This is a genomic window from Lysobacter sp. Soil_C_15 (assembly GCF_057657315.1).
Genome location: NZ_JBDGIR010000014.1, coordinates 1 through 80,943 on the forward strand (window position 1 = coordinate 1; position 80,943 = coordinate 80,943).

At 70.2% G+C, this 80,943-nt stretch carries 60 protein-coding genes and 1 pseudogene; 37 read left to right on the plus strand and 24 right to left on the minus strand.

Annotated elements, in window-relative coordinates:
* The first annotated feature begins 572 nt into the window (after positions 1-572).
* The 13 genes from AC3A57_RS21795 to ubiB all read left to right on the plus strand — a co-directional run bounded on the left by AC3A57_RS21795 (position 573) and on the right by ubiB (position 19,107).
* Positions 573-818 (plus strand): hypothetical protein, encoded by a 246-nt coding sequence (locus AC3A57_RS21795; RefSeq protein ID WP_487580812.1) that lies wholly within the window; start codon positions 573-575, stop codon positions 816-818.
* A gap of 294 nt (positions 819-1,112) precedes the next feature.
* Positions 1,113-1,742, plus strand: a complete 630-nt coding sequence (bacA, locus tag AC3A57_RS21800; protein ID WP_487580813.1) for a biofilm formation regulator BacA — start codon at positions 1,113-1,115, stop codon at positions 1,740-1,742.
* 1 nt (position 1,743) lies between these two features.
* Positions 1,744-2,457 carry a PspA/IM30 family protein gene (locus tag AC3A57_RS21805; RefSeq protein WP_487580814.1) on the plus strand — a complete coding sequence of 238 codons (714 nt, stop codon included), beginning with the start codon at positions 1,744-1,746 and terminating at the stop codon, positions 2,455-2,457.
* Positions 2,458-2,515: 58 nt separating this feature from the next.
* Positions 2,516-3,199, plus strand: coding sequence for a hypothetical protein (locus AC3A57_RS21810; RefSeq protein ID WP_487580815.1), 684 nt, complete (start codon positions 2,516-2,518; stop codon positions 3,197-3,199).
* A 187-nt stretch (positions 3,200-3,386) separates the two neighbouring features.
* Positions 3,387-5,429, plus strand: a complete 2,043-nt coding sequence (locus AC3A57_RS21815) for a hypothetical protein (protein ID WP_487580816.1) — start codon at positions 3,387-3,389, stop codon at positions 5,427-5,429.
* A 92-nt stretch (positions 5,430-5,521) separates the two neighbouring features.
* A complete protein-coding gene (locus AC3A57_RS21820) occupies positions 5,522-10,870 on the plus strand; it encodes a DNA repair ATPase (protein WP_487580817.1) in 5,349 nt (1,782 codons plus the stop codon).
* Positions 10,871-10,879: 9 nt separating this feature from the next.
* Positions 10,880-11,611 (plus strand): phospholipase D-like domain-containing protein, encoded by a 732-nt coding sequence (locus AC3A57_RS21825; RefSeq protein WP_487580818.1) that lies wholly within the window; start codon positions 10,880-10,882, stop codon positions 11,609-11,611.
* Between the two features lie 45 nt (positions 11,612-11,656).
* On the plus strand, positions 11,657-12,550 hold the full coding sequence (locus AC3A57_RS21830; RefSeq protein ID WP_487580819.1) for an OST-HTH/LOTUS domain-containing protein: 894 nt from the start codon (positions 11,657-11,659) through the stop codon (positions 12,548-12,550).
* Positions 12,551-12,790: 240 nt separating this feature from the next.
* Positions 12,791-13,693: an alpha/beta fold hydrolase gene (locus AC3A57_RS21835; protein ID WP_487580820.1), complete on the plus strand. Its 903-nt coding sequence runs from the start codon at positions 12,791-12,793 to the stop codon at positions 13,691-13,693.
* Between the two features lie 4 nt (positions 13,694-13,697).
* On the plus strand, positions 13,698-15,368 hold the full coding sequence (gene oleC, locus AC3A57_RS21840; RefSeq protein ID WP_487580821.1) for an olefin beta-lactone synthetase: 1,671 nt from the start codon (positions 13,698-13,700) through the stop codon (positions 15,366-15,368).
* A gap of 370 nt (positions 15,369-15,738) precedes the next feature.
* Positions 15,739-16,746 carry a 2-alkyl-3-oxoalkanoate reductase gene (gene oleD, locus AC3A57_RS21845; protein WP_487580822.1) on the plus strand — a complete coding sequence of 336 codons (1,008 nt, stop codon included), beginning with the start codon at positions 15,739-15,741 and terminating at the stop codon, positions 16,744-16,746.
* Between the two features lie 34 nt (positions 16,747-16,780).
* Entirely contained in the window at positions 16,781-17,440 is a 660-nt protein-coding gene (locus tag AC3A57_RS21850; RefSeq protein WP_487580823.1) for a ubiquinone biosynthesis accessory factor UbiJ, read from the plus strand.
* On the plus strand, positions 17,437-19,107 hold the full coding sequence (gene ubiB, locus AC3A57_RS21855) for a ubiquinone biosynthesis regulatory protein kinase UbiB (protein WP_487580824.1): 1,671 nt from the start codon (positions 17,437-17,439) through the stop codon (positions 19,105-19,107). The genes AC3A57_RS21850 and ubiB overlap by 4 nt, the downstream gene beginning before the upstream one ends.
* 223 nt (positions 19,108-19,330) lie before the next feature.
* Here the strand turns inward: ubiB and AC3A57_RS21860 are convergent, their stop codons facing one another.
* Positions 19,331-22,177: a M16 family metallopeptidase gene (locus AC3A57_RS21860; RefSeq protein ID WP_487580825.1), complete on the minus strand. Its 2,847-nt coding sequence runs from the start codon at positions 22,175-22,177 to the stop codon at positions 19,331-19,333.
* A 91-nt stretch (positions 22,178-22,268) separates the two neighbouring features.
* Between AC3A57_RS21860 and AC3A57_RS21865 the strand changes: the two genes are divergently transcribed.
* On the plus strand, positions 22,269-23,018 hold the full coding sequence (locus AC3A57_RS21865) for a pseudouridine synthase (RefSeq protein WP_487580826.1): 750 nt from the start codon (positions 22,269-22,271) through the stop codon (positions 23,016-23,018).
* 16 nt (positions 23,019-23,034) lie between these two features.
* On the opposite strand, the gene AC3A57_RS21870 is transcribed toward AC3A57_RS21865, so the two are convergent.
* Together AC3A57_RS21870 and AC3A57_RS21875 are read right to left on the minus strand one after the other, a co-directional pair.
* A complete protein-coding gene (locus tag AC3A57_RS21870) occupies positions 23,035-23,649 on the minus strand; it encodes a DUF2059 domain-containing protein (protein ID WP_487580827.1) in 615 nt (204 codons plus the stop codon).
* Positions 23,650-23,855: 206 nt separating this feature from the next.
* On the minus strand, positions 23,856-24,461 hold the full coding sequence (locus tag AC3A57_RS21875) for a hypothetical protein (RefSeq protein WP_487580828.1): 606 nt from the start codon (positions 24,459-24,461) through the stop codon (positions 23,856-23,858).
* Between the two features lie 156 nt (positions 24,462-24,617).
* Here AC3A57_RS21875 and arfB point away from each other — a divergent pair, with 156 nt between their 5' ends.
* Together arfB and AC3A57_RS21885 are read left to right on the plus strand one after the other, a co-directional pair.
* The gene (arfB, locus tag AC3A57_RS21880; RefSeq protein WP_221670973.1) at positions 24,618-25,031 is read left to right on the plus strand and encodes an alternative ribosome rescue aminoacyl-tRNA hydrolase ArfB; all 414 of its coding nucleotides are present in this window, start codon (positions 24,618-24,620) and stop codon (positions 25,029-25,031) included.
* Positions 25,032-25,048: 17 nt separating this feature from the next.
* Positions 25,049-25,666, plus strand: coding sequence for a lysophospholipid acyltransferase family protein (locus tag AC3A57_RS21885; RefSeq protein WP_487580829.1), 618 nt, complete (start codon positions 25,049-25,051; stop codon positions 25,664-25,666).
* 24 nt (positions 25,667-25,690) lie between these two features.
* Here AC3A57_RS21885 and AC3A57_RS21890 read toward each other — a convergent pair whose 3' ends face one another.
* Positions 25,691-26,377, minus strand: coding sequence for a GntR family transcriptional regulator (locus AC3A57_RS21890; protein WP_487580830.1), 687 nt, complete (start codon positions 26,375-26,377; stop codon positions 25,691-25,693).
* 592 nt (positions 26,378-26,969) lie between these two features.
* Between AC3A57_RS21890 and AC3A57_RS21895 the strand changes: the two genes are divergently transcribed.
* Positions 26,970-29,576, plus strand: a complete 2,607-nt coding sequence (locus tag AC3A57_RS21895; protein WP_487580831.1) for a collagenase — start codon at positions 26,970-26,972, stop codon at positions 29,574-29,576.
* Positions 29,577-29,629: 53 nt separating this feature from the next.
* Here the strand turns inward: AC3A57_RS21895 and AC3A57_RS21900 are convergent, their stop codons facing one another.
* Positions 29,630-30,598, minus strand: a complete 969-nt coding sequence (locus AC3A57_RS21900; RefSeq protein WP_221670977.1) for a LysR family transcriptional regulator — start codon at positions 30,596-30,598, stop codon at positions 29,630-29,632.
* A 133-nt stretch (positions 30,599-30,731) separates the two neighbouring features.
* On the opposite strand from AC3A57_RS21900, the gene aceB reads away from it, so the two are divergent.
* The 4 genes from aceB (at position 30,732) to AC3A57_RS21920 (ending at position 38,720) form a co-directional block, all read left to right on the plus strand.
* Entirely contained in the window at positions 30,732-32,366 is a 1,635-nt protein-coding gene (gene aceB / locus AC3A57_RS21905; RefSeq protein ID WP_487580832.1) for a malate synthase A, read from the plus strand.
* A gap of 162 nt (positions 32,367-32,528) precedes the next feature.
* Positions 32,529-33,830 (plus strand): isocitrate lyase, encoded by a 1,302-nt coding sequence (aceA, locus tag AC3A57_RS21910; RefSeq protein WP_487580833.1) that lies wholly within the window; start codon positions 32,529-32,531, stop codon positions 33,828-33,830.
* A 1,292-nt stretch (positions 33,831-35,122) separates the two neighbouring features.
* The gene (locus AC3A57_RS21915) at positions 35,123-36,145 is read left to right on the plus strand and encodes a GGDEF domain-containing protein (protein WP_255595563.1); all 1,023 of its coding nucleotides are present in this window, start codon (positions 35,123-35,125) and stop codon (positions 36,143-36,145) included.
* 25 nt (positions 36,146-36,170) lie between these two features.
* On the plus strand, positions 36,171-38,720 hold the full coding sequence (locus tag AC3A57_RS21920) for a putative peptide modification system cyclase (protein ID WP_487580834.1): 2,550 nt from the start codon (positions 36,171-36,173) through the stop codon (positions 38,718-38,720).
* Positions 38,721-38,874: 154 nt separating this feature from the next.
* On the opposite strand, the gene AC3A57_RS21925 is transcribed toward AC3A57_RS21920, so the two are convergent.
* A complete protein-coding gene (locus AC3A57_RS21925) occupies positions 38,875-39,237 on the minus strand; it encodes an NHLP-related RiPP peptide (protein WP_487580835.1) in 363 nt (120 codons plus the stop codon).
* 249 nt (positions 39,238-39,486) lie between these two features.
* Here AC3A57_RS21925 and AC3A57_RS21930 point away from each other — a divergent pair, with 249 nt between their 5' ends.
* Both AC3A57_RS21930 and AC3A57_RS21935 read left to right on the plus strand, forming a co-directional pair.
* Positions 39,487-40,665, plus strand: a complete 1,179-nt coding sequence (locus tag AC3A57_RS21930) for a putative peptide maturation dehydrogenase (RefSeq protein ID WP_487580836.1) — start codon at positions 39,487-39,489, stop codon at positions 40,663-40,665.
* Between the two features lie 103 nt (positions 40,666-40,768).
* On the plus strand, positions 40,769-41,851 hold the full coding sequence (locus tag AC3A57_RS21935) for an NAD(P)H-dependent flavin oxidoreductase (protein ID WP_487580837.1): 1,083 nt from the start codon (positions 40,769-40,771) through the stop codon (positions 41,849-41,851).
* A gap of 120 nt (positions 41,852-41,971) precedes the next feature.
* On the opposite strand, the gene AC3A57_RS21940 is transcribed toward AC3A57_RS21935, so the two are convergent.
* A complete protein-coding gene (locus AC3A57_RS21940) occupies positions 41,972-44,878 on the minus strand; it encodes a LysM peptidoglycan-binding domain-containing protein (protein WP_487580838.1) in 2,907 nt (968 codons plus the stop codon).
* A 756-nt stretch (positions 44,879-45,634) separates the two neighbouring features.
* On the opposite strand from AC3A57_RS21940, the gene AC3A57_RS21945 reads away from it, so the two are divergent.
* Positions 45,635-47,869 carry a hypothetical protein gene (locus tag AC3A57_RS21945; protein ID WP_487580839.1) on the plus strand — a complete coding sequence of 745 codons (2,235 nt, stop codon included), beginning with the start codon at positions 45,635-45,637 and terminating at the stop codon, positions 47,867-47,869.
* Between the two features lie 22 nt (positions 47,870-47,891).
* On the opposite strand, the gene AC3A57_RS21950 is transcribed toward AC3A57_RS21945, so the two are convergent.
* On the minus strand, positions 47,892-48,275 hold the full coding sequence (locus AC3A57_RS21950; protein WP_487580840.1) for a hypothetical protein: 384 nt from the start codon (positions 48,273-48,275) through the stop codon (positions 47,892-47,894).
* Between the two features lie 162 nt (positions 48,276-48,437).
* Entirely contained in the window at positions 48,438-49,826 is a 1,389-nt protein-coding gene (locus AC3A57_RS21955; RefSeq protein WP_487580841.1) for an aminotransferase-like domain-containing protein, read from the minus strand.
* Positions 49,827-49,949: 123 nt separating this feature from the next.
* Between AC3A57_RS21955 and AC3A57_RS21960 the strand changes: the two genes are divergently transcribed.
* Positions 49,950-50,813, plus strand: coding sequence for a DMT family transporter (locus AC3A57_RS21960; RefSeq protein ID WP_487580842.1), 864 nt, complete (start codon positions 49,950-49,952; stop codon positions 50,811-50,813).
* 142 nt (positions 50,814-50,955) lie between these two features.
* On the opposite strand, the gene AC3A57_RS21965 is transcribed toward AC3A57_RS21960, so the two are convergent.
* The 4 genes from AC3A57_RS21965 to ubiK all read right to left on the minus strand — a co-directional run bounded on the left by AC3A57_RS21965 (position 50,956) and on the right by ubiK (position 54,384).
* Positions 50,956-51,606, minus strand: a complete 651-nt coding sequence (locus AC3A57_RS21965; protein WP_487580843.1) for an AAA family ATPase — start codon at positions 51,604-51,606, stop codon at positions 50,956-50,958.
* A gap of 162 nt (positions 51,607-51,768) precedes the next feature.
* Positions 51,769-53,298 carry a YifB family Mg chelatase-like AAA ATPase gene (locus AC3A57_RS21970; RefSeq protein WP_487580844.1) on the minus strand — a complete coding sequence of 510 codons (1,530 nt, stop codon included), beginning with the start codon at positions 53,296-53,298 and terminating at the stop codon, positions 51,769-51,771.
* 265 nt (positions 53,299-53,563) lie between these two features.
* The gene (locus AC3A57_RS21975) at positions 53,564-53,944 is read right to left on the minus strand and encodes a hypothetical protein (protein ID WP_487580845.1); all 381 of its coding nucleotides are present in this window, start codon (positions 53,942-53,944) and stop codon (positions 53,564-53,566) included.
* A gap of 173 nt (positions 53,945-54,117) precedes the next feature.
* Complete coding sequence (gene ubiK, locus AC3A57_RS21980) at positions 54,118-54,384, minus strand: ubiquinone biosynthesis accessory factor UbiK (protein ID WP_064746192.1); 267 nt, start codon at positions 54,382-54,384, stop codon at positions 54,118-54,120.
* A gap of 353 nt (positions 54,385-54,737) precedes the next feature.
* On the opposite strand from ubiK, the gene AC3A57_RS21985 reads away from it, so the two are divergent.
* Positions 54,738-55,076, plus strand: coding sequence for a P-II family nitrogen regulator (locus tag AC3A57_RS21985; protein WP_221670994.1), 339 nt, complete (start codon positions 54,738-54,740; stop codon positions 55,074-55,076).
* Between the two features lie 314 nt (positions 55,077-55,390).
* Here AC3A57_RS21985 and AC3A57_RS21990 read toward each other — a convergent pair whose 3' ends face one another.
* Positions 55,391-56,314, minus strand: a complete 924-nt coding sequence (locus AC3A57_RS21990) for a LysR substrate-binding domain-containing protein (RefSeq protein WP_487580846.1) — start codon at positions 56,312-56,314, stop codon at positions 55,391-55,393.
* Between the two features lie 175 nt (positions 56,315-56,489).
* Here AC3A57_RS21990 and AC3A57_RS21995 point away from each other — a divergent pair, with 175 nt between their 5' ends.
* Positions 56,490-57,473 (plus strand): YeiH family protein, encoded by a 984-nt coding sequence (locus AC3A57_RS21995; RefSeq protein WP_487580862.1) that lies wholly within the window; start codon positions 56,490-56,492, stop codon positions 57,471-57,473.
* A gap of 359 nt (positions 57,474-57,832) precedes the next feature.
* Here the strand turns inward: AC3A57_RS21995 and speE are convergent, their stop codons facing one another.
* Positions 57,833-58,684 carry a polyamine aminopropyltransferase gene (gene speE / locus AC3A57_RS22000; RefSeq protein WP_487580847.1) on the minus strand — a complete coding sequence of 284 codons (852 nt, stop codon included), beginning with the start codon at positions 58,682-58,684 and terminating at the stop codon, positions 57,833-57,835.
* A gap of 325 nt (positions 58,685-59,009) precedes the next feature.
* On the opposite strand from speE, the gene speA reads away from it, so the two are divergent.
* The 3 genes from speA to AC3A57_RS22015 all read left to right on the plus strand — a co-directional run bounded on the left by speA (position 59,010) and on the right by AC3A57_RS22015 (position 62,213).
* Entirely contained in the window at positions 59,010-60,899 is a 1,890-nt protein-coding gene (gene speA / locus AC3A57_RS22005) for an arginine decarboxylase (protein ID WP_487580848.1), read from the plus strand.
* 9 nt (positions 60,900-60,908) lie between these two features.
* Positions 60,909-61,163 (plus strand): YciI family protein, encoded by a 255-nt coding sequence (locus tag AC3A57_RS22010; RefSeq protein WP_487580849.1) that lies wholly within the window; start codon positions 60,909-60,911, stop codon positions 61,161-61,163.
* Between the two features lie 198 nt (positions 61,164-61,361).
* Positions 61,362-62,213 carry an NAD(P)-dependent oxidoreductase gene (locus AC3A57_RS22015; protein ID WP_487580850.1) on the plus strand — a complete coding sequence of 284 codons (852 nt, stop codon included), beginning with the start codon at positions 61,362-61,364 and terminating at the stop codon, positions 62,211-62,213.
* A 40-nt stretch (positions 62,214-62,253) separates the two neighbouring features.
* Here the strand turns inward: AC3A57_RS22015 and AC3A57_RS22020 are convergent, their stop codons facing one another.
* The 4 genes from AC3A57_RS22020 to radC all read right to left on the minus strand — a co-directional run bounded on the left by AC3A57_RS22020 (position 62,254) and on the right by radC (position 66,562).
* Positions 62,254-62,667 carry a hypothetical protein gene (locus AC3A57_RS22020; protein WP_221671000.1) on the minus strand — a complete coding sequence of 138 codons (414 nt, stop codon included), beginning with the start codon at positions 62,665-62,667 and terminating at the stop codon, positions 62,254-62,256.
* Positions 62,668-62,992: 325 nt separating this feature from the next.
* Entirely contained in the window at positions 62,993-63,949 is a 957-nt protein-coding gene (locus tag AC3A57_RS22025) for an SPOR domain-containing protein (protein ID WP_487580851.1), read from the minus strand.
* Positions 63,950-65,638, minus strand: coding sequence for an arginine--tRNA ligase (argS, locus tag AC3A57_RS22030; RefSeq protein WP_487580852.1), 1,689 nt, complete (start codon positions 65,636-65,638; stop codon positions 63,950-63,952).
* 249 nt (positions 65,639-65,887) lie between these two features.
* Positions 65,888-66,562, minus strand: coding sequence for a RadC family protein (radC, locus tag AC3A57_RS22035; protein ID WP_221671003.1), 675 nt, complete (start codon positions 66,560-66,562; stop codon positions 65,888-65,890).
* Between the two features lie 176 nt (positions 66,563-66,738).
* On the opposite strand from radC, the pseudogene coaBC reads away from it, so the two are divergent.
* The 3 genes and pseudogenes from coaBC (at position 66,739) to AC3A57_RS22050 (ending at position 71,031) form a co-directional block, all read left to right on the plus strand.
* Positions 66,739-67,970, plus strand: a pseudogene (coaBC, locus tag AC3A57_RS22040) (bifunctional phosphopantothenoylcysteine decarboxylase/phosphopantothenate--cysteine ligase CoaBC).
* A 121-nt stretch (positions 67,971-68,091) separates the two neighbouring features.
* Complete coding sequence (dut, locus tag AC3A57_RS22045) at positions 68,092-68,550, plus strand: dUTP diphosphatase (protein ID WP_487580853.1); 459 nt, start codon at positions 68,092-68,094, stop codon at positions 68,548-68,550.
* A 180-nt stretch (positions 68,551-68,730) separates the two neighbouring features.
* Positions 68,731-71,031 (plus strand): phosphomannomutase/phosphoglucomutase, encoded by a 2,301-nt coding sequence (locus AC3A57_RS22050; RefSeq protein ID WP_487580863.1) that lies wholly within the window; start codon positions 68,731-68,733, stop codon positions 71,029-71,031.
* A 103-nt stretch (positions 71,032-71,134) separates the two neighbouring features.
* On the opposite strand, the gene AC3A57_RS22055 is transcribed toward AC3A57_RS22050, so the two are convergent.
* The 3 genes from AC3A57_RS22055 to AC3A57_RS22065 all read right to left on the minus strand — a co-directional run bounded on the left by AC3A57_RS22055 (position 71,135) and on the right by AC3A57_RS22065 (position 73,149).
* Positions 71,135-71,785: a hypothetical protein gene (locus tag AC3A57_RS22055; protein WP_487580854.1), complete on the minus strand. Its 651-nt coding sequence runs from the start codon at positions 71,783-71,785 to the stop codon at positions 71,135-71,137.
* A 126-nt stretch (positions 71,786-71,911) separates the two neighbouring features.
* The gene (gene pyrE / locus AC3A57_RS22060; RefSeq protein WP_487580855.1) at positions 71,912-72,574 is read right to left on the minus strand and encodes an orotate phosphoribosyltransferase; all 663 of its coding nucleotides are present in this window, start codon (positions 72,572-72,574) and stop codon (positions 71,912-71,914) included.
* The gene (locus tag AC3A57_RS22065) at positions 72,571-73,149 is read right to left on the minus strand and encodes a GNAT family N-acetyltransferase (protein WP_221671007.1); all 579 of its coding nucleotides are present in this window, start codon (positions 73,147-73,149) and stop codon (positions 72,571-72,573) included. The genes pyrE and AC3A57_RS22065 overlap by 4 nt, the downstream gene beginning before the upstream one ends.
* 59 nt (positions 73,150-73,208) lie before the next feature.
* Between AC3A57_RS22065 and AC3A57_RS22070 the strand changes: the two genes are divergently transcribed.
* The 3 genes from AC3A57_RS22070 (at position 73,209) to AC3A57_RS22080 (ending at position 75,850) form a co-directional block, all read left to right on the plus strand.
* Positions 73,209-73,982, plus strand: coding sequence for an exodeoxyribonuclease III (locus AC3A57_RS22070; RefSeq protein WP_487580856.1), 774 nt, complete (start codon positions 73,209-73,211; stop codon positions 73,980-73,982).
* Positions 73,972-75,381, plus strand: coding sequence for an AmpG family muropeptide MFS transporter (locus tag AC3A57_RS22075; protein ID WP_487580857.1), 1,410 nt, complete (start codon positions 73,972-73,974; stop codon positions 75,379-75,381). The genes AC3A57_RS22070 and AC3A57_RS22075 overlap by 11 nt, the downstream gene beginning before the upstream one ends.
* A gap of 139 nt (positions 75,382-75,520) precedes the next feature.
* On the plus strand, positions 75,521-75,850 hold the full coding sequence (locus AC3A57_RS22080; protein WP_487580858.1) for a hypothetical protein: 330 nt from the start codon (positions 75,521-75,523) through the stop codon (positions 75,848-75,850).
* Between the two features lie 55 nt (positions 75,851-75,905).
* Here the strand turns inward: AC3A57_RS22080 and AC3A57_RS22085 are convergent, their stop codons facing one another.
* Both AC3A57_RS22085 and AC3A57_RS22090 read right to left on the minus strand, forming a co-directional pair.
* On the minus strand, positions 75,906-77,081 hold the full coding sequence (locus AC3A57_RS22085; RefSeq protein ID WP_487580859.1) for an anhydro-N-acetylmuramic acid kinase: 1,176 nt from the start codon (positions 77,079-77,081) through the stop codon (positions 75,906-75,908).
* A 314-nt stretch (positions 77,082-77,395) separates the two neighbouring features.
* Entirely contained in the window at positions 77,396-78,856 is a 1,461-nt protein-coding gene (locus tag AC3A57_RS22090) for a peptidoglycan DD-metalloendopeptidase family protein (protein ID WP_487580860.1), read from the minus strand.
* A gap of 204 nt (positions 78,857-79,060) precedes the next feature.
* Here AC3A57_RS22090 and tyrS point away from each other — a divergent pair, with 204 nt between their 5' ends.
* A complete protein-coding gene (gene tyrS, locus AC3A57_RS22095; protein WP_487580861.1) occupies positions 79,061-80,290 on the plus strand; it encodes a tyrosine--tRNA ligase in 1,230 nt (409 codons plus the stop codon).
* Positions 80,291-80,943 lie beyond the last annotated feature (653 nt).

Genomic DNA, 80,943 nt, shown 5'->3' on the forward strand with positions numbered 1-80,943 from the left:
GGGATGCCAGAGCTGGCCGACAAGGTGATTCGGGACGTGTTCAAGCCGTTTGATGCACTTGTACGTTGACAGTGCAGGGTTCGGATTCGGGACTCGGGACTCGGAATTCGGAATTCGGAATTCGGATTCGGGATTCGGGATTCGGGATTCGGATTCGGATTCGGGTTCGGGTGGCGCATTGCTCCTCGGGGTAGGAGCGGCGCGAGCCGCGACCGCGGGCTGCGCAGAGAAGGCAGCGCCGATGCCGTCGATCAAGGCCGGGCTCTGTCGCGCCGCTTCTGTAGGAGCGGCGTAAGCCGCGACCCGCGCAGCGATAGACGCAAGCGTGCTCACCGAAGCCCGGATGCCCCGCCAACGCCACGCGGCGCGACCAGCTGCGGACGGACGTGGGGTATTTCGGCTGTCGCGGCTTATGGCCGAGGGAAATCCCTGTGGGACGTCGCGCCTGTATGGGCGCACGCTGCTGCGCGCCATCGGACCGTCGCGCTCGCTTGCTATAGTCGATGCCGTCACGCGCCGAATTCGAACCCGGTCGCGTCCAGGATTTCAGCCACCGCAACGGAGTTGCCCGCATGACCCAGCCCAAGAGCCATCTCGCGATCGCGCTCGCCTCGATCCCCGCCTTCCTCGACAACGGCCGGCTCGACGCCGCCGAATTGCAGAACCTGCTCGACCTCGCCCTGCGCGACCAGGCCGTCGACGACGACGAGAAGCGCGTGCTCGGCAACATCTTCAAGCAGGCCGAACTCGGCGAACTCGATGCCGAGGTCAGGCTGCGCATCGACCTGGCCCGTCGCCAGCACGGCATCCCGGCCTGAGCGATCGTCGTCCGGCGCCTTCGCCGCCGGGCGGGACGGCAGACTGCGTCCAGCGTCGGTCGGGCAGGGACGCGGGGGCAAGCCGTCCTGGCCCGATGGGCAGGGCGGCAGACGCTTCCGGCTTGATCCCTCCGTCCCTTTTCGCCGCCCCGCGCCCAAGCCGTCCGCCCGGACGAAGCCAAGCCATTGATTCGGAAGCTATCGCAGGCGCCCGGCCTGGACCGTCTGCCGTTTGTCGTCGTATCACATGTCATACCTTGCGCGACTCACATGTGATGTCGTACTGTGATCGCCATGGAACAACGCCGCTCCTCCGCCTACTACCAGCGCCGGCATCGCGAACGCCTGCGCGAGAAGGGCTTGGTCAAGAAAGAGCTGTGGGTGCTGCCGGAGTTCGCCGACGAGCTGCTGGCGGTGGAAAAGCGGATGCGGCAACCGCGCGGCGCGATGCCGCGGGCACGGGGGGATAACACGATGAGCGATGGCAAGGTCTGGACCGCGCGCGGCCTGTACGAAGCCCTGATCCAGACCGAAGAATTCGTCTACGGCGACTCGCAGATCGAACTGATCGACGGCGCCGAAGCCAGCCTGCACCTGGTCATGGCCGAATACGGCGACCTGCCTTTGTTCGTGGCCGTGGTCGGCGAACAGGTGGTGGTCGAGGCCTTGCTGTGGCCGGTGGCGCACGTGCGCGATCCGGCCGCCTTCAACGAAGAAGTGTTGCGCACCCACAAGGTGTTCTTCCCGCTGTCGACCATCGGCATCGAGACCCTGGCCGACGGCGAAGCGGTGTACATGATGTTCGGTTCGTTGAGCGCGACCTCGTCGCTGTCCAACGTGCTGTACGAGATCGAGACTCTGGCCGACAACGTGATCAAGGCCACCGAGGCCTACGAACCGCAGCTGCTGCTGGAGGCGGCCTGACATGCCCAAGTCCGACGGCAGCGAAGGGATCTGGAACAAGTTGCTGACCTCGTTGCGCGGCGGCGCGCACGAGCTCGGCGAAGCGCTGGCCGACAGCCAGGCGCTGCGCATCCTCGACCAGGAAATCCGCGACTGCGATCTGGAACTGCGCCAGTCGCGCGAGTCGCTGGCGCAGCTGATGGCGCGGCACAAGCTGGCCGAGCGCGAGCTGAGCGAGTCGGCCGACAAAGTCGGCGAGTACGAAGGCTATGCGCTCAAGGCGCTGCAGGCCGGCGACCAGCCGCTGGCGCTGGAAGTGGCCGACAAGGTGGTGCAGCTGGAAGCGCACCGGCGCGAGCAGGACGGCCAGGTCGCCCAGCTCGCCGCCGCGGCGGCCGAACTGCGCAAGGCCATCGCCATGGCCGAAAGCAATATCCGCCGGCTCAAACAGCAGCTGGACACGGTCAAGGCCACCGAAAGCATGCAGCGCGCGCAGGCCGCGGTCGCGCAGCGCTACGCCGGCCCGCAGAGCCGGCTGCAGACCGCGGTCGATTCGCTGGCGCGGATCAAGCGCAAGCAGGCCGAACGCGGCGCGCGCATGGAGGCCGCGGCCGAGCTGGCGCGCCAGGACGGCGGCGACGCGCTGGAACGCAAGCTGCGCGAAGCCGGGATCCTGCGCGACGAGGCCGGCGCGGAGGCGGTGCTGCAACGCTTGCGACAGAAGCTGCCGGGCTGACCGGCGACATGCCGCGCCGCGCGCGGCGGGCGGGTAAGCCTGGGGAAGGGGAGGGACGATGGGCGAGTTTCTGACCACGATATTTTCGTTGCCGACGGCGTTCTACACCGTGCTGCTCGGCGTGGTGATCGGCTACTGGCTGCTGTCGGCGTTGGGCCTGGTCGGCGGCGAGATGATCGACGGCTGGATCGGCGGCGACGGCCACGGTCACGGCGGCCACGGCCTGGGCGACCATACCCTCGCCGACGGCGCCCATCACCACCAGCAAGGCCTGTTCGACCCGCTGATGCGCCTGGGCCTGGGCGGCATCCCGGTCACCGTGGTGCTGAGCGTGCTGATCGGCGTGTCCTGGGCCCTGACCTACCTGGCCGACGTGTATCTGCTGCGGCATCTGCCCGGCGTGGCGGCGCAGATCGTCGGCGGCGTAGCCGCGATCCTGGTCGCCTTCGCCCTGGCGATTCCGGTCTCGGCGCTGGCGCTGCGTCCGCTGCGCCGGTTGCTGCGCAAGATGCAGCCCGGCCCGGCGCGGCCGATCCTGGGCCAGGTCGCGGTGGTGCGCAGCCCGGTCAACGCCGTCACCGGCACCGCCAGCATGGAAGACGGCGGCGCCGGCCTGATCCTGCAGATCCGCGACGACGACCCGGCGCGCTTCCGGCGCGGCGACCGGGTGGTGCTGATCGAATACCTCGAAGGCCAGAACGCGTACCGCGTGGTCAGCGAGGACGAATTCCGCGGCGCCTGAGGCCGCGAAGCGGTCCGTCAGAGCGCGTCCGTGCGATGTCGGAGCCGTAGCGGACGTCGCGACAGCGCCCGAATCCAGTCGTTCGAATCCAGTTTTCTGAATCCAGTCGTTCGAATCCGGTTCTTGAAACCAGTGATTCGAAGCTGGTTGTTCCAATCCGGGTTGGTCGAGTCATAGGGAGATGCAAATGGGTACTGCAATCATGGTGCTGACGCTGATCGGCGTGTCGCTGCTGATCCTGTTCGTCATGCTGTTGATGTTCAAAGCCTTCTACATCAAGGTGCCGCAGGGCACGGCCTTGATCGTCAACGACATGTCGTCCACGCCGAAGGTGCATTTCACCGGCGCTCTGGTCTATCCGGTGATCTACAAGAAGGAGTTCATGCAGATCTCCCTGATCACCCTGGAAGTCGACCGCCGGGCCAAGGACGGGCTGATCTGCCGCGACAACATGCGCGCCGACATCACCGTCGCGTTCTACCTGCGGGTCAACGAGACCCAGCAGGACGTGCTCAAGGTGGCCAAGGCCATCGGCGTCGACCGGGCTTCCGACCGCGCCGCGGTCAACGAGCTGTTCAACGCCAAGTTCTCCGAAGCGCTGAAGACGGTCGGCAAGCAGATCGAATTCGTCAAGCTGTTCGAGAACCGGCAGGAGTTCCGCGACCGGATCATCGAGGTGATCGGCAACGACCTCAACGGCTACGTGCTCGAAGACGTCGCGATCGACTACCTCGAGCAGACCCCGAAGGCGTCGCTGGATCCGAACAACATCCTCGACGCCGAAGGCATCCGCAAGATCACCGAGCTGACCGCGGCGCAGAACGTGATCACCAACGAGCTCGAGCGCAACGAGCAGCTGGCGATCACCAAGAAGAACGTCGAGACCCGCGAGGCCATGCTGGCCCTGGAGCGCCAGCAGGCCGACGCCGAGGCGCGGCAGAAGCGCGAGATCGAGACCATCCAGGCGCGCGAGCAGGCCGAGACCGCCAAGGTGCGCGAGGAAGAGCGGCTGAAGGCCGAGCAGGCCCGGATCGCCGCGCAGGAGCAGATCGACATCCGCGAGCAGAACCGCCTGCGCGAGGTCGAAGTCGCGCAGCAGAACCGCCAGCGCGCGGTGGTGATCGAGGTCGAGAAGGTCACCCGGGCCAAGGACCTGGAGATCGTCGCCCGCGAGCGCGAGGTCGAGCTGAACCGGATCGACAAGGAAAAGGCGCTGGAAGAGCAGCGCAAGGACATCGCCAACGTGATCCGCGAGCGGATCGCGGTCGAGAAGACCGTGGCCCAGGAAGAGGAGCGGATCAAGGAAGTGCGCCAGGTCTCCGAGGCCGACCGGGCCAAGCAGGTCACCGTGCTCGCCGCCCAGGCCGCGGCCGAGCAGGAGCTGGTGCGCCAGGTCAAGCAGGCCGAGGCCGACGAGGTCGCGTCCAAGCACAAGGCCGCCCAGATGACCGTGCTGGCCCAGGCCGAACTGGAAGCGGCCGGCAAGAGCGCCGAAGCCAAGAAGAAGCTGGCCGAGGGCGTCGAGGCCGAGCGCGCGGCGCCGGGTCTGGCCGATGCGCGGGTGCGCGAAGTCGCCGCCGCGGCGGCCGAGAAGGAAGGCCTGGCGCAGGCGCGGGTGATCGCCGAGACCATGGCCGCCGAGGCCCGCGGCGAGCAGGACAAGGGCCTGGCCCAGGCGCGGGTGATCGAGGTGCAGGCCGAGGCCAAGCAGAAGCAGGGCCTGTCCGACGCCAAGGTGCTGGAAGAGAACCTGTTCGCGCAGGCGCGCGGCGAGGAACAGCTGGGCGCGGCCAAGGCCAAGGCGACCAAGGACCTGGGCTTGTCGGAGGCCGAGGTGCTGCTGCAGAAGTTCAAGGCCGAGGCCGAGGGCCTGGGGCAGAAGTTCGGCGCGCTGGATGCGCTCAGCGACCAGGCGCGCGCGCACGAAGAGTTCCGCATGCAGCTGGAAAAGAGCTTCGAGCAGGCCATCGCCGGGATCGAGGCCAACAAGGAAATCGCCAAGGAGCAGTCCGAGGTGCTGGCCGCCGCGCTCGGCAAGGCCAACATCGACATCGTCGGCGGCGAGGGCGCGTTCTTCGATTCCTTCGCCAAGGCCTTGTCGGTCGGCAAGGCGATCGAAGGCGTGGCCGGCAAGAGCCCGATCGTGCAGGACGTGCTGCAGCGTCTGTTGGCCAAGGCCGACGGCAAGGGCGACGGCAAGCTCGCCGGCGAAGCCGCGCTGGACTCCTGAGCGCCAGCCGGACCAGGGAACGCGCCGCCGCCCGGCGGCGCATCGGTGTGACGCCGGCCGCGCGCGGCCGGCCGGATCGTTAGGACGAACAGATGGCGGACACTCAAGCGGCCGCGGCAGCGGCCAAGGGCGAAGGCAACTCGGCGGTCGACCAGGCGGTCGCCCAGGGCGGCGCGTACGAGGTGCTGAGCAAGCGTCTGGCCGAACAGGGCCAGCGCCTGCGCGGCGTCGCCCAGGACTTGAACCGGCGCCGCCTGGACGAGTTCGGCAGCAGCCAGATGGAGGCGATCGGCCGCTTCCGCATCCGCACCGAGCACAACTGCGTCGCCCGCGACATCGTCCAGGTCGGCGACTGCCTGCTGTTCGGCTACAACGTGTTCATGGGGTTGAAGAAGGAGACCACGGTCGCCGACGTGTTCTGCCTGTACAAGCTGGTGCAGAGCGCGGAGGGTTACGACGTCACCCCGGTCGAGCTCAAGGGCAGCTTCCTCGGCAACGACAGCTTCGCCAACGACTTCCGCGAGCTCTACGCCTACTACAAGCACACCCGGCTGATCCAGCTGATCGTGCGCGACGGCAAGCTGCTGGCCGCGTTCCAGATCGGCGAGCGGATCACCGACCTGCGCGTGTTCCGCTGGTCGGTCTCGCCCGACGGCGAGGTGCGCTACATCGACAACCGCGGCGAGCGCGACATCGCCCTGCCGGCGCCGTACGACTTCGAGTGGATCCGCGCGACCCGCGAGCAGGCGGTCAACGGCCGCCACCCGCACCTGAACATCCTCGACAGCGTGTTCGTCGAGACCGTCAACGGCGACCTGACGATCAAGGTCGAGAACAACACCGAAGACGGCCAGGGCATTTACCGCGAGCCGGTCGCCGACAAGACCCAGTCGCTGGACGACGCCCAGGTCGACTACGCCCGGGTCGGCAGCCTGATCCTGCTCAAGATCCTGCCCTATCGCGAGGAGCAGTGGCGCTACCTGGTGTTCAACACCCTCAGCCGCAAGGTGGTGCGGCTGGACGAGATCGGCCTGGCCTGCATCCAGCTGCCGGAAGACCACGGCATCATCTTCCCGGGCGGCTACTACCTGCAGAACGGCGAACACAAGCGCTTCGAGCAGCCGATGCAGGGCATGCGCTACAAGCGCAACATCCGCTCGCCCAACGGCGAAGACGTGCTGTACCTGTTCTACGAGCCCGAGCAGGGCCGCACCGCGATGTTCACCTACAACCTGATCGAGCGGCGCCTGCAGACGCCGATCTTCGGTCATGGCTATGCGCGCCTGGAAGACGGGCGGATGGTGATCTTCGCCACCGAGAGCGACGAGCCGACCCGGGTCCACCCGATGCAGGTCTGGCAGACGCCGTACGCCAGCGACGAGTACGCGGCGCGGCAGCCGGCCGGCAACAGCTTCATGGGCAAGATCGGCAACGCCGAGCTGGTGCGCGGGGTGTCCGAGCTGGTCAGCCTGAGCCGAGAGATCGAGGCAGGCGAGGTGTCGGCGCAGCGCTACGGCCTGCTGGCGCAGAACACCCGCCGCCTGTTCGACGCCTATCACTGGCTGGCCGAGCCGGACTGCGGCGAGCTGGCGCCGCTGCTGCGCGAGATCGCCGCCACCGCCGAATCGGTGCTGGACGAGTACGAGAAAGTCGAGAGCATCCGCGCCCAGTCCGAGCGCGCGATGAGCGAGGCGCAGGCCCGGCAGAAGGCCTTGCTGGACAGCCTGCAGCCGGAGAACTGGGAGCAGGTTCAAGCCTTCGTCGACGCGCTCAACGGCCTGACCGCGCAGCGCGGCCACTTGCTGACCATCCGCGAGTACCGCTACATCGACGTGGCGGCGATCGACGCGATGGAGCAGGCCCTGGTCGCCGCGCACGAGCGCATCGGCGCGGCCACCGGCGCCTTCCTGGCCGGCGACAAGGCCCTGGCGCCGATGAGCGAGCGGCTCAAGACGCTCGACGCGCAGACGCAGGCCGCGACCACAGCGGCGCAGTTGGCCGAGCCGGCGGCGCAGATGCAGGCGATGTCGGCCGACCTGGACATGCTGTCGGGCCTGATGGCGACGCTCAAGGTCGAGGACGCCACCCAGCGCACCCGCGTGGTCGAGGCGATCTCGGAGATCTACGCCCGCCTCAACCAGGCCAAGGCGCGCGCCGACCAGCGCCGCAAGCAGCTCGGCTCGGCCGAATCGGTGGCTCAGTTCGGCGCGCAGTTCGGCCTGTTCGGGCAGAGCGTGGCCAGCGCCCTGGCCCTGGCCCAGGATCCGGAGAAGGCCGACGAGCAACTGTCGCGCTTGCTGGTCCAGTTGGAGGAACTGGAAAGCCAGTTCGGCGAGCACGAGAACTTCCTCGGCGACATCCTGGCCAAGCGCGAGGAGTTGCTGGAGACCTTCGAAGCGCACAAGCAGACCCTGCTCGACGACCGCCAGCGCAAGGCGCAGGCGGTGATGGACGCGGCCGCGCGCATCCTCGAAGGCCTGGGCCGGCGCACCGCGCGCTTCGCCGACGCCGACGAGCTCAACGCCTTCTTCGCCGGCGACGCGCTGATCCTCAAGCTGCGCGAGCTGGCCGAGCGCCTGCGCGCGCTCAAGGACAGCGTCAAGGCCGACGACGTCGAGGCCCGGCTCAAGGGCGCGCGCGACCAGGCGGTGCGCGCGCTGCGCGACCGCAGCGAGTTGTTCGAAGCCGGCGGCGACGTGATCAAGCTCGGCCCGCGCCACCGCTTCAGCGTCAACACCCAGGAACTGGACCTGACCCTGATGCCGCGCGGCGAGACGCTGCACCTGCACCTGACCGGCACCGATTTCTTCGAGCCGATCGCCGATGCCGAGCTGGACGCGGCGCGCGCCTACTGGGGCGTATCGCTGGATTCCGAATCGCCGCAGCTGTATCGCGGCGAGTACCTGGCCGGGCTGGCGATCGAGGCCGCCCAGGCCCAACGCGAGGGGCTCAGCCTGGACCTGCTGCGCCAGCAGCTGTCCCAGCCCGAGGCGCTGGCCAAGACCCTGCGCGACTTCGCCGCGCCGCGTTACCGCGAGGGCTACGAGAAGGGCATCCACGACCACGACGCGGCGTTGATTCTGCAGGCGCTGCTGCCGCTGCGCGACAGCGCCGGCCGGCTGGCCTGTGCGCCGGCGGCGCGCGCCTGGGCGATGCTGTTCTGGTCGCAGGCGGGCCGGGCGGAGGCGCCGCAGCAGTGGCCGCAGCGCGCCCGCACCGCCGCCGACGTCGAGCGTCTGTTCGGCGCCGGCGAAGCGCTGCAGGCGCTGCGCGAGGAGATCGCCTCGGCGCTGCAGGCCTATGCCGAAGCCCAGACCCTGGCCCTGGACCCGGCGCTGCACGCCAGCGCGGCCGAGTACCTGAGCCTGGAGCTGGCCGCCGAGCGGCCGCAGTTCGCGCTCAGCAAATACGCCCAGCAGCTGGCCGGCGCGCTGCGCGAGAAACTGGCCGCGGCGCGGATGTGGGACGGCTTCGCCGCCGCCCTGCAGGGCCTGGAGCAGCGCCTGGGCGCGCGCTGGGCGCTGGCGATGCATTGGCTGGAGGCCTTGGCGCGCACGCCGGAACTGGCGCCGCTGGCGCCGTACGCGGCCGAGGCGGCGGCGCTGCTGTTGCTCGACGAGCGTTTTCCCAAGCAGTTCACCGAACTCGACCTGGGCGCGACCGTGCAAGGTCTGCTCGGCGAGCATCCGCGCATCCGCGAGGGCCGCATGGCGCTGGCGATCGACGATTGGTCGGCGCGCCTGCGCGAGCACCGCCAGCGTTTCCTGCCCGGCTTCCAGCGCTATCACGCCCTGCGCCAGCAGGTGGTCGCGCGCGAACGCGCGGCGCTGCGCCTGGAAGAGTTCAAGCCGCGGCCGCTGAGCTCGTTCGTGCGCAACAAGCTGATCAACGACGTCTACCTGGGGGTGATCGGCGACAACCTGGCCAAGCAGATGGGCACGGTCGGCGAGAGCAAGCGCAGCGACCTGATGGGCCTGCTGATGATGATCTCGCCGCCGGGCTACGGCAAAACCACGTTGATGGAGTACGTGGCGCACCGGTTGGGACTGATCTTCATGAAGGTCAACGGCCCCGCGCTCGGCCACGAGGTGCGCTCGCTCGACCCGGCCCAGGCGCCGGACGCGACCTCGCGCCAGGAGCTGGAGAAGCTCAACCTGGCGCTGGAGATGGGCAACAACGTGATGCTGTACGTCGACGACATCCAGCACACCCATCCCGAGTTCCTGCAGAAGTTCATCTCGCTGTGCGACGGCACCCGCCGCATCGAAGGCGTCTGGAAGGGGCGCACCCGCACCTACGATATGCGCGGCAAGAAGTTCTGCGTGGTCATGGCCGGCAACCCGTACACCGAGTCCGGCGAGATGTTCAAGATTCCGGACATGCTGGCCAACCGCGCCGACATCTACAACCTCGGCGACGTGCTCGGCGGGATGGAGCAGGCCTTCCTGCTCAGCTACATCGAGAACAGCCTGACCAGCAACCCGGTGCTGGCGCCGCTGGCCACGCGCGAGATGGCCGACCTGTACCGCTTCGTCGCCAAGGCCGAGGGCGGCGCGTTCTCGGCCAACGAACTGAGCCATGCCTACAGCGGCGCGGAGATCAACGAGATCGTCGCCACCCTGGAGCGGCTGATCGCGGTGCGCGACGTGGTCTACAAGGTCAATCAGCAGTACATCGCCAGCGCCGCGCAGGCCGACAAGTACCGCACCGAGCCGCCGTTCAAGCTGCAGGGCAGCTACCGCAACATGAACAAACTGGCCGAAAAGATTTCGCCGGTGATGAACCCGGCCGAGCTGCAGCAGTTGATCGGCGATCATTATCTCGGCGAAGCGCAGCTGTTGACCTCGGGCGCGGAAGAGAACCTGCTCAAGCTCGGCGAGCTGCGCGGCGTGCTCGGCCAGGCCGAGGCCGAGCGTTGGACCCAGATCAAGCGCGACTTCCTGCGCAACAAGGCGATGGGCGCGGCCGACGACGATGTCGGCGGACGGGTGGTGGCGCAGCTGGCCGATCTGGTCGACAGCGTGCGCGGGCTGGATGCGGCGGCGCAGACCGCGGCCGCGCCGGCCGCAGGGCCCGAGCCGGCGCCCTGGCCGCAACTGCTGGCCGCGCTGGAACGGCTGGCCGTGGCGCAGGGCGAAGCGCGCGTGGCGCCGACGCCTGCGCCGGCCCAGGCGGCGCCGGCCGCCCAGCCCCTGGCCGAGCTGCTGCACGGTCTCGGCCCCTCGCTGCAACAGGCGCTGGACCCGCTGGTCGAGCGGCTGCAGGACAGCGGCGAGCGCCAGAGCCGGATCAACGAGGCCCTGGTCGAACTGTTCAAGCAGCTCGGCGAGCGCGAGATCCAGGACGCGCCGACCCGCGCGGCGATGACCGAACAGCAGCGCGAGCTGCAGCGCGCGCTCAACGAATTCGCCGACCGGCTCAACGGCCGCGTGCCGCGCTGAGGACGGACGATGGATTTCGCCCGACTCGACCAGACTCTGCGCGACAGCATCGCCGATGCCCAGCTCGACAACGAAGAGAAGTTCGAACTGCGCGAACTCGGCGCCGGCCTGGCCGCCGACCGGGTGCGCTACCTGCGCAACCGCGCCTTCGACATGTCGCGCGAGCTGATGCTGGCCGAACCGGCGCGCACGCTGGAGGCGCTGCGCTGGCTGGAGCAGGTGGTCAAGACCCTGGACGTGGTCGCGGCCGCGCCGGCGACCGTGTCCAGCGCCTACTTCGCCCCCGGCGACGCCTGCCTGCGCAAGCTGCGAGAGCTGTGCCGCGGCGCCAGGCGCAGCCTCGACATCTGCGTCTACACCATCTCCGACGACCGCCTGGCCGAAGAGATCGTCGCCTGCCACCGGCGCGGCATCGCGGTGCGGGTGCTCAGCGACAACGACAAGAAGTTCGACCAGGGCAGCGACGTGCTGCGCCTGCGCGAACTCGGCGTGCCGGTGCGGATCGACGACAGCCCGTTCCATATGCACCACAAGTTCGCCGTATTCGACGGCCGGGTGCTGGCCAACGGCAGCTTCAACTGGACCCGCAGCGCCACCGCCAGCAACGAGGAGAACCTGGTGGTGACCGACGACGCCAACCTGCTGCGCTGCTTCGCCGGGCAGTTCGAGACCCTGTGGCGCAAGTTCGCCCCCGAGGCGGCGCTTGGTGAAATGGCGATGTTCCCGCATTCCACCGTTTGAACATAGTGGTTAACCAGGAGCGAGACCCATGACTTCGGGGGTGGTATGAGCGAAGACCAAGGCCTTGCGTCTGCTCAACATGAAGTTCAGCTCCGGATAGGGCGTTGCTTGCTGGGATTGCAGCAATACGAAGTGCTGATGAAGTACCTCGTCGCCAGTCACCAGTTCGGTGGGGCCGTGATCGATCTTGTGCGCGATAGGGAGACAAGGATCCGGTCGGCGTCTACCAAGACGCTAGGGCAGCTCGTCGCTAAGCTCTTCGATTCATTCATCGTAGGTAGCGAGGAATCGCAAACGAACGACTCGAGCCACCTCGGTATCGACGATGTAGCAACGGTTGATTTTCGCGCTATTACGATACTACCGGACGAGGACGTCGCTCAGATGCGCGATGGTCTGAGAGAGCTGGTTCAAATACGCAACGAGCTGGTACACCATTTCGTCGAACGATTCGATCTGTGGTCGATCGAGGGCTGCGAGTGCGCGCTTGTGTATCTTAGGGATGCTTCTGATCGTACTCATAAGCACCATGAGCAACTACTCGGATGGGTGAGTCAAATCCGAAAAGCGCGCGCGCAGCTCGCGTCCTTTCTGGGATCCGAGGCGGCTACCGATTGGATAGTCAACGGGGTGGCCCCTGATGGAACAGTCTGTTGGCCGGCAGCGGGTATCGTCAGCGCCCTGGACGCGGCAAGCAGAGCGTTGGCGACCGAGGGGTGGACCTCGCTCGATGTGGCGACGGAGTGGATTGGGCAGCATCACCCCGAGCAACAGCCAGAGAAATACGGGTGCCGGAGCTGGCCGCAGGTGCTGCACCAGTCGAAGCGCTTCGAATTGCGTTACCGCCGAACCCCGGAAGGCCTGCGCGAGGCCTGGTTCAGGCCTAACGCGCGCGACGCCCGCTCGCCAGAAATGCATTTGAAGATACAAGTAAGTTAAGTGGCTGAAAATAAAGGCAGTTTGTGCTCGGTGAAGTTTGAGCACAGGTGGCGGATTTCAATGTCCGCCAAGGCGGTATGGATGGAGAAGAGGGAACCCGGCCATCGTCTGCGGGGCCGGCATACGCGCCGAGCGAGATGGCCGTGAAAGGGAAAATTCCCCATCCGCCCGCGGCAGCCGATAATGGCGGCCCTGTCCGCCCAGGCCCGCGCCCGCCGCGCGCCGTCCACGAGCCGCTCAATGACGTCCAGCCGCAGTTTCCCCGACTACCCGTTCCAGCCGCAGCGCTTCGAAGTCCGTCCCGGGATCGCGATGAGCTATCTCGACGAGGGCCCGCGCGACGGCGAGGTCGTGGTGATGCTGCACGGCAATCCCTCGTGGAGCTATTACTGGCGCAAGCTGGTGCTGGGCCTGCGCGACCGCTATCGCTGCATCGTCCCCGACCACGTCGGCATGGGCCTGTCGGACAAGCCCGACGACCAGCGCTACGAGTACACCCTGCAGTCGCGGGTCGACGACGTCGAGCGTCTGCTCCGGCACCTGGGCGTGACCGGGCCGATGAGTCTGGCGGTGCACGACTGGGGCGGCGGCATCGGCTTCGGCTGGGGGCTCAAGCACGGCGAGCAGATCAAGCGGCTGATCGTCACCAACACCGGCGCCTTCCCGCTGCCGGCGGCGAAGCCGCTGCCCAAGCGCCTGCGCCTGGGCCGCGATTCGGCCCTGGGCACCGGCCTGATCCGCGGCCTCAACGCTTTCGCCGGCGGCGCCGCGCGCCTGGGCGTGGCCACGCCGATGCCGGCCGAGGTCCGCCGCGCCTACCTGGCTCCGTACGATTCCTGGGCCAACCGCATCGCCACCTCGCGCTTCGTCCAGGACATCCCGCTCGGCGAGGGCGACAAGGCCTGGCCGCTGGTGCAGGCGATGGCGGCCAAGCTGCCGCAGTACGCCGACCGTCCGGCTTTCATCGGCTGGGGCTTGCGCGACTTCGTGTTCGATCACCATTTCCTCAAGGGCTTCACCGACGCTTGGCCGCAGGCGCAGGTGCATGCCTTCGAGGACGCCGGCCATTACGTGCTGGAAGACAAGGCGGCGCTGCTGGTGCCGGAAATGCGCGCCTTCCTCGACCGCCACCCGTTGAGCTGAGCCGATGGCCGCCGACGTCTCCGCCGCGCAGGGCGAACGCTGCAACATCGCTTCGGCCTTGCCGGCGCTGGCCGCGCAGTCGCCGGAACGCATCGCGATGCGTTGCCCCGGCACGCGCCGCGGCGACGGCCTGGCGGCGTACGACGTCGCCCTGAGCTATGGCGAGCTGGACCGGCGCAGCGACGCGATCGCCGCCGGCCTGGCCGCGCGCGGCATCGCCCGCGGTACCCGGACTGCGGTGATGGTGCGGCCGTCGCCGGAGTTCTTCCTGTTGATGTTCGCGCTGTTCAAGCTTGGCGCGGTGCCGGTGCTGATCGACCCGGGCATCGACAAGCGCGCGCTGCGCCAGTGCCTGGATGAGGCCGCGCCGGAGGCCTTCATCGGCATTCCGCTGGCGCATGTCGCCCGGGTAGTGCTGGGCTGGGCCAAGTCGGCGCGGATCCGCATCACCACCGGCCGCTACGCCTGGCTGGCCGACGACACCTTGGCGCGGATCGAACGCGCCGGCGCCGGCGCGGCTTCGCAGTTGGCCGATACCCGCGCCGACGAAGTCGCCGCGGTGGTGTTCACCAGCGGCTCGACCGGCGTGCCCAAGGGCGTGGTATTCCGGCACCGGCATTTCGTCGCCCAGATCGAAATGATGGGCGAGGCCTTCGGCCTGATGCCCGGCGGCGTCGATCTGCCGACCTTCCCGCCGTTCGCTCTGTTCGACCCGGCGCTGGGCCTGACCTCGATCATTCCCGACATGGACCCGACCCGGCCGGCGCAGGCCGACCCGGTCAAGCTGCTCGATGCGATCCAGCGTTTCGGCGTCGACCAGTTGTTCGGCTCGCCGGCGTTGATGGCGGTGCTGGCGCGCCACGGCCAGCCCCTGCCGGGAGTGAAGCGGGTGACTTCGGCCGGCGCGCCGGTGCCGCCGGACACGGTCGCCGCCTTGCGCGAGCTGTTGCCGCGCGATGCCCAGTTCTGGACCCCGTACGGGGCCACCGAATGCCTGCCGGTGGCGGTGATCGAAGGCCGCGAACTGCAATCCACCCGCGCCGCCACCGAGCGCGGCGCCGGCACCTGCGTCGGCCGGCCGGTGCCGCGCAACGAGGTGCGGATCATCCGCATCGACGACGCGCCGATCGCGCAATGGTCGGACGATTGGGTGCTGCCGGCCGGCGCGGTCGGCGAAATCACCGTCGCCGGGCCGACCGCGACCGACAGCTATTTCCGCCGCGACGCCGCGACCGCGCTGGCCAAGATCCGCGAAGTCCGCGACGGCGCCGAGCGCATCGTCCATCGCATGGGCGATGTCGGCTATCTCGACGAAGAAGGGCGGTTGTGGTTCTGCGGGCGCAAGACCCATCGGGTCGAGACCGCGCAGGGCCCGCTGTACACCGAGCAGGTCGAACCGGTGTTCAACACCCATCCCGAGGTGCGCCGCACCGCCCTGGTCGGCATCGGCGCGTTCGGCGCGCAGCAGCCGCTGCTGTGGGTGGAATTGCACGATCCGCGCACGCCTGCGGCCCAGCGCGAACGCATCGTCGAGGAACTGCGCGCGATCGGAGCGCAGTTCGCGCACACCGCCGGGATCGAACGGATCCGTTTCCATCCCGGCTTCCCGGTCGATATCCGCCACAACGCCAAGATCGGCCGCGAGAAGCTCGCCGTGCAGGCAGCGCAGGGCTGAGGGCGGGGCTGCGTCGAAACGACGCAGGGGCGGCGGCAAAAGCAAGGCAAATCCCCCGGCCTCTCCCTCAACAAAGGGGGGAGCCCGAAAGGGCGGCATCGACTTGTGGCGCTCCGGGTGGCTCGCGGCGCAGCGGCGCCGTGCTGTTGCCCCCTTTGACAAAGGGGGCGAACGGCCGCGCAGCGGACGTGGGGGATTTGCTGTTGCTGTTGCCGTTGCCACAACCACAACCACAACCACAACCACAACCACAACCGCAGCCGCAGCCGCACAGCGTCCACGCCGCCGCCGGGTGCCAAGCCCGCGCACGCGGCCTATCATGCGCAAGCCCTTCCGCAGCCGCGCTGCGCTTTCACGGAACGTTTCGACGATGAAGATCCTGGTCACCGGCGGCGGCGGTTTTCTCGGCCAGGCCCTGTGCCGCGGCCTGGTCGCGCGCGGCCACGAGGTGGTCAGCTTCAACCGCGGCCGCTACCCGGCGCTGGATGCGCTCGGCGTGACCCAACTGCAAGGCGACCTGGCCGATCGCGAGGCGGTGATCGCGGCCGCGCGCGGTTGCCAGGCGGTGTTCCACAACGCCGCCAAGGCCGGCGCCTGGGGCAGCTACCAGAGCTATCACCAGGCCAACGTGGTCGGCACCCAGAACGTGATCGACGCTTGCCGAGCGCACGGCATCGGCCGGCTGGTCTACACCTCCACGCCCAGCGTGACCCACCGCGCGACCCATCCGGTCGAGGGCGGCACCGCCGAGACCGTGCCCTACGGCGAGGGCTTCAAGGCGGCGTATGCGACCACCAAGACCATCGCCGAGAAAGCGGTGCTGGCCGCCAACGGCCCCGACTTGGCCACCGTGGCGTTGCGTCCGCGCCTGATCTGGGGCGTCGGCGACAACCAGCTGCTGCCGCGCCTGGTCGAGCGCGCGCGCCAGGGCCGGCTGCGCTTCGTCGGCGGCGGCCACAACCGCATGGACACCACCTACATCGACAACGCCGCGCAGGCGCATTTCGACGCTTTCGACCACCTCGCCCCCGGCGCGGCCTGCGCCGGCAAGGCCTATTTCATCAGCAACGGCGATCCGCGCACGGTGCGCGAGACGGTCAACGGCCTGCTCGGCGCGGTCGGCGCGCCGCAGGTCGACAAGACCCTGCCGTTCCGCGCCGCCTATGCGATCGGCGCGGTCTGCGAAGCGCTGTGGACGGTGCTGCCGCTGAAAGGCGAGCCGCCGATGACCCGGTTCCTGGCCGAGCAGCTGTCGACCGTGCACTGGTACGACATGGGCCCGGCGCGGCGCGATTTCGGCTACGTGCCCCAGGTCGGCTTCGAAGAGGGCCTGGCGCGGGTGCGTGCGCACCATTTGGCGGCTTCGGGCCGGCCCTGACGGCCGCTGCGGGCGACCCGGCTAGAATGAGCGCATGACCGACTCCGCCTCGCCCCTGGATGCGCTCAAGCCCCTGGCCGGGCGCGCCCTCGAAGCCGCGCTGAACCGCGCGCTGGCGCTCGACCCCGATACCCGCGACGGCCTGCGCGCGCTCGACGGCCGCAGCATCGCCCTGCACCTGGCCTCGCCGCCGCTGGCGATGCGGATCCTGGTCGCCGGCGACCGGCTCGAAGTCGGCCCGGTACGCAGCAGCGACGAGCCCGATCTGGCGGTGCGCAGCACCCTCGGCGCGATCCTGTCGCAGCTGCCCAACCTGCTCGGCGCGGCGCGCAACGAGCGCGCCGCGCCGGTCGGCCAGCTGCGCATCGAGGGCGACGCCGACCTGGCGCGGCGCCTGCAGCGGCTGGCCGAGCGCTTCGATCCGGACTGGCGCCAGCCCTTCGCCGCCGCGTTCGGCGAGGTGCTCGGGGTGCAGATCGCCGACACCATCGCCGCGGCCTTGCGCCACGCTCGCGGCGCCGCCGGCGCGCTGGCCGACAACCTCGCCGAGTACGTGACCGAGGAATCGCGCGACGTGGTGCCGCGCGACGAACTCAACGCTTTCCACGACGACGTCGACGCGGTGCGCGACGACGTCGAGCGCCTGGCCGCGCGCGTGGCGCGCCTGCGCGGACGCGCCGGGCGGGGCGCATGAGGTCGGCCGCCCGCGCCTGGCGCATCGGCCGCGTGCTGCTGCGCTATCGCCTCGACGCTTTGCTCGACGACACCCCGTTCGAGCGCTGGCTGAAGCTGGCGCGGCCGTTCGTGCCGCGCGCCTCGGCCGAGGTCGCGGCGATGTCGCGCGGCGCGCGTCTGCGCCTGGCGCTGCAGGAGCTGGGGCCGATCTTCGTCAAGTTCGGCCAGATCCTCTCCACCCGCCGCGACCTGGTGCCGCCGGACATCGCGATCGAGCTGGCCCTGCTGCAGGACCGGGTCGCGCCGTTCGACGGCGAGACCGCGCGCAAGATCGTCGAGGCCGCGCTGGAGCGGCGCATCGGCGAGGCCTTCGAATCCTTCGAGATCGAGCCGCTGGCCTCGGCCTCGATCGCCCAGGTCCACGCCGCGCGCCTGCACGGCGGGCGCGAAGTGGTGGTCAAGGTGTTGCGTCCCGACATCGAGGGCAAGATCGCCGGCGACATCGCCCTGCTCACGGCGCTGGCGGCCTTGGTCGAGCGCGCCCATCCCAAGGCCGACAAGATCCGCCCGCGCGCGGTGGTGGCCGAGATCGAAAGCACCCTCGCCGCCGAGCTGGACCTGCAGCGCGAGGGCGCCAACGCCAGCGTGCTGCGCCGCTTCTGGGCCGACAGCGACGACATGTACGTGCCCGAGGTGATCTGGTCGCACACCAGCGAGCGCGCGCTGACCCTGGAGCGGGTGTACGGCATTCCCTCCGACGACATCGCCGCGCTCGACGCCGCCGGCATCGACCGCCGGGCGCTGGCCGCCAAGGGCGTGCGGGTGTTCTACACCCAGGTGTTCCGCGACAATTTCTTCCACGCCGACGCGCACGCCGGCAACATCTGGGTCGACAGCGATCCTGCGCGGCGCAGCAATCCGCGCTTCATCGCCCTGGACTTCGGCATCATGGGCCAGTTGTCGGACGAGGATCAGTACTACCTCGCCGAGAACTTCATGGCGATCTTCAACCGCGACTACCGGCGCATCGCCGAACTGCACGTGCAGGCCGGCTGGATCCCGGCGCACATGCGCATCGACGAGCTCGAGGCGGCCACGCGCGCGGTGTGCGAGCCGTACTTCACCCGGCCGCTGAGCGAGATCTCGCTGGCCGAGGTGCTGGTCAAGCTGTTCCGCACCGCGCAGCGCTACGAGCTGACCTTGCAGCCGCAGCTGATCCTGCTGCAGAAGACCTTGCTCAACATCGAAGGCGTCGGCCGCCTGCTCGACCCCAAGCTCGACATCTGGGCGGTGGCGCGGCCGGTGCTGCAGCGCATCCTGCTGGACCGCTACAGCCCGCAACGGCTGGCCGGCGAGTTCCGCAAGCGCCTGCCCGAGCTGGTGACGCGCGCGCCGGAGATGCCGCGGCTGCTGCATGCCTGGCTGAGCCAGCAGGTGTCGGGCCAGCACGAGCTGAAGATGCGTTCGCAGGACATCACCGATCTCAACCGCAGCATCCAGGACGCGGTGCGGCGCACGGTCGCGGCGATCCTCGGCACCGGCCTGCTGATCGTGGCGGCGGTGCTGTACGGGATGGAATCGGGCGGACCGCGCTTCTGGTCGATCCCGGCCTCGTCGTGGATCGCCGGGCTCGGCGGTCTGTGGGCCTTGCTGGCGGCGTGGCCGCGGCGGCCGCGCAGCGGCTAGGGCGCGGGGCGGCAACAGCAACAGCAACAGCAACAGCAAATCACCCTGGCCCCCTCAACAAAGGGGGAACAGCAAGAGCGAGGCGAACGGCGGGTCGAGGGTTAGGAGCGGCGCAAGCGGCGACCGCGAACCGCACCTGGCGACGCGAACGGCCGCAGGCAGCGGCTCGTCCGCGGCCCCTCCTCTGCGAAGGGGCAGCGAAGCGCGGACTACTCGCCGCTGCCTACTTGTCGCCGCCGGCGCTGCTGGACCCGGCGGCCGGCGCGGCGACCGGTTTCGCGGCCGGTTTGCCGCCGGCCTTGGCCGCCGCGGCGAAATCGCCGGCCAGATAGACGCTGAGCTGCTCGGGCTTGAGGTGCTTGCGGATCGCCGCGTTGACCTGGTCGACCGTCAGCGCCTTCAGCGCGGCGTCGAAGTCGGCCGAGAACTGCATGGTGCGGCCGTAGAACAGGTTGCTGGCCAGGCCGGCGGCGATCGCGGCGTCGGAGGCGCGGGCCTGTTCGCGCTGGGTCAGCAGGCCGGACACCGCGTCGCGCAGCTCCTCGGCCTGGACGCCGTCGCGGACCAGGCGGCCGACTTCCTCGCGCATCGCCCGTTCGACCCGTTCCAGGTTCTCCGGCGCGGCGATCGCCTCCACCGACCAGTTGCCGGCGTCGTCGCGGCCGTCGCGGCTGGCGTCGGCGTCGATGTCGCTGCCGACGCCGTAGCTGAGGCCGTCGCGTTGGCGGATGCGGTCGGCCAGGCGGGATTTGATCGCGCCGCCGCCGAGGATGTAGTTGGCCGCGACCAGCGCCGGGTAGTCGGCGTCGGTGTCCTTGAGCGACAGGTTGGCGCGCGCCAGCAGGACGCCGTTGGGCTTGTCCGGGGTCTCGAAGCGGCGCTGTTCGGCGGCCACCGCGGTGTAGCCGGTGGCGATCGGCGCGAACGCCACCGGCGCGCGCCAGTCGCCGAACAGGCTCCGCAGCTGTTGCTTGAGCGCGGCCGGGTCGAAATCGCCGACCACGCTGATCTGGCCCTCGCTGCTGCCGTAGAAGTCGCGATGGAAGGCGCGCACATCGGCCAGCTTCAGCGCCTTCAGCGCCGCCAGCGATTCCTCCAGGCTCAGCGCGCGCAGCGGATGGCCGACCGGCCAGGGATCGAAGTGCTTGGCCATGGCCAGGCCGGCGATGCTGCCGGGCTCCTGGCGCGAGGCCTCCAGGCCGGTGATCGCCTGCAGCCGGTACTGCTCGAACTCGGCGTCCGGGTAGGTCGGCGTGCGCAGCACCTGCGCCGCCAGGGCCAGCGCGTCGGCGAGCTGTTCGCGGCGCGTGCTCAGGTCGATGCGCGCCGACTGCAGGCTGCCGCCGACCCGCGCGGCGGTCTTGAGCGCTTCGAAGCGCTGGTCGATCTGTTCGCGGCTCAGCCCCTGCGCGCCGCGCATGATCAAGGCGCCGGCGACGCTGCCGGCTACCTCGCGTCCCTTCAGCGCCTCGACACTGCCGAAATTGAACGACGCGGTGACGCTGACCGTGCCGCCGCGGGTCTTCTTCGGCAGCAGGGCGAGCTTCAGCGAGCGCCCGTCGCCGGTGTCGACGACCACGGTCTCGGTGCGCGCCTGGATATTGGCCGGGGTCGGTTCGAAATGTTCGCCGGCCGCGACCGCGGCCTGGCCGGTGTAGTCCTTCAGCAAGGCCGCGGCGTCCGGCGCGGCCGGAATCTGCACGCGTTGCGCGCTCTGGCTGGGTACGAAGCGGCCGAAGGTGCGGTTGTCGGCGACCAGATACTGGCGCGCGACCCGGTTGACGTCCTGCGCGGTGACTTTCTGCAAGGCGTCGCGCTCGTGGAAATACAGTCGCCAGTCGCCGTTGGCGACGGCGTCGGTCAGGCCGATCGCGACCGTGGACACGTTGGTGGAAGCCATCTCGTAGGCATTGCGCATGCGCTGCTGCGCGGCTTCGACTTCGGCCGCGCTGACCGGCTGGCGCGCGATCTGTTCGATCTGGTCGAGCAGGGCCTGGCGGGCCTTGGCTTCGTCGCCGTCCTTGGGCAGCGCCGCGGTCGCGCTGAACAAGCCCGGATCGCGCATCGTGTCGGCGCCGCCGCCGGCGCTGGCGGCCAGCCCGGTCTCGACCAGGGCCTTATGCAGGCGGCCGCCCGGCACGTGGCCGAGCACGTCGCCGAGCACCGACAGCGCGGCGGTGTCGGCATGGGTCGCGGCGGGGATGTGGTAGGCGGCCATCAGCAGGCGGATGTCGCCGACCCGGCGCACGGTGACCTCGCGTTCGCCGTCCTGGGCCGGCTCGACGGTATAGAACGGCCGCATCGGTTCGGCCGGGCGCGGAATCGGCCCGAAGCGGCGGGCGATCGTCGCCAGCGCGGCGGCCGGATCGAAACGCCCGGCCAGCACCAGGGTGGCGTTGTCGGGACGGTACCAGGCGCGGTAGTAGGCCTGCAGGCGCTCGATCGGCACGCCTTCGACGTCGCTGCGCGCGCCGATGGTGCTGTTGCCGTAGCGGTGCCACAGGTAGGCGGTGGAACGCACCCGTTCGTACAACGCCGCCGCCGGACTGTTCTCGCGGCTTTCCATCTCGTTGCGGACCACGGTCATCTCGCTGTCGAGGTCCTTGCGGGCGATGTCGGAATGGACCATGCGGTCGGCTTCCAGGCCCAGCAGCCAGTCCAGGTTGGCGTCGTTGGCGGGGAAGCTGGCGAAGTAGTTGGTGCGGTCGAGCCAGGTCTCGGCGTTGAAGCCGATGCCGCGCCTCTTCATCTCGCCGGGGATGTCGCGGTGGCTCGGCGTGCCCTTGAACAGCAGGTGCTCGAGCAGATGCGCCATGCCGGTTTCGCCGTAGTTCTCCTGCAGCGAACCGACCCGGTAGATCAGGTTGGTGGTCACCGTCGGCTGGGTCGCGTCGGGGAACAGCAGCACGCGCAGGCCGTTGCCGAGCCGGTACTCGCAGATGCCCTCGACGCAGGGCCCGGGCTGGACGCCTGCGGGCAGCGGCGCCGGCGCGGCCGCGGCGGCGCCGAAGGCGCAGGCCAGGGCGGCGGCGAGCAGGGCGGGGCGGGGCGAGGGCAAGAACGACGTCATGGATGCTTCCTGTGAACGGCGCCGGGCTGGGAGCGCCCGGCGCGATAGACGAAAATGGCCGCCGGACACTTCAGCTGCGATGCCCGGCCGCATGAACGATGCAATCAACTGTAAACCTCAGGCTCCCGTCGACGCCGCTAGCACACTGCCGGTGCTGTACATCGACGAGGTCCTGGCGGTTATCGACAAGCCGGCGGGGCTGATGGTTCACGACAGCGCGCTGGCGCGCGGCGAGACCGACTTCGTCGCCGACCGGCTGCGCGAGCAGTTCGGCCGGCCGATCTTCCTGGTCCACCGCCTCGATCGCGCCACCAGCGGCTGCCTGTTGCTGGCGTTCGAGCGCGAGGCGGCCTCGGCGCTGGGCAAGGTGCTGATGTCGCGCGAGGTCGAAAAGGACTACCTGGCGGTGTGCCGCGGCTGGCCGGGCGAGGACGCGTTCGAGGTCGACCACGATCTCGACGGCGGCCCCGGCAAGCCGCTCAAGAAGCCGGCCCAGACCCGCTTCCAGGTGCTGGCTCGGACCGAACTTGCGCTGCCTTCGGCGGGCTTTGCGACCTCGCGCTACGCCCTGCTGCGGGCGCAGCCGCTGACCGGGCGCTTCCGCCAGATCCGCCGCCACCTCAAGCACCTATCGCATCACCTGATCGGCGACACCAGCCATGGCGACGGCCGCCACAACCGCCAGTTCCGCATGCTCGGCATCCATCGCATGCTGCTGCACGCGCAGCGGCTGGCGTTCGCCCATCCGCTGGACGGGCGCCGGATCGTGGCGTCGGCGCCGGTCGACGCCGAATTCGCCAAGGCGCTGGCGCTGTTCGGCCTGGACGCGCCGCCGCAGTGAGCGCGGCGACGCGGGCTTACTCGTCCTTGGCCGGCTTCGGTGCGGGCGGGGCTGGCGGCGCCGGCGGGGCGTCGGGCACCGTCGCCACGATCGGTTCGTTGCCGTGGTCGTGGCCGGCGTGCTCGCCCGACTCGACGATCAGCGACTGCATGTCGCGCTGCAGCTCGCGCCGCAGGTCCTCGAACAGGCGGGCCATCAGCGGCTGCATTTCCTGCATGGTCCGGCCCATCGCCAGCGGCATCTTTTCCAGGATGCTCTTGCCGGCCGGGGTGCGGTAGAAATCGATCATCGCCTGCACTTCGGCGGCTTCGAACACGTCGCCGTAGACCTTGCGGTAGATCGGCGCGACCTGCTTCCACTCCAGCAGTCTTTCGATCGAGGCCATCTGCTTTTCGGTGATCCTGGCCAGGCTGGCGCGCTGTTCGGCGGTGAGTCGGTCGCCGGTGGCGGCCTGGGCCATCATTTCGGCCGAACCGCGCATCTGCTGCACGATCTCGCGCTTCATGCGCTCGTAGTTCATCGACTCCATGAGCTGGTCGATCTGGGCGTCGCTCGGCCGCGCGGCCTGGGCCGGGGCGAGACAGAACGCGGCGCACAGGGCCGCGGCAAGCAGGGAACGGGACAGGCGCATCGGGCTTCCTCCATGAAAGCAGCCGGCATGGTCGGCGCCGCGCCGGACCGCGTCAATGCGCGCAGCGTCGCTGCGGGCGGAGCGAGCCAGGCAGGGCGGGGCCGGACCGGGGCTTCGGCGCGGCCGGGGCCGACCGAACGCGGCGGCCCGGTCAGGTCAGGCCGATCGAGTCGGGCCGATCGATCGCACGGGTGGGCCAGGCCGGATCAAGGCCGGCTGCCGTCCTTGTAGATCACCTTCGGCCGTAGCGCGGAGTTGTGCGCGGCATTGAGCAGGTCGAGCAGGAAGGCCTGGCCGATCACCCGGCCGGGCTTCTGCGCCGGCCCGCTGCCGTAGCCGTAGGCGCCGCCGCGGTTGCCGACGTCGTAGCCCTGTTGGCTCAGTTGCTGCATCACCCGCCGGCCTTCGGGGGTTTGCGCCAGCCGGGTCAGGGCCTGCACTTCGGATGGGCTGAGTTCGCCGTCGCGGCCGTCGTAGGGCAGGCTGGCGTAGCCCTCGTCGCCCGGCTCCAGGTAGGCCGGCGCGGCGCCGTAGCCGGCGGGCAGGGCACCGGCGCGGGCGGCGCTCTGCAGTTGCCGCGCAAGCGCGTTCTGCTGGCTCATGTACTGGTCGAGCACGCGCTGGTCGGTGGCGTTGGCGCGGCGTCCGACCATGGCCTCGGCCACCGCCTGGGCCGACTGGCGCATCTGTTGCTGGGCCTGCGGCGAGGCCATCGCGTCGACGTTGGCGGGGTCGTACTGGGCCCAGGCCGGGGCGGCGAGCGCGACGGCCAGGGCCGGCGCGAGCAGCGAAAACAGCAGGGGGCGCTTCATGCGGATGTCCTCCATCGACCGGTCCGGGCATGGTCCGCCTCCGTTCCGGCCCCGTCAACGACAGCGGTCGCAGTCGCCGCGGTACCGGCCGGCACCGTCAAGGCGCCGTCATCGGCGCGGTCGCGCGCCGGTCTACAATCGCCGGCGGAGGAACGCATGACGGCTCAGTCCATCACCATCCCCGAACAGGAGCTGGTCGAACGCTTCGTGCGCTCGACCGGCCCGGGCGGGCAAAACGTCAACAAGGTCGCCACCGCGGTGGAGCTGCGCTTCGATGTCGCGCAGTCGCCCACGCTGCCGGAGGCGGTACGCGCGCGCCTGTTGGCCAAGCGCGACCGGCGCATGACCGGCGAAGGCGTGCTGGTGATCAGCGCCCAGCGCTTCCGCACCCAGGAACGCAACCGCGAGGACGCGCGCGAGCGCCTGGCGGCGTTCGTCGACAGCGGCCTGCGCGCGCCCAAGCCGCGCATCGCCACCAAGCCCAGCCGCGCCGCCAAGGAGCGCCGGCTCGGGGCCAAACGCGAGCGCGGCGCCACCAAGCGCGAGCGTTCGCAACGCAGTTGGGATTGAAGGAGAGCCGCGCGCGCATGTCCGCCGACCGAATCGCCACGGACGACATCGTCCCGCCGCTGCCGCCGAACGTGCCGCGGGTGCCGCCCAACCGGCTGACCCGCTGGATCGGCCGCAGCATCCTGCGCCTGGGCGGCTGGCGCATGATCGGCCAGTTTCCCGACGTGCCGCGCGCGGTGCTGATCGGCGCTCCGCATTCGTCCAACTGGGACGGCGTGTGGGGCTTCGCTGCCAAGGCCGCGCTGGGCCTGGACGTGAAGATCATCGCCAAGGAGTCGTTGTTCCGGGTCCCGGGGCTGGGCTGGCTGCTGCGCCGGCTGGGGGTGATTCCGATCAACCGCAGCGCCGCGCACGGCGTCATCGACCAGGCCACGGCGATGATCCGCGGCGCCGAGAAGTTCTGGCTCGGCATCGCCCCGGAGGGCACGCGCAAGGCGGTCGAGCGCTGGAAGGCCGGGTTCTGGAAGATCGCCAAGGCCGCCGACGTGCCGGTGATTCCGGCCTATTTCCACTATCCGGACAAGGTCATCGGGATCGGCCAGGAGTTCCACCTGGGCGAGGACATGGAAGCGGACATGCGCCGCATCCGCGACTGGTACAAGCCCTGGCAGGGCAAGCACCACGGCACCACCTGAGCGCGCCGCGCGGCGATCCGCGCTTCAGCGGCGCCGGCGCGCAGGCGGCCTGGCCTCGGCCGGGTCGGCCGGCGGCAGTTGCTGGCGCAGGTCGTGCAGGGTCGAGGCGATGTGCGCGGTCAGCAGCTCGGCCACCCGCGCCGCATCGCGCGCCAGCCAGGCCTCGAGGATGGCGCGGTGTTCGCTCGCGGCGCGCGCTTCGCGGCCTTCCGGTTCCAGGTGCTTGCGCACATAACGCTCGGCCAGCACCTGCAGGCGTTCGACCAACTGCGCGGTGATCGCCCGTCCGCCCGGGCGCACCAGGCTCAGGTGGAACTGGCGGTTGTAGACCACCGCGCTGCGCACGTCCGCGTCGGAGGCCGATTCCAGCGCGGCCAGCGCGGTGCGCGCGGCCTCGTGCTCGTGCTCGCCGGCGTCGCGGCAGGCGTCCGCGGCCGCGTCGGGTTCGATCTTCAGCCGCAGCGCGAACACTTCCTCGGCCTCGATAGCGGTCAGCGCCGGGACGAAGAAACCGCGGTTGGGGTGCGAGCACAGCAAGCCCTGTTCCTCCAGCCGGCCCAGCGCCTCGCGCAGCGGAATCTTGCTGATGCCGAGTTCCTCGGCCAGCAATTCCTGGCGAATCGGCGCCAGCGGCGGAATCTGGGTCGAAAGAATTCGTTCGCGCACCACTTCGAAGGCTTGGTCGGACAGCGAACGCGGGACGATGCTCATCGCCGCAGTCTAACCAAGCGCCCGGCGTGCCGGCACGCCCGCGCAGGCGCGCGACGCCGGCCTGCCGCGGGCGCATTCCGAGTCGGCCGGCTCGGCGCGCGGTCGACCCGATGGCGGCGGATCGCCGTTCGTCGGCGCGGCCACGGCGGCTCGACCGCGGTCACGGAAATCCTCGTCAACTGCTCATACCGTATACGGTATACCGAATAGCAAACGTTCGTGACGGCTTCATGACCGTGGCGGCTGCGCCTTCGGTCGACCGGGTCAGGGGCCCCGTCCTCGCCGCAATCCGTTGCGCCGGCGTCTCTGCGCCGGGGCCGGCGCGCGGCCGGCCGGAACCGGTTCGTCCACCGCACCCCGCCTGCCTCCAGCGCCCTGCCCAATTCCGGCGGCTCCGCCCGCCGGGCCGGGCGCCGTCGCGCCCGCGTTGCCGCCGGACCGATCCCCCGCAGCGGGCGCGCGTCGCCCGTCGATCCCTACGACGCAGGAGAGATGCCCACCACCGATCGCCGTTCTCGCCATGCCCCCGGCGGCGTTCCTGGCTGCGCGTTCGCGCAGCGGCGCCGCCGCCCATCCTGAGAGGAGAGTTGCGATGTCTTACGCACCCAAGCCGCGACCGGCCCATGCCCTGTTGATCGGGCTGGCGGTCGCCGCCGTCAGCCTGTTGAGTTTCGCCCTGCCGTGGCAGGCCGCGCCGACGCCCTCGTCGCCGCAGTCGGCAGGCGCGCCGGCCTCGACGCTGGCCTCGGCGCGCGCGCCGGCGCTGCGCTCGCCCGGCCGCAAGAGCCCGAGCACCGAACGCCAGATCTACGGCGAGCACCGCCAGCCGCAGGCGCTGGATCCGGCCCGGCGCGCGCCGCAGCAACCGCAGCTGCTGCAGCCCGACGACGGCGCCTACGACCTGGCCGATCACGGCCGCGATCTGTTGCAGCGGCCTTCGCTGCAGGCCAGCGCGAAACGGCTGGCCAAGGCCGCCTGCGACCCGAACGGCTTCGCCTCGCTCAGCGGCCAAGCCCTGGTCGCCGCGGTCAAGGCCGCCGACAGCGATTGCATCAACGCCCTGTTCGGCCTCAGCGGCAGCGTCGCCTACGGCACGTTCCGCGAAGCGCAGATGATCACCATCGCCAACGCGCTGACTGCGTCGGCGCAACGCTACGACGGCACCAACGCCGACAGCACCCTGCAGCTGGTGCTGTTCTTGCGCGCCGGCTACTACGTGCAGTACTACGACAGCTCGGTCGGCAGCTACGGTGCGGCCCTGCAGGCCGCGATCCGTCCGGCCTTGGACGCCTTCGCCGGCAACGCCCAGTTCGGCCGGGTCGACGACGTGCACGGCGAAACCCTGGCCGAGTACGTGACCCTGATCGACAGCGCGATCGAGAACGCGCGCTATCTGCATGTGGTCAAGCGCCTGCTCGCCGCCTACGACAGCAGCTACAACGCGCACTATTGGATGAAGGTGGCGGTCAACAACGCCTACAACGTGACTTTCCGCGGCCACCAGGACCCGGCGTTCCGAGCCGCGGTGCAGGCCGATTCGTCCATCGTCGAATCGCTGTACGGCTTCGCCGACCGCCACTTCGCCCGGCTGAGTCAGCCCGAGGCCTATCTGGTCGCCAACGCGGGCCGCGAATTGGGCCGCTTCCTGCAATACGACGGCAGCCTCAAGACCCTGGTGCGGACCCGGGTCAAGGCGCTGCTCGATCGCAGCGCGGTGACCGGCCCGACCGCACGGCTGTGGGTCGGGGTCGGCGAAATGGCCGACTACTACGACCGCGGCAACTGCAGCTACTTCGGCCTGTGCGACTTCAAGGCCCGGGTCGAGGCCGCGGCGCTGCCGCTGCGCCACACCTGCAGCAGCACCCTGCGCATCCGCGCCCAGGCGATGAGCGCGGCCGAGTTCGGCGAAACCTGCAGCATCGTCGCCGGCCAGGAGAGCTACTTTCACCAGGCCCTGGGCACCAACCGCACGCCGGTCGCCAACGACCAGAACGCGGCCCTGGAAATGGTGGTGTTCGACAGCAGCGACGACTACGGCATCTACGCCGGCGCGATCTTCGGCATCGACACCAACAACGGCGGCATGTACCTGGAGGGCAACCCCGCCCAGGCCGGCAACCAGGCCCGCTTCATCGCCCACGAAGCCGACTGGGTGCTGCCGCGCTTCGAGATCTGGAACCTGACCCACGAATACGTCCACTACCTCGACGGCCGCTTCGACATGCACGGCGATTTCAACGCCGCGATGTCGCAGAAGACCGTGTGGTGGGTCGAGGGCCTGGCCGAGTACATGTCGTTCTCGTACCGCAACCTGGCCAACACCGCGGCGCAGCAGGAGGCCGCACGCGCGACCTATGCCTTGAGCCGGGTCTACGGCAACGACTACAACAGCGGCCAGAACCTGGTCTATCGCTGGGGCTATCTGGCGGTGCGTTTCATGTTCGAAAAGCGCCGCGAGCAGGTGAACGCGATCCTCGGCTACTTCCGTCCGGGCAACTACACCGGCTACGCCGGTTACATGGGCAGCATCGGCAGCGGCAACGACGCCGCCTTCCGCGCCTGGCTGCCTTGCGTCGCCGAGCCCGACGGGGCCGGCTGCGGCGGCACTCCGAACCAGGCGCCGACCGCCTCGTTCACCGCGGTCGCCAGCGGCCTGGGCGTGCGCTTCAGCGACGGCTCCGCCGATCCGGACGGGCGCGTGGTCGCCTGGCAATGGAGCTTCGGCGACGGCAGCGGCTCGACCGAGCAACACCCGAGCAAGACCTACGCCGCCGCCGGCAGCTACACCGTGACCCTGACCGTCACCGACGACCGTGGCGCCACCGCCAAGGCGGTGCGCACGGTCGCGGTCGCCGAGCCGGGCCTGCCCGAATGCGCCGGCGCCGACACCCGTCAGCTCGACCGCAACTGCGCGCGCAGCAACGTCGCCGCGACGGCCGGCAACTACGCGTACTTCTATCTGTACGTGCCGGCGGGCACGCCGCAACTGCGCATCGAGGCGGCCGGCGGCAGCGGCAACGCCGATCTGTACGTCAACACCAACGGCGCTTGGGCGACGCGCAGCGCGCACAACTATCGCTCGACCCAGGCCGGCAACGCCGAAACCCTGACGGTGCCCAATCCGCCGGCCGGCTATGTGTACGTAAGCATGTACGCCGCGAGCGGCTTCAGCGGCGCGCGCATCGGCGTGCGCTATTGATCGTCGCTTGAACCATAAGGCGGCGGGAGCGCGAGCTCCCGCCGCTTTTCGTTTCAGCGGTCGGATTGCCCGGTGGCGTAGTAATCCGCGCGCTCGAACAGCGCCGGCTGGATCAGTTCGGTGAAGGCGCGCGCCTGCGGCGACAGGTACTTGCCCTTGCGCACCACCACGCCGTAGCTGCGCGACGGGAAGTACTCGGCCAGCGAACGCACGCACAGCCGCGCGCGGTCGGCCTCGGTCAGGCAGATCGCGGTGACGATGCTGATCCCCAGTCCCATCGCCACGTACTGCTTGATCACTTCCCAGCCGCCGACTTCCAGCGCGACCGTGTACGGCACCCGGTTCTGCTGGAACACCAGGTCGACCATGCGGTAGGTGGTCAGGCGCTGCGGCGGCAGGATCAGGCCGTAGGGACTGAGGTCCTGCAGGCTGACCCGATCGAGCTGGGCCAGCGGATGCTTGCGCGGCGCGATCAGCATCGGCTCGAAGCGATACACCGGCGCGTAGCTGAGGTCGCCGGGCACATCGAGCATCGAGCCCACCGCCAGGTCGACCCCGTCCGAGCGCAGCAGGTCCAGGCCGCCGGCGCCGGTGACGTTGTGCAGGGTCAGGCGCACCTCCGGATGGGAGGCGCGGAAGGCTTCGACGATCTTGGGCAGCAGGTAGAGGATGGTCGAGCTGCCGGCGGCGACGTTGAGCTCGCCGGCGTCGAGGCCGCGGATCCGCTCGCGGAAGGTGCCGTCCAGGGCGTCCAGGCCTTCGACCAGCGGCCGGGCCAGTTCGTACAGCTCCTCGCCCTCGCGGGTCAGCGCCACCCGACGCCCGCTGCGTTCGAGCAGGCGCACGCCCATCTCGCGTTCCAGCGCCTGCAACTGCAGGGTCACGGCCGGCTGGCTCAGATAAAGCGCCTCAGCCGCGCGTGAGACCGACCCCAGGCGCGCCGTTTGGCAGAACGCGCGCAGCGGCTTGAGCCGATCGCTTTTGTAAGCGAATCGCGGACTTAGGGTGCGGGGCGGTGTCATGTGACAGTCAAGTATAAGTTCTTCAAATGATATGCATTGAAAAAACTTGATTGTCAAATACAACACGCCGGCGCATGGTCGGAGGCGTCGGGTCGGCTCGTCGGGAGCGGCCCTCTCCCCCAGGAGTCGCACCATGTCGGCAGTGATCGCGCAGTGGCAGGACCCCCATCCCCAGCAACGGTCGCCGGGCGACGGCATCGAACTGACCGCCGTCGTGGCCGGTCAGGAGTCGCTGCTGACCCCGGCCGCCCTGGAGTTCCTCGCCGGCCTGCACCGTAGCTTCGAGCCGGCGCGCCAGGCCCGCCTGGCCGCGCGCCGCGAGCGCCAGGCCTATTACGACGCCGGCGGCCTGCCGGACTTCCGCGCCGACACCGCGCCGATCCGCAACGGCCAGTGGCGGGTCGCGCCGCTGCCGGCCGCACTGCTCGACCGCCGGGTCGAGATCACCGGCCCGGTCGACCCGAAGATGGTCATCAACGCGCTGAACTCCGGGGCCAAGGTCTACATGGCCGACTTCGAGGACAGCACCTCGCCGACCTGGGCCAACCTGCTGACCGGCCAGCGCGCGCTGCGCAAGGCGGTCGCCGGCACCCTGGACTGGATGGCGCCCGACGGCGCCAGGCACTACACCCTCAAGCCGTTCGAAGAGCAGGCGGTGCTGATGGTGCGCCCGCGCGGCTGGCACCTGGACGAGAAGCATGTGCGCATCGACGGCGCGGCCATGTCCGGCAGCCTGTTCGACCTGGGCCTGTTCGCCTTCCACAACGCCAAGGCGCTGGCGGCGCTGGACCGCGGTCCCTACTTCTACCTGCCCAAGCTGCAGTCGATGGAAGAGGCGCAGCTGTGGAACGAGGTGCTCGATCGGGTCGAGGCCGAACTCGGCCTGGCGCCGGGCCAGATCAAGGTCACCGTGCTGATCGAGACCTTGCCGGCGGTGTTCGAGATGGACGAGATCCTGCACGCGCTGCGCACCCGCATCGCCGGCCTCAACTGCGGCCGCTGGGATTACGTGTTCTCCTACCTCAAGACCTTCCGCGCCCACCGCGACAAGGTCCTGCCCGAGCGCGGCCAGGTCACCATGACCCAGCCGTTCCTGCGCGCCTATTCCGAACTGCTGATCCAGACCTGCCATAAGCGCGGCGCGCACGCGATGGGCGGCATGGCGGCGCAGATTCCGATCAGCGGCGACGAGGCCGGCAACGAAGCCGCGCTGGCCAAGGTCCGCGCCGACAAGCTGCGCGAGGTCACCGCCGGCCACGACGGCACCTGGGTCGCGCATCCGGCGCTGATCCCGCTGGCGATGCGGATCTTCGACGAGCGCATGCCGACCCCGCATCAGCAGCACGTGCTGCGCGAGGACGTGCTGATCATCCGCGACGACCTGATCAAGCCCTGCCTGGGCACGGTCACCCGCGCCGGTTTCGAAGGCAACGTCGAGGTCTGCGTGCGCTACCTGGCGGCCTGGCTGGAAGGAAACGGCTGCGTGCCGATCCATTGGCTGATGGAAGACGCCGCCACCGCCGAGATCGCCCGCACCCAGCTGTGGCAGTGGCTCCATGCCGAGAATCTGTTTCTCGACGACGGCACGCCGGTCGATTTCGCCCTGCTCGAACGCGCCCTGATCGGCCTGCCGAGCAAGCTCGTCGAGCGCATGAAGCTGCCGGGCGGCTCCAAGCTCGACGAGGCCATCGCGATGCTCGATCGCCTGACCCACGCCGACACCCTGGAAGAGTTCCTGACCCTGCCGGCCTACGAACGCATCGACTGATCCCCGCTTCCCATAGGCGCGGCGTGCCACCGGGATTTCCCTCGGTCACCGGCCGCGACCGCCCAACCGCAACGACATCGCAAGCCGCGTGTCGCGGCTGAGGGCCGCTCCTACAGGCGCAGTACCCCCACGTCACCAGACCCAACGTAAGGAATCGAAGTCATGAGCCACACGCTGCCGACCGCCGACCAACTCCGCCACGATTGGGCCACCAATCCGCGCTGGGCCGGCATCACCCGCCCGTACTCGGCCGAGGACGTGGTGCGCCTGCGCGGCACCGTGCCGGTCGAACACTCCATCGCCAAGCTCGGCGCCGCCAAGCTGTGGAACTACCTGCAGACCGAGGACTTCATCAACGCGCTCGGCGCGCTGACCGGCAACCAGGCCATGCAGCAGGTCAAGGCCGGCCTCAAGGCGATCTATCTGTCGGGCTGGCAGGTCGCCGCCGACGCCAACATCGCCGGCGAGATGTACCCCGACCAGTCGCTGTACCCGGCCAACTCGGTGCCGCAGGTGGTGCGCCGGATCAACAACACCCTGCTGCGCGCCGACCAGATCCAGTGCTCGGAAGGCAGCGGCGAGGTCGATTTCCTGCAGCCGATCGTGGCCGACGCCGAAGCCGGCTTCGGCGGCGTGCTCAACGCCTTCGAGCTGATGAAGGGCATGATCGAGGCCGGCGCTTCGGGCGTGCACTTCGAAGACCAGCTGGCCTCGGTCAAGAAGTGCGGCCACATGGGCGGCAAGGTGCTGGTGCCGACCCGCGAAGCGGTCGAGAAGCTGGTCGCCGCGCGCCTGGCTTCCGACGTGATGGGCGTTCCGACCCTGATCGTCGCCCGCACCGACGCCGAAGCCGCCGACCTGCTGACCGCCGACATCGATCCGAACGATCGGCCCTTCACCACCGGCGAGCGTACCGTCGAAGGCTTCTACAAGACCCGCAACGGCCTGGATCAGGCGATCAGCCGCGGCCTGGCCTACGCGCCCTACGCCGATCTGGTGTGGTGCGAGACCGGCAAGCCGGACCTGGAGTTCGCGCGCCGGTTCGCCGAGGCCATCCACGCCAAGTTCCCGGGCAAGCTGCTGGCCTACAACTGCTCGCCGAGCTTCAACTGGAAGAAGAACCTGGACGACGCCACCATCGCCAAGTTCCAGAAGGAAATCGCCGGCTACGGCTACAAGTTCCAGTTCATCACCCTGGCCGGGTTCCATTCGCTGAACTACTCGATGTTCAACCTGGCGCACGGCTATGCGCGCCGGCAGATGAGCGCCTTCGTCGAATTGCAGGAGGCCGAGTTCGCCGCCGCCGAAAAGGGCTTCACCGCGGTCAAGCACCAGCGCGAGGTCGGCACCGGCTACTTCGACGCGGTGACCCAGACCATCCAGGGCGGGCAGTCCTCGACCGTGGCGCTGAAGGGCTCGACCGAGGAAGAGCAGTTCCACGACGGCGCCAAAGTCGCGGCCTGAGGCCGCAGGCCGGACCGATCGCGGCGGCGTTGCGGCGCCGCCGCCCGAGGGCCCAGCGCGGGGCCCTCGTCTTTTGCCCCGCGCGGCATCGTTCCCGCTCCCTCTCGCCGCGTCTTTTCCTGGACGCCTGCAGGAGCGGCGTCCCACAGGGATTTCCTCCGGTCATGAGCCGCGACCACGGAACGCGCAGAAGATCCAAGGCCGACGTCATAGATCGAAATCCGAAACCATCGCCCCGATCTCGCCACGTCTTTGTCCTGCGCCCTTGTAGGAGCGGCGTGAGCCGCGACCAAGGGACGCGCAGAAATCCAAGGCCGACGCTATAGATCGAAGTTCAAGGCCATCGCCTGTAGGAGCGGCGCAAGCCGCGACCGTCATCCTTCCTTCTCGCCGCGTCTTTGTCCTATGCCCCTGTAGGAGCGGCGTCCCACGGGGATTTCCTTCGGTCATAAGCCGCGACCGCGCTCTTGCGGTCTCGCGGCGTTCGTCGTTCGAACGCTTCTAAAGCTCAAAAGCTCCAAAGCTCCAAAGCAAAGCTTCCGTCCGCAAGCGGCCGGGTCACTTTCTTTGTCCAAGGCGACAAAGTCCCACGGGATTTCCTTCGGTCAAAAGTAACCAAAGAAAACGCCATTCCTGTTTCGAATCAAAAGCCACTATGGGACGAGGCCTGCGCAGGGCTGCTCCGCACAGGCCATCCCTGGCCTGGCTGCGCACGGGCCGCATCCCTGCGGCCCGCCCTCCGGGGCTTCAGGGCGTTCTCGCGAGGTCGAAGCTCCGCCAGGCTCTTTACGGCAACGGCAACGGCAACGGCAACGGTGAGCGCCATCTTGGCGCCATCCTTGGGCGCAGGCCGAGACCGGTCGGTCCGGTCGCGGGTAGCCGGCACGGGGCAGGGGACCGGTTCGCCGCGTCCGTCGCGGTCCCGCTACGACTAATTAACTAGGGCGCCGCGCGCCGGTCCGATGCGGACCCGCGCGTCGCCGGGCGTCCTGAACAGGCGGCCGTCCTTGCCGTCGCACCTGCCCGGAGGCCGATCCGATGAATAGGCCGGCACGCGTCCGCCGACGGTGCGCGGCGGCTGGCCGGGTTGCGTCGCTGCAACATGCGTCCGCCATGGGCGCCGTGCCATCATGGCGCCGCGGCGATCGGGCCTGGGCCCTCGGCAGAGCGCTGGCCGATCCGGCCGGCGCACGGCGTTAGCCGTTCAGACCAGGTGCTATCCTGCCGCTGTGGCCCCACAGGACGCGGGGTGTGGGGAGATCGGGATGAATCGCGACGTGACGGTGCCGACGATGGCCCGCGAGACCGACAATACGATGACGACCGCGGCGCCGACGGACGCGGCGACGGCCGTCCTCACGCCCGGCGAATTCGAATTGTTCGCCGAGATCGGCCGGCCGCGCCGGGTCGAGGCCGGCCAGGTCGTGTTCCGCCGCGGCGAGCTCGGTACCACCATGTTCGTGATCGCCCGCGGCGCGGTCCTGCTGGACTTCGGCGACGACCTGGTGACCAAGCGCCTGGGCGTGCGCGAGTTCTTCGGCGAGCTCGGCCTGCTGATCGGCGACCACGCCCGCAGCGCCGACGCCATCGCCGCCACCGACGGCCTGCTGGTCGAACTGCGCCACGAGGAGTTCCAGCGCCTGGTCGACCGCGACCCGGCCCTGGTCTCGCATTTCCTGCGCCGCGCGATCATGCGCGTGGTGCTCAACGAGCAAAGCCTGATCCGGCGCCTGCGACGGCGCAACCAGGACCTGGAGGCCGCGCTCGACAGCCTGTACGCGACCACCCACCAGCTCAACCAGACCGAAGAACTGGTCCGCACCGACGATCTGACCGGCCTGTACAACCGCCGTGGCCTGACCCTGCACCTGCAGGAAAGCCGCGCCCTGGGCATGCCGGAGACCATGGGCCTGATCCTGGTCGACTGCGACCGCTTCAAGCAGGTCAACGACGACCACGGCCACCTGGCCGGCGATCGGGTGCTGCAGAGCGTGGCCAATATCCTGCGCTCGGTGGCCGGGCCGGAGGACATCGCCTGCCGCCTCGGCGGCGACGAGTTCTGCCTGCTGGTGGCCGCCTCGACCCGCCAGGACGTCATGCGCTTCGCCGAGTTCATCGTCGCGACCGTGCACGGCCTGCTGGACATCCCGCAGTCGCCGCCGACGATCTGCCCGGTCAGCGTCGGCGCCTGCCTGGTCAGCGCCAAGTACGATTGGAACGATTGGTATGCGCACGCCGATGGCGCGCTGTATCAGGCCAAGCGCCTGGGCGGCAATCGGGTGCATTGGCAGGATGCCGAACTGACGCCGGCCTGAGCCATCGTCGACAAGGATGCCGTTGATGAACGACGCCCACCGCCCGAACCCCGACGGGCCGCAGCTGCGGACCCTGTTGCTGACCGACCTGTGCGATTCGACCACTCTGGTCGAACGGCTCGGCGACGGCCCGGCGGCGGGTCTGTTCCGCGAGCACGATCGCCTGGTGCTGCAGCTGCAGCAGCGTTGGCGCGGGCGCTTGATCGACCGCTCGGACGGCCTGTTGCTGTTGTTCGAGCGCCCGATCGACGGCCTCGGCTTCGCCCTGGACTACGCCCGCGGGCTGCGCGAGCTCGGCGCCAGCCGCAAGGTCGAGCTCAAGGCCCGCGCCGGCCTGCACGTCGGCGAGGTGCTGACCTGGCGCAACAGCGACGAGGCGGTGCGGGTCGGGGCCAAGCCGGTCGAAGTCGAGGGCCTGGCCAAGCCGATGGCGGGGCGGTTGATGGCGACCGCGCGGCCGGGGCAGATCCTGCTCTCGGCGGTGGCCGAGCCGCTGGCCCATCGCGCCGCGCGCGAGCTGGGCGAGCGCGGCCAGCAACTGCTGTGGAAATCGCACGGCCGCTGGCGCTTCAAGGGCGTGCCCGAGCCGCAGGAGATCTATGAGGTCGGCGAGCCTGGGATCGCCCCGCTGCGCGCGCCGCCGAACGGGCCCAAGGCCTGGCGCGACATCCCGCTGTGGCGGCGCCCGGCGGCGCTGGCCGCGGAGCTGGCGGTGCTGGCGGTGATCGGCACCGGCATCTGGTTCGCGACCCGGCCGCAGCCGGCGATCGCCTTCAACCAACGCGACTGGGTGGTGGTCGGCGACCTGCGCAACCTGACCGGCCAGAGCGTGCTCGACGATTCGCTGGAGCAGGCGTTCCGGATCAGCCTGGAGCAGTCGCGCTACGTCAACGTGCTGTCCGACCTCAAGGCGCGCGACACCCTCGACCGCATGCACCGCAAGCCCGACACCGTGCTCGACCGCTCGATCGCCTCGGAGATCGCGCTGCGCGACGGCGCGCGCGCGGTGATCCTGCCGACCGTGGCCGAAGTAGGGGGACGGGTGCGGGTCAGCGCCGAGGTCATCGATCCGCACACCCAGACCACGGTCTACGCCGAATCCGCCGACGGGGTCGGCGCGGCCTCGGCCCTGGCCTCGATCGACGAAGTCACCACCGCCCTGCGCGGCAAGCTCGGCGAGGCGCTGAAGAACATCGAGAAGGACTCCGAGCCGCTGCCCAAGGTCGCCACCGGCAACCTCGACGCGCTGCGCGCCTACGCCCTGGGCGCCAAGGCGTACGCGCATCGCCAGTTCGACGACGCCCTGCAGTACTTCCAGCGCGCGGTCCAGATCGACCCCAATTTCGCCCTCGCCCACATGGGCGTGATGCGGGTGTACGTCAGCAACGCCGACACCGACGCGGCGCGGCCGTACCTGGAGAAGGCCCAGCAGTTGCGCGACCACCTGACCCCGCGCGAGGCGATGTACCTGGACGCCTGGGCCGCGGAGTTCGGCCCGAAGCCCTCGCGCAACGCGCCGCAGAAGTGGAGGATGCTGGCCGAGTTCTATCCCGACTACTTCGCCGGCCGCTACCAGTACGCCTGGTCCGAATTCCTGGCCAACGATTTCAAGGACGCGCTTGAGGCGACCACCGCGGCCACCGCGCCGCAGGAGCCGCTGCGCAACGTCGCCTTCGAGCTGGCCGGCCGCGTGCACCTGTCGCAGGAACGCTACGCCAAGGCGATCGAATCGTTCAAACAGGCCGAGGCCAGCGGCCATTACCCGCCCAACCGCCGCCATGCCGCAGCGTTGGCGGCGATGCGCCGCTTCGACGAGGCCAACCGGATCCTCGACGGGCTCACCGCCGACGGCGATATCGGCTCGGCCAACCTGACCGTGCAGTTCGAGCGCATCTCCGTCGCCCTCGATCAGAACGACCTGGTCCGTGCGCGCGCGCTGTCGCGCAAGGCGGCCGAGGTGGCGCGCGACGCCGGCCCGCTGGTGCGGCATCCGATCCGCTTCACCGACTTGCTGGTGCGCAGCGTGTCCGGCCAGAGCCGGCCCAGCGCCAGCGAGATCGAACAGTTCGCCCAGGGCGTGCTCAACGATGCGGCCAAGCCCGGCAGCGCCGACCAGGACGATTTGTCGGTGATCGCGCTGGCGGCGGTGCGGCTGGCGCAGCGCCAGGGCGAGCGCGCCGTCGCCGAACGCCTGTTGCCGCGGGTGGCCGGGCTGGTCGACGCCAGCGGCAATGTCCAGTCGCAGAAGCTGCTGCGGGTCGCCTACGCCGAACAGGCGCGCCTGGGCGGCGATCCGCAGCGCGCGGTGCGCGAGTTGCGCGCCCTGCTCGACGACAGGGAGCCGTTCCAGGCCCGGGTCGCCTTGCGCGATGCCCTGCTCGCGGCCGGCCGCAGCGACGAGGCCGCGCGCGAGAACCAGTGGATCGCCGAGCACCGCGGCCGCGCCTACGCCGAACCGTTCGGCGGCCAGGTCTTCGTGGCGATGAACGTCGCCGACGCCGCGCGCGCGCAACGCGAATCGGCGCGCACCGTGGCGGTGGTCAAGGTGACCGCGCCGATGGCTGCGGCCGGCTGAAACCGGAACGGCGGTTTTCGCCGCGCTGGCTTGCGCCGCCGGCGCGAGCCGGGGCCCGCCTGCGCGGCGTGCGCTGCGGCGTAGCGGAACAGGGCGGTTCCGTCGCGGCGGCGGGCTCCCCGGCCCGGCGCCGCGCGGAATCGGCGGACGCGGCTTAGCTCAGTACGCTGCCGCCGCCCGAGCCGACGGCGCCGCCGGCGGTGGCCTGGACCTGACCGAACTCGAGCACGAACACCACGGTGTGGGTGCCGGCCGAGGTGAAGTAGTCGCGCAGCACGTCGCGCGAGGCCTGCAGTTCTTCCTTGCTCGCCAGCATGCTGACGTTGAGGCAGCTGCCGCCGGCCAGCGCGGCTTCGCTTTGCAGCGGCGCCAGGCCGAGGCTTTGCAGCGCACCCTCGGGATTGCTGGCGAAGCGTTGCCGGAACTGGTCGTCCGAGCTCAGCAGGTCGAGCAACTTGTCGGCGACTTCGGGCGCCAACGGCGGATGCCCGGGCTGGCCGTTGTTTTCGATAGACATCTGTTTCCCCTTGTGAAGACCCGGCTTGGGCCTGTCTGCGGCGGAATTTATCTCTGATCTGGAGCGGCGAACAACCTTTACGCTCCACTGAGCAGTCACGCGAAAGCGCTGGAGGGTCGGCCAATCGCGTTCCGATGAACGCGTTCAGCTAGCTGCCTGCGGCATCGCCCGGCATCATGGCGCCTGCCGGCGCGATACGCGCGCCGCGGACGCCGCCTCGCGGCGATCCTTCTACGACTCGGGGCGTTCATGCGCATTCGCCGTTGCAGCGTGCTGTTCCTGGAGCCGCGCGAAGACGTGGCTTTCGATCTGTCGTCGCTGCTGTCCGGCGGCGCCGGACTGGCGCGGCGACGGCGCTGGCTGGCGCTGGCCGCGCATCTGGACAGCGAGACCGAGATCGATGCGGCGCAGCGCGAATTGCTCGGCCGGATCGGCCCGGGCGAGTGGGCCGACGCGGCGGCCTTCGACGCCGACGCCGCGACCCTGGCGCGATTGCTGGATGCCGGCCTGGTGCTGAGCGACGGCGACGAGCCGGCGCGCGCAGCCTGGCGCGAACGCGACGAACGCCTGCGTGCGGCGTACTGGTGGCCGGCCGCGGCGATGATGCACCGGCTGGCGCGCTGGCAGGGCCTGGACAGCGTCGGCGCGATGGAGGCCAACGAACTGCACACCGCACCGGACCTGCGGCGCAAGCTAGGCGCGCCGCCGCCGCACGCGCCGTCGCGCGCCGATGCCGGGCCCAGGCTGGCCTTGCCGCGCGCCGGCGATACCGATTTCGACCGCCTGCTCGCCCAGCGCGCGACCTGCCGCAACTTCGACCCGGCGCGGACGCTGAGCCGCGAGCTGTTCGCGCATATGCTGCAGCGCGTGTTCGCCGCGCAATCGATGGTCGCGGTCGCCGACGACACGGTGTTCCTCAAGAAGCACTCGCCCTCCGGCGGCGGGCTGCATCCGACCGAGGCCTATCTGATCGTGCAGCGCGTCGACGGCATCGCGCCAGGGCTGTACCACTATCACCCGGTCGATCACGCGCTGGAGCCCTTGCCGGCGCCGGACGGCGAGCTGCACCAGTTCGCCCTGCGCGCCCTGGCCGGACAGCACTGGTTCGCCGATGCCGCGGCGATGGCGGTGCTGACCCCGCGCTACGCGCGCAGCTTCTGGAAGTACCGTTATCACGCCAAGGCCTACCGCGCCCTGCTGCTGGACAGCGGCCACCTGTCGCAGACCCTGTACCTCAGCGCGACCGAGCTCGGCCTGGGCGCCTTCATCACTGCGGCGATCAACGAGGTCGACATCGAGCAGGCCTTCGGCCTGGATCCGCTGGTCGAAGGGCCGCTGGCGATCTGCGGCTTCGGCTGGCGCGGCGAGCGCATGCGCAACACCGAGTTCGATCCCAGCGGCGCGATCTGGCCGCGGCCGGCGCAGTAGCGGTCGCGCGCAGGCGTCGCGCGGGGGGCGGCCAAGCGCGGCCAGGACGGCGCCGTGGGCGCGGTGGCATGCTGGGCCTCCCGTTACGACAGGTGCGACGCGCATGTGGCCCGATCGCCGTATCCAGGACTTGTTCGGCATCGAACTGCCGATCGTGCAGGCGCCGATGGCCGGGCCGAACCTGGCCGAGCTGGCGATCGGCGCCGCCCGGGCGGGGGCGCTCGGTTCGCTGCCGTGCGCGACGCTGAGCGTCGAGCAGGCGCTGGCCCAATGTCGGCAGGTGCGCGAGGCGACCGCTGCGCCGCTCAACCTCAATTTCTTCTGCCATCGCCCGCCCGCAGCGGATCCCGCGCGCGAGGCGGCCTGGCGCGAACGTCTGGCCGGCTACTACCGCGAGTACGGCCTGGACCCGGCGATGCCGTCGCCGCCGTCGAGCCGGGCGCCGTTCGACCCGGCGTATTGCGAGCTGGTCGAGCAGGTGCGGCCGCAGGTGGTCAGCTTCCACTTCGGCCTGCCGGCGCCGCCGCTGCTCGAACGCGTGCGCGCGACCGGCGCGCGCATCGTGTCGTCGGCGACCACGGTGGCCGAGGCGCGCTGGCTGGAAGCGCACGGCTGCGACGCGATCGTCGCCCAGGGCGCCGAGGCCGGCGGCCATCGCGGCGTATTCCTGTACGACGGCCCGCTCAAAGACGGTGTGTCGACCCAGGTCGGCCTGTTCGCGCTGTTGCCCCAGGTGGTCGATGCGGTGCGGGTGCCGGTGATCGCCGCCGGCGGCATCGGCGATGCGCGCGGCATCGCCGCCGCGTTCGCGCTCGGTGCGGCGGCGGTGCAATTGGGCACCGCCTATCTGTTCTGCCCGGAGGCGAAGCTCTCGCCCTTGCACCGGCAGGCCCTGCGCGAGGCGCGCGACGACGGCACCGCGCTGACCAATCTGTTCACCGGCCGGCCGGCGCGCGGCATCGTCAACCGCCTGATGCGCGAACTCGGCCCGGTGTCTGCGCTGGCGCCGGAGTTCCCGCTCGCCGGCGGCGCGCTGGCGCCGTTGCGCGCGCCGGCCGAGGCCGCCGGCGAGGCCGGCTTCATGCCGCTGTGGTCGGGACAGGCGGCGCGGCTGGGACGCGAGCTGCCGGCGTACGAGTTGACGCGCGCTCTGGCGCAGGAAGCATTGGCGTTGTTGCGGCGCTGAGGGGCCGGCGATAGCGCTGGAGCGGTAGAGCCAAAGCAAATCCCCCCTTACCCCCTTTTTCAAAGGGGGGGGGATTTGCCTTTCGGCTTCCCTGCGCCGCGACCCGCGAGCGGCGAACCCTCAGGCCTTCGGCAGTTCCGGCAGGCCCAGGTCGCGGATCACCGCTTCGAGGTGGCCGATGGTGCTGATGTTCGCGTTCACCTTCACCGCCATGCCGCCGCCGCCGTGGATGAAGGTCTCCGGGCGATAGACCGCGGTATCGCTGCCGAACTTGCCGACGTCGCCGTCGATGTCGTCCAGGGCGAAATGCAGCTGGCTGCGCAACTTGTCGAGCTGGCCGTCGTCCATGCTGTTGACCCAGTCGACGAACTTCTTCTGATCGGCCGGGTTGTCGAGCTTGTAACCCTTGTCGGTGGCGTAGCGGGTGAGCAGCGTCACCGGACTCCAGCCCTCGCCGCTCTGGTCGACCAAGGCTTTGGAGGTGGCTGCGTCGAAGCCGGCATGGCTGAGGAACTTGGCCGAGGTTTCGTTCATGTGCGCGTTGGAGTGATCGACCCGGTCCTTCATGGTCAGGCCGATCGTGCCGATCGCGACCAGGGCGATGCCGACCGGGCCCAGCCAGCTGCCGGCGCCGAGCGAAGCGGCCAGGCTGGTGCCCGACAGCGCGGCCATGGTGCCGCCGACGCCGCTGACCGCGTACAAGCCGGCGCGGACGTTGTCTCCTGCGGAGTAGCTGGTCGCCGCCGCCCAGTAATCGAGCCCGGCGCTGAGGTGGCCGAACACGCGGTCGGCGCGCGTCATGCGGCCTGGGTCGATGCTGCTGCCGTCGTTGGCGCGGTTGCCGGCGCCGAAGCGGCCCAGGGCCGAGTTCTCGGCGACCATGCCCAGGCCGACCGCGAGCTCGGTGCCCTTCTGGCCCAGCGAAGCGGCGTCGACGATGGCCTTGATGTCGTTGCGGTTGGCCAGGGTGAACTGGCCGTCGTTGGCCTTGCCCTGCGAGTTGAGGTAACCGATGGTGGCGAAGCCGACGCCGACCATGCGCAGCACTTGGCCGACCGGCTGGTTCTTCTCGAACGTCGGGCGATGGCCTTCGGCGGTGAAACGCTTGTCGACGTTGTCCATCGCCTCGGCATGGGTCTTGAGCTTGTCGACGATCTGCTGGGTGCCGTCGCCGGCGGCCGGCAGGCTCTTCTTCAGTTCGTCGACCAGCTTGACGTAGCTCTGGTATTTGCTGCTGTCGACGTCCATGCCCAGCGCCTTGACCAGGGTCGGATTCTTCAGCCGCTCGATCGCCTGCTCGGCCTGCTGGATGCTGGCCGGATTGCGCGGGTCGTAGTTCTGCGCCGCCGCCAGCACGTCGTTGCGGATGTAGGCGTTGGCCAGCTCCTTGGTCAGCTTCAGGCCCTGTTCGCCGAGCTTGGCGTCGTAGGCGTTCTTCTGCATCAGCCGCTTGCCGGCCTCGCTGTCGATGTACTCCGGATGCTTCTTCAGCGCCAGGCTGATCGCGTAGGAGGACTTGGAGTCGCCGAGGATGCCTTCGATGGCCTTGTCGGCGGCGGCCTTCTGGTCCGGCGGCAGATTGCCCAGGCTCTCGATCTGGTCGAGCAGGGCCTGGCCGCCCTTGGCGACCTTTTCTTCCATCGCCTGGATGTTCTTTTCCCAGTTCGGATCTTTCTTCAGCTGGTCGGCGGTGTAGTCCTGGATCGCCTTGTTGAGCTGGTCCGGCGTCATCGAGCCGCCGTGGTTGCTGATCAGCCAGGTCAGCTCGTCGGTGGCCTTGGCCAGCTTGTCGACGTCGCCGTTGAGGCTGCCGGCATAGGTCTTGACGCCATCGATCGCGGTCGCGGTGATGCGCTCGCCGCCGCCGGCCTTGGCGATCGCGACCAGCAGGTCGGGGCGCGCGCCTTCGGCCACGGCGAGGTGGATCTGGCTGGCGTCGACCGGCAGGTCGGCCATGCGCTGGACCACCGCATGGCCGTCGGCGGTGTTGCCGACGCGCCCGGCGATGTGCACCAGCGCGGTGGTGCCTTCGATGCCCAGGCGAATGCTGTAGCCGTCCTTCTCGGCGCGCTGGAAGAAATCGTTCAGGGCATCGGTGCCGCGCCCGGCCAGTTCGTTGGCGACGCGCGGATCGGCCTTCTCGACCAGGGCCTGCAACTGCAGCAGGCTTTCCTTCGGCGGCGCGCTCGGGCCGCTGCGCGAGTTCTCCCACGGTTCGCCCTGCAGCGGCGCGGTGAACGACGGCGCGATCTTCTCGTCCATCAGCTTGTCGAAGCCCGGGCTGGACAGCAGCCGCGTCTGCGCTTCCGGCGACAGCTTGGGCAGGTCGCGGCTCAGCGACTCGACCGCGCCCTTGGCGTCGGGCATGGCGTTGGCGGTCGACAGCGCGGTGTCGACTTCGTGCTGGACGCCGAAGTCCTTGACCGCCGCCTCGGCCGCGGCCTTGCCGGCCGGGTCGTTCTCGAAGCGCTTGATCACCGCCGCGCCGTACTGCTCGATCGCCTTGCTGTCGAAGATATCGCCGGTCGGACGCGAATGGGCGGCGAACTCGGCCTTGATCTCGGCGCCGATCGCGTCGCGCAGTTCGGTGCGCGCGGTATTGGCCTGGCCGGCGTAACCGCTGCGCAGCGGCTGGTAATCCGGGTCGTTGTGATTGCGCTGGTAGCCGCTCTCGAACGCGGTCAGGTTGTCTTCGGCGGCCAGGTACTTGCTCATCGCCTGATCGCTCTTGCCCTGCTCGGGCGTGGCGTTCGGCGCCGCCTTGGGTTCGGCGTGCTGTTTGATCGTCGGCACGATCAGGTTCTGCCCCGGCTTCACGCCTTCGGCGCCGAGCTGGTTGCGGTCGGCGATGTCCTGCGCGGTCACCGGCGCTTCCGGCGTGCTGTACTTCTGCGCGATCGACTCCAGGCTCTCGCCGTTCTCGACGGTGTGGAACTGCTCCTGCGGCTGCGGCGGCGGCACCGTCTGCGCCGGCTGCTGGAAGTACTGCGGGTAGTAGGACACGCCATCGAGAGTCGGGAAGCCCATGGGGCGATCGCCTGGGTGAGGGGAGGTCGGCGGATTAGAACAACTCGCCACGACGTCGCCTAGCTAGGGCGATCACGGATGTGTTTTGTCATCGAAACGACATGTTTTCGAGATGTTTTCGCGATCCGAGATATGTAGGCAATGCGTGCGTTCGCGACTTCGATCACGGACGTCGCGGGCGACGCATTCTGTTTCGACGCATCGTCGACGCGAAGCGTCCCGAATCCGCTAGGACCCGCAAGCGCGGCGCGCTTCGCGCGCGGCGCCGGCGCTGGAGCCGGCCGCTCGCTGCGCACGGGCGAGTCCGCATCGGCATGCGTCGGCGCCGATCGACGCGACCGCGCCCCAACGACGCGCGCCGATCCCTGCAAAGGCCGCCGCGCCGGTCACATCCGCCGCGGCGATCGCGTCTGCTGTTCGACCTGCGCCTCGATGAAGGGCCCGGCCGCGATGCTGCGACGGTAGCGGGCTTGCGCGCCCGCCGGGTCGCGGCGGAGCCGGCTACCGGCGCTCCCGGACGGGCTGCTAAGCTGGGCCCGACCCCGACAAGGACGAGGTGCTCCGCCCGGATGGCGAGAATTCGCCCTGGGCCTTGATCAGCATGAGGCAGGTGGCAGATGAGCAACCCTGGGGTCGCGGCCCGGCACGGAGTGCGCAGCCATGGACGTCGCGTCCCGGCCGGCGAGCGGGCGCCTGCGGCGGCTGCGGGCTCCGGCCGACCCCGGCATGCCGATGGATGAGGCCTAGGACGGCCCGATGAGCGGATTCGTCGAGGTGCCCGGCCGCTGTCCGGCGTTGCGTGTTCGCGCCGCACCGCTGCGGCGGAGCGCCTGCATCGCACTGGCGCTGTGGGCGTTGTGCGCGACCGCCCAGGCCGCAGCCGACTGCGGCGCGCCGCGCGCCATGCGTACCCTGCCGCAGCCGACCCTGTGCCTGCAGCGGGCCGGGATCGCGCCCACTGCCGCCGACGGCGGCGCCGCGGCCCTGTTCGCGCATGCCAAGTCGCAGTTGGACGCCGGCCGTTTCGAGCAGGCCGAACGCGCGCTGGATTGCGCCGAGGCGGTGATCGGCGCCCCCGGCGACGCCGGCCTGCGTTACGAACTGGTGCGGCGGCGCGGCATTCTCGATTTCCGCCGCGAGGCGATCGTGCAGGCGTTGGCGCGCTTCGAGTGCGCGGCGACCTTGTCCGCGCAGCTCGGCGACCGCGCCGCGACCGCGCGCGACCTCAGCAACGTCGGCGCCGCCCTGCGTCGGCTCGGCGATTTCCGCGGCGCCCTGCGCAGCCTGACCGCGAGCCTGGAGATCCAGCGCGCGCGCGGCGAAATCTCCGGCGCGGTGCTCAACAACCTCGCCGACGTGTACCGCGAGCTCGGCGAAACCGCGCCGGCGATGCGTTACTACCGCGACGCGTTGGCCGCCTACCGGGCCAAGGCCGAGCCGGTCGAGGCCGCGCACGTGCTGGAAACCATGGCCGAGGTCGCGTTGGACAGCGGCGACGCGCGCCAGGCCGCCGCTTGGCTGCAGGAGGCGCTGACCGAGTACCGCGCCGACGGCAATCGGGTGTACGAGTTGCGCGTGCACGACGGGCTGACCCGGGTCGCCCTGTCGCAGGGCGACATCGCCCAGGCGCAGCGCTGGAGCGCCGCCGCATTGGCCCTGGCCGACGCCTGGAAGCTGCCTCTGCCGCCGGCCCTGCAATTGCAGATCGCGCGCACCGCGCAGCTGTCCGGGCAAACCGCGGCCGCCGCCGCGCGATTGCGCGAGGCGTTGGCGGCGGTGCCCGAGGGCGATCCGATGCGGGTGGCGTTGCTGGAGGCGCTGGCGCAGGCGCAGGAAAGCGCGGGCGACCTCGCCGCCGCCAACGCTACCTTGCGCCAGGCCCATGCCAAGGCCGTCGCCCTGGCCCGCGCCCAGCACGACCGGCAACTGGATTGGCTGCGGGTGCGCTTCGAATCGGCAGAGCAGCAACGCACCATCGCCGCGTTGGAAAGCGAGAACCGGCTGCGCAGCGCCCAGTTCCGCCAGCGCACGGCGATGCTGTGGTTCGCCGGCGCCGCCGGCCTGGCGGCGGTGCTGGGGGTGTGGTTGGTGCTGCAGCGGCGGCGCCAGCGCGAGCGCCTGCGCGAGGAGGCGCGGCGCATCCGCCACGAAGAAGAGCTGGCGCGATACCGGCGCGAAGCCGATGCCCTGGCCGAGGATCGCAGCCTGCTGCAAGCGCTGCTCGACAGCCGCGACGAGGCGCTATGCCTGCTCGACGCCGAGGGCCTGCTGCTGGCGGTGAATCGCGCCGGCCGCTTGCGGCTGGGCGCCGGCGACGCGGCCAGTCTGGTCGGGCAGCCGCTGTCGGCCTTGGTCGACGACGCCGGCGGCGCGGCCCTGGCTTCGGCGCTGGAGCGGATGGAGGACAGCGCGGCGCAGCGCCTGTCGCTGGCCACGCGCCAGGGGGTGGCGTTGTCGGCGGCGCTGGAGCCCTGGGCCGGCGGCGACGGCCTGGTGGTGCTGGCGCTGCAGCCCGCCGGCACGGGCGCGCCGCCGCCGCAGGCCATCGCGCTCACCGCCGCCAACGACGCGGTCCACGACCACGACGCGATCCTCGACCCGGCCGCGGATGCGGCGGACAGGCGGGATGCGGCGCAGGCCGACGCCAGCGCCGACGCGGCGGTGCGCGACGGCTTCCGCCGCAGCCTGGTCGAACTGATGCTGGCCACGCTCGAGGCCTGGGAGCGCGCCACCGGCACCGGCCGGCTGGAGCTGGCCGAGAAGAGCCGGATCTGGCGGGTCAACATCGACGACGGCCGCCTGCGCGCGCGGGCGCTGGAACGCTATCTGGCGGTGTCCAAGCTACCGCGCAACCCGCGCTGGCGCGACGTGCTGCGCTCGGCCTACTACGTGCTGAGCCGTTGCGACGGGCTGCCGGCCGACAGCCGCGCCGCGTTGCAGCAACGCGTCGACGCGGTGTTGGCCTACACCCGCCGCGACGCGATGGTGTGAGCGGCGTCCCTGCCGCATCGGTTCACCTGGCCGGCGGCGGACACACCGCGCAAACGCCGGTGGCGCCGTCGTCCAGGCGGTACTCGGTGTGGTGGCCTTTGCCGGCGTAGCTGTCGGGCGCGAACACGAAGGGCACGGCGTCCTTCAGCGGCGCGACGATCTTGCAGTAGGCGGCGAGGGTGGCGCTGGCGGTGAGCCAGTCGTCCTTTTCGACGATGCCGCACTTGGCGGCCACTTCGCGCAGCTCGCCGCCGTCGAACTCGAACTTGCCGACGATCTCGGCCTCGCGCTTGCTGTCCAGGCACCAATCCGGCGGCACGGTCTCGTGCGCCTGGGCGCTGGGAACCACGACGAAGGCGGCGGCGACGGCGAGCAAACAGGGCGATAAGGCACGGACGCGAAACATGGGCACTTCCTGGTGGCTGGGAGACCGCTCCAGGGTAGGCGGCGGCGGCGCGCGCAGGCCAGCGAAGCCGCGGGTACAAAACGGGAATAAATTCGGCTAAGACCTTGTTTCGACGGGCAAGTCCAGGTTCTTCGGTAGCTCGGCGCGCGCCGTGCGCCGACGTTAGCCCGGCCCGTCGATCGCCCGCGCCAGCACCTCGAACACCCGCCGATCAGCGGACTGGGCGACGTTGAAGCGCAGGAAATCGCCGGCGCTGTGCGATTGGCTGAAGGCGTTGCCCGGCGCCAGGATCACCCCGGCCTTCAGGCACGAGCGGGCGATCGCGGCGGCGTCGCTGCCCTCGGGCAGCCGGCACCAGGCGAACATGCCGGCCTGCGGCCTCAGCCAGGGCCGGATGCCCAGCGCCTCGAGCCGGTTCAGGGTCGTGTCCATGGCTTCGGCCAGGCGCAACCGCACCGACTCCATGTGCCGGCGGTAGCCGGCGTCGGTCAGCGCGGTCAGCACCGCCTCGGCGGCCAGGCGCCCGCCGCCGAAGCTGGTGGCGATCTTCAGGTCGGCCAGGCCTTCGACCCAGCCGGCCGGCGCGGCGACGTAGCCGCAGCGCAGCGCCGCCGAGACGGTCTTGGAAAAACTGCCGATGTGGACCACGCGCGCCAGGCCGTCGAACGCGGCCAGCCGCGGCGCCGGCGAAGTTTCGAAGTCGGCGAAGATGTCGTCTTCGACGATCGCCAGTCCAGCCGCCTCGGCGATTTTCAACAGCCGGTGCGCGACCACCGGCGACAGCGCCGCGCCGGTCGGGTTGTGGATCCCGGAATTGGTGATGTACAGCCGCGGCGCGTGCGCCTGCACCGCCGCCTCGAAGCGCTCCAGGTCCGGCCCGGCGGGGGTGTAGGGCACCCCGACCACGTGGGCGCGATGGGCCTTGAGCAGGGCATGGAAGTTGAAGTAGCACGGGTCGTCGACCAGCACGGTGTCGCCGGGTTCGAGCAGGTAACGGCAGATCAGGTCGATCGCCTGGGTGCCCGACTCGGTCAGCAGGATCTGCTCGGGCGCGGCCTCGACCCCGGTCGCTGCCAGGCGCCGCGACAGGAACCGGCGCAGCGCCGGATGGCCCAGCGGGGTGGCGTACTCGGCCAGTTCCAGGGTGTCGGCGCGCGCCAGCGCGCGCAGCGCGCGGCGTATCCCGGCCTCGTACATCCACGAGGCCGGCAGCCAGCCGCAGCCGGGCTTGAGCGCGCCGGCGCCGGTTTCCAGCGCCTGCCGCGACACCCACAGCGGGTCGACCTCGCGATCCAGGCGCGGGCCGATTTCGGTCAGCGCCAGCGGCGCGGCCGGGCCGGCGACATAGAACCCCGAGCCGGGGCGGGACGCGATCGCGCCCTCGGCCGCCAGGCGCTCGTAGGCCTCGACCACGGTCGACACCGACAACCGCAATGCCCGCGCCTGGGCCCGCACCGACGGCAACCGCGTGCCCGGCAGATACGTCCGCGAAGCGATCTTCGAACGCACCTCCGCCATCACCGCGGCGATGCGCGTGCCGTTGCGTTCCATCCGATCTCCTTCGACTGTACTGGTCCGATTGGCAGAACAGTTACTTCAGATTGTATTGGGATTGTGCCTGTCCCGAACCGCCGCCGGGTGATCTGCTGGACGCCAACGACACAGGAGTCTTCGGTGAAAACGAGCACCCGCGGCTGGATCAACGGCTTCATCGGCGTGGCCATCTTTGCCGGTTCGCTGCCGGCGACCCGGGTGGCCGTGGCCGAGTTCGATCCGACCTTCCTGACCTGCGCCCGGGCCAGCATCGCCGCGGCGCTGGGGCTGGTGCTGCTGATCGTGCTGCGGCAACCGCGGCCCAAGCCGGCGGACCTGCCGTCGCTGGCGGTGACCGCCCTGGGCTGCGTGGTCGGTTTCCCCTTGCTGACCGCCCTGGCCCTGCAGCACGTCACCGCCGCGCACTCGATCGTGTTCGTCGGCCTGCTGCCGCTGTGCACGGCCTTGTTCGCCGTGCTGCGCGGCGGCGAGCGGCCGCGGCCGGCGTTCTGGTTGTTCTCGCTGCTCGGCAGCGCCTTCGTGGTCGGCTACGCCGCCTGGGGCGGAATCGAAACCTCGCTGCGCGGCGACCTGCTGATGCTGGCGGCGATCGTGCTGTGCGGCCTGGGCTACGCCGAAGGCGCGCGCCTGTCGCGCACGCTCGGCGGCTGGCAGGTGATCAGCTGGGCGCTGGTGTTGTCGCTGCCGCTGATGCTGGCGATCACCGTGTGGACCACGCCGGCCTCGCTGCGCGACGTCGGCGTGCCGGCCTGGCTGGGCCTGGCCTATGTCTCGCTTTTCAGCATGCTGATCGGCTTCGTGTTCTGGTACCGCGGACTGACCCAGGGCGGCATCGCCGCGGTCGGGCAACTGCAGTTGCTGCAGCCCTTCATGGGCCTGGGCCTGGCCGCCTTGCTGCTGCACGAGACGGTGAGCTGGACCATGCTGGCGGTGACCCTGGGCGCGGTGATCTGCGTCGGCGGAGCGAAGAAGTTCGCGCAGTGACGCGGCCCTGTCCGGCCGCTGCGAAGGCCCGATAAACGCTATCCAGCGCCGAACCTGCGGCCGGCGCATGGCCGGAAAGCGCGCCGGCGCGGCATCGGCGCGTCGAGGATGAACGTGGACAGCGCTGCATGCGGCCGGCGCGTCAGGCGCCGGCGGCCATCTGCGCAAGCACGAACCCGGCCCGCTCCTGCACCGACGTCCTGGGCAGGATGCAGGTTCGGTATCCGGCTTCGGCGTACGCCGCCACGGTCGCCGGGTAAGACCGGCTCGCGCGTTCGAAGCGGGCATGGCGCTCGCTGTCGTGGACGTAGATCTGCGGCCAGGGCTCGGCGACGAACACGGTGCCGGCGTAGCGATACCGCGCCGACGCCGTCCGCTGTTCGGGCTCGATCGGCAGATCCATCAGGTCGAACCAGGCCAGGCATTCCGGAATCCCGCGGTCGAAAAACACCGGCGGCTTCAGCGACTGAGCCGCCTGGTGCGCCTGGATGTTTCGCGCCAACAGTTCGCGCATGAAGGCCGCCCGGTCGGTCCACGGCAGCAGATGGCCGTCGCAGGCTTTCTGCTCTTGCACGAGGGCGCGCGTCGCTTCGGGAACGGTGGCGTATCCCAACTCGGCCAATGCCGCGAGCAGAGTCGACTTGCCGGCCCCGGAAGCGCCGGTGATCACGTAGAACGGCGGCGAGTCCACGATGCGGCGTTTCCTGAGTCTGTTGCCTGACCGATGCGCGATGCGATTGGGCAGGATGTAAACCGTCGAGTATCCGTGCGGCGTCCGGGCCCGCAGCGGCAAGTCGCGAACCGCGGCGGCACGCGCTACCCGGCCGTCGCGACCAGGATTCTGGGCGACGACGCCGAGTCTGGCGAGCGGTATCGACTGGGTTTTCGAACACTAGCGTTCAAACACGCGCGGCCGTGGGCGAAGAGCCGACGCCGCGGCGGTCGGATCGGCTGCCTAGGCCGCCTGCGAAGCCGTGCCGCCGCGTTCGCCGCGCCGGTAGCCGATCGCCTCGGTCAGGTGCGCGGTGGCGATGGCTTCGCTGCCGGCCAGATCGGCGATGGTGCGGGCCACGCGCAGGATCCGGTGCAGCGAGCGTGCCGACAGTTGCAGGCCTTCGACCGCGCGTTCGAGCAGGGCCTGATCGCGCGGGGCGAGGCGGCAGTGGGTTTCGGTCTGGGCCTGGTCGAGGCGGGCATTGGGCTGGCCGGCGCGCGCGCGCTGGCGTTCGCGCGCGGCGATCACGCGTTCGCGCACGCAGGCGCTGGACTCGCCTTCGGGCTGGTCCGGGCGCAGTTGCGAAGGCGGCAGGCGCGGCACTTCCAGGTGCAGGTCGATGCGGTCCAGCAACGGCCCGGAGATGCGCGCGCGGTAGCGACGGATCGCTTCTTCGGCGCAGCGGCAACGGCCGCTGCTGTCGCCGGCCCAGCCGCAGGGGCAAGGGTTCATCGCCGCGACCAACTGGAACCGGGCCGGAAACTCGGCGCTGCGCGCCGCGCGCGAAACCGTCACCGTGCCGGATTCCAGCGGCTCGCGCAGCACTTCCAGCGCGCGCCGTTCCCATTCCGGCAACTCGTCCAGGAACAGCACGCCGTGGTGGGCCAGCGACACTTCGCCGGGACGCGGGTCGGCGCCGCCGCCGATCAGCGCGACCGCGCTGGCGGTGTGGTGCGGGGCGCGGAACGGACGTTCGCGCCAACGCGCCGGATCCAGTCCGCGGCCGTTGGCGTGGCCGGCGACCGAAGCCACCGCCGCGGTTTCCAGCGCCTCGTCTTCGCTGGCCTCGGGCAGCAGGCCGGGCAGGCGCGAGGCAAGCAGGGTCTTGCCGCAGCCGGGCGGGCCGATCAGCAGCAGGTGGTGCGCGCCCGCGGCGGCGATCTCCAAGGCGCGCCGCGCCTGCGCCTGGCCGCGCACGTCGCGCAGGTCCGGGCCGGGCGCGCGCAACAGGGGTAGGGCTTGCGCCAACGGCAGGCTGTGCCGGCCGGCGAGGTGGCCGCAGACTTCGAGCAGGGTGCGGCCGGTGCGCGCCTCGACCCGGCTGGCGAGCGCGGCTTCGGCGCCGTTGCCGGCCGGGACGATCAGACGCCGCCCCGCCGCGGCCGCCGCCAGCGCGGCCGGCAAGACGCCGTCGATCGCGCGCAATTCGCCGGTCAGGCCGAGTTCGCCGAGGAACTCGCACTCGGCCAGCGCATCCAGCGGAATCTGGCCGCTGGCGGCGAGGATGCCGAGCGCGATGGCCAGATCGTAGCGGCCGCCGTCCTTGGGCAGGTCGGCCGGCGCCATGTTGACGGTGATGCGCCGTTGCGGGAATTCGAAGCGCGCGCACTGGATCGCCGCGCGCACCCGGTCCTTGGCTTCTCGCACCGCGGCTTCGGGCAGGCCGACGATCGACATCGACGGCAATCCGCCGCCCAGGTGCACTTCGACCCGCACCGCGGGCGCGCGCACGCCGCTGCGGGCGCGGCTGTGGACCAGGGCCAGGTTCATCGCTGGCTCCTGGCGATTTGCGCCGGACATCGAATGGGCATGGTGCGATTCCGAGAACGTAGGGCGGCAGTCTGATCCTCATGGCGGTTCGCCGCTGTCGGCGAGGACGCTGCAGTGCGGTCGGGAAACGCCGTACCGCGGTGTGCGACTTGGCGCGAGCGGTGTTTCGCCGCTTCGATGGTTGATGTCGGTGTGGTCGGTTCCGCACGTTCCGCGGTCGCGGCTGACGCCGCTCCTGCAGACAGCGGCGGACGCCGGCCTGTCGTTACAGGGTGCGGCAGAACGACGCGTCGCCGTGGACCCGGCCGCCGCGGGCGGGGCGATGGCAACCGTGGCCGCCGCGAGTGACCACGGTGCCGACTCGGCCTTGGCTCTGGCTGGGCGGAGCGGAGACGCTGCCGTCGGGGTGGTAGCTGGCGCCTTGGTAATACGGGCCGAGGTAGCGGCCTTCGCGGTCGTAAGGCGTGCAGCGGCCGGGCCAAATGCGTTCGCACGAGGCGCGGTCGGGATAGAGGTCGGCCTGGGCGTCGATGCGGGTCCAGTCGTGGCCGCTGGTGGCCCAGGCCAGGCCGAAGCTGATCGCGACGATGGCGAGGGTGAGCAGCCAGCCGACCGGATCGGTGCGGCTTGGGGTGGTAGCGGTCATGCCTTCCTGGCGGGACGGATGCGAAGCGGCCGGCGGCTGCGCTACGGGCGACGGACGCGAGGCTCGCGCTGCGATGGGCGTTGGGACGCTTGGAGCGGGGCGTCGGCGTCGCCGATGCCCCGCATGCGGGCAGGACTGCGGATCGGTCGCGGCGAGCGCGAGGCGGTCCGCGCTCAGTGCTGCGGCGTGGATGCGTTGTCGAGCTGGGCTTCGAGTTCGGCGACGGTGCGCTGCAGTTCTTCGAGTTTCTCGCGGGTGCGCAGCAGCACCGCGCGCTGGACTTCGAATTCCTCGCGGGTGACCAGGTCGAGCTTGGACAGGCCGGTCTGCAGCACCGACTTGAAGTTCTGTTGCAGTTCCTCGCGGCTTTCGCGCAAGCCTGGCGGAACCAGGGAGCTGAGGCGGCGGGCGAGGTCGTCGATGGCGTTCAGATCGATCATGAGGGGAGAGCTCCTCCGGCAGGACGCCAGTGTCGGCGTCGGACCGGGGCGACGCCGTCGGCCGGGGCCGCGGCGGGCTGTGGGAAAAGTCCGAAGTGAATGTGGCGGCCACTACATCACGGCGCCGACGCGGCCGGCAAGCGTCCGCTCGGGCGGTTCGTCGTCGTCTTCATCCACCGTTGTCATCCTCCGACGCGTGCCGCGCAGGCAATGTGAACGCCGTCCGACCGCAGGCGCGACGGCGGCCCGGCGTTGCGCGGCTAGGTCGCGACGCGCCGGCGCGCTATCCTGCGCGCCAGTCGACGCGCCGATCCGGGCGCGGCGGACGCAATCGGCGCGGTGGAGACAGGCGTATGAAGATGGTCATGGCGGTGATCAAGCCGTTCAAGCTCGACGACGTGCGCGAGGCGCTGGCCGAAGCCGGCGTGGCCGGGATCACCGCCACCGAGGTCAAGGGCTTCGGCCGCCAGAAGGGCCATACCGAGCTCTACCGCGGCGCCGAGTACGTGGTCGACTTCCTGCCCAAGATCAAGCTCGAGGTCGCGATCACCGACGATCAGGTCGAGACCGTGGTCGAGGCGATCATGAAAGCCGCCGGCACCGGCAAGATCGGCGACGGCAAGATCTTCGTCTGGGACCTGGAGCGCGCGGTGCGCATCCGCACCGGCGAGTTGGACGGCGACGCGCTGTAACTGCGCTGCGCCGGCATCGTTCCTGCATGCCGTTCCGCTGGGGGCGGGCGGCGCCGATCGGTCGGTCCGTGCGCTAGCGATTCCGGCGAATCGCCAGTTCCTCGATCGCTTTGGTTCGAAGCCGGGCGCGCGTGGACGCGTTCGCCGCGGCGCCTGCATGAGCGAATGGTTTCGCAGGCTGCCAGCAGCGCCGTGGCCGGGGTTGCGCGGTCGCGGCCCGTGACCGGAGGAAATCTCCCCGCGGTGCGCCGCTCCTGCTGCGTGGACGCGGCGATGCGCGTCGTTTGGATGCGATGCGGCGGTCGGCGGCGCGCTCAGTCTTCGCGCTCGTGCTCGAGGAAGGCCTGCAACGCCGGCGCGCGCGGGCGGTTGAACAGTTCCAGCCGGTACAGGGGCCGGCTCAGCGTCTGCTCCGCGGCGTCGACGCCTTCGCCCTCGCCACCGAAGACTATCGTGCGCACCCGGCGCATCGTCGCCAGGTCGGCGACCACGGTTTCCGGGAGCAAGGCGATGCCGGCGCCGGCGGCGACCGCGCGCGCGATCGCTTCGTTGCTGCCGATCTCGATCACTCGCGCCGGGGCGATGGCATGCGCGGCGAACAGCGACTCGGCGACCTGGCGCGTGCCCGAGCCGGGTTCGCGCAACAGCCAGGTCTGGCGGGCCAGCTCCTGCAGCGACGGCCGGCGGCGGGCGCCGAGCGCGCTGCCGGAGGCGGCGATCAGGCGCAGCGGCTCGCTGCGCCACAGGGTCGACTCGATGCGCGGGTCCTCGACCCGGCCTTCGACGAAGCCCAGGTCGACCGCGCAGTCGATCACCGCGCGGCTGACTTCCTCGGTGTTGCCGACCATCAGCTCGAACGCCAGCCCGGGGTGGCGACGCACGAACGGGCCGATCCGTTGCGGCAGCCAGTAGCCGGCGATCGTGGTGCTGGCGCCGATGCGCAGCCGGCCCTGGCGCAGTTCGACCCGGTCGCGCACGTCTTCGATCGCGATCCGCTCCAGGGCGAAGATCGCCCGCGCATGCTCGAACACCGCCCGGCCGTGCTCGGTCAGGCGCACTCCGCGCACCGCTTTGGCGTCGCCGCCTTGGCGTTCGATCAGTGGCAGGTCGAGCTGATGCTCCAGCTCGCGCACCGCCTTGGACACCGCCGACTGGCTGACGAACAAGACTTCGGCGGCGCGCGAGAAGCCTTGCTGCTCGACCACGGTCAGGAAGACGCGCAGCAGGTGCAGGTTCATTGCATGAGTCCAACTCATGGATACTTGAATTATATGTATTGGACTCCCTGAATGGGCAGGCCTACCGTGGCGGCACTTTCTGCCGGAGCCTGCCGCCGTGTCCGCCTTGAACCCGACCTCGTCCGCCCCCGCCGCGCCCCTTGGGGTCCATCGGCAGCGCGGGTTCTGGCCGGGCCTGGCGTTGACCGCGGCGATCGCCGCCGCGGCGATGGGCCTGGCCAGCCTGCCGGCCCTGCAGGGGCTGGGCCTGAGCGCGCTGACCCTGGCCATCGTGCTCGGCATCGCCGCCGGCAACACCTTCTTCCCGGCGCTGGCTCCGGCTACCGGCAGCGGCGTGGACTTCTGCAAGGCGCGGCTGTTGCGGCTGGGCATCGTCCTGTACGGATTCCGGGTCACCTTCCAGGAAATCGCCGGAGTCGGCTGGGCCGGCCTGGCGATCGACGCGGTGGTGGTGGCGGGCGTGTTCGGCCTGGCGACCTGGCTGGGCACGCGCTGGCTCCAGCTCGACCGCGAGACTTCGATGCTGATCGGCGCCGGCAGCGCGATCTGCGGCGCGGCGGCGGTGATGGCGACCGAGCCGGTGGTGCGCGCGCAGGCGCACAAGGTGTCGGTCGCGGTGGCGACGGTGGTGGTGTTCGGCACCGTCGGCATGTTCGTGTACCCGTGGCTGTATCCGTACCTGGGCCTGAGCGAGCACGCCTACGGCGTCTACGCCGGTTCGACCATCCACGAAGTCGCCCAGGTGGTGGTGGCCGGGCGCGCGGTCGGCGAGACCGCGGCCTCGGCGGCGGTGATCGAGAAGATGCTGCGGGTGATGCTGCTGGCGCCGTTCCTGTTGCTGCTGTCCTCGCGCATCGGCGCAGCGGACGGCGGCTCGCGCGCCTCGAAGATCGTGATTCCGTGGTTCGCCCTCGGCTTCGTCGCGGTCAGCGGCTTGAACTCGCTGCATCTGCTGCCGGCCCCGGTCAAGGCGGCGATCGTGCAGCTCGACACCGTGCTGCTGGCGATGGCGATGGCGGCGCTGGGCCTGCGCACCCATGTCGGTGCGATCAAGCAGGCCGGCGCCAAGCCGATGCTGCTGGCGGCGATCCTGTTCGGCGTGCTGACCGTGGGCGGGTATGCGCTCAATGTCGGCGCGGCGAAGCTGTTCGGCGGCTGATCGCCCGCTGGGGCGCGCGTGCCTTTGCAGCGCGCGCGCTTGCGATTGGTTTCCTTGCCGTTCGCTGCCTTTGCCCAAGGGGGCGAGCGCCTGCGTCGTTCGGTAGCGGCGTGAAGCGACTGCGCGGGGCTTTGTCTGCTGGGCGTGGGGCAGAAGCAAATCCCCCGCTGGCCCCTTTCAAAGGGGGGCTCCATCAGGCGGGTAGCCGATGGCGGGATGTATCGGGCGCAGGCGCGGTGGAGCGGAGCGGCCCGGCGACAGATCGGACAAGACGGCGCCGGATAAAACAAAGCCCCGCGTGTGCGGGGCTTTGTTATGCGGCTCGCCGCAGCGGTAGCGATGCGGCGCAAGGCGAGGGCTTACTCGCCCAGCGCTTCGGCGACGAAGGCCGGGGTCGACAGCGCGCCCTGGTGGATGCCGGCGTTGTAGTACTTGGTCGCGAAGCCCTTGGCCTGGGCATCGGCCTGGCGGAACTCGAAGTTACCGCTCTTGCGCGCCAGGGTGCAGCTCCACCAGCCGGTCGGGTAGCACGGCTGCGGGAAGGGCAGGGTCTTGAAGGTCTGGAAGCCGGCCTTGCCCATCTCGGTGCGCATTTCCTGGATCAGCTTGAGCAGCATCAGCGGCGATTCGGACTGCTGGACCAGGATGCCGTCCTCGCGCAGGGCGCGGAAGCAGCTGTCGTAGAACGCCTTGTTGAACAGACCTTCGGCCGGGCCGACCGGGTCGGTGGAGTCGACCACGATGAGGTCGACGCTGTTGGCCGGGCGGTTGGCCATGTAGGCGATGCCGTCGTCGAACAGCAACTGCGCGCGCGGGTCGTCGTTGCGGTCGCACAGTTCCGGGAACCACTTCTCGGCCATGCGCGTGACCTGCTCGTCGATGTCGCACTGCACCGCCTCTTCCACGCCGTCGTGCTTGAGCACTTCGCGCAGGGTGCCGCAGTCGCCGCCGCCGATGATGACCACGTTCTTCGGCGCGCGATGGGTGAACAGCGCCGGGTGCGACATCATCTCGTGATAGAGGAAGTTGTCGCGGGTGGTCAGCATGACCGCACCGTCGATCAGCATCAGGTTGCCCCAGTCGGTCGTCTCGTAGATCTCGATCTTCTGGAACGGCGACTGCACCTCGTCGAGCTTGCGGGTGATCCGATAGCCGATTGACGAGCCGGTCGGGTCGAAGTTTTCGTAGTGCCAGGAGGTGTTGCTGCTCATGCCGATGGATTCCGGGTGGCGGGACGCGCTTCCAGGGTAAGCCGCGCCGATGACGGTGGCGCGGCGGGAAGGCGAGGGGGCGATATTGTAAGGGAGTGCGGCCGCCACGCCCTAAGCCGCTCGTTCAGGGAGCCGGGCCGCGCCGCGCTCGGGAACGCCGGCCGGGCGCCGCGCCGCGGGCCGGGCGAGCGGGCCGCGAGTCGGGAAAGCACGCTTGGCGCCGTTGTCCCTGCGATTGTCCGTGCGATCGGCCCGTTCCGGGCGGGACCGGGGGGCGCGACGACGCTAGAATGCCCGTTCCTCCCCGTACGCTGGTAGCACGCCGATGTCCGACTGGTCGCTCGATCAGGCCCGCAAGACCTATTCGATTCCGCATTGGTCCGAGGGTTATTTCGACATCGACGGCGCCGGCCGCATCGTGGTCAAGCCGCGCGGCGAGCGCGGCCCGACCGTGGTCCTGCCCGAGGTGGTCGACGCGGCGCGCGCCGCCGGCGCCAAGCTGCCGGTGCTGGTGCGCTTTCCCGACATTCTCGGCGACCGCCTGGGCAAGCTGCAGGCCGCGTTCGCCCAGGCCATGCGCGATTGGGACTACGCCGGCGGCTACACCGCGGTCTACCCGATCAAGGTCAACCAGCACCAGGGCGTGGCCGGCACCCTGGCCTCGCACGCCGGCGACGGCTTCGGCCTGGAAGCGGGCAGCAAGCCCGAGCTGATGGCGGTGCTGGCGCTGAGCCGGCCGGGCGGGCTGATCGTCTGCAACGGCTACAAGGACCGCGAGTACATCCGCCTGGCCCTGATCGGGCGCAAGCTGGGCATGGAGACCTACATCGTGGTCGAAAAGCCGTCCGAGCTGGCGCTGGTGTTCGAGGAAGCCAAGGCCCTGGGGGTGAAGCCCGGCCTGGGCGTGCGCATGCGCCTGGCCTCGCTTGGCGCCGGCAAGTGGCAGAACAGCGGCGGCGACAAGGCCAAGTTCGGCCTCAGCCCGCGCCAAGTGCTGGACCTGTGGAAGCAGTTGCGCGACAACGGCCTGCAGGACTGCCTGGGCCTGCTGCATTTCCACATGGGCTCGCAGATCTCCAACGTGCGCGACATCGCCAACGGCATGCGCGAGGCGACCCGCTATTTCGTCGAACTGTCCAAGCTCGGCGCCAAGGTGCGCTACATGGACGTCGGCGGTGGCCTGGGCATCGATTACGAAGGCACCCGCTCGCGCAGCTATTGCTCGATCAACTACGGCGTCAACCAGTACGCCTCCAACATCGTCCAGCCGCTGGCCGAAGCCTGCCAGGAATACGGCCTGGCGCCGCCGCGCCTGGTCACCGAGTGCGGCCGGGCGATGACCGCGCACCACGCGGTGCTGGTCGCCAACGTCTCGGAGATCGAGGAAGCGCCCGAAGGCCGGGTGCCGCCGGCGCACGACGACGAGCCGGCGGTGATCCGCCACCTGCGCGAGATCCACGACGAACTCGACCAGCGCCCGGCGGTGGAGCTGTTCCACGAGGCCCAGCACCACCACGGCGAAGGCCTGTCGCTGTACGCGCTGGGTCAGATCGACCTGACCCATCGTGCGCGCATCGACGATCTGTTCTACGCCATCGCCCATGCGGTGCGGGCGCGCCTGGACGGCGGCGAGAAGAGCCACCGCGACCTGCTCGACGAACTCAACGAGCGCCTGGTCGACAAGTACTTCGTCAATTTCAGCGTGTTCGAGTCGATGCCGGACGTATGGGCGATCGACCAGGTGTTCCCGATCGCGCCGATCGAACGCCTCGGCGAGGCGCCGGACCGGCGCGGCGTGATCGCCGACCTGACCTGCGACTCCGACGGCAAGATCGATACCTACGTCGAGAGCGAAGGCCTGGACAGTTCGCTGCCGCTGCACGCGCTCAAGCCGGGCGAAAGCTACCGGCTCGGCTTCTTCCTGGTCGGCGCCTACCAGGAGATCCTCGGCGACATCCACAACCTGTTCGGCGACACCGACGCGGTGGAAGTGCGCGTCGACGGCGACGGCTACCGGCTGGCGCAGCAGCGCCGCGGCGACACCACCGACGTCATGCTCGATTACGTCGGCTACAAGCTCGCCGACCTGCGCGCCGCCTACCGGGCCAAGGTCGCGGCGGCGAACCTGCCGGCCGAGGAAGCGCAGCGCCTGGACCAGGCGCTGGAAGCGGGCCTGACCGGTTACACCTATCTCGACGACGCGCCGTTGGCCTGAGGACGAACGATGAACCGCTACCTGGTCATGGCCATGCGCCTGCCGCAGTTCGACACCGGGCAGATCGGCCCGCATCGCGACTTCCTCGACGATCTGCGCCGGCAGGGCCGGCTGGAACTGGCCGGCGGCTTTTCCGACAAGAGCGGCGGCGCCTATGTGCTGCGCGCCAGCGACATCGACGAGGCGCGGGTGCTGGCCTTCGCCGACCCGCTGCACCTGACCGGCTCCTCCAGGGTCGACGTGTTCGAGTGGCAGGCGGCCTGAGCGCGGACGGACCGGTTTCACCGAATCGACGCAGAGACGTTCACGTATCCGTACGACTGCGGTCCGCGGACCCGGGCGCGACGGCGCCGTCCATGAAAAGATCGGCGGGCCGCGGCGGCCGCGGGTCGGTCCGGCAGCGCAGCCGATGTTCCATTCAGTTTTTTGCAACATGAACGCCCGCAGGGGCAGAAGGTCGAAATGAAAGCAGGGGTGATCGGTCTGGGAGCGATGGGCGCGCCGATGGCGCGGCACGTCCACGGCAAAGGCATGCTGACCGCGGTCGGCAATCGGACGCAGGCCAAGGCCGACGCCTTGGCGGCCGAGCTGGAGGTGCGTGCGGCGCGCTCGGCGGCCAACTTCGCCGATTGCGATGTGGTGGTGCTGTGCGTGTCGCTCGATGCCGACGTGCTGGAGAACGTCGCCGCGCTGGCCGAGGTGCTCAAGCCCGGCGCGATCGTGGTCGACCATTCGACCGTGTCGGTGGAGACCGCGCGCCGCGCCGCGGCGTTGCTGGCGGTGCACGACATCGGCTTCCTCGACGCGCCGGTGTCCGGCGGCGCCGAGGGCGCGCGCAACGGTAAGCTGTCGATCATGGTCGGCGGCGATCCGGCCAAGCTCGAGCGGGTCAGCGAGGTGATCGGCGCCTATGCCGCGCGCATCACCCACATGGGCGAGACCGGCGCCGGCCAGGCGACCAAGGCGGTCAACCAGGTGCTGGTGGCCGGGATCAACGAGGCGGTGTGCGAGGGCCTGGCGCTGGGCGAGAAGCTGGGCCTGGACGCGCAGCGGCTGCTGCCGACCCTGATGGCCGGCGCGGCCGGCAACTGGTTCCTGGAAAAGCGCGGCGAGACCATGCTGCGCAGCGAGTTCGCGCCGGGCTTCAAGTGCCTGCACATGCTCAAGGACCTGCGCATCGTCCACGGCATGGCCCGCGACAGCGGCGTGCGCACCAACACCATCGAGCAGGCGCTGGCCGATTACGCCGAGCTGATCGAACGCGGCTACGGCGAGGCCGATACCTCGGCGCTGATCGCCCTCAAGCGCGGCTGAGTCGCGGGGGCGTGCGGCGCGGACGGGCGCCGCGCCGCGTTCAACGCGCCGGTGCGCCGAACCGGCGCAGGCCCAGGCGCTCGCCGAGTACTGCGCCGGCGAAGGCCGCGATCACGGTCGCCACGATCGCGATCGCGTTGTAGCGCAGCGCGCCGAACACGGTGCGCATCGGCGGCGGGCTGTCGGGCAGGGCCATCGACACCACCGCGAACAGGGTCAGCGACCACATCGCGACCATCAGCAACAGGGCGATCCAGCGGAAATTCGCGTGGCGGGCGATCGCGCCGCCGACCCCCATCGCCACCAGGGCGGCGAGGATGTCGAGCAACGGGATCGCGCCGGCGCCGGTTTCGATCATCTGGCGGGCATCCAGGCCGGACAGCTTGGTGACCATCGCGAACAGCAACAACAGGCCTGCCGCACCGAGGCAGCCGTTCAATACGCGCTTGTTCATTACTTCCCCAACGACGACTAGCCGGCGCAGTCTAATGGGCCACATGTGACGTTCAAGGTGACCGGCGTCGCGCTGTGACCGGGCGCACTGCCGGAAGGCGTCGCTGCGCCGACGTGCGGCGTCACTTTCGCGGCGCGACTTGCGTGCTGCGGCCCGCCGGCGCCGGCGCGTCGCTGCGGGCTCGCCCTCGATCGGCGTCGCCAGCGAGGACGGAGTTCGAACCTGCGGCCCGCGGTCGTGGGCTCGGGCGCAATGCCGAGGGGCGGAAACGAAAAGGCCGGGCGCTGGGCCCGGCCTGTACGGCGTCCGCGTGGCCGCGGCGCTGTTACTGGACCTTGATGGCCATCCCCGGCAGGCCGCCGTCGGCGAGCTTGCGCTTGGCTTCGGCCAGATCGCCGGCGGTGCCGTAGGGGCCCATGCGCACGCGGTACACGGTCTTGCCGCCGATCTGCGCCGACTCGACCCGCGCGCCGAGACCGAGCATGGCGATCTTGGCCTTCATCTCTTCGGCCTGTCCGGACGCCTGGAAGGCGCCGGCCTGGAGCAGATAGCGGGTCTTGTCGTCGACCGCGGCGTCCGGCTTGGCCGGCGCGCCCTGGCTGGCCGACACGGCCGGCGGCTTCGGCGCCGTTGCGGTGGGCGTGGCCGTGGCGACCTGGGCCGCGGCGGCGGGCCGTGCCGGCGGCGGGGCGATGCTGTCCACCGGCTTGGGCAGGCTGGCCGTCGCCGGCGCGTTCTGGACCGGTTGGGCGGCGGCCGGCGCCGTGGACGCGACCGGCGCCGGCAGCGGACGCGAGGGCGTGGGCGCCGTCGCCGGCGCGGCCTGTCCGTTCGCCGCGATCTGGGTCGTCGCGGCCTGGTTGGCGCGGCGCTGGGAGGCGCGGCGTTGTTCCTCGGCGGCCTCGGTCGCGGCCAGCTCGGCGTCGCTCATCTCGACTTCCTTGCCCGGCAGCAGGGTGTAGAAGTCGTAGTCGGTGGCGTCCTTGGCGTCGGCGTTCTTCGCCTCGCCCTGGGCGGGCCGGGCGCGCTCGCCGGCCGGCCGAGCCGGCGCGTCGCCTTCCGGCGCGACCGATTCCTCGTCGGCGGACACCGCCGCCGGCTGCGCGTCGGGGTTGGGCTGGGGACGGAAGAAACCGTCGCCTTCGGACTTGAGGAACTTCGGCGCGACCAGGATCAACACCACGCCCAGCAACAGCCCGAGCACGCCCCAGGCCCAGCCGGGCAGGCTCTCGTTGCTCTGGTGGTTGCGCTTGGCCTGGGACTTTCCGCGTCGTGCTGCCACTTACATCACCTCCGGGGCCTGGACCCCCAATAGCTCGAGACCGTTCGCCAGGATCTGCTTGGTCGCCATCGCCAGGACCAGGCGCGCGTGGCGTAGGCGGGCGTCGTCGACCAGGAACTGGTGATCGTTGTAATACGTCTGGAAGGTCTGCGCCAATTCCAGCAGATAAGCGGCGATCTGGTGCGGTTCCAGGTCGCGTCCGGCGGCCGCGACCACGTCGCGATAGCGCAGCAAGGTGACCACCAGCTCGTGCGCGGCGGCGTCGTTCAGGTCCAGCGGCTGGGCCAGTCCGTCGGCCTGGTCGTAGCTGAGGCCGCGCTCGGCCAGCTGGCGCATCAGGCCGCACATGCGCGCATGCGAGACCTGCACGTAGTAGACCGGGTTGTCGAGCGACTGCGAGCGCGCCAGGTCGATGTCGAAGGTCAGCTGCGAATCGGGCTTGCGCGCGACCAGGAACCAGCGCACCGCATCGCGGCCGGCCTCGTCGATCAGGTCGCGCAGGGTCAGGTAGCTGCCGGCGCGCTTGGACAGTTTCACTTCCTCGCCGCCGCGCATCACCGTGACCATCTGGTGCAGCACGTACTCCGGCCAGCCCTGCGGGATGCCCTGGTCCAGCGCCTGCAGGCCCGCACGCACGCGGGCCAGGCTGCCGTGGTGGTCCGAACCCAGCTCGGTGATCGCGCGTTGGTAGCCGCGCTGCCACTTGCTCAGGTGGTAGGCGACGTCCGGGACGAAGTAGGTGTAGGTGCCGTCGGACTTGCGCATCACCCGGTCTTTGTCGTCGCCGAAGTCGGTGCTGCGCAGCCACAGCGCGCCGCCTTCCTCGTAGGTGTGGCCGTGCGCGACCAACTCGCGCACGGTTTCCTCGACCTTGTCCTGCTCGTACAGCGAGCTTTCCAGGAAGTAGACGTCGAAGCCGACTCCGAACGCGGCCAGGTCCTCGTTCTGCTCGCGGCGCAGGTAGGCCACGGCGAACTGGCGGATCGCGTCGAGGTCGTCGATGTCGCCCTTGCCGGTGACGGCGTGGTTCTCGAACTCGACCGTGGCGCGATCGAGGTAGGCGCGGGCGACGTCGGCGATGTAGTCGCCGTTGTAGGCCGATTCCGGCCAGCCTTCGTCGCCGGGCTTGAAGCCGCGCGCGCGCAGCTGGGTCGAGACCGCCAGATTGTTGATCTGCACGCCGGCGTCGTTGTAGTAGTACTCGCGCGCCACGCTCCAGCCGTTGGCGTCGAGCACGCGGGCGATGCAGTCGCCGATCACGCCGGCGCGGCCGTGGCCGACGTGCAGCGGGCCGGTCGGGTTGGCGGAGACGAACTCGACCCCGGCGCGGCGGCCGCCGCCGCTGGCGTTGCGGCCGTAATCGGCGCCGTCGGCGAACACCTCGCCGAGCTGGCGGCGCCAGGCGGATTCGTCGATGTGGAAGTTGATGAAGCCCGGCCCGGCGATCTCGACCCGGGCGATGTCGGCGCTGGCGGGCAGCGCGTCGACCAGCTTCTGCGCGATCTCGCGCGGGTTGGCCCGCGCCGGCTTGGCCAGCAGCATCGCGGCGTTGGTGGAGAAGTCGCCCTGGGCGCGGGTCTTGGGACGCTCGATGACGAAATCGGGCGCGGGCAGATCGGCCGGCAGGGTGCCGGCGGAGCGCAGGGCGTCGATGGCCTGCGCGACGAGCGCTTGAAGGGTGGCTTTCACGGGATTGGGCGCGTTCGCGGGCGTTACGGAACCGCGCATTTTACTAGCATCCGCCGGCGCCCGGGCGGCCGCTTGGAAACAGGAATGAGCGCAGAGAAGTGAGGAGCGAGTGAAGGGCCGGGGGCCACCCGACGACGTCACGGTTCGCCACAGCCGCCTGCCGGAGCCCCCGCGCTCATGCCGCCCGCCCATCTCAACGCCCCGGCTGCCTACTCGTTCCTCGCTCCTGCGCACTCGTTCCTCCGCCCCTCACATCCAGCCGCGCTCGGCCATCGACACCGGCCGGCCGTCGCCGACCACGAAGTGATCCAGCAGGCGCACATCGACCAGGGACAGGGCATGGCGCAACCGCAAGGTGACCTGGCGGTCGGCCTGGCTGGGCTCGGCGTTGCCGCTGGGGTGGTTGTGGCCGACGATGACCGCCGCGGCATTGCGTTGCAGGGCGCGCCTGGCGACCTCGCGCGGATGCACTTCCGCGCCGTCGACCGTGCCATGGAACAGTTCCTCGAAGCCGATCACCCGGTGCCGCGCGTCCAGGAACATCGCCGCGAACACCTCGTGCTGCAGGCCGCGCAGGCGTTGGGCGAAGTACAGCCCGGCCGAGCCCGGGTCGGACAGCGCGGCACCGCGCTCGAGTTCGGCGCGCAGGCTGCGCGCGGCCAGTTCCAGCGCCGCCTTGAGCGCGCAGGCCCGGGCGGCGCCGATGCCGCGCATGCGCATCAGCTGGGCCGGCGGTTGTTCGAGCAGTTCGCGCAGCGGGCCGTGCGCGCCGAGCAGGGCGCGGGCGGTGCCTACCGCGTCCTGGCCGCGCAGGCCGGAGCCGAGGAAGATCGCCAGCAGCTCCGCGTCGGACAATGCGCCGGCACCGCGGGCGAGGAGCTTTTCGCGCGGCCGTTCCGCGCTGGGCCATTCGTGGATTCTCATGCCTGCAGGGTCGGCGGCGCCGGCCGCGGCGGCCATCGGGCCGATTCGGCGCATCGGGTAAGCTAGGTGCCCGGGCCGGGGTAGGGATACGCCGACGCGGCCGCCGTCTCGGCCGCATCACGCCCTCTCGCCCAGTGTCCGCTGTCCGCACCACATCGAACGAGCCCCTGCCGAACATGGCGCCAGATTCCCAACCGACGCTGCGCGATCAGCGCATTTTGCTCTGCGTCTGCGGCGGCATCGCCGCCTACAAGGCCGCCGAGCTGGTGCGGCGCCTGCAGGACGCCGGCGCCCAGGTGCGCGTGGCGATGACCGAGAACGCGACCCGCTTCGTCGGCGCCGCGACCTTCCAGGCCCTGTCCGGCCACCCGGTGCGCAGCTCGCTGTGGGACGAGGCCGCCGAACTGGCGATGGGCCATATCGAACTGGCGCGCTGGGCGCAAACGATCCTGATCGCGCCGGCCACCGCCGACATGATCGCCAAGCTCGCCCATGGCTTCGCCGACGACCTGATCAGCACCCTGTGCCTGGCCTCCGAGGCGCCGGTGGCGATCGCCCCGGCGATGAACCACCGCATGTGGGGCCATCCGGCCACCCAGGCCAACGTCGCCACGCTGCGCAGCCGCGGGGTGAGCTTCTTCGGCCCGGGCGAGGGCCGCATGGCCGAGCCCGAGTCCGGACCGGGCCGGCTGCTGGAACCGCACGAACTGGTCGCCGCGCTGGCCGGAGCCCGCGCATGAGCGGCGCCGGACTCGACGGGCGCGATCTGGCCGGGCGCCGGCTGCTGATCAGCGCCGGCCCGACCTACGAGGACATCGATCCGGTCCGCTTCATCGGCAACCGCAGCAGCGGCAAGATGGGCTTCGCCATCGCCCAGGCCGCGGCGCAACGCGGCGCCGAAGCGACCCTGATCGCCGGCCCGGTATCGCTGCCGACCCCGGCCGGGGTGCGGCGGATCGACGTGCGCTCGGCGCGGCAGATGCGCGAGGCGGTGATCGGCGCGCTGCCGGCCGACGCCTACATCGGCGCGGCCGCGGTGGCCGACTACGCGCCGGCCGAGATCGCTCCGGGCAAGATCAAGAAAAAGGACGAGCAACTGACCCTGGCGCTGGTGCGCACGCCGGACATCCTGGCCGAGGTCGCGGCGCATGCGCAGCGGCCGACCCTGGTGGTCGGCTTCGCCGCCGAGACCCACGACGTCGAGTTCTACGCCCGCGGCAAGCTGGAGAAGAAGCGCGTCGACCTGATCGCCGCCAACCGTGTCGGCGTCGCCGGCAGCGGCTTCGAAAGCGACGACAACGCCTTGACCGTGTACTGGCGCGGCGGCGAACGCGCGCTGGGTCCGGCGCCCAAGATCGAGCTGGCCGACCGCCTGCTCGACCTGATCCTGGAACGCTGGCCGGCCTGAGCGGCGCGCCGGTCCCGCCGCGGCCGCGCGCGCGGCCTTCGTGCAGCCCCCCGTTCCGGCCCCCGCTCCGGCCTCGCCCAGCGGGCCGGCCGTCCCCTCCTCTTCCTGCGGATCGCTTGCGATGCACCACACCCTCGAAATCAAGATCCTCGACCCGCGCCACGGCAGTCAATGGCCGCTGCCGAGCTACGCCACCGCGGCCAGCGCCGGCCTGGACCTGCGCGCCGCGCTGGACCAGGCCCTGGTCCTGAACCCCGGCGACACCGCCCTGGTGCCCTCGGGCCTGGCGATCCACCTCGGCGACCCGGGCCTGTGCGCGGTGATCCTGCCGCGCTCCGGGCTGGGCCATAAGCACGGCATCGTGCTCGGCAACGGCACCGGCCTGATCGACGCCGATTACCAGGGGCCGCTGCTGATCAGCGTGTGGAATCGGGGCCGCGAGGCTTTTACGATGCAGCCGGGGGACCGGATCGCCCAACTGGTGGTGCTGCCGATCGTGCGCGCCAGCCTGCAGGTGGTGGACGAGTTCGAAGCCAGCGACCGCGGCGCCGGCGGCTTCGGCCATACCGGGGTGCGCTGAGCCGGGTCCGGCATCGGCGCGGCGCTGGCACGCAACCTGCTAGGTATGTGCGGGGCGCGCGATCCGCGAGCGCGGCGCGAGGCGTAGTCGACGGAATCCGTCGCTGCCTCCGGTGCACACTGAATGGGTCGTGCGCGTAGCACAGACAGGGGAAAGGATCTTGGAATGGTCGATCTGAAGATGGAAAAGCCGCAGATCAACGCCGCGCAGCTCAAGCCGGCGCTGGTGCCGTTGGCCGCGCTCAGCCTGGTGCTGGCGCTGTGGTTCGGCTGGAGCGGCGTGCAGCAGCACGTCGATGCCCAGCGCCGCGCCGACGTGAGCCAGTTGCGCGATCAGGCGGTGGCCGAGGCGCACAGCGCGCTCGGTGTCGAACACAAGCGTCTGCGCGAACGCCTGGCCGCCGCGGAGATGCAGGCCGCCTTGCAGGCCGGCGATTTCGCCGCCGCCTCGGCCCAGCTGACCCGCGGCTGGGAAGGCGCCAGCAACGGCCAGGTGCTGGCCCAGGATCTGGCCGCCGATTACGCCCAGTTGCCCAAGGGCGGTTACGGCCGGCTCGCGGCGATGGAGGCGGCGATGGTCGCCGACAAGCCGATGGCGTCGATCGTGCGCGACGGCGGCAAATCGGTGCTGGCGCTGGCGGCGCCGGTCCGGGTCGGCGAACAGCTGATCGGCGTGGCGTATCTGCAGCTGCCCTTGCAGCGCATCAGCGCCGCGCTGGAGAACGCGCCGGTCGACGGCAGCAGCTATCTGGCCCTGCGCCAGGGCGGCTTCAGCGCGATCGAGCGCGGCGACACGACGCTCGGCAACGGCGCCGAAGCGTTGGCGGCGAAGATCCCCGGCAGCGACCTGCGCGTGGCCGCGGCGGTCCCGGACGTGGCCGGCGGTCCGTTCGGCCTGGGCGCCATTCCGTGTTTTATCGCTGCGGTGATCCTGGCCGTGCTCGGGTTCGTGCTCGCGCGCCTGCGTCAACGCTTCAACGCGCCGCTGACGGTGGTGGACGAAGGTCCGGTTCAGACGCTGGCTGAGACCATATCGGCCTCTCCCCAGCCGACGGACGCCTCCGACGTGACCCATTCCCCGCAAGCCGCTGTTTCCGGCCCCCTGGCCGTCGATCCGGGCATCTTCCGCGCCTACGACATCCGCGGCGTGATCGGGCGCAGCCTCGATCCGGGCGTCGCCGAGCAGATCGGCCACGCCATCGGTTCGGTGATGCACGAGCAGGGGCTCAGCGAGATCGTGGTCGGCCGCGACGGCCGCCTGTCGGGCCCGTCGATGATCGAAGGCCTGATCGCCGGCCTGCGCAAGGCCGGGCGCAACGTCGTCGACATCGGCCTGGCGCCGACCCCGGTGGTGTACTTCGGCGCCTACCACCTGCGCGCCGGTTCCTGCGTCTCGGTCACCGGCAGCCACAATCCGCCGGACTACAACGGCTTCAAGATCGTGGTCGGCGGCGAGACCCTGTCCGGCGACGCCATCACCGATCTCTACCGCCGCATCGTCGGCGGCCGCCTGTACACCGCGTCCGAGCCGGGCCAACTGACCCATCGCGATATTTCCGAGGACTACGTCCAGCGCATCGCCTCGGACATCCAGATCGACTGTCCGCTCAAGATCGTGGTCGACGCCGGCAACGGCGTCGCCGGCGACGTCGGCCCGCGCGTGCTGGCGGCGATCGGCGCGGAAGTGACCCCGCTGTACTGCGAGATCGACGGCGAATTCCCCAACCACCACCCCGATCCGAGCGAACCGCACAACCTGGTCGACCTGATCAAGATGGTCGGCCGGCTCAACGCCGATCTGGGCATCGCCTTCGACGGCGACGGCGACCGTCTCGGCGTGGTCACCCGCGACGGCCAGAACGTGTTCCCGGATCGCCTGCTGATGCTGTTCGCGGCCGACGTGCTGGAACGCAACCCGGGCGCGATGATCATCTACGACGTCAAGTGCACCGGCCGCCTGCCGGGCCATATCCTGCGCCACGGCGGCAGCCCGCTGATGTGGAAGACCGGGCATTCGCTGATCAAGGCCAAGATGCGCGAGACCGACGCCGAACTGGCCGGCGAGATGAGCGGCCACTTCTTCTTCAAGGAGCGCTGGTACGGCTTCGACGACGGCATCTACTCGGCCGCGCGACTGCTTGAGATCCTCGCCGCGCAGCCGCAGAGCCCGAGCGAGACCCTCAACGCCCTGCCCAACGGCGTCTCGACCCCGGAGATCAAGGTCGACGCGCCGAACGGCGACCCGCACAGCTTCGTCGAGCGCTTCCGCAACGAGGCCAGCTTCGAAGGCGCGCGGCTGTCGACCATCGACGGTCTGCGGGTCGACTTCAGCGACGGCTGGGGCCTGGTGCGCGCGTCCAACACCACGCCGATCCTGGTGATGCGCTTCGACGCCGACAGCGCCGATGCGCTGAAGCGGATCCAGGACGCGTTCCGCGAGCAGTTGCTGGCGCTCAAGCCGGACCTGGCGTTGCCGTTCTAAGCCGCGCCACCGCCCGGCGGACAGACGAAAAACGCCGCGGCTTCGCCGCGGCGTTTTTCGTTTCGGGGGCCGGCGTCGGCGAGCGGTCGCGGCCGGCGGCGGCTCAGCCCTGGCCGGGACGCTTGCGCATCGACTGGTAGCGCAGCAGGGCGGTGGCCAGGTCCTCGTCGGCCAGGCTGCGCTCGACCTGTTGCTGCTTGAGCAGGTCCTGCTGGCGCAGCAGTTCGTCGTGCTGGTGGCGGATGTTGTCGGCCAGCGACTTGTCGACCGGCTTGCTGCCCAGCTCGGCCTCGCCGGCCTTGCGCAGCAGGCTCAGCAGGGTCTGGCGCCGGCCTTCGATGCCGAGCTGGGAGGCCTTGACCGTCTCGTCGAGCAGGATGATCCGTTCCTGGAAAGAATTCCGCAGCTCTTCCTCGGTCGAATACGACTCGGCCATGGCGTGGTCGCGGCGCTTCTTCGCCTCTTCCGCCAAGGCCGCGCTGCGCGCCGCGCGCGCGGCCTGGTCGGCGGCGATGCGCTCTTCCGGGGTCAGGGCGCGCCCGACCTGGCCCAGCGGCAGGCCGCTGCGCGAGCTGATCTCGGTGCGCGCGCTGTCGACCGCGGTGGCCGGCAGCGCGTCGCCGCAGACCTTGCGCCCGCCCTCGTTCCAGCAGTACAGCTTCTTCTTCGCGGTCTGCTCCTGTGCGCCGGCGGCGAACGGCAAGGCCAGCGCCAGCAGCACGGCAGTCGCGGTCAGGGATGGGATTCGGTTCATAGCGCCCTCGTACCGTCGGAACCCGCGGTCATTCGAGCAAAGCCAAGCAAGAGTCGGGCCACCCCGGTCGCGAGCGACTGCAGATTGCGTCACGATTTCGGTGCGCGACGCCGCCGCGGACCGGACTCAGGCCGCGTCGCCGCGGCCGTAGGCGGCACGGTAGGCCAGCAGGCGTTCGCGTTGCGTGGAGAACTCCGCGCTTTCGCCGGTGAAGGCCAGCAGATCGTCGAGGCTGGCGATCGCGACCACCGGCAGAGCGTGTTCGATTGCGACAGTTTCTGCCGCCGAGCGTCGGGATTGGGCCGGGTCCACGGCTTCCTGGCGGTCCAGGGCGATCACTATTCCGGCCACTTCGCCGCCGGCCGCGCCGATCAGGCCCAGCGCTTCGCGGATCGCGGTGCCGGCGGTGATCACGTCGTCGACGATCAGCACCCGGCGGCCGGCCAGGGGCGCGCCGATCAGGGTGCCGCCCTCGCCGTGGGCCTTGGCTTCCTTGCGGTTGAACGCCAGCGGCAGGTCGCGGCCGCGGCGCGCGTACTCGCAGCCCAGCGCGGTCGCCAGCGGAATGCCCTTGTAGGCCGGGCCGAACAGCAGGTCGAACTGCAGGCCGGCGTCCTCCACCGCGTCGGCATAGCAGGCGGCCAGGCCGGCCAGCGCCGCGCCCGAGTCGAACCGGCCGGCGTTGAAGAAGTACGGGCTGACCCTGCCGGATTTCAGGGTGAATTCGCCGAAGCGCAGGGCCTGGGCCTGGAGCGCGAGTTGCAGGAAGCGGGAGCGGTGGTCGGTCATGGGGCGTCTGAGGCGGAGTCGGGGGAGGAGGGAGCGGCTTCGGGCTGCAGGCGCAGCAGCATCAGGTGCTGAGGGCCGGCATCGCCGCCGAGGTAGAGCTCGCCGGTGTCGGCGAAGCCGGCCTTGCGGTAGGCGGCGATGGCGGCGGCATTGCGGAGGTTGACGGTCAGGGCCAGCAGGCGCCGCTGCGGATGGCGCCGGCGCAGGTCGTCGCAGCAGGCGGCGATGGCGGCGCGGCCGTAGCCGCGGCCTTGCGCGTCGCGGTCGATGAGGTAGGAGCGCAGGCCGACGCTGGGCTCGGCGAAGACCCGGCCGGCGATCGCGGCCGCGGCGAAGTCCAGCCGGTAGAAGCCGACCACCCGTTCGCCGGCGAGGATCGCCATCGCTTCGCTGGCCGGGTCGGCCAGGGCCTGATCGAGGTTGGCGCCGGTGTCGCCGACGAAGGGCGATTGCTCCGCCGCGACCCGCAACGCCCGCACCGCCGGCGCCAGCGCGGCGTCGACCGCCGCCACGCGCACGGGCGCATCGGCGGTCGCCGGCGGCGGGGCGGTCGGGAAGGCCGTGGGCGAGGACATGGCCGGCATGATACCCGTGCCCGTTGTTATGATCCCCGCACCCCTGACGTGGAGCGCGCATGCGCATCATCAGCTTCAACGCCAACGGTCTGCGCTCGGCCGCGACCAAGGGCTTCTTCGATTGGTTCAAGACCCAGGACGCCGACGTGCTCTGCGTTCAGGAAACCAAGGCCCAGGAACACCAGCTCGCCGGTCCGCAATTCCTCCCCGACGGCTACCACGCCTTCTTCCGTGACGCGATCACCAAGAAGGGCTACAGCGGCGTGGCGATCTACTCCAGACGCGAGCCGGACGAGGTCCGCACCGCGCTGGGCTGGGCCCCGTTCGACGACGAGGGCCGCTACATCGAGGCGCGCTACGGCAATCTGAGCGTGGTCTCGTTCTACATCCCGTCCGGCTCGTCCGGCGAGCTGCGCCAGGGCTTCAAGTTCGAGGTCATGGAATGGCTGAAACCCATTCTCGACCAGTGGCTGGCCAGCGGCCGCGACTACGTGCTGTGCGGCGACTGGAACATCGTGCGCAGCCGCCTGGACATCAAGAACTGGACCAGCAACCAGAAGAACTCCGGCTGCCTGCCGCCCGAGCGCGACTGGCTCAACGGCGTGTGCGCCGACGACAGCGGCTGGGTCGACGCCTACCGCACGCTCAAGGCCGAGGGCCAGGACTACACCTGGTGGAGCAACCGCGGCGCGGCGCGCGCCAACGACGTGGGTTGGCGGATCGACTACCAGTTCGCCACCCCGAGCCTGCGCGAGCGGCTGCGCGGCTGTTCGATCCTGAAGGAACCGCGCTTCTCCGACCACGCCCCGTTCGTCGTCGACTATGACCTCTGAGGCCGGCGCCGCGGGCGCGCGCGCGGCGGCGCCGGCGCCGGCGCGCAAGGGCTGGCGCCTGGTGCTGGCCAACCTGCGCGAGCCCAAGGTGCTGGTGATGCTGTTGCTCGGGTTCAGCTCGGGCATCCCGATCTACCTGGTCGGCAACACCCTCGGCTTCTGGATGCGCGAGAACGGCATCGAGTTGTCGACGATCGGCTTCCTGTCCTGGGTCGGCCTGGCTTATTCGCTGAAGTTCCTCTGGGCGCCGCTGGTCGACAAGCTCGACGCGCCGCTGCTCGGGCGCTGGCTGGGCCGGCGTCGCGGTTGGATGCTGCTGAGCCAGGCGGTCGCCGCCGCGGCGTTGGTCGGCATGGCCCTGGTCGAGCCGCGCCAGGGCCAGCTGCTGCTCGGCGGGGTGGCGCTGAACCAGTTGCTGGTGTTCGGCGCGCTGGCGCTGGTGGTCGCGTTCGCCTCGGCGACCCAGGACATCGTCATCGATGCCTGGCGCATCGAGAGCGCCTCCAGCCCCGAGCAGCAGGGCCTGCTGACCTCGACCTCGACCCTGGGCTACCGCGGCGCGCTGCTGGTCACCGACTCGCTGATCCTGATCCTGGCCGCGCAGGCCGGCTGGTCGCTGTCCTACGGCGCGATGGCGGCGCTGATGGGCGTCGGCGTGCTGGCGACCCTGGCCGCGCGCGAACCGGCCGCTTCGCTGCAGGCCGCGGCCACGCCGCATCCGGCGCTGTTCTCGGTCCAGGGCCTGTTCGACGCGGTGGTCGGCCCGTTCGTGGCCTTCTTCCGCCAGCACGGCCAATGGGCCCTGCTGATGCTGCTGACCATCAGCCTGTACCGCCTGCCGGATTTCCTGTTCGGGCCGATGGCCAATCCGTTCTATGCCGACCTGGGCGTAGCCAAGGAAACCGTCGGCGCGGTGCGCGGCTCGTTCGGTCTGGTCGCGACCATCGCCGGGGTCGCCGTGGCCGGCCTGACCGCGGTGCGTTTCGGCTTCGTCCCGACCCTGCTGGCCGGCGCGGTGCTCGGCCCGGGCTCGAACCTGGCCTTCGCCTACCTGGCCATGCACGGCAACGACCCCGGCGTGTTCACCGCGGCGATGGTGATCGACAACTTCTGCAACGGCTACGCCGGGGTGGCTCTGGTCGGCTACATGTCGAGCCTGACCAACCTCGGCTACACCGCCACCCAGTACGCCCTGCTGAGCTCGTTCTATGCCTTGCTCGGCAAGCTGCTCAAGGGACTGTCCGGGGTGGCGGTGGAGCATCTGGCGCTGGACCGCAGCCTGCTCGAGGCCTATTCGCTGTTCTTCGTCGGCACCGCGCTGATCGGCCTGCCGGCCCTGGTGCTGTGCGCCGTGCTGGCGTTGCGCCGGCCGCCGGCCGCGGTCGCGCAAGGCGGCTGAACGGCACGCCCGCCGCCTGGCCGAAGCGGCGTCAAGGCCGTGCCGGAACGGCGCGTGGCGGGCGGCAGTCGAGTACCTGAACACGAATCCGCCAACTTTGTGTTGCGGTCACCAGTGTGCGGTGGCACCTTTCCCGGCAGTGACCGACATCATTCTCCACAACCTCGACAGCGTGCTGGCCGACCGCGTCCGCCGGGTCGCGGAAGCGCGCGGCTGGAGCTTGCCGCGGACCGCGCTGTACCTGATCGAGAGCGGTCTGTTCGCGGTCGAGGCCGAGATGGTCGGCCGTTTCGACGATTCCGACGCGATCGCCCTGCAGCAGGCCATCGCGGCGCTGGAAGGCATCCCCAGCGACCCGGGTTTCTCCAAGATCGGCCGCGCCGATCCGGTCGCGCCCAAGCCCGTCGGCCCGGACCTGAGCGGTCTGGAGCTGCTCGACGAATTCCGCCTCGACCGCGACCCGGCCTGAGCTCGCGCCGGCTCGCAGCGCCGGCCCCGTCGACCGAGTCGCCCGAACGCGCCGCTCAGGCCGCCGGATGCACGCAGCCGAGCACGCGCAGGCCGCGCGCGCCGGTCACGCTGGGCAGGTTGCCGGGCAGCCCGGCCAGGGTCTGCCGCGCCAGCCAGGCGAAGCCCATCGCCTCGACGAAATCCGGGTCCAGGCCGTAGGCCGCGGTCGACTCCACCGTCGTTCCAGGCAGGTGCGCGGCGATCCGCGCCAGCAGGGCGCCGTTGCGCACCCCGCCGCCGCAGGCCAGCACCCGCCGGGTCGCCGGCTGGTGCGCGAGCAGCGCTTGCGCGATGGTGACCGCGCTGAGCTCGAGCAGGGTCGCCTGCACGTCCTGCGGCGCCTCGTCGCCGCGCAGCTGCGCCTGCAGCCAGGGCAGGTGGAACTGCTCGCGTCCGGTGCTCTTGGGCGGCGGTTCGGCGAACCAGGGCTCGCCGCACAAGCGCGCGAGCAGCCCGGCATCGACCGTGCCGGAGGCGGCGAAGCGGCCGTCGGCATCGTAGGGCGTGCCCAGGTGGCGCAGCGCCCAGGCGTCGAGCAAGCAGTTGGCCGGCCCGGTGTCGAAGCCGCGCACCTCGCCGCGCGCCGGCAGCAGGGTGAAATTGGCGATCCCGCCCAGGTTCAGCGCGGCCCGGTCTTCGCCCGGGTCGTGCAGCAGGGCGGCGTGGAAGGCCGGCATCAGCGGCGCGCCATGGCCGCCGGCGGCGACATCGCGGCGGCGGAAGTCGGCCACCGTGGTCATGCCGCTGCGCTCGGCGATCACCGCGCCGTCGCCGATCTGCCAGGTGAAGGGATGGCGGCCGTCGTAGCCGGCGCCGGCCGGGCGATGGCGCACGGTCTGGCCGTGCGAACCCAGCGCGGCGACCGCGTCCGCGGCCACGCCGGCCTCGCCGATCAGCGCCGCGGCCGCGTCGGCGAAGGCCTGCGCGACCCGCACGTCGAGCGTGCCCAGCTCTTCCAGCGAGCGCGCATCGCCGCCCTGGCCGAGTTCGACCAGGCGTTCGCGCAAGCCCGCCTCCCAGGCATAGGTGCGGCCCAGCACCAGCTCGCAACGGGTCGGCGTGCCGGCGGCGAAACGCACCAGCGCCGCGTCGATCCCGTCGGCGCTGGTGCCGGAGATCAGTCCAAGATAAAGGCCTGAAGGCGGTGAAGCCGCGCTGGTGTCAGACCGGGTCGAAGAGTTCTCAGCCATGACGAAACTCCCAAAGGCCTGAAGGCGGTGAAGCCGCGCTGGCGTCAGACCGGGTCGAAGAGTTCTCAGCCATGACGAAACTCCCAAAGGCCTGAAGGCGGTGAAGCCGCGCTGGCGTCGGACCGGGTCGAAGAGTTCTCAGCCATGACGAAACTCCCAAAGGCCTGAAGGCGGTAGGCCTGCGCCGGCGTCGGACCGGGTCGAAAGATCTTTTGTCACAGCGCGCCTCTTCGAATGGCCTCATCCAGCCTAGCAATTCGCGCAAAGCAAAAGAGCCTCCGAAGAGGCTCTCGCTGCGCGCGCGCCGCGGCCGCTCAGGCGCGCGTGGTCTTTTTCTTCGCCGCCGCCACCGTCTTGGCCGGCGCGGCCGCCGGCGTCGGGCCGGCATCGGCGTAGATGATGTTCTCGACCTGGCGGATCCGCGCCAGGGCGACGCTGGTCTGGGTGCGGAACTGGGCCAGCGCCATGCCGCTCAGCGGCTCCGGCGGCGGCATGGTGACCGACAGCGGATTGCGGTGCACGCCGTTGATGCGGAATTCGTAGTGCAGGTGCGGGCCGGTGGCCAGGCCCGAGCTGCCGACGTAGCCGATCACCGTGCCCTGGCCGATGCGCTGGCCCGGCTTGACCCGGCCGAAGTTCGACATGTGCCCGTACAGGGTGGTGTAGCCGCGGCCGTGGTCGAGGATCACCGCGCGGCCGTAGCCGCCCTTCCAGCCGATGAACTGCACCCGCGCATCGCCGGCGGCCATGATCGGGGTGCCGGTGCCGGCGGCGTAATCGACGCCGGTGTGCATGCGGATCCGGCCCAGCACCGGGTGGCGGCGCGAACCGAAGCCCGAGGTCAGCCGGGCATAGGGAATCGGCATGCGGATGAAGCTCTTCTTCAGCGGACGGCCGTCGCCGGTGAAGTACTCGGCCTTGCCGCCGCGCTCGAAGCGGAAGCCGGTGTGCAGCTTGCCGTCGCTGGTGAAGGTCGCCGCCAGCACCGGGCCGGTCTTGAGCAGTTCGCCCTCGCGCCAGGTCTGTTCGACCACCACGCTGAAGCGGTCGTTGGCGCCGACGTCTTCGTTGAAGTCGATGTCGTACTTGAAGATTTCGTCGGTCAGGGTGTTGATGTTGGCCGGAGTCAGGCCGACCTTGCGCGCCGACCGGAACAGCGACTTGCCGACCTTGCCGCTGAGCACCACGGTGCGGGTCTCGGTCGGGCGGTTGATGACCTTCTGCGAGATCTTGTCGCCGGCGATGCTCAGCTCGATGCGGTGGCTGTCGTCGCGGTCGTAGCGGAAGGTGCGCAGGCTGCCGTCGACCGGCATGTCGAACGCCAGTTCGGTGCCCGGCTTCATCCGCGTCAGCGCGTCCTTGGCGCCGGGCTGGGCGAGAATCTTCTGCAGGGTCGAGGCTGGGATCTCCAGTTCCTCGAACACCGAGCCCAGGGTCTGGCCGCGGCCGACCCGGACCAACTGCCAGCTGTCGCCGTCCTGGCCGCGCACCCGCGCCAACGGCAGCGGCGGCAGGGCCAGCGCCAGCGACTGGCGCGGCTCGTGGGCGCGCAGGGTCGGCGCCGGTTGGCTGAAGCCCGGCACGATCGCCGCGACCATCATGCCCAGGGTCGCGAACAGGCCGGCCTGGACCCACTGCCGGCCGGACCAGCGGCCGTTGAAACCGTCGGAAATATGACGCGCCAGCACCGGGCGTCGGAGCGCGGCCTCGCGCAGGGCTTTCAGGCGTTCGCGTCGTTCGGCGCCCACACTGGAAGCCTGCTCGGGTACTGTCATGGGTCGATGCCTCGTGCGAGGTGTGAAGGCCGCGTTGCGGCGTTACCATAGTCACGCGAGTTGTACGCGTCAAACCCTTGAGCTGAATGGGGTTTTCGCATCGAACGAGGCGGTTTTCGTTTAACTCCCAATTAACCTGAATCCGTGACCGATTGCGCAAAGCGCGGCCGCGGCCGACCGACGAGTCCCTCTTAGAGTTCCCCCGTGTCCACATCCGTACAAGAAGCCCTCGATCTGATCGCCCGCGGCGCCGACGAAATCCTCAAGCGCGAAGAACTCGAGGCCCGACTCAGCGCGTCCATGAAAGCCGGCGGCCGCCCGCTGCGGATCAAGGCCGGCTTCGACCCGACCGCGCCCGATCTGCACATCGGCCACACCGTGTTGCTCAACAAGATGCGCCAGTTCCAGGACCTGGGGCATCAGGTGATCTTCCTGATCGGCGACTTCACCGGGATGATCGGCGACCCGACCGGCAAGAACGTCACCCGCAAGCCGCTGACCCGCGAAGACGTGCTCGCCAACGCCCAGACCTACGCCGACCAGGTGTTCAAGGTGCTGGACAAGGAGCGCACCGAGGTTCGCTTCAATTCCGAATGGTTCGGCCGGATGAGCTCGGCCGACATGATCAAGCTCGCCGCCCAACACACGGTCGCGCGGATGCTCGAGCGCGACGACTTCGCCAAGCGCTACGCCGCCCAGCAGCCGATCGCGATCCACGAATTCCTGTATCCGCTGGTGCAGGGCTACGACTCGGTGGCGCTGCAATGCGACGTCGAGCTCGGCGGCACCGACCAGAAGTTCAACCTGCTGATGGGCCGCGGCCTGCAGGAGCACCACGGCCAGCCGGCCCAGATCGTGCTGACCATGCCCCTGCTGGAAGGCCTGGACGGCGTCAACAAGATGTCCAAGTCGCTGGGCAACTACATCGGCATCAACGAGCCGGCGATCGACATCGTCACCAAGACGATGAAGATCGACGACGCGCTGATGTGGCGCTGGATCGACCTGCTCAGCTTCGAGATCGGGATCGCCGAGGCCGCGCGCCTGAAGGGCGAGATCGAGGCCGGCCAGCTCAACCCGCGCGACCTCAAGCTGCGCCTGGCGCGGGAGCTGGCCGCCCGTTTCCACGGCGCCGCCGCGGCCGAGCAGGCGCTGGCGGGCTGGAACGCCGCGGTGCGCGGCGAGGGAGACACCGCCTCGCTGCCGCTGACCGACCTGGTCGTGCCGGCCGAGGGCCTGCGCATCGCCGCGCTGCTGACCGCGGCCGGGCTGACCCCGAGCAACTCCGAGGCCAACCGCAAGCTCAAGGAGCGCGCGGTGCGGATCGACGGCAACGTGATCGAAGACGCCCAGCAGTCCTTCGCCCCGGGCTTCGAGGGCGTGTTGGCGGTCGGCAGGCGCAACTTCGTTCGGATCCGGCTGGTCGCCGCCTGAGGCGGGGCCGCTTCGGCCCTTAGCGTCCTGGCGAAACCGAACAGGCCCGCGCAACGCGCGGGCCTGTTTCGCTTCCGCTCCCGCCGCGCGACTGGCCCCTCTCCCGCTTGCGGGAGAGGGGTTGGCTGAGGGCCCCCAGGCGGTGCAGTGATTCGCATCGCTGTTCGCAAAAGCAGTCCCTGCGGACCGTCGCGGCGCCGATGCGAATAAATCTTCCGTCGAGTCGATGCCCCCCCCTTCCCAACCCCTATTCATGTCTGCATAATGTGCGGCTCCCCGAGGCGAGTTGTGTTGCAGCGGGGGCGCGCGGAAAGCGGCGGTTTCGATGAGTGTTGACGAATCGGAAACAGGCTGTAAGATGCGCGGCCCGAAGTCGCCAAGGCGGTTTCGGGGAGCGCGGAAAACAGCGGTTTCGACGGGTGGTTGACGAATCGGGAACAGGCTGTAAGATGCGCGGCCCTGCAGGCGGTTCGCCGGCTGCAAGGGGCGCAGAAAACAGCGGTTTCGGTGGGTGTTGACGAACTGAAACGATGCTGTAAGATGCGCGGCCCGATCGGCGGTTGGATGGTTGATCGCAGCGCGGTACGGCAGTCGGTTTCGACGGGTGGTTGACGAAACGAAACGATGCTGTAAGATGCGCGGCCCGGTTGGAC

Bases quoted from the DNA above. Each gene is read 5' to 3' on its own strand.
- AC3A57_RS21875 (WP_487580828.1), bottom strand. From the start codon at position 24,461: ATGAAGCGCCCCCTGCTGTTTTCGCTGCTCGCGCCGGCCCTGGCCGTC.
- AC3A57_RS21975 (WP_487580845.1), bottom strand. From the start codon at position 53,944: ATGACCGCTACCACCCCAAGCCGCACCGATCCGGTCGGCTGGCTGCTC.
- AC3A57_RS21955 (WP_487580841.1), bottom strand. From the start codon at position 49,826: ATGGAACGCAACGGCACGCGCATCGCCGCGGTGATGGCGGAGGTGCGT.
- AC3A57_RS22090 (WP_487580860.1), bottom strand. From the start codon at position 78,856: ATGACAGTACCCGAGCAGGCTTCCAGTGTGGGCGCCGAACGACGCGAA.
- AC3A57_RS21920 (WP_487580834.1), top strand. From the start codon at position 36,171: ATGAACGACGCCCACCGCCCGAACCCCGACGGGCCGCAGCTGCGGACC.
- AC3A57_RS21835 (WP_487580820.1), top strand. From the start codon at position 12,791: ATGACGTCCAGCCGCAGTTTCCCCGACTACCCGTTCCAGCCGCAGCGC.
- oleD (WP_487580822.1), top strand. From the start codon at position 15,739: ATGAAGATCCTGGTCACCGGCGGCGGCGGTTTTCTCGGCCAGGCCCTG.
- AC3A57_RS22085 (WP_487580859.1), bottom strand. From the start codon at position 77,081: ATGGCTGAGAACTCTTCGACCCGGTCTGACACCAGCGCGGCTTCACCG.
- AC3A57_RS21930 (WP_487580836.1), top strand. From the start codon at position 39,487: ATGCGCATTCGCCGTTGCAGCGTGCTGTTCCTGGAGCCGCGCGAAGAC.
- AC3A57_RS21915 (WP_255595563.1), top strand. From the start codon at position 35,123: ATGGCCCGCGAGACCGACAATACGATGACGACCGCGGCGCCGACGGAC.
- AC3A57_RS21825 (WP_487580818.1), top strand. From the start codon at position 10,880: ATGGATTTCGCCCGACTCGACCAGACTCTGCGCGACAGCATCGCCGAT.
- AC3A57_RS21860 (WP_487580825.1), bottom strand. From the start codon at position 22,177: ATGACGTCGTTCTTGCCCTCGCCCCGCCCCGCCCTGCTCGCCGCCGCC.
- AC3A57_RS21950 (WP_487580840.1), bottom strand. From the start codon at position 48,275: ATGTTTCGCGTCCGTGCCTTATCGCCCTGTTTGCTCGCCGTCGCCGCC.
- AC3A57_RS21940 (WP_487580838.1), bottom strand. From the start codon at position 44,878: ATGGGCTTCCCGACTCTCGATGGCGTGTCCTACTACCCGCAGTACTTC.
- AC3A57_RS22015 (WP_487580850.1), top strand. From the start codon at position 61,362: ATGAAAGCAGGGGTGATCGGTCTGGGAGCGATGGGCGCGCCGATGGCG.
- ubiK (WP_064746192.1), bottom strand. From the start codon at position 54,384: ATGATCGATCTGAACGCCATCGACGACCTCGCCCGCCGCCTCAGCTCC.
- AC3A57_RS22070 (WP_487580856.1), top strand. From the start codon at position 73,209: ATGCGCATCATCAGCTTCAACGCCAACGGTCTGCGCTCGGCCGCGACC.
- oleC (WP_487580821.1), top strand. From the start codon at position 13,698: ATGGCCGCCGACGTCTCCGCCGCGCAGGGCGAACGCTGCAACATCGCT.
- speA (WP_487580848.1), top strand. From the start codon at position 59,010: ATGTCCGACTGGTCGCTCGATCAGGCCCGCAAGACCTATTCGATTCCG.
- AC3A57_RS21810 (WP_487580815.1), top strand. From the start codon at position 2,516: ATGGGCGAGTTTCTGACCACGATATTTTCGTTGCCGACGGCGTTCTAC.
- AC3A57_RS21815 (WP_487580816.1), top strand. From the start codon at position 3,387: ATGGGTACTGCAATCATGGTGCTGACGCTGATCGGCGTGTCGCTGCTG.
- AC3A57_RS21925 (WP_487580835.1), bottom strand. From the start codon at position 39,237: ATGTCTATCGAAAACAACGGCCAGCCCGGGCATCCGCCGTTGGCGCCC.
- AC3A57_RS21805 (WP_487580814.1), top strand. From the start codon at position 1,744: ATGCCCAAGTCCGACGGCAGCGAAGGGATCTGGAACAAGTTGCTGACC.
- AC3A57_RS21850 (WP_487580823.1), top strand. From the start codon at position 16,781: ATGACCGACTCCGCCTCGCCCCTGGATGCGCTCAAGCCCCTGGCCGGG.
- pyrE (WP_487580855.1), bottom strand. From the start codon at position 72,574: ATGACCGACCACCGCTCCCGCTTCCTGCAACTCGCGCTCCAGGCCCAG.
- aceA (WP_487580833.1), top strand. From the start codon at position 32,529: ATGAGCCACACGCTGCCGACCGCCGACCAACTCCGCCACGATTGGGCC.
- AC3A57_RS21885 (WP_487580829.1), top strand. From the start codon at position 25,049: ATGTCCGCCGACCGAATCGCCACGGACGACATCGTCCCGCCGCTGCCG.
- AC3A57_RS22010 (WP_487580849.1), top strand. From the start codon at position 60,909: ATGAACCGCTACCTGGTCATGGCCATGCGCCTGCCGCAGTTCGACACC.
- AC3A57_RS21900 (WP_221670977.1), bottom strand. From the start codon at position 30,598: ATGACACCGCCCCGCACCCTAAGTCCGCGATTCGCTTACAAAAGCGAT.
- AC3A57_RS22065 (WP_221671007.1), bottom strand. From the start codon at position 73,149: ATGTCCTCGCCCACGGCCTTCCCGACCGCCCCGCCGCCGGCGACCGCC.
- aceB (WP_487580832.1), top strand. From the start codon at position 30,732: ATGTCGGCAGTGATCGCGCAGTGGCAGGACCCCCATCCCCAGCAACGG.
- AC3A57_RS22050 (WP_487580863.1), top strand. From the start codon at position 68,731: ATGGAAAAGCCGCAGATCAACGCCGCGCAGCTCAAGCCGGCGCTGGTG.
- dut (WP_487580853.1), top strand. From the start codon at position 68,092: ATGCACCACACCCTCGAAATCAAGATCCTCGACCCGCGCCACGGCAGT.
- radC (WP_221671003.1), bottom strand. From the start codon at position 66,562: ATGAGAATCCACGAATGGCCCAGCGCGGAACGGCCGCGCGAAAAGCTC.
- AC3A57_RS21985 (WP_221670994.1), top strand. From the start codon at position 54,738: ATGAAGATGGTCATGGCGGTGATCAAGCCGTTCAAGCTCGACGACGTG.
- AC3A57_RS21890 (WP_487580830.1), bottom strand. From the start codon at position 26,377: ATGAGCATCGTCCCGCGTTCGCTGTCCGACCAAGCCTTCGAAGTGGTG.
- AC3A57_RS21990 (WP_487580846.1), bottom strand. From the start codon at position 56,314: ATGAACCTGCACCTGCTGCGCGTCTTCCTGACCGTGGTCGAGCAGCAA.
- AC3A57_RS21970 (WP_487580844.1), bottom strand. From the start codon at position 53,298: ATGAACCTGGCCCTGGTCCACAGCCGCGCCCGCAGCGGCGTGCGCGCG.
- AC3A57_RS22075 (WP_487580857.1), top strand. From the start codon at position 73,972: ATGACCTCTGAGGCCGGCGCCGCGGGCGCGCGCGCGGCGGCGCCGGCG.
- ubiB (WP_487580824.1), top strand. From the start codon at position 17,437: ATGAGGTCGGCCGCCCGCGCCTGGCGCATCGGCCGCGTGCTGCTGCGC.
- AC3A57_RS21935 (WP_487580837.1), top strand. From the start codon at position 40,769: ATGTGGCCCGATCGCCGTATCCAGGACTTGTTCGGCATCGAACTGCCG.
- speE (WP_487580847.1), bottom strand. From the start codon at position 58,684: ATGAGCAGCAACACCTCCTGGCACTACGAAAACTTCGACCCGACCGGC.
- AC3A57_RS22055 (WP_487580854.1), bottom strand. From the start codon at position 71,785: ATGAACCGAATCCCATCCCTGACCGCGACTGCCGTGCTGCTGGCGCTG.
- AC3A57_RS21795 (WP_487580812.1), top strand. From the start codon at position 573: ATGACCCAGCCCAAGAGCCATCTCGCGATCGCGCTCGCCTCGATCCCC.
- AC3A57_RS21820 (WP_487580817.1), top strand. From the start codon at position 5,522: ATGGCGGACACTCAAGCGGCCGCGGCAGCGGCCAAGGGCGAAGGCAAC.
- AC3A57_RS21870 (WP_487580827.1), bottom strand. From the start codon at position 23,649: ATGCGCCTGTCCCGTTCCCTGCTTGCCGCGGCCCTGTGCGCCGCGTTC.
- AC3A57_RS22020 (WP_221671000.1), bottom strand. From the start codon at position 62,667: ATGAACAAGCGCGTATTGAACGGCTGCCTCGGTGCGGCAGGCCTGTTG.
- AC3A57_RS21895 (WP_487580831.1), top strand. From the start codon at position 26,970: ATGTCTTACGCACCCAAGCCGCGACCGGCCCATGCCCTGTTGATCGGG.
- arfB (WP_221670973.1), top strand. From the start codon at position 24,618: ATGACGGCTCAGTCCATCACCATCCCCGAACAGGAGCTGGTCGAACGC.
- AC3A57_RS21830 (WP_487580819.1), top strand. From the start codon at position 11,657: ATGAGCGAAGACCAAGGCCTTGCGTCTGCTCAACATGAAGTTCAGCTC.
- AC3A57_RS21945 (WP_487580839.1), top strand. From the start codon at position 45,635: ATGAGCGGATTCGTCGAGGTGCCCGGCCGCTGTCCGGCGTTGCGTGTT.
- bacA (WP_487580813.1), top strand. From the start codon at position 1,113: ATGGAACAACGCCGCTCCTCCGCCTACTACCAGCGCCGGCATCGCGAA.
- AC3A57_RS21865 (WP_487580826.1), top strand. From the start codon at position 22,269: ATGAACGATGCAATCAACTGTAAACCTCAGGCTCCCGTCGACGCCGCT.